Below are 112608 nucleotides of genomic sequence, written 5' to 3' on the forward strand. Positions count from 1 at the left end.
CGTGCTTCTCGCCATTCTGATGCATGTCACCCATCAGAACAGCGTACGCTTCCTGGGCAAGGTGTTCATCGACGCCGACCATGTGCAGCAGCAATGGATCGGTGTTGCGATCTGGGCGGTGGCTGCGGTCGCCATCGTTGCCGTCTACGGCACCGAGAGCTTCGCCCGCAGGTCGGCAACGCAGCTTGCTGGCGCCGTTTAATCACGGCGCCTCTGACGCAGAACATCTTGCCGACGGCGTGTCGCTGGCACTTGGGCAATCCTGAGGCGGCCAACAGGCCGCTCTGCGGATCGCCCAAACAGGCTCAGTGCGGAAATTCGAGCCCCATTTCACGGTAGCGCTCGGGATCGTCGCCCCAGTTCTCGCGCACCTTGACGAACAGGAAGAGGTGCACCTTCTGCTCGAGTATGCCTGCGATTTCCATGCGCGCGGCCTGGCCGATGGCGCGGATCGTCTCGCCCTTATGGCCGAGCACGATCTTCTTCTGGCTGTCACGCTCGACATAGATTGTCTGGTCGATGCGCACCGAGCCGTCCTTCTTCTCTTCCCATTTCTCGGTCTCGATGTGGGAGGAATAAGGCAGTTCCTGATGCAGCCTGAGATAGAGCTTTTCGCGGGTGATCTCGGCCGCGAGCTGGCGCATCGGCAGGTCGGAGATCTGGTCCTCCGGATAGTACCAGGGGCCGGCCGGCAAGGTCTCGGCGAGATAGTCGAGCAGGTCCTTGCAGCCGGACCCGGTCAGCGCCGAAACCATGAAGGTGCGCTTGAACGGCACCCTTTCGTTGGCTGCCGCCGACAATGCCAGCAACGTCTCGTGCTTGACCCGATCGACCTTGTTGAGGATCAACACCATCGGCTGCCGGACATCCTTCAGCCGCTCGAGGATGGCGTCGGCATCGCCCCGGATGCCGCGCTCGGCATCGATCAAGAGCAGCACGATATCGGCGTCCTTGGCACCGCCCCACGCTGTGGTCACCATCGCGGTGTCCAGCCGGCGCTTCGGCTTGAATATGCCCGGCGTGTCGACGAAGACGATCTGCGCGTTGTTGTGGGTGGCAATGCCGCGCACGATAGCGCGCGTGGTCTGCACCTTGTGCGTCACGATCGACACCTTGGCGCCGACCAATTGGTTGACCAGCGTCGATTTCCCCGCATTGGGCGCGCCGATCAGCGCGACGAAGCCGGAGCGGGTAGCGGGAGCTTCTGTTGCCGGAGCTTCGGTGGCGGTCATGCGGCACTCCCTTGATCGAGCCAGACGCCTTCCCGCTGCAGAAGTGCCGCGGCTGCAGCCTGCTCCGCCTCGCGCTTGGAGCGCCCGCTGCCGGTCGCCGGCGGATAGGCGCCAACCTTGACACTAACGGTGAACAGCGGATCGTGGTCCGGTCCCTCGCGGCTGTCGATTATGTAAACCGGCACTGCGCCTGCCGCCTGATGCGCCCATTCCTGGAGTTCGGTTTTCGCATCGCGACGGGCGGCGTCAATGGCTTGCGAGCGCGGCTGCCAATATCTGTGGATGAAGGCACGGGCCGCTTCCAACCCTCCGTCGAGATAGAGCACGGCGATCAGCGATTCCAATGCATCGGCGCGCAGATTGACGCGCTTGCGCCCGTCGAGGCCGCGTACGTCCGAACCGGCGCGAATAAGTTCCGGCAGGCCGATCTCCTCGGCAATTTCCGCCAGGGCTTCAGCGTTGACCAGAGCGTTCAATCTCAGCGACAGCTCACCCTCGGCGGCGTCGGGAAATGCCGCCAGCAGCATATCGGCAACGACAAGGCCGAGAACGCGGTCGCCCAGGAATTCGAAACGTTCGTAGTCGACGCCGGCGTGACTGCCGCGAGCACTGGCATGGGTCAGCGCCCGCTGCAGGCGCTGATGGTCGCCAAAACTGTGGCCGGTGCGCTCCCTGAGCGCCTCGGCGAGCGCATCGGCGGTCAGCCGTTTCGTCGCCGCCATGGCCCTAATTGACGAAATGGAACAGGCGCGAGGCGCGCATCAGTGACGGCCATTTCCAGATTTCGAGCGGGCTGGCGCTGCCGCCGATCGAGAAGAAAATGAGGTTGGCGCGGCCGACCAAATTCTCGTCCGGCACGAACCCGACGGTGAAGCGGCTGTCCGACGAGTTGTCGCGATTGTCGCCCATCATGAAATAGTGACCGGGCGGCACCTTGAACTCTTTGGTATTGTCGCCGATCGAAGCCTGCGTCAGGTCGAGCGTGTCGTAGCTGATGCCGTTCGGCAGCGTCTCGCGATAGACATCGACCGGCCTGTTCTCCTCGGTGACGTCGCGGTTGTCGATCTGCCCGACCTTGACGCGCGGCACGCCCACGTCGTTGATGAAGAGCTGGCCATCCTTGACCTGGATCTTGTCGCCCGGCAGGCCGACGACGCGCTTGATATAATCGACAGAAGGATCCGGCGGAAACTTGAACACCACCACGTCGCCGCGCTTCGGCTCTGAGCCCCAGATGCGGCCCGAAAAGATGTTCGGCCCGAACGGCAGTGAATAGCGGGAGAAGCCGTAGGACCACTTGGTGACGAAGAGATAGTCGCCTTCGAGCAAAGTCGGCCGCATCGACCCGGACGGGATCGAGAACGGCTGGAACAGGAGCGTGCGGATGACCAGCGCAAGCAGCAGGGCCTGGACTATGACGCTGACGGTTTCGCCAAGTCCGCCGGATTTCTTCTGGGTTTTTTCAGCCACGCTCATGTCGTCCTCGATTGTGCGTTGGATGGTATAGAGTCTCGGCGCGCGCTGGGCAACGTCATGCCGGTGGTCAGATGCAATCAATGTGGCGCTTCTTCGACCGGCAACGCTTCAATGATCACAAAGGCTTGAGCGAGCGGAAAATCATCGGTGATGGTGAGGTGGATCACCGCGCGGTGCCCTTCAGGCAGAATTTCGTCCAGCCGCGCTGCCGCCCCATTGGTCAGCGCCATGGTCGGCTTGCCGCTGGCCAGGTTGACGACCCCCATGTCGCGCCAGAACACACCCTGCGCCAGACCGGTACCCAATGCCTTGGCGCAGGCTTCCTTGGCAGCGAAACGCTTGGCGTAGGAGGCCGCACGCGCCGCGCGGTTTTCGGAGCGCGCCTGTTCGATCTCGGTGTAGATGCGCTGGATGAAGCGTTGGCCATGGCGTTCCAGCGACTTCTCGATGCGTCTGATGTCGATGAGGTCGCTGCCGATACCGATAATCATTCGGCAGGAACTTCCGGCCCGGTTTTTCCAGCCTTTGCCGCTCTTTCGGCCAGCCGCTTGCGGCGCTGCTCGTGGAAGGTGACCATGCCCCAGCGGGTGATACCGTAAAACAGCAGGCCGAAAACCAGGCCGAGCGGTATTGCGCCGATCGTCATCGGCTTCAGCACCGGTCCCCACAATTGCGCAAAGGAAAGATTATGCAGCATGTCGCCGAGATGCGCGGGCGGGCCATGCGCCGGTAGGTGTTCATGCAGGATCAGCTTGCCGACCTCCCAGGAGGCGGCCCATAGCAGCGGAAAGGTCAGGGGGTTGCCGAAGACCGTGCCGAGTGCTGCCGCGACCAGATTGCCGGCGATCAGCCAGCACAGGATGGCAGCAATGATGAAGTGAAAGCCAAGCGGGAAAAACGACGCGAATACGCCCGCCGCAACACCGGCGGCCACGGCATGCGGCGTGGCCCTAAGCCGCAGGATGCGTTTGGAGAAATACCGCAGCGAGCGCGAGAACGAGCGGCGCGGCCACAAATAAGTACGCACCCGCTCGAAAAAACCATCAGGCTTGCGCCGTCGAAAAAGCACTCTGTTCCTGTTCCTAGTTCCATCGATGGCTTCACGCCGGCCTTTCCAGCCAGGCGCGACAGCCTATGCTGCGCTCTGCGGTCGCCGAAAAGCAACTACGACTTTGATATAGCGATGCGCTGGCCGAAGAACAACGAGGCCGAGGGCATCCGCTCGGTGGCCGGTCGCGCCAGCCTTGGGTATCGCCGTTCTGAACAGGGCATGATCGCGGCGAATTTAAGGAGCGTCACTTAGGATCGATATTCGCTGACCTCGACGAGGTTGCCGTCCGGATCGCGGAAATAGACCGACATCATCGCGCCCCGGGCGCCGACACGCTCGACCGGGCCGACCTCTATCACCACACCATTGGCGGCGAGGTTGGCACATATCTCGGCGAGCGGCCGGGCAGCAATCAAGCAGAAATCTCCGGAGCCCGGCGTCGGCGCCTTGGCCTTCGGCTCGAAGGTACGCCCGACCTCATGCACATTGATCTTCTGCGTTCCAAACAGCAGCGCCGTTGGTCGGTCCGGCTCGTCGAGGCGCTTGAAGCCAAGCACCCGCTGATAGAAGGCGCAGGTATCGTCCACCGAACGAACTGTCAGCACGAAATGATCGATGCCGGCAATCATGGCAGCGCCTCAGTCATATATTGCGGCTGCCCGGCTTGATCGCCGGTATGGCGGCGAGCTCGGGCGGCAGCATGTCGGCTGGATAGGCCGGAACTTCATATTCGGCGAGCGCGATCAGCGGCACGCCGACATCGGTCTTGCCGGCCGAGCGGTCGATGATGCATGCGGCGGCAACGACTTCGGCGCCAAGGCCGCGCAGGCAGTCGATGGTCTCGCGGATCGACAGGCCGGTGGTGACGATGTCCTCGACAATGACGACGCGCGATCCCTTGGCGATCTCGAAGCGGCGCAGCCTGAATTCGCCCCCTTCCCGCTCGACCCAGATCGCCGGCGCACCAAGATGGCGCGAGGTCTCATAGGCCGGGATCAGCCCGCCGATCGCCGGGCCGACGACGTAGTCGATCCTGCCGGGCACGCCAGTGCGGATCTTTTCGGCGAGCGCCTTGCACAAGCGCTCGGTCTTGTCGGCATGCATGAAAACGCGCGCCTTCTGCAGGAAGACCGGGCTGCGCAGGCCCGACGTCAGGATGAAATGCCCTTCGAGAACGGCGCCGGCCTCGCGGAAAATGCCCAGCACTTCATCGGTGTTCATCGTTCACTCCATGTCCATGGTGAATGGTGAATGGTAGTAGGGTAGTGAGAGCACCCTCTTTCACTATTCACTATTCACTATTCACTATTCACTATTCACCCATTCACGCGCCTTGCATCGCTGACGCTCGAATTGTCCTTTAGCTGCGACAGCAGCCGGTTCAAGTGCTTGAGGTCCCACACTTCAAGATCGATCAGCATTTCGGTGAAATCGGGCGCGGTGCGCACCATCGACAGAGTGTGGATATTGGCGTCGTTGGATGCGACGACCTGTGCAATGTCGGCCAGCGAACCCGGCGCGTTGATGGCGGTGACCGAGACGCGCGCCGGGAACCGCTCCTTGGTGCGCTCGTCAATATCCCAGCGCACGTCGATCCAGCGCTCGGGCTGGTCGTCAAAGGCCTGCAGCGCCGGCGACTGGATCGGATAGATGGTGATACCGGTTCCCGGCTGCACGATGCCGACGATGCGATCGCCTGGCACTGCCCCCTCCGGCGCGAAGCGCACCGGCAGATCGCCGCGCACGCCGCGGATCGGCACCGCGTCGTCGCGCGGCTGGTTCTTGTCCTTGCGTGCGGCGCGGCCCGGAATCTGGAACAGCATGCCGGCGGCGTTGCGGATCTTCGACCAGCCCTCCTCGCGCTGCTTGGGCGCGACCAGCGTGACACGCTCGTCCTTGTAGTCGGGAAACACCGCCTTCATGACATCGGTGGAGGCAAGTTCGCCTCGGCCGACCGCGGCCAGTACATCCTCGATGTCCTTGCGCGCCAGCCGGTGCAGCACCGGCTTCAGGCTTTCCTTGGTGAAGGTCTTGCCAGAGCGTTCGAAGGCGCGCTCCAGAATGCGGATACCGAGACCCGAATATTGCTTGCGAATGGCGTTCTTGGTGGCGCGGCGGATGGCCGAGCGTGCCTTGCCGGTAACGACCACCGATTCCCACGCCGCCGGCGGGACCTGCGCCTTCGAGCGGATGATCTCGACCTCGTCGCCGTTCTTCAGCTCCGTCATCAGCGGCATGATGCGGCCATTGACCTTGGCGCCGACGCAAGTGTCGCCGACGTCGGTGTGGACGGCATAGGCAAAGTCGATCGGCGTGGCGCCGCGCGGCAGCGCGATCAGCATGCCCTTCGGCGTGAAGCAGAATACCTGGTCCTGAAACAGTTCCAGCTTGGTGTTTTCGAGGAAGTCCTCGGGATTGTCGCCTTCGGCAAGCTGCTCGATGGTGCGCCGCAGCCAGGCATAGGCATTGGTTTCCTTCGAGATCGCATGGGCGGCACCATTCATCTTGCCACCGGTATCCTTATAGATCGAATGAGCCGCGACGCCGTATTCGGCGATCTTGTTCATTTGATAGGTGCGGATCTGCAGTTCGACGCGCTGGCGCGACGGGCCGACGATGGTGGTGTGGATCGAGCGGTAGTCGTTCTGCTTCGGCGTCGAGATGTAATCTTTGAAGCGGCCGGGCACCATCGACCAGGTGGTGTGGATGGCGCCGAGCGCGCGGTAACAGTCCTCGACGGTATCGACAACGACGCGAAAGCCGAAGATGTCGGACAGTTGCTCGAACGACAGCGCCTTGGCCTCCATCTTGCGGAATACCGACCACGGCTTCTTCTGCCGGCTCTTGACCTCGGCCTTGATCGAATATTTGTCGAACAACGTGGAGAGCGCCTTCTCGATCTCCGACAGCACGCCCTTGTTGCGCTCGAAGATTTCGGCCAGCCGTGCGGTGACGGCGCGGTAGGCTTCCGGATTGATGAAGCGGAAGGCAATCTCCTCCAGCTCCTCGCGCATGCCTTGCATGCCCATGCGGCCGGCCAGCGGCGCGTAGATGTCCATCGTCTCTTCGGCGATGCGCAGGCGCTTGGCTTCCGGCACATGGTCGAGCGTGCGCATATTGTGCAGGCGGTCGGCGAGCTTGACCAGAAGCACGCGCACGTCTTCCGAGATCGCCAGCAACAGCTTGCGCAGGTTCTCCGCCTGCTCGGCCTTCTTCGAGACGAGGTCGAGCTTCTTCAGCTTGGTCAGGCCCTCGACCAGCTTGCCCATTTCCGGGCCGAACAATTCGTCGATCTCGGCCCTGGTCGCCGTGGTGTCCTCGATCGTGTCGTGCAGCAAGGCAACGGCGATCGTCGCCTCGTCCATGTGCATTTCGGTGAGGATGGCGGCGACTTCGAGCGGATGCGAGAAATACGGGTCGCCGGAGGCGCGTTTCTGGTGGCCATGCTTCTGCATGGCGTAAACATAGGCCTTGTTGAGCAGCGCCTCGTTGACGTCAGGCTTGTAGCGCTGCACGCGCTCGACAAGCTCATACTGACGCATCATGGGCGGGATCTCGCAATGCTGAAATGAATCATGCGCCGCACTGGCGTACGGCGCATGTCATAGATAGCCACGAAACTGCCGACGCGAAAGTGTCGGCAGTTGTCGCTAAGATCAATAATCGTCGCTTTTTTCCGGCGGCACCAGGCCTTCGATGCCGGCCAACAGGTCTTCTTCGGTCATGCGATCGAAGGTGACGTTGTCCTCGGCGTCGTCGGCATCGGTGGCTGCAACGGCGCTGCCGGTCTGGTCGGCAATCGCCTCGCCATCGGCTTCCGGCTCATCGACCTCGACATGCTTCTGCAGCGAATGGATGAGATCTTCCTTGAGGTCGTCCGGCGACAGCGTCTCTTCGGCGATTTCGCGGAGCGCAACGACCGGGTTCTTGTCGTTGTCGCGCGGTACGGTGATCTGCGCGCCCTGGCTGATCTGACGGGCGCGGTGGCCGGCCAAGAGCACCAGCTCGAAGCGGTTGTCGACCTTGTCGATGCAATCTTCAACGGTTACGCGGGCCATGAGTTGCCCCTTTCATGCCTGGATTTGATGGAAAACAGGCGCGGTCCATAACCCGAACGCCGCCAAAATACAAGCTTTTATGGCGGTGCGCAGCTCTGACGCGGGCCGCCTGCGACGACACAGCGCCGATCACAATTGCTTGCGGTGCGGCATGGTGCCTTGGATTGCCGTAAAACTGGCGTTATCTCGAACGATGAAGGCCAACAGGTCTATTATCAGACCGGCCGATAGTCGCCACGCATTTAGACGACCGCTTATTTCGAAAAAGGACATTTTCCATGTTCGATCCTCGTGAAAAAATCGCTCTCTTTATCGACGGTGCCAATCTCTACGCCACCTCGCGCGCGCTGGGCTTTGACATCGATTACCGCAAACTTCTGGCGAGCTTCCAGAAACGCGGCTATCTGCTGCGCGCTTATTACTACACCGCGCTGGTCGAGGATCAGGAATACTCCTCGATACGGCCGCTGATCGACTGGCTCGACTATAACGGCTTCAAGGTGGTGACCAAACCGGCCAAGGAATTCACCGACTCGACCGGCCGGCGCAAGATTAAGGGCAATATGGATATCGAGCTGACCGTCGATGCGCTCGAGCTTGCCGATGTCGTCGACCATTATGTCATCTTTTCGGGCGACGGCGATTTCCGCACGCTGGTCGAGGCGCTGCAGCGGCGCGGGCGCAAGGTGTCGATCGTCTCGACCATGGCTTCGCAGCCGCCGATGATCTCCGACGATCTGCGCCGCCAGGCCGACCATTTCATCGACTTGATGACGCTTAAGAATGAAGTCGGCCGCGATCCGTCGGAGCGGCCGGTGCGCCGGCCCGAACCGGCCGAAGTCGACGAGGAAGACTATTGACGGTCGTTGCCTTGACCGCGCCCCTGGTCGTCTCCCCCGAACCCGATCGCGATTGCCCGCTCTGCCCGCGGTTGCACGACTTCATCGCCGAGTGGCGACGGCGCGAGCCGTCCTGGTTCAACGCGCCGGTGCCGACCTTTTTGCCGCCGGAAGGCGAGGATGCAGTGCGTCTGCTGATCGTCGGGCTGGCGCCTGGACTGCGCGGGGCGAACCGGACGGGGCGCCCCTTCACCGGCGATTTTGCCGGCGACCTGCTCTACAACACGCTGATCGCGCACGGCTTTGCGCGCGGCGAATTCAAAGCGCGACCGGATGACGGGCTGGAGCTTGTCGGTACGGCGATTACCAATGCGGTGCGCTGCGTGCCGCCGGACAACAAGCCGGTTGGCGCCGAGATAGCGACCTGCCGGACGTTCCTGGTGCCGACGATCGCGCGATTTCCAAATCTGCGCGCTGTGCTGGCGCTTGGCTCGATCGCGCACCAGTCGACCGTGCGGGCGCTCGGCCAACGCGTTGCAGCCTATCCGTTCCGGCATGGTGGGCAGCAGCAGGCCAATGGCATCACGCTGTTTTCCAGCTATCATTGCTCGCGCTACAACACCAATACCGGCGTGTTGACGGAAGCGATGTTCGTCAACGTCTTCAGTCAGATAGAAGCTTTTCTGAAGACATAGAGTCGGGCGACGCCCGCCAGGGCACGAGCCCTAGATTCGGGCGATCGCGAACAACCAGGCCGGGAGATCCAGCAACCACAGAAACAGTGCAAGCTGCAGCGCGACGCGCAGGCGTTGGATGATCCGCCAATTGCTGGCCATGTCGGATTTGATGCGCAGCGCAAGCGCTCGGTGCATCCCGTCCAGGGTTGCGGGAGGGTGCTGATCGACGAAGTCCTGGAGCAGCTTCTCTGGATCGAAACGGAACGTATAGTTATAATACGGCCACACCATAATCGCGACCAGCAGCCCGATAAGAAAAAGCAATGTCAGCGCCAGCCAGTCCCAAGGCCCCACGCCATCCAGGAGCGCCCTGCCTCCGAGGAGAGAACTCGCGAACGCGGTTGCGAAGATCAGATTGCCGGCGCGCGTATTGAGACTTTCAACCACGCCCTGCTGGTGCTGGAGGCCACGCACCGCCTCCGCATAGACAAATGCCAGGCGGGGGTCGCCGCCGTCCGTCGCAGCAGGCGGGGCGTTGCTGTCATTGGTTGATGAAGGGCGCTCCGGCATCAAATGTACTTAGCACGGCGCCGCCTGCGATATGAATAGCCACATGGGGAACGCTTCGTCGCTCTGTCTTCGGGCCATCGAGGGTGTTTTGGTGGACAGGAATAGCGTCAATCCGACGCCGTCGCTTCAGGCGCTGCGGCAAACAATGCGGCCAGCGTCGCAGGTCCGCCCTGGAGAACATTCAGGTCGACGTCGCCGCTGATGCCGTCGACGCGGCCCCGGTTGTGATACTGCCAGTAGATCCAGTTGTCATGGCCCGGCCGCAGCGCCAGCGAACGCAGCCAGCGCGGGCGGCTGGCTAGCTGCCCGGCATAGGCTTGCGCCGCCTCGTCGGTCACATAGAGGATCGCCGTCTTGCCGAACGCCGCCTCGACCGGGCCGAGGAAGGCGGAGAGTTCGGCGCTCAGCTGTTCGGGAGTTGGCCGCTGCGGGCAATTGCCGCCGAACTCGATGTCTACCACCGGCGGCAGCAAAGGCTGATCGTGCGGCACCACCGAGATGAAGTTGCGTGCCTGATCGGCACCCGGTCTGCAGAAGGTGAAGAAATGATAGGCACCGACGGCAAGACCGGCGGCGCGGGCCGCGCGCAAATTGGCGGCGAAGGCATCGTCGACATGATCGCCGCCTTCCGTCGCCTTGATCACGGCGAAGGCGACATCGTCGGCGGCAACACGCCGCCAGTCGATCTGCCGCTGATGATGGGAGACGTCGATGCCCCTGACCGGATATTTGCCGCGATCCGGAGAAAACGTCTGGAAGTAGGTATAGCCGCCGGCCAGAACGAGGCCCGCCACGAGCAGACCGGCCGCGCCCCATAAGACGATCCGGTTTTTCAAACGAGACCTATCCCTTTTGGTCCGCCCTGCCCGCCGCTATGGCTCCGGGCGTTCGTCGCTCGAAAAGCCAAATCGCTGGCTTTTTTTCCGCTTCGCGGACCGCCCCTCACCCTCGCTCTTTCAGCAGCCGGCCCTTCTCGCGCGACCAGTCGCGCTGCTTTTCGGTCTCGCGCTTGTCGTGCAGCTTCTTGCCGCGGCCAACGGCGAGCAGCAGCTTGGCACGGCCTTGGTCGTTGAAGTAGATCTTCAGCGGCACCAGCGTCATGCCTTCGCGGTCGACGCTTTGCGCCAGCTTGGCCATCTCGCGCTTGTTGAGCAGCAGTTTGCGGCGGCGGCGCGGCTCATGGTTGAAGCGGTTGGCCTGCAGATACTCCGGCAAATAGGAGTTGATCAGCCAGATCTCGCCGCCCTCGACCGAGGCGTAGCTGTCCTGGATATTGGCCTGGCCCTGGCGCAGCGATTTCACTTCCGTACCGGTCAGCACCAGGCCGGCCTCGATCGTGTCGAGCACCTCATAGGAAAACCGCGCCTTGCGGTTTTCCGCAACGGTCTTGTTGTTGGGATCGGCTTTTCTGACTTGATTCATGATGCGGAGAGGTGGCGCCTCGTCCCTAGTTTATCAAGCCGGCGTGCTTCATCGCCGCGTCGATCTTCTCGGCGGTCGACGGCTCGACCGTCATTAGCGGCGAGCGCAGCACGTTCTCGACCTTGCCCAGCTTCGACAGCGCATATTTCGCGCCGGAAACGCCGGGCTCCATGAAAATCGCCTTGTGCAGCGGCAACAGACGGTCCTGCAGGTCGAGCGCCTTGGCGCAGTCACCGGAAAGCGTTGCCTCCTGGAATTCAGCGCAAAGCCTGGGCGCGACATTTGCCGTCACCGAGATGCAACCGACGCCGCCATGCGCGTTGAAGCCGAGCGCCGAGGCGTCTTCGCCGGAGAGCTGGATGAAATCCTTGCCACAGGTGGCGCGCTGCTCCGAAACCCGCTCGACCTTGCCGGTGGCATCCTTGACGCCGACGATGTTCTTGAAGTCATGCACCAACTGGCCCATCGTCTCGGGGCTCATGTCGACCACCGAGCGCGGCGGAATGTTGTAGATGATGATCGGCAGGCTGGTTGCCTTGGCGACGGCGGCGAAATGCGCATAGAGGCCGCGCTGCGTCGGTCTGTTGTAATAGGGCGTGACGACAAGGGCCGCGTCGGCGCCCGCCTTCTCGGCATACTGGACCAGGCCGACTGCCTCATCGGTGTTGTTGGAGCCGGCGCCGGCGACGACCGGAACCCGGCCTTTGGCGACCTCGATGCAAACCTTGACGACTTGGCGGTGCTCGTCATGCGACAGCGTCGGCGACTCGCCGGTGGTGCCGACCGGGACCACGCCCGTCGTGCCTTCGGCGATCTGCCAGGCGATGAACGCGCGAAAGGCTTTCTCGTCGAAACGGCCGCTCTTTTCGAACGGTGTGACGAGCGCGGTCAGCGAGCCTCTTAGCATGTCGTCCAACTCCTTGGGACTAGCGCATGACCCCGAAAATCGCAGTCGATTTCGGAAAGGATCATGCGCCAAATTTAAATTGCTACAGCGTCCTTTGCGCGTCTGAGAAGACGCGCGGCGCTGTAGGTGTTTGTCGTGCGCGCCTTCTAGCCGAAAGCGAAGCGGCGCACCATAGTCTCGACATTGTTGCGCGGCAAGCATTGCGCCAGCAATTGCAATTCGAACGACCTCGATAAGGTTTTCTTTACGGGCCCTTCATCACAGACGAATAGACTGCAGTTCATCTGTGCCAGTGGTAGCATCGAAGAATAGGAAATGACCAAATCCATGCCGACCAGGCGGCCTCATCTTTTCGCGCTTCTCGGCGCGATCGTTGTGCTGATCCCCGGCGCGGCGGTCGGCGGCAGCGTCGATGGGCAGGTCACGTCGGCGATCCCGATGACGGAGCCGCAGAACGATGCACTGCAGCAGTCCCCTTCGCCATCCGCCAGCGTCGCGGCGCTGAAGAGCGGTCTCGATGCGCTGGCGGCAAACGACATTCAGCGCGCGCGCCAGGTGCGCGAAGCGCTGCCGGCCAAATCGCTCGATCGGCACATCCTTGCCTGGGCGATTGCGCTCTATGGCGGCGACCAGGTGCCGAGCGGCGACATCGCCGATGCGGCAAAGATGCTGCCGAACTGGCCGGGCACGATCGCCTTGCGCAGGAACAGCGAGCGCGCGCTCTATCGCGAGAATCCCACGCCGCAGGTCGTGGTGCGGGCGTTCGACGGCAGCCAGCCGCTGACCTTCGAGGGCGTGGTGATCCTTGCGCGCTCCTATGTAGCGCTAGGCAATACCAAGGCGGCGCGCTCGGTGCTGTCGCCATTCTGGCGCACCGAAAAGCTCGAAGCCAGAGACGAGGCGGCGGTCATCCGCGAGTTCGGCGCGCTGATCCCGGCCGCCGACCATCGCTTCCGCATGGAGCGCATGTTCTATGCCGATAGGGTCGCTTCGGCGCTGCGCGTCGCCGGTCTCGCCGGCGCCCAGCAATTGGCCGATGCCTGGGCGGCAGTCACCAAAGGCGACAAGAACGCGGCCATGCTGCTGAAGGCGGTGCCGGCAGCGCAGCGGGCGGCCGGCTATCTCTTTGCCGAAGCCGAATATCTGCGCAAGCAACAGAAATTTTCCGACGCCGCCGCGCTGGTGCTGAAGGCGCCGGGCGACCGCGACGCGCTGGTCGATCCGGACGCCTGGTGGGTCGAACGCCGGGTGCTGTCGCGCGAGCTGGTCGACCAGGGCGACATGAAGACCGCCTACAGAATAGTCGCCGCGCATGCCGCCGAAAGTCCCGCCAATGCTGCCGAGGCGGAATTCCATGCAGGCTGGTACGCGCTGCGCGGCCTCAACGACCCGAGCACCGCCGCCAAGCATTTTGCGCAAATCGCGGAGCTCGCCCAAGGGCCGATGTCGCTGTCGCGCGCCTATTACTGGCTCGGCCGTGCCGCCGAGGTCGGCGGTCCCGGCAGTGCCAAGGATTATTTCAGCCGTGCCGCCAGCTACGGCACGACCTTTTACGGCCAGCTCGCCGGCGAGCGTGTCGGCCGGCAGACCCTCAACATCGTCTACCCCCAACCAAGTGCCGCCGATCGCCAGAATTTTGCCACCCGCGAGGCGGTCAGCGCCATCGAGCGGCTGCAGCAGGCAGGCTATGACCGCTATGCCGAAACCCTCTACCGCGACCTTGCCGGGCAGTTGAGCAGCCCCGGCGAACTGGCGCTGCTTGCGATGCTGGCGGAAAGACAAGGCAACCATTTCATGGCGCTGAAGGTCGGCAAGATCGCCGGCGCACGTGGCATCGACGTCGGCGCGCTGTCGCATCCGCTCGGCGTCATTCCCGACACCGCCAACATCTCCGGCTCGGGCAAGGCGCTGGCCTATGCGATTGCCCGTCAGGAAAGCGAGTTCAATATCGGCGCCGTCTCCAGCGCCGGCGCGCGCGGACTGCTGCAGCTGATGCCAGGCACCGCCAAGCAATTGGCGAAGAAGGCCGGCATGACTTTCTCGCAGGCGCGGCTGACCACCGATGCCGGCTACAATGCGACGCTGGGCGCTGCCTTTCTCGGCGAGCAGCTCGGCCGCTTCGACGGCTCCTACGTGCTGACCTTCGCCGGTTACAATGCCGGCCCCACCCGCGCCGCCCAGTGGGTGGCGAAATACGGCGATCCGCGCGGCAAGGACGTCGACGCCATCGTCGACTGGATCGAGCGGATTCCCTATACGGAAACAAGAAGTTACGTCCAGCGCGTGATGGAGAACTACGAGGTCTACAAGATGCGCATTTCCGGCAAATACGACATTGTCGGGGATCTGGTGAACGGCCGGGGTTAGCCTTTCCTTCTCTCCTTGTGGGAGAAGGTGGCCGAGCGAAGCTCGGTCGGATGAGGGGTGCTCCAGCTTGGTTCCGACAGCGCTCCGTCCAACACCCCCCAACCGTCTCGGCGCTAACGCGCCGATCCACCTTCTCCCACAAGGAGGGAAGGAAGAGCCCCCGATTTGACCGCCCCTGCCCTCGCCTGTAGCAGTCGCAAACGATCTGACAGCAGCACGGAATCGAGTGTACATGCCAAACGACGAAGGCTTCTCCGATTTCTTCTACGCCGCGCCGGACGGGCTGTCCCTGCACGCCCGCATCTACGGCGAAGCGAATTCCGGCCGCTGGCCAGTCGTTTGCCTGCCCGGCCTGACCCGCAATTGCCGTGACTTTCACGAATTGGCGCTTTATCTGTCGGCGCAGGCGAAGCGCAACGTCGTCGCCTTCGACTATCGCGGGCGCGGGCAGTCCGCCTACGATGCCGATATCGGCCATTACAATATCGGCATCGAGGCGGGCGATATCCTTGCCGGGTTGGCGGCGCTGAACATCGAGAAGGCAGCCTTCATTGGGACGTCGCGCGGCGGACTGATCATCCATGTGCTCGGGGCGATGCGGCCGGCCGTGCTGAAGGCCATCGTCTTCAACGACATCGGCCCGGTGATCGAGTCGCAAGGTCTCGCCCATATCCGCTCCTATCTCGACCTCGCGCCAAGGCCGAAGACGTACCAGGAGGTGGTCTGCGGCCTGCGCAGCACCCATGGCGGGGATTTTTCGGCGCTGACCGATGCGGATTGGGAGCGGATGGCATCAGCCCTCTACCGCGAGACCGAGGAGGGATTTCTGCCCGATTTCGATCCGAAACTGGTCGAGACGCTGGCGGGGCTCGATCCCAGCCGGCCGCTGCCCGATCTTTGGCCACAGTTCGACGCACTGGCGGCCATCCCGATGCTCGTCATACGCGGCGCCAATTCGAAGCTGCTGTCCGCTGAAACGCTCGAGCAGATGCGGACGCGCCATACCGATATCGAGACGATCACCGCCGACGGCCAGGGGCATGCACCGTTTTTGGAGTCCGGGATCCTGCCGGGCAGGATCGCTGGTTTTTTCGATCGAGCGGAGCGGCGGGGTGGCAGGAAGTAAAGCTCGACCGAGCGAAGTAATTCACGCGCAGGTTTTGCGTCGGTCAAAGCATTCCGACGGCCGTTGACAGTTCCGGAATTAGCGGTGAAATAATTTTATCGATGTCGGCGCTGCCCCTCATCCGCCTGCCGGCACCTTCTCCCCGTATAGCGACGGGGAGAAGGGTGGTGTCTGCAACGCTGGGGATTAGCGAAATCTTTCGCAAGGGCGCCTTTCTCCCCGTCGCTATACGGGGAGAAATGCCCGGCAGGGCAATGAGGGGCAGCGCAACCCTGAGCGGCTGGCTGATATCTCACGTCAGATCCGTCAGGATTTGGCGCTTCTCTTCGCTGGCTTTGGGGCCTTGCTTGCGGCCGGCTCGCCTTTTGGCCCTCGCCTTGCCGGAGGTGGAGCAGACAAAGCGCTTGCACCGCCGATGTCCGAGCCACCGGACCGAGGCGTTTCCAGCACGGTGACGCAGCCGTCGAGGTCGTTGGTGGCCAGATGGGCGTAGCGCATGGTCATCGACAGCGTCTGGTGACCGAGCCACATCTGCACGCGCCTGATGTCGATGCCGCCCTGGACGAGACGCGAGGCGCAAGTATGGCGCAATATATGCGGCACGACCTGATCGTCGGCGCCAAGCCCGACTTCGGCCTTAGCATCGTTCCAGATGGCGCGAAACTGCGCCTGGCTGAGCTTGGTGAACGGGCCTTTGGGCCGGCGGCCCTCGGTGGCCGGCAGCTTGATCACCTCTTTTACCCGCTCGGTCATCGGAATGGTGCGGCTGCGGCCGGATTTGGTGATCCAGAAACTGACGCGGTGCTCCTGGATATCGTTCCAGATCAAACCCAGCGCTTCGCCGAGGCGGCAACCGGTGTCGACGAGAAAGACGGAAAGCCGATAAGCGTCCTCGCTGCGGCTCTTGATGGCAGCGAACAGCCGGGCCTCCTCGTCCCTTTCGAGGAAACGAATCCGTCCCGCCCGCTCCTTCTGGCGGCGGAACTCGGGCAGGCTGTGGATATCTCCCATCTTGTGAGCCTTGCGCAGCAGTTTGCTGAGGGCAGCCATCTTCCGATTGATGGTTGCGTTGCTGTTGCCGCGCTGGCGCAAGGTGCCGATAAGATTGTCGAGGGTGCTTTGGTCAAAGGCGCTGAAACGCTCCCCAAGGAGGATCTCGTCTATTTCGCCGATGAAGGAGCTGACATTGTATTTATGCCGCCCGTCATCCCAAAGTATGTCCCGGTATGCTGAAAAAAGTTCTCCGATCCTGTGCGACTTTACTTCTCGTATCTTGTTGTAACTGTATTTTATTTTTGCAGTTTGAGAAGAAAACATCGAAAAATGATCAGAGGTTCCTCCCTCTTGAATCGCATCGTTCGTCATTATTCGCCACACCCCCGAGTGGATAGGCCTAGACCTACCTGCTTGGCGGTGCCCTTTCAAGAGTTTTAAGCGTTGCGGCCGATTTCATCCACCAGTGGCGGATCCCAACGACATCGTTCCACAACCCTGTTCAGCTACCGAACCCCCTTTTCCTTCTGTTTGCGACCAGTCGCGAAAACAAAAACAGCCCGGGCGTTAAGGCGCCCGGGCTGGATTTCACTTGCCTTAAGTCCAGCCCTTAGAACGAGCGCTGGAAGCGGAGGAAGCCGCCAACGGCGTTTTTCTTGTCGCCCGGGATGCCGGTCCAGTTGTATTCATAACCGGGCAGCGAGTCGCTATCGATGTGGTGGCTGTTATGAGCCCAGTCCACTTCGGCCGTGATCGTCATGCCGGGAACGATATCGTAGGCGATATTGGCCGCGACGCCAGCTTCCTTGGCTTCGTCATACGACGCCTGCAGGTTGAACGAGGTCTTCTCGTTGATGGTGTAGGTGCCACCACCCCAGACTGCCCAGTTACCGCCCCACTGCTTGTAGAAGTTGCGCGGGAGATTGTCGTCAGAGCCGTAGCCGGCCATCAGGAACAGCGACAGGTTCTGCATCGGCGTCACGTCGAGGCGAACCTTGCCGGCCCATTCTTCCAGGCTGCTGTCATAGGCAACAACACCGCTGATGGAACCCCAGCCCTGCGTGTACTTCACGCCGCCAACGATATACGGAACATAGCTGTCGACCGAGTCGTGACCGAGAGTGGTGGCAGTATTGGCGCTGTTAAGGATAAAGCCTTCACCGGTTTCCAACGAAGCCACGGCCGAGAAGCCGTTGCCGGCATCGAAGTAGTACTGGACGACATTGGTGTCGAAGCCGCCGTAGGGAACGATCGTATCCTGGATGACGTTGCCGGCGTAGCCGGTGAACGTGTTGAAGGCTGTTTCGTCCTTACCGACGCGAAGACCACCGAGCTGGATCCAGGCGAAATTCAGCGAAACGCCTCTGCTACCAAACCTGGAAAAGTGCTCGTCGAACCCAGGCACGTCTTGATAACCGGTTCCCCAGTTGAAGCGGGTCTCGGTGTAGGTCTTCAAGGTGCCCATCTCGGTTTCCTGGCCGGTGTAGGTCCTCAGTGTGAAGCGAGCCTGCTTGTAATAGCCGTCGTTGACGTTGTCTTCACCATCCAAGGCATCCGACAGGTCCTGGTACCTGGCGCCGTCGAACGAGCCAGCCTGGCCCACGGAGATGTCATAGCGGACATAGCCGCCGATGCGCAGGCAGATTTCGGTGCCGGGGATGTAGTAGTAGCCAGCGCCGTAGACGTCGCAGATCTTGACGTATTCAGCGGGTTCCGGCTCGGCGACGACGACGGCGTCGGCGGCGCGCGCACCGGAAACTGCGATCAGTGCCGCAGCGGAGCCGAGAAGAAGGCTCTTGATGTTCATTTTCTGACCTCCAGTCAGAATCGGGACGGAGGTCGGCGAAAAGCAACTCGTTGGGTTCGTTTTTATTTATATTTCAAATAGATAGGTCCTAAGGCCGTCAGCGAGGCTCTGTCGGCCAAAAACGTTTACTCGCAAAGGCCTTGCCCGAACCGGTCTTGAAATATCGCTCGAGTTGCCGTGCGTTGGCCTCGGTTTCAACCCCGATGTAGGCCTTCAAGATTGCAGCCAGATAAGCCTTAGTCGAAGTCACATAGCCTGATCGGTGCGAATCAAAACGGCGTCGAAGATCGTTGATCGATCCGACATAGACATCGCCGTTACGGAGTTGCAGAAAATAGACGTACCACATGGTCCCCCTACGCTACTTCGTAGCTTCGGGCGACACCCTACGCCCAAAATGCGGTTTCGGGTGGTCTGCCACCCGAAGCCCGCAGGGCGTAGGGTGGCGGAGAGGATGGGATTCGAACCCACGAGAAGCTTTTGACCTCTACTCCCTTAGCAGGGGAGCGCCTTCGACCACTCGGCCACCTCTCCGTTGCGCCGGTGGATAAAGAAAAGCGCCGGCACAATCAACAAGCTGGCGCTATTATCCTTGAAAAATCGACCCTTCGCCAAAGCGCCGCCCGGCGATGTGGCGATTCTGCGGCAATTCCCTGGTTCGCGACTCGGGCCATGGTCACATTTCAGGCCGACCATCGCCGGAATCCGCCGTTTGCTACGGCTTGCGAAGGGCTGTTGGTTAACGGGAGCTTTCGGAGTGAGGCCAAATCGTGTCATTTGTGCAACAACGCTGGGGTATAGCGCCAACACAAACCTTTTGCCGGTACGATCGTGGTTGAACGCCGCCGTCTCATGGGTAATGTCGGGTTTGAAGGAGCGGCGCGGTGCGCATCTTTTTCGGTAGTGGGGATGGGGCAGGGAACGCTGTCCTTCAGCAAAGAATACCCAGACCCGTTTTTTAACTTTTGACTGGAGGTCAGAAAATGAACATCAAGAGCCTTCTTCTCGGCTCCGCTGCGGCACTGATCGCAGTTTCCGGTGCGCGCGCCGCCGACGCCGTCGTCGTCGCCGAGCCGGAACCCGCTGAATACGTCAAGATTTGCGACGTCTACGGCGCTGGCTATTTCTACATCCCCGGCACCGAAACCTGCCTGCGCATCGGCGGCTACGTCCGCTATGACATCGGCATCGGCGACGTCGGCTCATTCGACGGTGCAAAGACCACCGATCAGCAGGACGGCGACTCGCAGGATACCTACTACAAGCACGCCCGCTTCACGCTGAAGACCTGGACCGGCCAGGAAACCGAGCTCGGCACCTTGAAGACCTACACCGAGACGCGCTTCAACTGGGGTAACCACAACGATTACCTTGATGACAACTTCAATGGCGGTACGAGCGTTTCGCTGAACTTTGCCTGGGTCCAGCTCGGTGGTCTGCGCGTCGGCAAGGACGAATCGGCCTTCGATACCTTCATCGGCTACGCCGGCAACGTCATCCAGGATACGCTGGTCCCCTACGGCGGCTTCGACACCAATGTCGTCCAGTATTACTTCGATGCCGGCAACGGCTTCTCGGCCGTGGCTTCATTGGAAACCGGTTCGGGCAGTGCCGCCGCGGATCCTGGCATTTTCCAAGACAGCAACAGCGGCAATGATTCCATCGACAGCTATGTCCCGTATGTCGTCGGCGGTATCAAATACACACAGGGCTGGGGCTCGATCACCGGTGTCGCCGCCTATGACAGCACCTGGGAAGAGTGGGCCGGCAAGGTTCGCGTCGACGTTACGCCGATACAGAACCTGACGCTGTTCATCATGGCCGGCTACGGCTCTGACGACAACATCGACCGCAACTTCTACAAGCAATGGGGCGGCAACTGGGCAGTCTGGGGTGGTGGCACTTACACCATAAACGAGAAGACCTCGTTCAACCTCCAGGCGTCGGCTGACGATGACAAAAACTACGGCGTCGCCGCGAACATTGCCTACGATATCGTTCCCGGCTTCACGATCACTGCCGAAGTCGATTGGGCCCGCGACGGTCAGTTTGACAAAGCCTACGATCGCAACTGGACCAATGCCGACGACAAGGACAGCGTCGGCGGCATGCTCCGCTTCCAGCGCTCATTCTAACAGTCCGAGCTAGATTGAGATTGAACCCGGCGGGCAACCGCCGGGTTTTTCGTATCGGCGCGACGCAGCTGTCAACTCTCGATGCATAATGCAGGCTGCTGCTGAGCAGCCGATCGCAGGGCTGGTCGAATGCAATGCTCGCTCCGCACGCTTGTTCGTGCAAAGAAAAACTTGGGCCGATCTGAAGAGCTGGCCTACCGGATCAATGTATCTCGACAGCAAGTCACGATCGACCTCGGCCGATCGGGCGCATCCTACTTGTTCAAATTTCAGCCAGATCGCCCAAGGCGTCAATCAGCGGCTGAATTGCGCTCTCATACTTTTTCCAGCGTTTGACGGATGAACTATAGATCGGCTGCCGGACCTGCCAGCGGCTGGGGGTATTGACCGATCCGCTCCTCTCGAAAAAGCGCAGGCAGGAATCGTCCCAAGGCAAGCCGAGATGATCGATGAGACGGCGCGATTGCGTCTCCTGATCCGCAACCAGCGTCTCATAGCGGCTTTCGAAAATACGTCCGGGAAAGACCTTGTCCCAGTGCCGCATCAAGCGATCATATTCGCGGTAGTACAACCCGAGTGTCTCAAGGTCGGCGTTGTAGCCGTGGTCCTTGGTGAAATGCAAGACGAAGCAGGAGACGCAATTGTCGATGGCATCGCGCCGGCAATGAATGATGCGTGCGTTGGGAAAGAGAATTCCAATCACGCCGATAAACTCGAAGTTGTGCGGCATCTTGTCGACGATGCGGGGCTCGGCAGGCGCGTGCTGGCGCAGATAAGACAGGTATTCTTCGGCCAGTGCCCTCGAATGATCCCTCGTCATCGACATAATCGAACTGCGCAGGTCCTCATCCGACAGTATTCTAAAGCCCATCGAGTTCGCGATTCGCCGCAGCTTCGTAAGCTCCCCGGCGCCATGGACATCCGGATGGCTCGCGCAGATCTGCTCCGTCAGCGTCGTCCCCGACCGGGGCATGCCCAGCACAAACACAGGCACTTCAGACGGACTGCCGTGGCCAGCCTTGGCTTCCAATAGTGACGGGCTGAAAATCTCGATCATGGAATCGACGCTTCGGCGGTAGTACTCCAGGTCGAAATCGTGACCAGCGGCCTTTTTCGCCCTCTTGAAGTGATCTATCGCCTCTTCATAGCGCTGAAGATCGTTCAGCACTTTGCCTGCCGCGTGGTGAAGCTGCGATGCAGCAACGGGTTCGAGCCTGGGATTGGAGAGTTCGCGCAGGATAGAGTCGAGCTCGGCAGGTTTTTCGGTGAACTTTTGCGTGTCGACCAGGTAATTGTAGGCTGCCCCAACATCGACGCGACGTTCTATTGCCTGATCGAGATAGGCTCTGGCTTCGTCCATGCGGCCGAGGCTGGTGAGCGCACCAGCCAGACCAATCCGGACCATGGGATGGTCGCCGTTGATCTTTAGCGCCTTCTCGTAAAGGGGCAAAGCCATCTCGGCCTTGTCGAAGTTGACGTAGGCACGCGCCAGTCCGCAAAGCGCTTCCACCAGATCGGGTTTCAATTCGCAGGCGCGCTGCAGGTGCCTGATCGCAAGCAAGCTGTCGCCAAGCTTCAGACCGGCCTCTCCCAGGCTAAGGTGGAAATATGGATTCTGAGGCGTCTGGCTTACTGCCCGCGCAAAATATTTGAGAGCCAACTCGTCGTCGATACCGAGCCCCAACGTGCCGAGGATGTAGAGCGAAAGCGGGTGGTTGGGCGTGCGGGCGAGAACGCGATGGCATAATTCCTCCGCCTCCGGGAGCCGCTTGGCTTGCTGAAGTTCGAGCGCCTGTCGCAGCAGCATGTCGTCAGCTTGCGCGCGCGAGGGCGATTTCACTTTCGACGGCTGCACTTTCGGCGCCGAACGGGACTTTATGTGTTTGGACCAAGCGGGCGGCAGTCGGTTGCTCATCATGTCTCGCTAGCAAAATGGTCCGGGAGAATCCAGCCTGGCCTGAAGGGCTGGCCTATCCTGTCGGGCGCCCTCCTTGTTCAAAGTTCGGCTAGGTCGCCCAAGGCGTCAATCAGCGGCTGGATCTTGCTCTCATAATTTTTCCATTGCTTGATGGACGAGTTGTAGATGGGTTGCCGAACCTGCCAGCGACTGGCCGTGTTGACCGAACCGTCATTCTCGAAGAAGCGCAGGCAGGCATCGTCCCAGGGCAATCCAAGATGATCGATCAGACGGCGCGATTGTGCCTCCTGATCCGCAACCAGCGTCTCGTAGCGACTTTCGAAGATGCGTCCCGGAAAAACCTTGTCCCAATGTCGCATCAGGCGATCATATTCACGATAATACAGCCCGAGCGTCTGCAGGTCGGTGATGTAGCTGTGTCCCTTGGAGAAATTCAGGAAAAAGCATGAGAGGCAATTGTCGATGGCGTCGCGGCGACAGTGAATAATCCGCGCGTTGGGGAAAAGAAGGCCTATGAGACCGACCAGTTCGAAATTCTGGGGCATTTTGTCGACTATGCGAAGTGCGGTCGGCGCACGCTCACGAAGGTAGGACAGGTGCCCCTCGGTCAGCATCTTGGCTAGGTCGGGGGTGATCGGCACGATCGATTGGCCCAAGCCCTGTGCCGAAAGCCTCGTAAGGCCGACAGCATTTGCAGTTCGTCTTAGCTTGCTGAGTTCTCCTGCGCCGTGAACATCCGGGTGGCTCGCGCAAATCTGCTCGGTCAGGGTGGTCCCCGAGCGGGGCATGCCCAGTACAAACACGGGCACTTCCGATGGGCTTCCATAACCCGCCTTGGCAGCCAACATATCCGGGTTGAAGAACTCGATCGTGGAGTCGACCCAGCGGCGATAGGTTTCCAGATCGAACTTATAGCCGGCGACCTGTTTGGCTTTCTTGAAATGATCTATCGCGTCGTCGTAGCGCTTAAGGTCGTTCAGCACCTTGCCGGCAGCGTGATGAAGTGTCATCGCACTGTCCGGGTCAAGCTTTGGGTTGCCAAGCTCGCGCAAGATGGACTTAAGTTCCGCCGGCTCTTCAGTGAATTTGCGCGTGCGCACAAGCTCATTATAGGCGGCTGGCATGGCTATGCGACGTTCGATCGCCTCTTTCAGATAGATTTCGGCTTCGTCCATGCGGCCGAGACCGATGAGGGCGCTGGCCAATCCCGCCCGAACGCGAGGATGATCGCGGTTGATCTTGAGCGCTCTCTCGTAAAGCGGCAGAGCCATGTCAGCCTTGTCGAATTCGACGTAAGCGCGTCCCAACGCGCAAAGCGCTTCCAGCAAATCCGGCTTCAGCTTCAATGCTTGCTGAATATGCGTGATTGCGGGCGAATATTCGCTGACCTTCAGATAGGTTTCACCCAGACTAAGGTGGTAATAGGGGTTTCGAGGCTCCTCGCCGACGGCTCGCGCCAAATATCGCAATGCAATTTCATCGTCGAGCCCGATGAATAGCGTGCCCATGATATACAATGCCAAGGGATGGTTGGGCGTGCGCTCCAGCACGCGACGGCACAGTTCCTTAGCCTCGGCCAACCGCTTGGCCTGCTGAAAGTCATATGCCTGTTTCAGCAGCATGTCGTCAGCCTGCGCCCGCGACAATGGTTTGGCTTTCGGCGGTTCCACTTTCGGCGCCGAGCGGGACTTTATATGTTTGGACCAGGCGGGCGGCAGTCGGTTGCTCATCATGTCTCGCTAGCAAAATGATCCGGGAGAATCCAGCCTGACGTGCCCGCCTGCCGCGGAACTTGCGCAGGCCAAGCTGGCAGGCTAGCAAGAAGGCCCCCTTTCGAACGAGCCCTATCATGCGCCTGCGCCCTCCCCTTACGCCGCTCATCGACGCGCTTCCCTCCACGGTACCGTTTGTCGGCCCGGAGGCGCAGGAGCGTGATCGCGGCCGCGCCTTTCGCGCCCGCATCGGCGCCAATGAGAGCAGCTTTGGCCCTTCGCCGCGCGTCGTTGCCCGTATGGCCGAGATTGCCGGCGACATGTGGATGTACTGCGACCCTGACAATCACGATTTGAAGGTAGCCGTGGCCCGGCATCTCGGTGTCGGCGCCGAAAACGTCGTCGTCGGCGAAGGCATAGACGGGCTGCTCAGCCTGGTTGCGCGCATGTATGTGGCGCCGGGCGATGCGGTGGTGACCTCGCTCGGCGCCTATCCGACCTTCAACTTTCATGTTGCCGGCGTCGGCGGCCGGCTGGTCGCAGTGCCCTACGAGAACGATCGGGAAAACCTCGACGGCCTGCTGGCGGCAGTGGCCAGGGAAAAGGCGCCACTGGTCTACCTGTCCAATCCGGACAATCCGATGGGCAGCTGGTGGGAAGCCGCCGAGCTCAGCCGCTTCATCGAAGCCTTGCCGGAGACCACAATGCTGGTGCTCGACGAAGCCTATGGCGAATTAGGGCCAGCCTCAGCGCTGCCGCCGATCGATGTGGCGCCGCCGAACGTCATCCGCATGCGCACCTTCTCCAAGGCCTATGGGCTGGCCGGCATACGCTGCGGCTATGCGGTGGCCGAGGCCCAGGTGATTCGGGACTTCGAGAAGATCCGCAACCACTATGGCGTCACCCGCATGGCGCAGATCGCCGGTGTCGAGGCGCTTGCCGATCAGGCCTGGCTGGATAGCGTGGTGGCGCGGGTCGCCGCCGGCCGCCGGCGTATCGCCGCAATAGCCGAAGCGAGCGGGCTGAAGCCGCTGGCTTCGGCGACCAATTTCGTCACCATCGACTGCGGCCGCGACGGCGCTTTCGCACTGAAAGTGCTGCAGGCGTTGTTGTCACGCGACGTCTTCATCCGCAAGCCGATCGTGCCGGTTCTCGACCGCTGCATCCGGGTCAGTGTCGGCCTCGACCACGAGCTCGACATCTTTGCCGAGGAACTGCCTGGCGCACTGGCGGCAGCGCGGGGGAACTGAAGAGCGCAACGCCGGGATTCCAGTGCTGCCCGCTATTTCTCCCCGAGCAGGCGCATGACGCGCTTCAAGGCGTCCGATAATTCGGCAGCCGCGTCATCGGCGAGGCCGGCCGTCAGCCGGGCGAGGTCGCGATCCGCCGCAGCCTGAAGCCTGGCGAGCTCAGCACTTCCGCGAGCGGTCAGCGACAGGATACGTCTGCGCCGATCGGCTGGGTCAGAGCGTGTCTCGGTCAGGCCAGCGGCGGCGAACCTCCTCAGGACGCGTGTGACATAGGCCGGATCGAGCCGGAGTTCGGCAGCGATTTCGGAGGCCGCCGGCCGGAGATCGAGGTGGAACGCCCGTGCAAGAAACCCTGCCTCACCGCCGCTATTGGCGACAGCGCGGGATCGGCCGCCCAATTCGAACAGCAGCCGCGCCTCGCCCAGCGTATAGGCGCTGTGCGTCAAGGTCAGGTCGAGCAGCCCGATCAGGCGCGTGTAGAAGCGATTGAAGCCACGTATCTCCGCGACAAGGGCATTCCGATCGGCCGGCATGTCGACCTCCTTCGGACGGACCGCTCCGTCAGGGCCATGATCGCCTATTATTTGACTTAGTCAATCATCGGTGGAGGCGCCACCCATCTCGCAGTGCGAAATCTGGCGGATAGCGACCGGAGAGAAACCTTCGATGCACGTTGCGCGGTTGAATTTGCGCGGCGATGCGCCAGACTCGACTCAAAGGATGGAGAGCGCGATGACCGATCGTACGGTGCAGGTACGCATATACGGCAAGGTGCAAGGCGTCAGCTACCGGGTTTGGGTGCGGCGCGAGGCGTCGGCGCTTGGCCTTGCCGGGTGGGTGCGCAACGAAGTTGACGGCTCGGTGACAGCCTTGATTGCAGGAACCGGGGCGGCGGTCTCGACGATGATCGAACGGTTTTGGCAAGGGCCGCCAGGGGCAGCGGTTTCAAAGGTCGATGTCGAAGAGATCGAGGCTCGCGACACGTCGGCCGATTTCAGGATTGTTGCCTAGCAAGGCATGGTCCTGCTCATTCGCTTCCATCGCACAAAATTCTCCAGGGTGCAGATAGAGCAAATCTGAAGCCATTGCCCTGCCCGGACATGCCTCGGTTCTTGAATTAATTGAACGTTTGTTTTATTGTCCGCGAAAAGGCGGCTTGTCATGGCGCGTACGACCGGTTCCGACGGAGAGAAGACCGAAGCTGCGGTCCGCGAGGCGGCGGTCAGCCTGATTGCGCGTCTCGGCTACGAGGCGATGTCGATGCGCCAACTGGCGGCCGAGGTCGGCGTCCAGGCAGCGGCGCTGTACCGCTACTTCCCGACCAAGCAGGACCTTCTGTTCATGCTGATGCGTGAGCATATGGAAGGCTTGATCGAGGCGTGGCGCGCAACACGCCCTGTCGGCGCCGATCCGGCAGCGCGGCTTGCCGCTTATGTGGAAAACCACATCGCTTTCCATATCGAACGCCGCCACTCCACCCATGTCTCGAACATGGAGCTGCGCAGCCTGTCGCATGAAAAACTCACGCAGATCCTGCGCATGCGCACGGCCTACGAGAAGGAGCTGCGCGCCATCCTGCGCGACGGCGTCGAAGGGGGGTTATTCAGCATCGAAGACACCGGGCTCACCGCCATGGCGCTGATCCAGATGATGACCGGCGTCATCGTCTGGTTCCGGCCGGGCGAACGGCTGTCGATCGCCGAAGTCACCGCTACATATCTAGCAATGACAATGCGCCTTGTTGGAGCAAAGAGCGATGGCGCGAGGACGAGCCACGGCGCCGTGCGTCCATTCGAGCGCGCAACGGACGCTGCAGCACTTTGATTTCGCGCATGATCCCGATTTTCGCGGTCGTGCGCCGGGAGGAACGGCATGTACACGCATACGCTCAACTTCGGGCTTGACGAAGACATCGAGGCGCTGCGCGACCTGGTGCGGCGCTTCGCCCAGGAAAAGATCGCACCGATCGCCGCCGAGATCGACCGCTCGAACGAATTCCCGGCACATCTGTGGGCGGAGCTCGGCGGGCTCGGCCTGCTCGGCATCACCGCCGATCCCGATTTCGGCGGCAGCGGCATGGGCTACCTCGCCCATGTCGTGGCGATGGAGGAGATTTCGCGCGCCTCGGCCTCGGTCGGCCTCTCCTACGGCGCCCATTCCAACCTCTGCGTCAACCAGATCAACCGCTGGGCGACGCAGGCGCAGAAGGAAAAATATCTGCCTTCGCTCTGCAGCGGCGAGAAGGTCGGCGCACTGGCGATGTCGGAATCGGGAGCCGGCTCCGATGTGGTGTCGCTGCGCCTGCGCGCCGAAAAGCGCAATGATCGCTATGTACTCAATGGCACCAAAATGTGGATCACCAACGGGCCGGATGCCGAGACGCTGGTCGTCTACGCCAGGACCGATCCGGAACTCCATTCGCGCGGCATCACCGCTTTCATCGTCGAAAAGGCCTTTGCCGGTTTTTCCGTGGCGCAAAAGCTCGACAAGCTCGGCATGCGCGGCTCGAACACCGGCGAGCTGGTGTTCGAGAATGTCGAAGTGCCGTTCGACAATGTGCTGCACGAGGAAGGGCGCGGCGTCGAGGTGCTGATGTCGGGCCTCGACTACGAACGCGCCGTGCTGGCCGGCGGCCCGATCGGGCTGATGGCTGCGTGCCTCGACGTGGCGATCCCTTACGTGCACGAACGCAGGCAGTTCGGCCAGCCGATCGGCGAGTTCCAGCTGGTGCAAGGCAAGCTAGCCGACATGTATGCGACGATGAACGCGGCGCGCGCCTACGTCTATGCCGTGGCCGCCGCTTGCGATCGCGGTGAGACGGCCCGCAAGGATGCTGCCGGCTGTATTCTCTTCGCCGCCGAAAAGGCAACGCTGATGGCGCTCGACGCCATCCAGCTTTTGGGCGGCAACGGCTACATCAACGACTACCCGACCGGCCGGCTTTTGCGCGACGCCAAGCTCTACGAGATCGGCGCCGGCACCAGCGAAATCCGTCGCTGGCTGATTGGGCGGGAAATCATGGTGGAGGGCGCCTGATGGCGTCTTTTTGAGATTTTGCCAGAAGCCGCACGATGTGGCACACTTCGGAATATGTGCCACAACACAGGCGAGACGGACCATGGCTGGCAAAACGGGAAAGTCCGGATTTGACGAAGATCCGCAAGCACGGTTCGATGCCGGCGCTCGCCAACCACAGCTTCGTGCTCCGGCGAAACGCGAGCGTGTCAAGCTTGGCGAGGGCGGGCGCTTCGTCATTCCTGCCGCGATGCGCGAGGAGATGGGCGTGAAGCCTGGCGAGGAGATGATCCTGCATGTCGAAAACGGCGAACTGCGGGTAAGATCGTGGCTGCAGAATCTGCAACGCGTCCAGGCCGAATTGTCAGCGTTGAAACAGCCCGGTGAAAGCGTCGTCGACGAATTTCTGAAGGAGCGACGGGAAGAGCAGCGTCGAAGCGACAAGCGTCTCGACCGGCTTCACGCCGAAGGGACAACGGGAAAGCGGGCGAAATGAAGCCCTACGTCATGGACAGTTCGGCGGCGCTCGCAATCCTGCTCAACGAGAAAGGCACCGACAATGCTTTGGGGTTCGCGCCGGACGCACAATGCAGTTCAGTCAATGCGGCCGAAATCATCGCCAAGCTGATCGACAAGGGACGCAGCATGGAACAGGCCGCGGACGACCTCGCCAGTCTCGGCATGCCGATCGCCGTTTTCGACGACGCGATGGGCATCGCCGCCGGGCAGCTTCGCCAATTGACGCGGCATCGCCGCTTGTCGCTGGGCGATCGGGCTTGCCTGGCGCTGGCAATTCGCGAGAATGCCATTGCCGTCACCGCTGATCGCGATTGGGGCGACCTCGATGTCGGCTGCAAGATCGAGCTGATCCGGTAGCGCCATGGCCCCCCTCACCTCTCAGATGTCGTCCGCCTCCGATGCCTTCCGCGCCAATGCCGAGCGCATGCGGGCGCTGGTCGCCGATATTGCTGAAAAAGCCGCCGCCATCGAGCGCGGTGGCTCGGAAGAGGCGCGTGAGCGGCACGTCTCCCGCGGCAAGCTCCTGCCGCGGCAACGCCTAGCCCAATTGCTCGATACAGGCTCGCCCTTCCTCGAAATCGGCCAGTTCGCGGCATGGTCGATGTATGGCGAGGACATCCCTTCGGCCGGCCTCATCGCCGGCATCGGCCGCGTCGAAGGCACCGAAGTGATGGTCGTCGTCAATGACGCCACGGTGAAGGGCGGCACCTATTATCCACTGACGGTGAAGAAGCATCTGCGTGCACAGGAGATCGCATTGCAGAACAATCTGCCTTGCGTCTATCTGGTCGACAGCGGCGGCGCCAATCTGCCCAACCAGGACGAGGTGTTTCCCGACCGCGATCATTTCGGCCGCATCTTCTACAACCAGGCCAACATGTCGACCGCCGGCATTCCGCAGATCGCCTGCGTCATGGGTTCGTGCACGGCCGGCGGCGCCTATGTGCCTGCGATGTCGGACGAGACAATCATGGTGCGCAACCAGGCGACCATCTTTCTCGGCGGGCCGCCGCTGGTGAAGGCGGCCACCGGCGAGGACGTCACCGCCGAGGACCTCGGTGGCGCCGACGTGCACACAAGGCTTTCCGGCGTTGCCGACCACTATGCGCTCGACGACGAGCATGCGCTGGCCATATGCCGGCGTATCGTCAAAAACCTGAATCGGAACAAGACTGTAAGCCTTGCCTTACAGAAATCGATTCCGCCGCTTCACGATCCACATGAACTCTACGGCATCGTGCCGACGGATCTGCGCCAGCCCTACGACGTGCGCGAGGTAATCGCCCGCACCGTCGACGGTTCCGAGTTCGATGAGTTCAAGCAGAATTATGGCACCACGCTGGTCACCGGTTTCGCCCATCTCAGCGGCATGCCGGTCGGCATCGTCGCCAACAATGGCGTGCTGTTTTCGGAAAGCGCGCTGAAGGGCGCGCACTTCATCGAGCTGTGCTGCCAGCGCAGGGTTCCGCTGATTTTCCTGCAGAACATCACCGGTTTCATGGTCGGGCGAAAATACGAGGCCGGCGGCATCGCCAAGGACGGCGCCAAGCTGGTCATGGCGGTCGCCACCGCCAAGGTGCCGAAAGTAACGATGATCATCGGCGGCTCGTTCGGCGCCGGCAATTACGGCATGTGCGGACGCGCCTATTCGCCACGCTTCCTGTGGATGTGGCCGAATGCCCGCATTTCGGTGATGGGCGGCGAGCAGGCGGCAACGGTGCTGGCCGTGGTCAAGCGCGAAGGCATCGAGCGCAAGGGCGGGGAATGGAGCGCTGAGGAGGAAGCGAAATTCAAGAAGCCGATCCTGATGAAGTACGAGCACGAGGGACACCCGCTCTATTCGTCGGCAAGGCTCTGGGACGACGGCATCATCGACCCGGCCAAGACCCGCGAGGTGCTGGCGCTCAGCCTTTCGGCCGCGCTCAACGCCGAGATCGAGGAGACAAAATTCGGCGTGTTCAGGATGTGAGATGAGCGAAATCGGCCAGAGGATTCGCATTCAAACCGGCGACATCACGAAGCTGGGGGTCGATGCCATCGTCAACGCCGCCAATACCTCTCTTCTCGGAGGCGGCGGCGGCGACGGCGCTATCCACCGCGCGGCCGGCCCCGAGCTTGTGGCAGAATGCCGGACCTTGCATGGCTGCAAGGTCGGAGACGCAAAAATCACCAAGGGCTACAGGCTGCCCGCGCGCTACGTCATTCATACGGTCGGGCCGGTCTGGCAAGGTGGCAGCAAAGGAGAAGCCGAACTGCTCGCCTCCTGCTATCGCCGGTCGCTCGAAATCGCCGCCGCAAAGGACTGCCGGACGGTGGCGTTTCCTGCGATCTCGACCGGGGCCTACCGCTATCCGAAGGATCAGGCGACGCAAATTGCTGTCGGGACCGTGAGCGCCTTCATCGGCCAGAACATCGTTCCGGAAACCGTCATTTTCTGCTGCTTCGACGAGCCGACGGCCGAATTGTATCAGCGGGTCGTCGCTGCACTCGGCAGCGTGTGACCCTGCGCGGGAGACAACCCACCACATCTCCAGACTATTTTTTGCTTCTCGATCTGGCCAGACGAAAGAATCACGGCTATTGATCATCGCAAATACCAATGGGGATTGGGCGAAGATGAGGCGGCGGGTTTTTCAGAGAACAACTGTGCATTTACTTGCAGGGTTGCTTATATTAGTGACCCCTGGCATCGGCGCAGCGGAGTCGCTGGCGGGAAGCAAGGGCGAGACCCGTTTCTATCCCTATTTGCCGCAGAGCCCGAAGGATCCGTGTACCAGGGCCTACAAGGCCTATGTAGCGGCCGGCGGCCATTCAGCCTATGCAACCACTCCGTATTCCCGGGTGCGTTTTCTGTACATCATCTGCGGCTCGCGCTTGAATGCACCGTCACAGCAAGCTGCCGAAGAATTGGCGTTGAAATCCTGTCAGGCCGCCCGCAACAGTTACAGAGTTACAACAGGCGGCGGCTGCGAAATCGCTGCCTCCAAGTAGGCGAATATATTTCAGTGTTTGGGGTTCAAATGGGTTTGGCAATGAAATCTTTATCAATCAAGCGAGCAACCATGTCGGTACTTGCACTGCTTGTGGCCTCTGCACCGAATGTCGGCGCCGCCGAATCGCTGGCGGGAAGCAAGGGCGACAGCCGCTTTCCGGTCTATTTTGCACCGGGTACAATCGGAGGCTGCGGCAAGAATTACAAGGACTATGTGGCGGCTGGCGGTCACTCGGCCTATGCGATGACGCCATTCAACTGGGCAACCGAATTCACTATTTGCGGTGCTTATCTGAATGCAACATCCCAGAAGGCTGCGGAGGCGCTGGCGTTGAAATCCTGCCAGTCCGCGCGCAGCAAGTACAAGGTCACGACTGCAGGGGCCTGCGCCATAGCTGCCTCCAAATAGACCGACACTCGTCGGCCTTCGACGTATTCAATGGGTGGGAAAAATGAAATCTATAGGCGTCAAACAAGCAGTCTTCTCGCTAATAACCGGGTTGCTTCTAATCTCGAGCCCCAATGTCGGCGCGGCGGAATCGCTGGCTGGAAGCAAGGGCGACGTCCGCTTCTACCCGTATTTTCCGGCGACCGCGGATCGGCCATGCACCAAGGCATATAAGGCCTATGTGGCGGCCAGCGGCCATTCAGCTTATGCGACCACTCCGTATTCCCGGGTGCGTTCGTTGTACATCCTGTGCGGCTCGCGCTTGAATGCGCCCTCGCAAAAGGCTGCCGAGGATATGGCGATGAAATCCTGCCAGGTCACCCGCGACCGTTACAGGGTCACGACCGGGGGAGCTTGCGAAATCGCGGCCTCAAAGTAGGCAGGCCTCGCTTGCCTACCCTTTGACCGCCAGACTACAAAGCAGGGCATTGCCGCAGTTCGCGTGACGAGAATTCGCGCCGTTGGCGGCAGCTCTGCCTGTGGAGGCCCGATGTTCGCCAAGATCCTGATCGCCAACCGTGGCGAGATCGCCTGCCGGGTGATCCGCACGGCACGCAGGATGGGTGTGCGCAGCGTCGCCGTCTATTCCGACGCCGACGATCGCGCCTTGCATGTCGAAATGGCCGACGAAGCGGTGCATATCGGCGCCTCTCCCGCCAACGAAAGCTATCTGCGCGGCGACAAGATCATTGCGGCGGCCTTGGCCACAGGTGCCGAGGCCATCCATCCGGGCTACGGCTTTCTTTCGGAAAACCCCGAATTCGTCGACCAGGTCGCGGCGGCTGGGCTGATCTTCATTGGCCCGTCGGCGGCCTCGATCCGCGCCATGGGACTGAAGGACGCGGCCAAGCGGCTGATGGAAAAGGCCGGCGTGCCTGTCGTTCCGGGCTACCATGGCGAAGCGCAGGAGATCGTGTTGCTCGCCTCCAAGGCGCGCGAGATAGGCTACCCCGTACTGATCAAGGCGCGCGCCGGCGGCGGCGGCAAAGGCATGCGGCGCGTCGAGCATCCCGATGATTTTTCGGAAGCACTGTCGGGCGCGCGGCGCGAGGCGAAAGCCGCGTTCGGTGACGACCGCGTCTTGGTGGAAAAATATGTCGACAAGCCGCGCCACATCGAAGTGCAGGTGTTTGGTGACAATTTCGGCAACGCCGTGCATCTTCACGAACGCGACTGCTCGGCACAGCGCCGCCACCAGAAGGTGATCGAGGAGGCGCCTGCCCCGGGCATGACGCCGGCACTGCGCAAGGCGATGACCGAGGCGGCGGTGAAAGCCGCCAAGGCAATCCACTATTCCGGCGCCGGCACGATCGAGTTCATCGTCGATGCCTCGCAAGGGCTGAAGGCCGACCGTTTCTGGTTCATGGAAATGAACACCCGCCTGCAGGTCGAGCACCCCGTCACCGAAATGGTCACCGGCATCGACCTGGTCGAGTGGCAGTTGCGGGTAGCCTCCGGCGAAAAACTGCCGAAGACGCAGAGCGAGATCGCGCTCTCCGGCCACGCCTTCGAGGCGCGCATCTATGCCGAGGACGCGGCAAGAGGGTTTTTGCCGGCGACCGGCACCTTGCACCATTTGAAATTTCCGCAGCCGGCACCGGAGGGTGCGACCATGCGCATCGAAACCGGTGTGCGCGCCGGCGATGCGATTTCGCCGTTTTACGACCCGATGATCGCCAAGCTGATCATCCACGGCAAGGACAGACGGGCAGCGCTCACAGCGCTTGGCGCGGCGCTGTCGCAGACAGAAATCGCCGGCTCGACGGTCAACACTGCCTTCCTTGCCGCCCTAGTCGCTGATGCAGATTTTGCGGCGGGCGATGTCGATACCGGCCTGATCGCTAGGCATCTGCAGGCGTTGACGGCGGTTCCGCCGCCGAGCGGTGAGACGATTGCCGCCGCGGCACTTGCCGCGTCCGGTGCGGGCGACTTGCCGTCCTCGGACGATCCCTGGTCGTCACTGGCCGGCTATGCGCATTTCCACACTGTAGCGCGGCGCATGCTGCTGAAGTTTGGCGAGCAGGAGATCGTCACGCGCGTGTCGGTGCGGCCGGACGGACGGTTCGAGGTGGCGCTGGATGCGCCCTATGACAGCGTCAATTCGCATGATCTTCGCGCCGCGCCTCGCCTCGCCCGCTGGCCGGGCCACGTCACGGTCTTCGATGGTGCAATAGGCTACGGTTTTGCCGTGCCGGATCCGCTGGCGCGAGCCGACGAAGCCGCCGCCGCTTCCGGCAGCCTGCGCGCGCCAATGCCCGGCCTAGTCAAATTGGTGCGTGCAGCCAGAGGCGAGTCCGTGATCAAGGGCCAGCCGCTGCTGATCCTGGAGGCGATGAAGATGGAGCACACCATTGCCGCGCCCCATGACGGGGTTATCGCCGAGATTGCTGCCGAAGGCGCGCAGGTAACCGACGGCACCGTGCTGGTTCGCTTTGCCGAGGAACCTCAGTTGACTGCTGTTTCCCTATCCACGAAGTGATCTCGAACGCGTGACAAAGGCGTCGCCAAAAACAACATGGCCGGGTTTGACCCCGGCCATGTTCAATTACAGCAGCGCGTCTTGGCGCCGCGGCCATCACGGCTGGATCGGCGCGTATTTGCCGTCGTGCCACTGGTTGATGTCGTAGCTGGCGTTTTTGAGGTCGCCCTTCTCGTCGAAGGTGACCGAGCCGACAACCGTGCTGATCGGCTGGCCGTTCTTTAACGCTTCAGCGACTTTTGCCGGATCGTCGCTGCCGGCGCGTTTGATGCCTTCGGCGAAGGCCTGGATCACCGCATAGGAAAACAGCGTGAAGCCCTCCGGCACGAAGCCGCCGGCCTTGATCTTGGCGATGGCTTCCTTGGCTTCGGGCTTCGCCTGCGGATCCGACGGGAAGACGAACATGGTGCCTTCGCCGGCCGGACCGGCAACCTGCCAGAATTCCGGCGAAGCGATCGAGTCCGGCATGATCAACTGGAACTTGAGGTTCTGCTCCGCCGACTGGCGCAGGATCAGGCCGGCTTCGGGGTGATAGCCGCCGAAATAGACGACGTCGGCTTTCAGCTCCTTGAGCTTGGTAACAAGAGCGGAATAGTCCTTCTCGCCGGCGTTGATGCCCTCGTAGAGGATCTCTTTGAGACCGTTCTGGTTCATCGTTGCCTTGACGGCATCGGCCACGCCCTGCCCATAGGCGCTCTTGTCGTGCATGATGACGACGTTCTTGCCGGCATATTTCTTGGCGATCCATGGACCGATGAAAGCGCCCTGCGCATCGTCGCGCGTATAGAGGCGCATGATCGTCGGCCAGCCGGCCTTCGCCGCTGCGTCGGTTAGTACCGGGTTCGAGGAAGCCGGACTCATCATCAGCGCACCGGCTTCGGCGTAGACGGCGGAGGCCGGGATGCTGGAGCCCGAGCAGGCGTGGCCATCGATGAACTTGACACCATTGGCGATGATGCGGTTGGCGACCGAAACCGCCTGCTTCGGATCGCACTGGTCGTCCTCGATGTCGAGCTTGATCTGGCGGCCGTCGACGCCGCCCGCCGCGTTGATCGCGTCGGCGGCGGCTTGCGCGCCCTGCTTGAACTGATCGCCGATGGTGGCAAGCTGACCGGTCATCGGTCCGACCACCGAAAAGGTGATGTCGTCGGCGAAGGCTACCGGCGCGGTCATCATTAGGCCAAATATGGCGGCGCTCAAAATACTGAATTTCTTCATGGTGACACAACTCCTCCACTCTCGCGCGACCATCCCGGCCGCGCCTCTTCCAGAGTGGCGGGAGAATTTCATCCTTCACCGGGGCTGTCTAGACGCATCGTCGGCACTCGATTGGGCCTGCAACACGCAGTCCCAAAGACAAAGCCGCGCCAGCCTTGTTCCGGCCGGTCGCGGCTTTTGCCATGAGCTTCCCAACGAATCGGTGCCAGGACCCGCTCGCCTTCCCTGTCTATTGCACAGCTTGCCGCCGTGTTCTTGATCTTGTTGGCTCAGCCGTCTTGCGCGGCCTTGATTGTTCGGGCCCGGCCCTCTGCGCGGCCTTGACCCGAAGCATCCCTGTTGTGAGGTCAGTACCCTTGTGAAGTCGATGCCGGCGAATTCAGTGCATCGTCATCCATTCGCGAGCTTCGCGCAGCGCCTTGGCGATCTCGACCTTCGACATGGCGGCAGACAATTCGGAGCGCAGTTCCGCGGCGCGGGCCGAACCCTTGATCGCGGCGATGTTGAACCATTTGTGGGCGGCGACGACATCGGTCTCGCAATCGCGGCCGGTCGCATACATCATGCCCAACTCGAAAAGAATATCGGCCTGGGCAGTTGCCCCCATGGCGCCGAAGCCGGCTTCAAGCATTTCAAAACGTGCCATTTCAAATCCCCTGTTCTGGCTCCCGAGAGCTGTCTCCGTCTGTCCCTCGGTGTCCTTGATTACCGTCGGGGGCGGCCGCTCTTTCGATGCTTTCGAGAATGCCCTGGAGGCTTGAATCCGTCGTTAAATGGCGTGCTTAATTTGAGGAAAACAAAGCTAAAACAAGAGGTAAACGCGAAAATTCGTTAAGGATACAAAGCCAGCAATCGCGCCGGTTTGCACAAGATTTGAAGAAAACTTGCGAGGCGCGGATCAAGACTCCGCTAACCACAGAAGACAAAGACGTGTGCGGCCCGTTTCATTTTTCGCCGGCGCGGCCGTTCGGGAGCGGGCAAAAACCCGCAACCCTTCCGTCGCGGCACCGCTTTTGTTTTTCCGGGAGCTGGACTAGCTTACGTTTGCGTAAGGGGCAGACACCCGGGACGGAGCCCGATTGGACTTACCTGAGGGAGGAAAGACATGTTTCGACAAGTGAGCCTGGCCCTCGCGGCCGCAATAATAATGACCGGCGCGGCATGGGCCGATCCGATCGAAGGCAATTGGAAAACGCAAGCCGGATCGACTGCCGCCATTTCGGGTGGCGGCGGGGCATTTTCGATTACGCTCAAATCCGGCAAATTTGCCGGCAAGAACATCGGTTCACTGAAGGTTGCCGGCGACAACAAATATGCCGGCACCATAACCGACCCGGAAACCGACAAGACCTATTCGGGCAAAGCATCGCTTTCCGGCAGTTCGCTCAAGATGAGCGGCTGCGTGCTCGGCGGGCTGATCTGCAAGAGCCAGACCTGGCATAAGCTCTGATCGTGCCATTCCTGCCAGGGGTGAGCGGGGCCAGTCGGCCCCGTTTTCATGTTATCGGTCTCGTAGCCGCGGCGTCGCCATAGGTCGCTGCTTTCAAGGCGGCCCGCCCAGAGATCATCAACCATTTTGAACCCCAGATGAACGGAGCCATCAGAGCCGGTTCAGCCGGGGCAAGGCATTGTCATGCGTATTGAAGGAGACACCGCGCAATGCTTGCCCGCCGCTTCACCATCGTCTGCCTGCTGATGAGCCTGTTCGGCATGTTGTTCGCCGTCCTTGTCGCCGAAGCCGGCCGGCCGTCCCGCTCCTGGGACGTCGCAAGTTCCTGCCGACTCGGTTGCTTGAACCATCTTCACCACTGAAACGACAAAGAGCTGAACCTTTAGAGAAAAGCAAAACGCCGATGAACCGCCTCGCCGCCAACACCCTCAAGACGCTTCGGCTGCTGCCGCGCGCGGCGCTCATCCTGACTGTTCTTTCGGTCCCGGTACTGGCCGTGCCGACGATGCGCACCAATGCTGGCTCGACGATCGAGGCGCCTGCGTTGAGGAAGTCAGGCCTCGGCTTTGTGCTGCTGGTTAGCCTGCAGCGCGGTTAGCAGACCGAAAAACGCCGACAGCGCGTATTGAGGCCGCCTTACCCCCTCCCAACCGCGCGTCCAACTCTCTATATTGAGTCATGGAAAAGCGAATCTATCCCCAAGCCATTGAATCGGTCGTCACGCCGGAGCCGTTTGGCCAACAGAGCTTCAACGATGCCAAGAAGGCGGTCGCGGCCCTGCAGGTGCTTTACGACCGCAACACCAAGTTCCTGCGCGATTCATTTGCCGCGCTCGCCGCGGGCGGCGACAACAACAAACGCTACCGGGCCTTCTATCCGGAGATCGGCGTCACCACGAGTTCGTTCACCCAAATCGACTCGAGGCAGGCCTATGGCCACATGCCGACGCCGGGGCATTTCTCAACCACCATCACCCAGCCTGCTCTTTTCGAAAGCTACCTCACCGAACAGCTTCGGCTAATCATGCGCAACCACGGCGTTCCCGTCACGGTTTCGGAATCGACCACTCCCATCCCGCTGCATTTCGCCTTCCTCGAAGGCACCCATGTCGACGGCGCTGCTGCCGAACGCATCAAACGGCCGATCCGTGACCTGTTCGACGTGCCAGATCTCGACGGCACCGACGACCAGATCGCCAACGGCACGTTCGAAGTGGCATTGGGCGAGGCACGGCCGCTGGCGCCGTTCACCGCGCAACGCATCGATTATTCGCTGCACCGGATGTCGCACTATACGGCGACCAGCCCCCAGCATTTCCAGAACTTCGTGCTGTTCACCAACTACCAATTCTATATCGACGAATTCGTCGCCCGTGCACGCGAATTGATGGCCAATGGCGGTGACGGATATGTCGAGTTCGTCGAGCCGGGCAACATCGTGACCAAAGTGGGGGACGGCGCGCCCGGTGAGAGTGCTGCGCCCCCTCGCCTGCCGCAGATGCCGGCCTATCATCTGAAGAAGCCGAACCATGGCGGCATCACCATGGTCAATATCGGCGTTGGCCCTTCCAACGCCAAGACGATCACCGACCATATCGCGGTGCTCCGGCCGCATGCCTGGGTGATGCTCGGCCATTGCGCCGGCCTGCGCAACACGCAGGCGCTCGGGGATTATGTGCTGGCGCATGCCTACGTACGGGAAGACCATGTCCTCGACGACGATCTTCCGGTCTGGGTGCCGATCCCGCCGCTAGCCGAAATCCAGGTGGCGCTGCAGGAAGCGGTCGCCGAGGTCACCGGGCTTTCCGGATATGATCTCAAGCGCATCATGCGCACCGGCACCGTCGCCACTATCGACAACCGCAATTGGGAGCTGCGCGACCAGCGCGGGCCGGTGCAGCGGCTGTCGCAGTCGCGGGCGATCGCTCTCGACATGGAATCGGCGACGATCGCCGCCAACGGCTTCCGCTTCCGGGTGCCCTATGGCACGCTGCTTTGCGTATCCGACAAGCCGCTGCATGGCGAATTGAAGTTGCCGGGCATGGCGACCGAGTTCTACAAGCGGCAAGTAGCGCAGCATCTGACCATCGGCATCAGGGCGATGGAGAAGCTGGCTGAAATGCCGATGGAGCGGCTGCATTCGCGCAAGCTCAGGAGCTTTTCGGAAACTGCCTTCCAGTAAATGCCGAATTGCATGTGTCGGTCCAGGTCAGGACATTTCGTCATCTTGATTGAGCCGCACTTCTGCCGATAGACAAAGCGATGGCACGTGTTCGGGACATGACGGTTGCGCTGGCATTCGTCGCAATGCTTGCACTCTCGGCCGCGCTGGTGGCCGGGTTCTTCGGATCGCTGCATCCGGCCCTCGATTCCTTTGCTCATTTCCGCGTCCATTTTTCGGTGCTGATGGCGCTTTGCGCGCTGCCGCTGCTCGCCACCTCGTTTCGCCTGCAGGCCGCGGCCGCATTGCTGTTTGCGATAGCCTCCTTTGCCACTACGTCGAATGCCTTGCCGCTTTCGCGGCTATGGCAGGTGCAGGCCGGCTACGAAGCCAAACCCGGTGACGAGCCAGTCTACCGCCTGCTGCAGATGAACCTCAGGTTCAACAATCCAACGCCTGAGAAGGTGCTGTCGCTGATCGGCCGGACCCAGCCTGATGTGATCACCCTCGACGAGGTGTCCGAGATGTGGAAGGCAAAGCTTGGGCTGCTATCCGGCGCCTATCCCCACCGGATCCTCTGCCCATATCCCAATGGCGTGTTCGGCGTTGCGCTGCTGTCCAGACGACCGTTTGCCATAGGCACGGAGCCGCACTGCGACAGCCGCGGCGCGATGGCGATCGCCACGGTCGATTTCGGCGGAACCGACGTCGATGTCGCCGCCATCCACCTCACCTGGCCATGGCCGCACAACCAATCACGGCAGATTGGAGGGTTGTCTGACGAAATCGCCTCGCTTGGCGAGACGTCGATCCTGGCAGGCGACTGCAACGCAGCGCCATGGAGCGCCGCCGTCCGGCGCGTCGCATCGCTTGGCAAGCTGACTGTAATGCCGTCGGTCGGGCCGACCTGGCTCTACAGAAGGCTGCCGGATTTCCTGCGCTTCGCCGGACTGCCGATCGACCAGGTTTTCAGCAAGGGCGCCATCGTTATCCGTTCGGCGTCGACCCTTGAGGACACCGGCTCAGACCATCTGCCGGTGCTGGTGGAGTTTTCGCTACGGTCGGATGAACAAAAGCCGCTCGACGAGCACCAGACGGCGACCGCGCTTGCGGCGCTGCCTGGCGGGACGCGAAGCTGAAAATCCGCAGTCCAATCTCGACCTGGCTTATTACTGGCCCACAAAAGCGCGGATGAGGTGCTCGACAGGGCCGCCGTCGCGATGCTCGTGCGCATCGAAGGCGATCTGCTTTGCCTCGTATTCGGCATAGATGGCATTGATCCGGCGCTTTGCCTCGCGACGTGCCTCGAAACAGTGCGGGTCATCACCGACTGTCAGCCCTCGAACCGACTTTTCGGTGGCCCGCATCATCTGTCTGGCGATGCGGCCATGGGTCTCTTCATGGGCGCGGACGCCAGCGAAGAACCGCTTCCAGCGCTTCTGCAGCGCAGGCGACGTGGCTGAGACTAGTTTGGGATAGGTATAGAAGAGATTGAGCGTCCCGTTGGCCTGGCGCAGGCGGCAGACGCCGTTTTCCCGATGGGCGTCGAAGGTCCAATCATCGACGCTGTAGCCGGTCTGCGCGATGGCGTGGGTCATGAAGCCGTGCTTCGGCCCACTGCGATCCATGGCCTCGATCAGGGCCGCGCCGGTGGTTCCGGCAATGCTGTAAGTTCGTGTCTTGACCAGCACCTTAGTGCCGGCCAAGGCTGCAGGGGCGCACAATGCCCCGATCGCCACAACGCTCGTCAGAACTGCCAGGCGCATTTTTCCTTCCTCCCTGTCGCCGCAGAAAGGAAACACAGGCAGGCGGTTTATTCAACAATCCTACGGTTGCGCTGCTCCTCATCTTGTTTAGTCCGGAGCAAACCTTGTGACTTACATGTTCTGGTAGACCGGGCCCTCGCCGCCCTGTGGCGGCACCCAATTTATGTTCTGGTTCGGGTCCTTGATGTCGCAAGTCTTGCAGTGCACGCAGTTCTGCGCGTTGATGACGAAGCGCACATCCTTGGCCGCAGGATCGGCGGCGGCATTGCCATCCTTGTCGACCCATTCGTAGACGCTGGCCGGGCAGTAACGCGTCGAGGGCCCCGCATAGACGTCATGCTCGGAGCGCTTCTGCAGGTCCATGTCGGCGACGAGCAGATGCACCGGCTCGTTCTCCTCGTGGTTGGTGTTGGACAGGAACACCGACGACAGCCGGTCGAAGGTCAGCACCCCGTCCGGCTTCGGGTAGGCGATCTTCTGGTGCGCGGCGGCCGGTTCCAGCGTCGCGTAGTCGGCCCTGCCGTGCTTCATCGTGCCGAAGGGCGAGAAGCCGAACAGCGTGTTCAGCCACATGTCGAGGCCGCCAAGGCCGACGCCGACAATGGTGCCGAAGCGCGACCATAGCGGCTTGACGTTGCGCACTTTCTTCAGGTCCTTGCCGATATCGGTGGCGCGCCAGGTGGCCTCGTAGGAGGCCAGCTCGTCATTGGTGCGGCCGGCGGCTATCGCATCACAGACATGCTCGGCCGCCAGCATTCCGGAGAGCACGGCATTGTGCGAGCCCTTGATGCGCGGCACGTTGACGAAGCCGGCCGCGCAGCCGATCAGCGCACCGCCGGGAAAGGACAGTTTCGGCACCGACTGCCAGCCGCCTTCGGTGATGGCGCGGGCACCGTAGCCCAGCCGCTTGGCACCCTCGAAGGTGCCGCGGATCGCCGGATGGGTCTTGAAGCGCTGGAACTCGTCAAAGGGCGACAGATAGGGGTTCTTGTAGTTCAGGTGAACGACGAAGCCGACTGCCACCTGGTTGTCCTCGAGATGGTAGAGGAAGGAGCCGCCGCCGGTCTTCATATCGAGCGGCCAGCCGAAGGAATGCTGGACAAGGCCGGGCCGGTGGTTTTCCGGTTTGATCTGCCAGAGTTCCTTGAGGCCGATGCCGTATTTTCCGGGCTCACGACCGTCGGAAAGGTGGTGTTTGGCGATCAGTTGCTTGGCCAGCGAGCCGCGCGCGCCCTCGCCGATCAAGACATATTTGCCCATCAGCGCCATGCCCGGCGCAAAGCCCGGACCGTGCGTGCCGTCCTTCTCGACGCCCATGTCGCCGGTGACGACGCCGGTGACCGCACCGGCCTCGTTGTAGAGCAGGCCGACCGCGGCAAAGCCCGGATAGATCTCGACGCCCAGCGCCTCGGCCTTGGTCGCCAGCCAGCGGCAGACATTGCCGAGCGAGACGATATAGTTGCCGTGATTGTTCATCAGCGGCGGCATCAGGATATTGGGCAGACGGAACGAACCGGCGGGGCCGAGAACCAGGAAATGGTCGTCGGTGACCGGTGTCCTGAAGGGATGACCCTCCTCTTCGCGCCAGCCGGGCAGCAGCCGGTCGATGCCGATCGGATCGACGACGGCGCCGGACAGGATGTGCGCACCGACTTCGCCGCCCTTTTCCAGCACGACGACGGAAAGCTCGGGATTGACCTGCTTGAGACGGATCGCGGCGGCGAGGCCGGCCGGGCCGGCGCCGACGATGACCACGTCGAATTCCATGCTTTCGCGTTCGATATCGCTCATCGATCCCTCACTGGCTCGCTATTCCCGGCATCTTGCTGGCTCACGCGCTGCATAGCGCATCAAATAGCGACGGGAAACCGGCGCGGACGTGACAATACCGATTTCGTCAAAAAGTCGCGTCCTGCCGCACAGATTCGCGGTGACGAGCATCAATCTTCAATCCTATTCCGTTTGCACAGATATGTCGCACTGATGTTTTTAATTGTTCGACGGCTTGCTTATCGGCCATACTTCCCGCCATGCGCATATTCGGGCCGGCTGGCTTTTCATCGACGCGCTTTTTTTTCACGCCCGGCCGGTTTTGCCGTGCGGTGCTCTTGGCGCTTCTGCCACTGACGGCCCTCGATGCCCGTGCCGAGCAGCAACTGGTCTGGGCGACCGGCGCCTATTCCTTTTCCGACGAGCGCGGCGGTTTCCGCATCACCGGGGCTTCCGGCATCGGCACGAAGGAGGATCCGCTGGTCATCACCGAAGAGCTGAATTCAGCGACGCCGGTAACGCTGGCCATTCGCACGACAAGGCCGATCCAGCCGTTCGGCAAGGCGGGAGACTTCGCCAATGGTCTGATGTATATGCGCATCGACGTGCTCAACAATAGCGGCCAAGCCTGGGTCGAGTTCCAGTTCGAACTCCAGGAGATCCTCGACCAGCCGAGCGTGTTCGGCGATGGCCTGTCGTTCGACCAGCGCAACAAAACGCCCGAAAATATCTGGTCGAGCAGCTACGCCGATTTCGACCGCAATTTCGAACCGTATGACCGCCTGCTGTTCAAGAACGGCAAGATCGACCCGCTGAAGACCGCCAGCTTCTATTTCCTGATCACCGACTACACGCCGCGCTGGACGTTCTATCTGGTGCAGGATCCGCGCATACCGTCGAGCTGAACTTGCAAATTCAAGCTCCGCGGCCGAATGTGAAACCATGACTGCCGCCCCCCACACTAGCCGAGCCGATCTCGCCGAGCTGCTGGCCTTCTACGCCAGCGCCGGCGTCGACGAGGCACTTGAAGAACAGCCGGTAAACAGGTTTGCAGAAGCCAGGCCGCCGGAGCGGGTGCCTGCGGCGGCCGCTCTGCCGGCCGGTGAAAATGCATCGCCTCATCGCTCGACGAGCGTGTCGCGCGCCGAAATGGGCGAGAGACCGAATACGGCACCGGCAGTGCGAACGTCCGCGGCCATGTCAACGGTGCCCGACGAGGCGCAGGCGGCATTGGCGCGGCAACTGGCGAGATCGGCGGCAAGCCTCGACGAGCTTCGCCAGCACATGGCGGCATTCGACGGCTGCAATCTTAAATTCACCGCCAAGAACCTGGTGTTCGCCGACGGCAATCCGACTGCCGCGGTGATGCTGGTCGGCGAAGCACCGGGCCGCGACGAGGACATAGAGGGCTTGCCGTTCGTCGGCCGCTCGGGCCGGCTGCTCGACCGCATGCTGGCCGCGATCGGTCTTGACCGGACATCTGCCTACATCGCCAACGTGATTCCCTGGCGGCCGCCGGGCAACCGCACGCCGACGCCGCACGAGACCGAGATCTGCCGGCCGTTCATCGAGCGGCAGATCGAACTGGTCAATCCGAAGGTGCTGGTCAATCTCGGCGGCCCGTCGGCAAAGACCCTGCTCAACACCTCCGAAGGCATATTGCGGCTGCGCGGCAACTGGCGGGTCCACACGACCCCGTCTGGCGTCGCCATTCCCGCCATGCCGACCCTGCATCCGGCCTATTTGTTGAGAACGCCGGCGCACAAGAAGCTGGCGTGGCGGGATTTCCTCGAAGTGAAGGCGAAGTTGCGGGCACTTGGGTAACGGTGCAGAACGCGTCTTCCGTCCTCCCCTTGCGAGGAAGGAAGGGCGGCATCATGACCTAGCAGGTAATTGAAATGCGCCCACTTCCGGCCTAGTCATCTCGTCATGACAGCAGCCCAGATTTCCGCCGGCAGTCTCATTCGCGAATGGCGTACACGCCGGCGCATGAGCCAGCTCGACCTTGCTATGGAGGCCGAGATCTCGCAGCGGCATCTGAGTTTCGTGGAAAGCGGCCGCGCCGCGCCCTCGCGTGATATGGTGTTGCATCTGGCAGAGCAGCTCTCGATCCCGCTCAGGCAGCGCAACCAGCTGCTGCTGGCCGCCGGCTTTGCCCCGAGCTTCAGCGAACGACCACTTGACGATGCCTCGATGGCACCGGCGATGGCGGCGGTCGAGACCGTGCTCAAGGCGCACGAGCCGTTCCCGGCGCTTGCCGTGGACCGGCATTGGAACCTGGTGTCGGCGAACGCCGCCATCGGCCCGTTCCTCGCCAATGTCGCCGACGCGTCCCTGCTGAAGCCGCCGGTCAACGTGTTGCGCCTCAGCCTGCATCCCGGCGGCATCGCGCCGCGCATCGTCAACCCTGCGGAATGGCGGACGCATCTTCTGGAGCGGCTGAAGCGGCAGAACGACGCTGCCGCCGATCCGGTTCTGGTCGAGCTCGAGCGCGAGCTTCGGGCATATCCGTCCGGCCCTAAAAGCAGCCGGCCGGCGCCGGTCGAACCGAACGCGATTGTCCATCCGCTCAAGCTTGCCCATGGCGACGCGGTGCTGTCGTTCATCAGCACCATCACCGTGTTCGGCACGCCGCTCGACGTGACGCTGTCGGAGCTGGCGATCGAATCTTTTTTCCCCGCCGACGAGCAGACGCGGGCGGTGCTGATGCGGCTGGCGAAAGAGCGGACCGACGCAGCGGGCTGATCACCCTTCCGGCGCGACGGCCTTGCGGGTGCGGGTGCGTTCGAGACCCAGCTGGCGCTCGCGCCAGATGATGAAAATCCCCGCCGCAACCACGATCATGCCGCCGACCAGCATGTTGATCGTGGCGACGTCGCCAAAGACCAGATAGCCGACGACGACGCCGAGGATCATCGAAGTGTATTCGAAAGGTGCTACGACGGAAGCCTCGGCATGGCGATAGGCCGAGGTCATCAGGATCTGGCCAAGCCCGCCGCAAAAACCCGCGGCAATCAGAAGCCCCGCCTGTGCTGGCGTCAGCGCCTGCCAGCCGAATGGCAGCGAAAGCAGCGCCATGACGCTCGCGGTTACCGAAAACCACAGCACGATGGTCGCCGTCCGCTCGCTCTGGACGAGGTTGCGAACCAGGAGCATGGCGATGGCCGAGATCGCCGCGGCTATGAGGGCGGCGATGACGCCAAGCACCTCCTGATCGCCAAGGGCAGCGCCCGAACTGAGCAGCGTCAGTTCCGGCCACGAGATGATCAGCACCCCGACCAGGCCGACGGCAACCGCACTCCAGCGATAGATGCGGATGGCTTCGCCGAGGAAGATCGAACTGAACACCACGACCAGCAGCGGCTGCGCGTAGTTCAGTGTGATCGCCTCCGGCAGCGGCAGCCGCGTCAGCGCGAAGAAGCCGAGCCCCATGGCACAGACACCGACGACGCCGCGCGCAATGTGGTTGAGCGGGCGCTTTGTCGAAAAGGCGGTTCCGAGTTTTCCCTGGAAGGCGAGGAAGGCGATGATCGGAAAAATGGCAAAGAAGGAGCGGAAGAAGACGATCTGGCCCGCCGGCACGGTGCCTGCCGCCTTGATGCAGGACGACATGCCGACGAAGACCGCCACCGATACGATCTTGAGCAAGATCCCGGTCAGCGTGCTGTGCTCGCCGGCAAGGTCGCCAGCTGCAAGCACTGGCAAATCCGGTCTGGCTGTCACGCCCCTTTTGCTTCCTCGATCGCCGCCCAGATGCACGCCGGCGTTGCCGGCATGTCGATATGCCTGATGCCGTAGGTGCGGTAGAGCGCGTCGGTCACCGCATTGAGCGCGGCAGGCGTCGATCCGATCGTACCCGCCTCCCGCGCGCCCTTGATGAAGGCCATATCCTCGCGACGCAACACAGAGGCGCTCGTTCCGAATTTCGGCGTGACGACGGTCATGGAAGCCTCGCGATGATGCTTGGGAAATGATCGCCTGAAATAGACGTCGCTGCAGTTTTGTCGAGGGAGCGTTTCGTGTAAAGAGCGCAGACTTCAAATTATTTGGACCAGCGGATCCGCCCGCCGCTCCCGGATCGACAGGAAAAATCAAGGAATGCGCACAGATACCGGCCAGGTCTTCAAGCTCGAAGACTATCGCCCCAGTGATTATCTCATTCCGGAAACCAGCCTGACTTTCCGCCTTTCGCCTGAAGCAACGCATGTGACCGCCGTGCTGACGGTCGAACGCCGCGACGGGATTGCGGCGTCGGTGCCACTGGTGCTGGATGGCGACGGGCTGACGCTCCGCAGCATCGCCATCGACGGCCAGGAACCGAGCCCTGCGGATTTTCTCGCCACGCCCGATCAACTGACAATCATCAGCCCCCCTGCGACAAGGTGCTTCCAGCTGAGAATTGAAACCGTGTTGGCGCCGGCGCAGAACGAAGCGCTAATGGGCCTCTATCGCTCGAGCGACGTCTATTGCACACAATGTGAGGCCGAAGGCTTTCGCCGCATCACTTATTTCCTCGACCGTCCCGACATCCTGTCGGTCTATACGGTCCGCATCGAAGCTCAGCGCCGTGAGGCGCCGCTGCTTTTGTCCAACGGCAACCCAGCCGGTGGCGGCGAGCTTGCCGGCGGCTGGCACTATGCGGTCTGGCACGACCCCTTCCCCAAGCCGTCCTATTTGTTTGCGCTGGTGGCGGGCGACCTCGGCAAGATCTCGGACAGTTTTGTCACCCTGTCTGGCCGCAAGGTCGAGCTCGGAATCTATGTCGAACCGGGCAAGGAGAGGCTCGCCGGCTACGCCATGGACGCTTTGAAACGGTCAATGAAATGGGACGAGGGGGCATTCGGCCGCGAATACGACCTCGATGTCTTCAACATCGTCGCCGTGTCCGACTTCAATATGGGCGCAATGGAGAACAAGGGCCTCAACATCTTCAACGACAAGTACGTTCTTGCCGACCAGGAAACTGCGACCGACGCCGATTTCGCCAATATCGAAGCCATCATCGCGCATGAGTATTTCCACAATTGGACAGGTAACAGAATCACTTGCCGCGACTGGTTCCAGCTTTGCCTGAAGGAAGGGCTGACGGTTTTCCGCGACCACGAATTCTCGGCCGATCAGCGCTCGCGCGCCGTCAAGCGCATCGCCGAGGTGCGTACGCTGCGCGCCCATCAGTTTCCCGAGGACCAAGGGCCGCTGGCGCATCCGGTCCGGCCTCGCCGCTACCGCGAGATCAACAATTTCTACACGGCGACGGTCTACGAAAAAGGCTCGGAAGTCGTGCGCATGATCCATACCATCCTCGGCGCCGAGACGTTCCGCGCCGGCATGGACCTCTACTTCGAACGTCACGACGGCCAGGCGGCGACGATCGAAGACTTCATCAAAGTGTTCGAAGACGTCTCAGGTCGCGACCTGTCGCAGTTTTCGCTGTGGTATCATCAGGCCGGTACGCCGAACCTGACCGTCAGTTCGGCGTATAATCCGGCGGCGCGGGAATTCACGCTCGAAATCGAGCAGTCGGTGCCGCCAACACCGGCGGAAAGCCGCAAGCGGCTGATGCACATTCCGCTTGCCTTCGGCCTGGTTGGCGCCGGTGGCGAGGCGATAGCCCATAGCGGCGTCGAAGGGGCGAATGTCGAGGACGGTGTCATCCATATCCGCAAACGCCGCCATGTCGTCAGGTTTTCCGGGATTGTCGAGCGTCCGGCCATGTCGCTCAACCGCGGCTTTTCGGCGCCGGTGACGCTTTCGGTCGAGCAGCGGCCCGACGATCAGTTTTTTCTGGCTGGCCACGACAGCGACGCCTTCTCGCGCTGGCAGTCGTTCAACACGCTTTTAACCGATGCGCTGATTGCCGGTTTCCGCCAGATTCTGGACCACAGGCTAACCGAGATCAGCGCCCGGCTGACCGAGCTTGCCGGCAAGACAGCCGGCGACGAAGCACTCGAACCCGCCTATCGGGCACTGGCCCTGGCGCTGCCCGGCGAGGCCGATATCGCCCGCGACATCGGCAAGAACATCGACCCCGACGCCATTTTCGCGGCGCGCGAGGCGCTGGCAGTTGCGATCGCCGAGGCCAACCGCGAGATATTCTCCAAACTTTACGATCGGCTCGCCGACAATGGCCCGTTCAGCCCGGACGCGGCCAGTGCCGGGCGGCGGGCTCTGCGCAATGTCCTGCTGGACTATCTCTCCTTGCTGCCGGGAGGTGCGGGACTCGCTGCCGGGCACTTCCAATCGGCGACCAACATGACGGATCGTGCCGCGGCGTTGACCGTTCTTGCGCACCGTCACCATGGCTCACCTGAGGCGACCAAGGCACTGGCCGATTTCGAGGCGAAATATGCAACCGATCCGCTGGTCATGGACAAATGGTTCCAGACCCAGGCCAGCGTGCCCGGCCCGCAAACCGTGGACGCGGTGCGCGCCTTGACCAGCCACCCGGCGTTCTCGATGGCCAACCCGAACCGGGTACGGGCACTCATCGGTACGTTTTCCAGCGCCAACCAGACCGGCTTCCATCGCGCCGACGGCCAAGGCTACCGGCTTTTCGTCGAAACGGTGCTGCAGGTCGAAAAACGCAACCCGCAGGTGGCCGCCAGGCTGGCGACGGCGCTCAGGTCGTGGCGCTCGCTCGAACCGGTGCGGCAGGCCAAGGCAAGGGAGGCGTTGCTTTCGATCGCCAATACCGAGAAGCTGTCGGCCGATTTGCGAGACATCGTCGAGCGCACCCTGGCGTAAGCGACCTCCCGTTCTCCCCTTGTGGGAAAAAGGGAAGACCACCCGAAAACCCCATTATTTTAGTCGATTTTTAATCTTTTTTCGCCGCGCCTCTGGACAAGGCGAATCACCTTTGATTCTTTAGTGACGATTCGGAAGTGCGGCGTTGCCGGATCGTCAAGCGGTACAGAAAATCGGGGAGTGCCATTTATGGCGAAGGCGGACGCGTGGGGCGCGCCCGGTGGGACGGCGTTTGAGCGTCGCGAGGCGCGAAGCGACGGACTCGCGGGCAATACGCGGCTCATCGCCGAACCTGCCTACCGACGGCTGCTGGCAGCCGAGCCGCTGTTGCGGCGATCGATCCCGGCCCTCATCATCATGTTTCTGTTGATCATCGCAGTACTGCGCTTTCTGTCGCTGATGAACGAGCGCGACGAGATCGAGCGCGACGCCAAGGCGATCCTTGCGCTGGCCGCCGGCCAACTGGCCAGTTCGATCGCCGACGCGACCATGGTTTCCGCGCCCGGCGCGATCCAGGACCTGCTGGAGAGCACCGGTCGTCAGGGCGCGATGGGCCGAAGCCACGTACTGGCGATCACCGATAGCGCCTTCAAGATCATTGCCGTATCGCCGCAGTCGATGCACTGGGAGGGGCGATCGCTCGATGGCGTCGTGCAGGGCGGGCAGCCGCTGTTCATGTTCGGCGACCGCGCCGGGGTAATGGAGGTCAACATCGGCGGACAGGACTGGTACGCGGCAGTGAGCCTGGCGAATGGCCGAAGGGGTGCCGCGGCAGCGTTCGTGCCGCAGGAGGCAGTTTTTGACGCCTGGCGCAAGACGGTCTCACTCAACGTCACGCTGTTCGTGCTGACGGCCGGCGTGCTGATCATCATCCTCTACGCCTATTTCGGCCAGGCGGCGCGCGCCCAGGCCGCCGATCGCATCTATCTCGAAGCCCACCAGCGCATCGACATGGCGCTGGTGCGCGGCCGCTGCGGCCTGTGGGATTGGGACATGGTGCGCGGCAAGATGTACTGGTCGCGCTCGATGTACGACATGCTGGGCTACGAGCCTTGCGACACGATGCTGTCGTTCGGCGAAGTCGATGAAATCATTCATCCCGAGGACGGCGATTTGTTCGAACTCGCCAACAGGATCGTCGCACGCGAGATCGACCATATCGACCAGGTGTTCCGGATGCGCCATGCCGACGGGCAATGGGTTTGGATGCGCGCAAGAGCACACGTTATCGACCCGGAAGCGCCGGAGATCCAGCTGATCGGCATCGCCGTCGACGTCACCGAGCAGCGGCACCTGGCGCTGCGCTCCGAAGCGGCGGACCTGCGCCTAAGGACAGCCATCGAAAACATCAACGAATCCTTCGTCTTGTGGGATTCGTCCGAACGCCTGATCATGTGCAATTCCAAATACCAGCAGGACAACGGCCTGTTGGATCGCGACGTGATGCCGGGCGCGCCGCGCGCCGTTCTGGAGGAACGCATGCTGGCCTTCGCCTCGGAGCGGCGGCTTGCCAACACCAACGGACCGCAGGGAGGCGTGACCTTCGAGCGCCAGCTTGCCGACGGCCGCTGGCTGCAGGTGAACGAGTTGCGGACAAGGGACGGCGGTACCGTCTCCGTCGGCTCCGACATCACCCAGATCAAGCTGCACCAGGAGAAGCTGGTCGACAGCGAGCGCCGGCTGATGGCGACAATCCATGACCTCAGCCTTGCCCGCCGCGCGGAAGAAGAACGGGCTCGTGAGCTCGTCGAACTCAATCGCAAATACATGAAGGAAACCGAGCGCGCCGAAGCGGCAAACCGGGCCAAATCCGAATTCCTGGCCAACATGTCGCACGAGTTGCGCACCCCGCTCAACGCGATCATCGGCTTCTCGGAACTGATGGAACGGCGGCTGTTCGGGCCGCTGGGTTCGCCGCGCTACGAAGAGTATGCCACCGACATCAACGGCAGCGGCAAATATCTTCTCGGTGTGATCAATGACATCCTCGACATGTCGAAGATCGAGGCCGGACAGTTCGCCCTGGATCAGGAAGAAATCGATCTCTGCCCGCTCATCAGGGAGACGGTTCGCGTCGTTTCTCTGCAGGCGGCGGAAAAGTCGATCACCGTCGAAACCCGCATCGCCGATTCGCTGACGCTGTTCGCCGACCGCAGGGCGATCAAGCAGATCCTCATCAACCTTCTGTCCAATGCGGTGAAGTTCACCGGGCAAGGCGGCCACATCTCGGTCAGAGCCCGCAGCATTTCCAGCGCGCTGATCCTGACGATCGAGGACAATGGCTGCGGCATCCCGAAGGCGGCGCTGAGCAAGCTCGGGCGGCCATTCGAACAGGTGCAAAACCAGTTCTCCAAGAGCCATGCCGGCTCCGGCCTCGGCCTCGCCATCTCGCGCTCGCTGGCCGAGCTTCAGGGTGGCGCGTTGAAGATCCGCTCGACCGAAAGCGTCGGCACGATCGTCTCGGTACGCATCCCGATCAAGAAAGCCGCGCAGGCGGTCAGGGCCGCTGCCTGAATGACAAAATAAGTCTCCGGCGGCTCGCACCGCCGGAGCGTTATCAATTCTCACTGCATGCCGTCAGTGCCATCATTGCCCTCGCCGTCCCATTGGCGGTGACCGCCGGGACCCTTCGGCAGTTCGTTCTTCTCGATTTTCCCGTCATTGTCACGGTCGAGCATGGCGAAGACCTTCTTCTGGCGGCTTGTGATGTCGTCGGCGGTCAGCGTGCCGTCGCCCTTGGTGTCGTAACGGGCGATGATGCGCCTGGCCATCTGCTCGAAGCGTGCTTTCTCCAGCGCGTCGGCGAGCTGTGCCACGGTCAGCTTGCCGCCATTGTCGGCGACCATCTTCTTCAGCCGCGCGTTCATGGCGTCGGAGAACTGGTCGAAGGTGATGGTGCCGTCATTGTCCTTCATGACCTTGCCGAGGCGCATCATCATGCCGTCGCGCGGCCCAGCCCCGGAGTGCTCGTCTGCATAGGCAGCGGTGCCGACGGCGCCGGCCAGGGCTGCGAAAACGAGTGCAAGTCTGGTTGTCTTTCTCATGGTCTTCTCCTGTTGCATCGTCACCCCCGATGCTAGAGCGGCGGACCTTCAATCCCCCGCTCTATCTCTTTGATTGAACATCGGAACCTCCCAAAGCAGGTCGCAATTTTGGGCCCGATGCTCTCGCCCGTACGGCTGGTTGCCGTCACGGTTTTTTCGCACGAAGCAGAAGGTCGAAATCCTTTCTGACCTTCTGCGACGTCTCCCCGAGATGCGCTTCAAGCACCCCGAAATCCGGCAGGTCGGTGACGGCCAGAAGCAGATCCGAAAGCCCTGGCGGAACGTCGTCGCGTTCGAACGCGCCGGTGAGGCAAAGCCGTATCATCTGGGTCAGCGCCAGATAGAGCGAATAGGCATCCACCAGTTCCTGCCTGACCTGGGCGCTGGCGAAATCCGGCGCCAGGCGCGACAGGACCTCAGCCGTGCCGGTGGCCCTGCGGCCTGCCTCGATCTTTCCGGTGATCAGCGCAATCTGGGCAATGAATTCAAGATCGATGAGACCGCCCGGGATCAGCTTGATGTCCCAGAGATCGCGCGGCGGCTTCTCCTTGTCGACCATGGCGCGCATCTCGGATGCCTCGGCCATCACCTTGGCTGGATCGCGCGGCAGAGCGAGCACTGCGGCAACCTCTCCCTCGACCTCGCGGCAGAGCTCGGCATCGCCGCCGATCGTGCGGGCGCGCGCCAGCGCCATGTGCTCCCATGTCCAGGCGTCCTGGCGCTGATACTTCTTGAAGGCGTCGACATGGGTGGCCACCGGCCCCTTGTTGCCGGACGGCCGCAGGCGAAGGTCGAGCTCGTAGAGCACGCCCTCGGCGGTCGGCGCGGAAACGGCGGCGATCAGCCGCTGTGTCAGCCGGCTGTAGTAATGCGACGGGGCAAGCGGCTTGTCGCCGTCGGACTCCTCCGCATCGGCGTCGTGATCGTAGAGCAGGATGAGGTCGACGTCGGAGCCCGCCGTCAGTTCGCGGCTGCCGAGCTTGCCCATGCCGAGCAGCGCGACCCGGCCGCCGGCAATATAGCCATGACGCAAAGCGAATTCCGCCATCACCGCCTGCAATGCCGCCTCGATGGTCAGGTCGGCGAGATCGGAAAAAGCGCGGCCGGCGCGCGGCGGGTCGATCGACCCGGCAAGCAGCCTGACGCCGATCAGGAATTTTTGCTCCGAAGCAAAGATGCGCAGCCGGTCGAGCACGTCTTCATAGGCTCTGTCGCCTTCGAGGAAGGCGGCAAGGCGCGCCGACAGATAGGCGCGGTTTGGCAGTTCGCTCAGCAGCGCCGGATCGAGCAGCCCATCGAAGACATGCGGCCGGCGCGTGATGATGGCGGCCAGCCGCGGTGCCGCGCCCATGATAGTCGCCATCAGCTTCAGCAAAGCCGGATTCGACTGCAGCAGCGAAAACAGCTGGATGCCGGCAGGCAGGCCGGCAAGGAATTCGTCGAAGCGGATCACTGCCTCGTCCGCCCGCCGCGTCTGGCCGAAGGCTTGCAGCAGCGCCGGCGTCAGTTCGGTCAGCCGCTCGCGCGCTTCCGCCGACCTGGTGACGCGGTAGCGGCCGAAGTGCCAGCCGCGGATAACCCGGCAGATGTCGCTCGGCCGCTGGAAGCCGAGCCGCTGCAAGGTCTGCAAGGTATCGGGATCGTCGACGTCGCCGGTAAAGACCAGATTGCCGATGCCGGCCGAAAGCTCCGGCGCGGTTTCGAACAGCGCTGCATAGTGGCGCTCGACCTGGTGCAGCGCCGCGCGGAACGTTTCGGCAAAGCCTGCCGCATCGGCAAAGCCCAGCATGCGGGCGACGCGCTCCAGCCCCTCTTCGTCCTCCGGCAGGATATGCGTCTGCTCGTCGGCAACCATCTGGATGGCATGCTCGACGCGGCGCAGGAACCAGTACTGCCTGGTGAGCGCATCGCGCGCATCGGCGGTGATCCAGCCGCGCGCGGAAAGTTCGCCGAGCATCGGTACGGTCTCGCGGCCGCGCAATTCGGGAAAGCGGCCGCCGGCGATGAGCTGCTGGGTCTGGACGAAGAACTCGATCTCGCGAATGCCGCCGCGGCCGAGCTTGACGTTGTGGCCTTTGACCGCGACCTCGCCATGGCCCTTGTGGGCGTGGATCTGGCGCTTGATCGAGTGGACGTCGGCGATCGCCGCATAGTCCATGTATTTGCGCCAGATATAGGGCTGCAGCTCCTTCAGGAACGCGGCGCCGGCGGCAACATCGCCGGCCACCGGGCGCGCCTTGATCATGGCGGCGCGCTCCCAGTTCTGGCCGCGCGCCTCATAGTAGCGCAGTGCCGCCTCGACCGGGATCGCCAGCGGCGTCGAGCCGGGGTCGGGACGAAGCCTGAGATCGGTGCGGAAGACATAACCATGCTCGGTGCGGTCCTGGAGAATGCGGACCAGCCGGCGGGTCAGGCGCGAAAACAGCTCGGTTGCATCGAGCGGATCGACGACAGCTGGCGCATCGGGGTCGAAGAAGACGACGAGGTCGATGTCGGAGGAAAAGTTCAGCTCATGCGCGCCGAGCTTGCCCATGCCGAGCAGAATCCAGCCCGAGCGTCGCGCCGGATTTTTGGCATCCGGCAATCGGAGCTTGCCTTGCTCATGCGCGTCGCGGAGCAGGAAATCGACAGCCGCACGCGTGCAGGCGTCGGCAAGGTCGCTCAGTCGCCGCACCGTCAGCGAGGTCTCGGCTTCGCCGGCGAGATCGGCCAAGGCGATCAGGAAATGCGCCTCCGCCTTGCATTGGCGCAGCTCCATCATCAGGCTGCTTTCGGAGACGGCCTGTACGCGTGCTGCCTTGTCGACCGCGGCGCCGATCGATGATAGCCGCGCCTCGATGGTCTCGTCGAAAAGCGCATCGAGTCTCCGCGGCCGGCGGCGCGCGGTATCGCGCAGGAACGGCGACAGGTCGAACACGGCGGCGAGGAAATCCTGGACGACCCCCTTGCCTGCCAAGAATTTCGCCAGTCGCGGCAGTTCTTTTTGCCGCGCGGCGTCGGCGATCTCCGACAATCCCTGCCTGGCGCGGCTTGCATCCAGCGGAACGAGCTTTATCGCCGGCTTCAACAGCCAGTCCGTTTCGAGGCGTCGCACTGCCATCCTCGCCACTATCAGCGATCCTCCCGCCCGGGAAAACTCATGACGACGGACAATCCGGGATTGCCGGGCAGAAGCTCAAGCCGTCCATTGTGGAACGTCACGATCGCCTTGGCGAGGCTCAAGCCAAGGCCGGAACCCGGCTGCGAGCGGCTCTTTTCCAGCCGCACGAAACGCTCGGTCACCCTGGCGCGGTCGACATCGTCGGGAATGCCCTGGCCGTTGTCGGAGACGGCGAGTCTGATCTCGCTACCGACACGCTCCAGCGTCACGCGAACCGTAGGCCTGGAGGTCGAGTCGGTCGAATATTTGATCGCGTTGTCGACGATGTTGGACAGCGCCTGGCCAATCAGCTCGCGATTGCCGTTGACGGCGAAGGAACCTTGCACCGAAGTTTCGAGCGTCACGCCCGCCTCCTCCGCTACCGGCTCGTAGAGTTCGACGACGTCGTGCACGGCAGCGGCCAGATCAACCCTGGTGGTGCTTTCCGAGGAATAGCCGGCTTCCAGTCGCGAGATCAACAGGATGGCGTTGAAGGTCTTTATCAGCTGATCGGATTCGGCGATCGTTCCTTCCAGCGCCTGCCGGTAGTCGCTGGTGTTGTGCTTGCCGGAAAGCGTCGCCTCGGCGCGATTGCGCAGCCTGGTCAGCGGCGTCTTCAGGTCGTGGGCGATGTTGTCGGAGACCTGCTTCAGGCCCTCGTTCAGCGTGGCGATCCTGGCCAGCATGGAATTGAGGTTTTCCGACAGCCGGTCGAACTCGTCGCCGGCGCCGGTGACCGGCAGCCGGCCGGAAAGATCGCCGCCCATGATACGGCGGCTCGCCTCGGACACGCTGTCGATGCGCTTCAGCGCCGCGCGCCCGACGAAGAACCAGATCAGCAGCCCGCCGACGCCCATCATGCCGAGCGCCAGCATCAAGGCGCGGCGAATGACGGCGCGGAAGCGCTCCGGCTCGCCGAGGTCGCGGCCGACCAGCATGATCATCTGGTTGGGCAGGCGCAGCACCAGGGCAATGGCGTTGTGGCCCTTCTCGCCTTCGGCCTGAACTTCGCTCTGGGCGGGCTCGTTCGGGTCGGAGACCGGGTTGCGCTGCCGCTCGAGCTCGCCCTCACCGAAGCGGCGGTAGGAGAACGGTTCGATGGTCCAGCCCTCGGCCTCGATCACGCCCGGCTCCAGGCTCTGCACGTTGCCGGTCAGGATCTGGCCGTTGGCATCGGCGATCAGATAGAGATTGGCGCCGGGCTGGCGGGAGCGCTGCTCGACGACACGGACCAGCAGCGGCAAGCCGCCGCGCTGATAGGCGCGGGCGAGGCCGAGCACCTCGTCGTTGATCGTGTCCTGGGTCTGGCCGGTCAGCATGCGCGCCGACAGCGAGGTCATGTAGAACACGAGCAGCACCGCGCAGATGGCGAACAGCAGGAGGTAGAGCGCCGAAAGCCGCGCTGCCGTCGTCTTCATGATGGCCGGCACGGAAAGAGTCATGCGGTTCTAGCCGCTTTTCAGCATGTAGCCGGCGCCGCGAACCGTGTGCAGGATCGGCTTGTCGAAGCCCTTCTCGATCTTGCCCCGCAGCCGCGAGATATGAACGTCGATGACGTTGGTCTGCGGATCGAAATGATAGTCCCAGACGTTTTCAAGCAGCATGGTGCGCGTCACCACCTGGCCGGCATGGCGCATCAGATATTCGAGCAGGCGGAACTCGCGCGGCTGCAGCGTTATCTCGCGCCCGGCGCGGCGCACCGAGTGCGACAGCCGGTCGAGTTCGAGATCACCGACCCGGTAGACGGTTTCGGCTTCCCTGGCGCTGGCGCGGCGGTTCAGCACCTCGACGCGGGCGAGCAGTTCGGAAAAGGCGTAGGGCTTGGTCAGATAGTCGTCGCCGCCGGCGCGCAGACCGGTGACCCGGTCGTCGACTTCGCCGAGCGCCGACAGGATCAGCACGGGCGTCGTATTGCCTCTGGACCTGAGCCCGGCAATGACGGACAGGCCGTCGCGGCGCGGCATCATGCGATCAACGACCATGACGTCATAGTCGCCGGAATCAGCGAGCGCGAAGCCGGTTTCGCCGTCGCCGGCGACATGGGCGGTATGGCCGGCCTCGGCGAACGCCTTCTGCAGGTAGTCGGCTGCCTCGCGATCGTCTTCTATGACGAGAATCTTCATAGAACCGTTATACGCGATTTCGCTGGAAGATTGAGTGGCCGGCATATGCATCGTGGCCTTCTCCATGGCGTATCGCGAACAAAGTGATTCAGGGATACGCGGTAAGTCTTTGTTTTAGCATGTCGTAGCCTAAAACCGCTTCACGCCTTGAGCGGCATGTTCGAGCGGCAGCGGGCGATGGGAAGCCCGCTGCCGCTGGGGCGGAACACGATGACTGACTAACGTATTCAGGCCCCGTGCTTTCCCGTGCGGCGGCTCGGGGGTGTTGAAAACCGCCGCACCGGAAAAGTAACCGGCCGTCAGCCCTTGGCGACAGGCAGTGCGACGAAGCGGTTGCTGTCGTCGCGGGTGATCTGCATCAGCACCGCCTTGCGGCCGGACTTCACCGCGTCGGCCATCGCCTTGTCGACGTCGCCGGTGCCGTTCACTTCGGTCGAATTGACGGAGGTGATGACGTCGCCGGGCTGGATGCCGCGATCGGCGGCATCGCTGTCGGGGTCGACATCGGTCACCACAAGGCCCTTGCCATTGTCAGACTTGGTGACGGTCAGGCCGAGATCGGCGAGCGTGTCGGTCTTCGGCGCGGGGGCAGGCTGCTGGTCGGCCGAGGCCTGCTTGTCGCTCGACGGCAGCTTGCCGAGATCGACCTTAACCGCCTCGCTCTTGCCGTTGCGCCACACCGTGACATCGACAGATTTGCCGGGCGGGTAAGCGCCAATCAGGCGGGCGAGTTCCTTCGGCGAAGCAACGTCCTTGCCGTCCACCTGGGTGATCACGTCACCGGCGGTGATGCCGGCCTTCTTCCCGGGACCGTTGTCCTGCGCGCTGGCAACGAGCGCGCCCTTGCCGGACCCAAGGCCAAGCGACTCGGCGATTTCGGGCGTGACCGGCTGGATTTCGACGCCGAGCCAGCCGCGCTGGACTGTACCGTTCTTCATCAGATCCTGCACGACCTGCTTGGCGGTCGAAGCGGGAATATCGAAGGCAATGCCGACGCTGCCGCCCGACGGCGAGAAGATCGCGGTGTTGATGCCGACAACCTGGCCGTTGAGGTTGAAGGTCGGGCCGCCCGAATTGCCGCGGTTCACCGAGGCGTCGATCTGGATGAAGTCGTCATAGGGACCGGCGCCGATATCGCGGCCGCGGGCCGAAACGATGCCTGCGGTAACCGTGCCGCCGAGGCCGAACGGATTGCCGACAGCCACCACCCAGTCGCCGACGCGAACCTTGGAATCATCGGCGAAGTCGACATAGGTGAACTTGTTGCCGTCATCGACCTTGAGCACGGCAAGATCGGTGCGCGGATCGGTGCCGATCAGCTTGGCGTCGAGTTCCTTGCCGTCATTGGTCACCACGGTGAAGGCGGTGCCCTCCTCGACGACATGGTTGTTGGTGACGAGATAGCCGTCATCGGAGATGAAGAAACCGGACCCTTGCGCCACCGGCCGCGGCTGGTCGTCGTTGCGGTCACGGTGTCCAAAACGGCGCATTCCGTTCGGGCCCTGATCGCCGCCTTGATCGCCAAAGCCGCGGAATTCGCGGAAGAAACGCCGCAGCTGCGGATTGTCGGGAAGATTGCCTAGGCCGTCCTCGTCGTCCATCTGGCCGGAACCGTCATCGGCCGTCGGCTGGATCTTGGCCTTGACGCGCACGCTGACGACCGCCGGCGAAACGCGCTCGACCACATCGGCGAAGCTCGGGACCTGCGGTGCCTCGACACGCACGGCGTCGGCCAGAACCGGGGCTGTCCCGGTGGCAACAGCACCAAAGCCGATCGCGCCGGCAATGGCCAGGGATGCGGCTGCGGCCAGAAGGCGTTTGCGGGTGCGAAGATATGAATTGGGGGCAACATTCATGGTTATCGTATCCTCTTTTCAAGGGACGCCCCTTGATTGGCATCCTCGACAAAGGAAATAGAGAGCCGCACATTACGGCGCCATTTCCGGTACATGAAACTTTCGTAATGTATCGATCAATCGCGGCGGAGCATCTTGTCCAGCGCCGCCTGTTCCTCGGCAGTTAATGCAGCGGTCACCGTCGAACGGCGCGAGCGGGCGGCCAGCAGGATGAATGTCCCGCCAACGAGCAGCAGAAGAACTGGCGTCCCCCAGAGCAAAACATTGCGCAGATTGAAGCGTGGCTTCAGCAGCACGAATTCGCCGTAGCGCGAAACGACATAGTCCATCACCTGCCGGTCGGTATCGCCGGCGACCAGGCGCTGGCGCACAAGGATGCGCAGGTCGCGGGCGAGGTCGGCATCGGACTCGTCGATCGACTGGTTCTGGCAGACCATGCAGCGCAGGCCTTCCGACAAAGCGCGCGCCCTCGCCTCGAGTGCCGGGTCGGCGAGCACCTCGTCGGGCTTGACCGCCTGCGCGGCGCCGGCGAACAACAGCGCCAGCAGCAGGACCAGCGAGGCCAGCGTGACCCTTTTCATTGCGGGCTCGCCGATGGCACGCCGGCCGCAGCCTTGCGGCGCGACGGTGCGCCGACGCGCAGGCGGCGGTCGAGCAGCGACATCGCCGCGCCCGCCATCATCACCAGTCCGCCGCCCCAGATCAGCGTCACCAGCGGCTTCCACCACAGACGAACGACCACAGAGCCATCGCTGCCCTCGTCGCCAAGCGAAAGATAGAGCTGGCTGAAGCCGATCGTCCTGATGCCGGATTCGGTTGTGGTCATCTGACGCACCGGATATGAGCGCTTGGCCGAGGTGATCTCGCCTGCGACGCTACCGTCGGCGCCAAGCAGGGCGAAGCGGCCGCGATCCTCACTGTAGTTCGGCCCCTGGGCCGGGTAGAGCCCCTCGAAGCGCAGCTTGTGGCCGGACAGTTCGACGGTCTCGCCGGCATGCATCGACAGGATTTTTTCGGTCCCGAAGCAAAGCGTGCCGACAATGCCGAGCGTTGTCAGCCCGAGGCCGAGATGCGCAAGCGCTGTGCCGAAGACCGAGCGCGGCAGGCCGGCGAAGCGCCTGAGCATGGTGGCGGGCGCGACGGTGCCGAAGCCGGATTTGACGGCGAGATCGGTGAGCGCGCCGCAGATCAGCCAGAAGGCAAGGCCGACACCGAGTGCCGCCAAGACCGAAGCGCCATCGATGAACAGGGCCGTCACCAGCACGGCGAGCAGCGCCGCCGCGAAAGCCGCCATCAGGCGCTGGGCGACCGCGAAAATGTCGCCGCGCTTCCAGGCGAGCAGCGGCCCGAATGGCACGACGACCAGCAGCGGCACCATCAGCGGGCCGAATGTCAGGTTGAAGAACGGCGCGCCGACCGAAATCTTGTCGGCAGACAGGGCTTCGACGACGAGCGGGTAGAGCGTGCCGACCAGCACAGTGGCGGTGGCGGTGGTCAGGAACAGATTGTTCAGGACCAGCGCGCCTTCGCGCGAGATCGGGTGAAACAGGCCGCCGGCCGTCAGCCGGGAGGCGCGCAAGGCAAACAGCGCCAGCGAGCCGCCGATGAACAGCGTCAGGATGCAGAGGATGAACACGCCACGCGTCGGATCGGTGGCGAATGCGTGCACCGAGGTCAGCACGCCGGAGCGCACCAGGAAGGTGCCGAGCAGCGACAGCGAGAAGGTCAGGATCGCCAGAAGCAGCGTCCAGATCTTCAGCGCCGAGCGCTTTTCCATGACGATCGCCGAATGCAGCAGCGCCGTGCCCGCCAGCCACGGCATGAAGGATGCGTTCTCGACCGGATCCCAGAACCAGAAGCCGCCCCAGCCGAGCTCGTAATAGGCCCAGTAGGAGCCCATGGCGATGCCGCCGGTGAGGAACATCCAGGCAACCAGTGTCCACGGCCTTACCCAGCGCGCCCACGAAGCGTCAATGCGGCCCTCGATGAGGGCAGCGACCGAGAAGGAAAAGCAGATCGAGAAACCGACATAGCCGAGATAAAGCAGCGGCGGATGGATGGCGAGGCCGAGGTCCTGCAGGATCGGGTTGAGATCGCGGCCCTCGATAGGCGCCGGATTGAGCCTGACGAATGGGTTCGACGTCGTCAGGATGAACAGGAAGAAAGTGGCGCCGATCGCTCCCTGCACGGCAAGCACATTGGCCCGGAGCGTCGCCGGAAGATTGCCGCCGAAGACGGCGACGAGCGCGCCGAAGAAGGTCAGGATCAGCACCCAGAGCAGCATCGAACCTTCGTGATTGCCCCAGGTTCCGGTGATCTTGTAGATCAGCGGCTGCAGCGAATGCGAGTTCTCCCAGACGCTCTCAACCGAGAAGTCGGAGCCGGCGTAGGCGGTTGCCAGCGCCACGAAAGACAGCGCCGTCAAGGCAAAGCCGGTCAGCGCGGCCGGTGCGCCGACGGCCATCATCTTGTGGTTGCCGGTGCGCGCACCGAACAGCGGCACCATCGTCTGCACCAGGGCCAGCGCAAACGCCAGGATCAGGGCGAAATGTCCGGTTTCAACCATTGTCACCGCACCCGCTAGTCACTCTTGCTCTCCTGCCATACGCCCTTGGCCTTGAGGCCGTCTGCCACTTCCTTGGGCATATAGGTCTCGTCATGCTTGGCCAGCACGCTGTCGGCGACAAAGATTCCGTCAGGGCCAAACGAGCCTTCGGTGATCACGCCCTGTCCTTCCCGGAAGAGGTCGGGAAGAATGCCGGTATAGGTGACCTTGACGTCCTTCTGGTTGTCGGTCACCGAAAAGGCGACGGTGGCGCCTTGGCTACGCTCGACCGTGCCTTTTTCGACGAGACCGCCGAGCCTGATGCGCTGGCCCGGCTGAAGGCTGGCGGTGGCCAGATCGGCCGGCATGTAGAAATAGGAGGCCTTCTGGCCAAGCGCATAGAAGGTCAGCCCCGTGGCAACACCGAGAAACCCCAGCCCCGCTGCGATCACCGACAGTCGTTTCTGCTTGCGCGTCATCGTCTACTCCGTCGCCGTCACGCCAAGCGAGGCGGCAAAGGCGGTGAATTTCCTGGCCTGATCGCTGTCCGCGCCAAAGACGGCGATACCGCGATTGAGCGCGTCACGCGCCTGATCTGTCTTGCCCAGCACGGCATAGGAACGAACGAGCTGCATCCACCCTTCCTCGTCGCGCGGATTTTGCCGAAGCTTTTCGTCGAGGCCGGCAACCATGGTGCTGATCATGGCTTGCCGGTCCTGCGGCGACATCGAGGAAGCAGCATCGATATCCTCGGCGGTCGGCCCTTTCGCGGGCGCCTCCGAAGCGACGCTGCGGGCGGCGGATTCGGCCAGCGCCTGCTCGGCGGCGCCGCGCCACGGCGAGCCCTGCGGCAAGGCGGCAAGCATCTTTTGCCAGGCCGCCGTGGCTTCAGCTATGCGGCCTTCCTGTGCCATGCCCATGGCGAGATAGAACGAGGCCTTCGGATTGGCCGGATCGAACTTCAACGCCGCCTCGAAAGCCGCCTGCGCTTCGGCGGAGACAATGCCGCCGGCCGCATTGGCGATCGCCTCGCCAAGACCCGCCTGGCGGGCGGCGCTGTCGCCGTCGAGGCGGATGGCGTTGCGATAGGCGGTCACCGCATCGGCGTATCGCTGCATGCGCAGATAGACCGGCGCCAGCACGTCCCAGCCGCGGCCATCGGATGGGTTGGCCGCCAGGTGCGCCTCGGCGCGGGCTATCAGCTCGTCGACCGAGCTGTCGGCGGGGTTCTTGGCCAGGCGTTCGCTGAGCGGCTGCGACGGCAGGTCGGGTGAGCCGAGCTGGCCATAGAGGCCCCAGCTGACCAGCGGAACCAGCAGCACGGCCGCCGTCGCCACCAGCCTTGTCGACCGCGACGGCTGCGTCGCCATGTCGTCGGCGTGGCCGGCATTGCTCAGGCGAAGGATGCGGCGGGCGATTTCGGCGCGTGCCTCTTCGGCCTCCATTGGCTGGATCAGGCCACGCGCCATATCGCGGTCAAGCTCGGCCAGCTGGTCGCGATAGACTTCAAGGTCGTGATCGCCGGCAGCGGACGCGTTCTTCGATCCGCCGGCCAACGGCAGCAGCACCGCCAGGCTTGCGCCCAGCGTCAGGATTGCGGCTATGACCCAGAACAGCATGGCTCTTCCAATAGAACGAGACCCTTGCCCTGCCAACACAAGCGTGCTGCGACGCTTTGGCGGGGCCGCTCCGATCGATAATGCATGTCGCGCAAAAGTGTGCAGCGGTTTTGCGATAACGACCATGCATCAAAACAAGAACCTAAAGCGCGTCGCATGAGGCCGGTCGAACGCGACGCGCTTTAGTGCCGGACCGGAATCGGCGGATCGACGGCCGGCCAGCTACGTCAGCGGCGTCCAGCTGCCGTCGGCATTGCGGCACGCGGTTCCGCGCGCGGTGGCGCCGGCGGTGCCGGTAAACACCGTATGGGTGTATTGCCGGCAGTCCTGCGAGCCGACGCGATAGGGCTGGGCGGCGACCACTTCGCCGCGATGGGCCGAACTGTCGCTCTTCCAAGCCACTTTCTGGCCGCTCGCCGTGTATTCAAGCGCCTTGTATTCCGCCTCGAGCGCGCTGCGCTTCTCGGTCTCGCTCAGGCCGGCGCCGATAGAGCCGCCGACGAGGCCGCCGCCCATGGCGGAGATGATCGTCGTCGCCACCTTGGCGCCGCTGGGGGGCGTCGCGGCCGGCGTCACCGTAACGGCCGGGCCCTTGCCGAGCGTTGTGCAGCCGGAGACGGCGAGCAGGGCGGAAACGAGCGCGACGCGAATCTTCATGCCAATACCGGCTTTCTTGAGCTGGACCGCCGCGCTGTCAGCAGCTGGCGCGGCCATAATGTCGATGTTTGTCGGAAATTTGGCCGCAGCCGGCCACCTGGAAAAGCAATCTGGAAAAGCATTACTGAAGGCTCCGCAATCGAACCATCGCCTTCAATCCACCCATGACGGATCGTTCCAGCGCCAGAGAGCCTCCATACTCGTTGACAAGGTCGGCGACAATGGCAAGTCCGAGCCCGCTGCCCGGTTTTGTCTCGTCGAGACGCCGGCCGCGCTGCAACACCTCGCGCGCCTTGTCGTCGGGAATGCCGGGGCCGTCATCCTCGATGCTGATCTCGAACAGGTTGGCTGCGCCTTCCGTGCCAGCGCCACCCTTGCTGGAGATTGGCTTGACCGAAACGGCGACCGCGCTCCTTGCCCATTTCATCGCATTGTCGAACAGATTGCCGAGCAGCTCCTCCAGGTCCTCGCGTTCGCCGGCAAAGACGATGTCGGTGGCCGGCAGTGAGAGCGACAGCGCCGTCTGCGGGTTGAGCTTCTGCAGCACCCGAACCATGCGCTGGACCAGCGGCGCCACCGGCGTACGGTAGACGACGCTGTCCCGCTGCGCGGCGACGCGGGCACGTTGCAGATAATGGTCCACTTGCTTTTGCATGGAAGCGGCCTGCTCGGCGATCAGCTGACCCTTGGCGCCACCCAGCGCCCGTCCCTCGTTGAGCAGCACGGCAAGCGGCGTCTTCAGCGAGTGAGCCAGGTTGCCGACCTGCGTGCGCGACCGCTCGACGATACGCCTGTTGTTCTCGATCAGCGCATTGGTCTCGTTGGCGAGCGGCTCGATCTCGGCCGGGAAACGGCCGTCTAGGCGCTGCGCGGTTCCTTCGCGCACCATGGCAAGCGCATTCCTGACCCGGCGCAGCGGCTGCAGGCCGAGCAGGATGGCAATCGCATTGATGGCGATCATGCCGACGCCGAACAGCGACAGATAGGTCAAAAGGCGCCGCTGGAAGGTGGCGATTTCCTGCTCGAGCTCGGTCTGGTTGCCCATGACGCGGAAGCGCGCGGCGCGGTTTTTCGCATCGAGCACGAACTCGCTCTCGAACACCTCCAACTGCTCGCCTTCGATGCCGTCCGCTGAATAGCTGCGCTGGAAGCTGGCATTGAAGGGCACCTCGGCAACGCTTGGCGACGGGATCGCCTTGGTCATCGACGACGAATGGAGATCGCCGTGCACGCCTTCCGAGGCAGGCTCGACCGACCAGTACCAGCCGGAATTCGGTTCCGAGAACCTCAAATCACCAAGGTCGGGGGCGCCGGTCAATTGGCCGCTTTCAGAAACGCCGACCGAGCCGATCAGGTTGAACAGATGCGCCGAAAGCAGGCTGTCGAAACCGCGCTCGCTGGCCTGGCGATAGAGCGTGGTGATCAAGGTGAAGATGACGACCAGAGTGAGGATCGCCCAGACCGTGGAAAAGGCGATGACGCGAAACGCCACCGAACGCGGCCATGACCGCAGCGACGGCGTGTTCGAGACGGCGGGTTTTGTAGGCAGCGGTTCCGCGTTACGCCTCCGGCTTACGCATGCGGTAGCCCATGCCGCGAACAGTTTCGATCATGTCGATGCCCATCTTCTTGCGAAGCCGTCCGACAAAGACCTCGATCGTGTTGGAATCGCGGTCGAAATCCTGGTCGTAGAGATGCTCGACCAGCTCGGTCCGGGACACCACCTCGCCCATGTGGTGCATCAAATAGGCAAGCAAGCGGAATTCGTGCGAGGTCAGCTTCAGCGGCACGCCGTCGACGTCGGCCTTGGAGGCCTTGGTGTCGAGGCGGAGCGGCCCGCAGGTCAGTTCGGACGAAGCGTGCCCGGCAGCACGCCGGATCAAGGCCCGCACCCTGGCCAGGATTTCCTCGATGTGGAAGGGTTTGGTGACGTAGTCGTCGGCGCCGGCGTCGATGCCGGCAACCTTGTCGCTCCAGCGGTCGCGTGCCGTCAGGATCAGCACCGGCATCTTGCGGCCGCCGCGCCGCCAGCGCTCGACCACGCTGATGCCGTCCATCTGCGGCAGGCCGATATCGAGCACCGCGGCATCATAGGGCTCGGTGTCGCCGAGAAAAAGCCCTTCCTCGCCGTCGAAAGCGCGGTCGACGACATAGCCGGCATCGACCAGCGCATCGCCGATCTGCCGGTTGAGATCCTTGTCATCTTCGACGACGAGTACGCGCATGCGGAAGGCCTGTTGAAGCTGTTCAGATATAGGCCGATTCCGGCAGACTGGGAAACGGCACGGTTCAGTTCAGCGGAACGACGATCTCCGAGCGACGGGGACGCTGCCCGTCCTTGCCCGGAACGAGCACGACGATGACGCAGACCGGCTGGCCGCCGCGTGTCGACTGCGAGGCCTTGGCCAGGGTGCCGCCATTCTGCTCGGCCACCTGCTGGCCGATCGCGTAGCAGTCGGACGCGGCGAGGACGACCGGCTGAGTCCACTCGGGCACGACAGCGGGGATCGCCATCGCTTGCGACGCAAGCAGACCGGCGGCTGACAGCGCCAGTGCCGCGGTCCGGAAGTGGGAGCGAAGGGTTTTCATGGTCAGCGTTCTAACGCGCCGGTGCTGAACGTGATATGAACGGTGAACGCTCGAATGCATGCCCGCCACACCCCTGAAGCGCGAGATTACCGGATTGCCATTTCGCCGCCCGGCTCCGCGAAATCGCCAATGTTTAACCTAGCCCTCCAATCCTTCGCCGACAACCGGCGTCATCTGGCGGGCAGGACCATTTGGGAGGACGAAGCATCCGGCCCAAGGCAACCGATGGCAGTTCAGGCGAACCGAACCTGAAACAAAAAAACCGCCTCTGCGGCGGGTCGTTGGCGCCATCAGCACCATAGGGGAATTAGTAGCATAGCTGCCGGCACAAAGCAAGAACAAAATTGCTCGATTTGCAAAAAGTGCCCGGTGGTCAGCCCTCGTCCTTGATCACGGCGCGGAAGCGCAGCAGCCCGTGATGGGCCGAAAGGTCCTCGTCGTAGCGGGCTTCGGCGAATTCGAGCTTGAGGTAGGCGCGGCGATGTTCGCCGAGCGAGAGAGCCGTATCGCGCAGGCGGGTGCTAACAAGGTCCATGATGTCATTGGTTTCCTTGCTGGCCTCTGATTTCGACCAGACATGCAACGTCAGCAACTGTTCTGCGTCGTTCTCCATCCCCGTTGCCCAATCGTAGACGCTGGTGCGGCCGAAGGTCATGTGGGGGAACGCAACATTTTCCGGCGCATGGTCGAACAATCTTGCATCGCCCAGTGCCGCCGACAGGTGGGGATCGCCGTTCACTGCCTCGAATATGGCCCTCTGCAATTCGACGGCCGGCGCGGTCATCGTCTTTCCCTTCGCCCGTCGCGTCGACCTCCCGGCTGCGTAGCTGCGTTGCATGAAGGCATCCCGGCAAAGCGCGAATCAGCGCGTCTCATGCGGATTATGAACCTTCATGATCTCGGCAATAAGCCCTGCTCCTGCAACCCGCGACGGCACGGCCGACGAAGCCGATGCGTTTGCTTCCTGGCTGCAGCTGGAATGGGAAATGTCAGGCTCATGATTTGGGCTGTATCGATGCGGATACTGCCTGCTTGACTGTCCGCGACGCCCGCTTCTTCTTCGGGGCGACCGGATTCAGAGCCGCCGCCGCGCGGTCCGCCTCTTCCTTGGCCAGTCGCAATTCCCTCAGCCTTGCCGTCTTGATGGTCCTGGCCTTCGCCTCCGAGAGATATTCGGCAGTTGCTTTGTTCCGCTCCGCCGTCTTCTTTTGATTTTCCATGAAGCGAGCCTCAGATTTTCCCATGATGTTCTGATTGCCTTGGGCCATCGGTAAAATCTCCTTGCAGCTAAAGTCGAAAACGTGAATTTCACTGTAAGATAGGTGTTTCACAGCGGAAATTCAATTCTCAGGCATTTGGCATGACCCAACTGTGGTGAGAGACCTGGCAGAAATAATACCTGTTAATATTATCGCGGATCGCAAGATTCTCTGGCGCTCCCGCAAATCGAGTATCCAGCGAGTCTTCCGAGAGAACCAACGCCGGACGATACGGTGCGACCCGCAAAGAGCGGGACAAGCGTCCCGTGTGACGACTGCCAATCCTCGGCACCTCGCGCAAGCGGCTGCACCATGCCCCTACTGCGTCTCGCCGCTGATCACCTCGGCATGGTCCTTGATGATGGTAGAAACGAAGCGGATGACGGCGCGCATCGGCGCCTCCGCCCCGATTTCACGGCGATAGACGAGCGACACCGGATGACTGCCGAGAATGTCGGGGGCAAGGCGCACCATCCGCAGTTCAGCTTCGGCCAACATGCAGGGCATTACCGCCAGACCGGCGCCACTCAGAGCCGCCGCCAGCATTTCCGTCATTTCGGCAACGCGAAGGACAATTGTCGCGCCGGCGCCGTGCGCCTCAACCCATTTGGCGCCGGGGACGCCGGCAAGGCTTGCGTGAAATCCAATGATCTCGTGTCCGGCCAGCTGGCGAGGATCGATGGGCATCGGGTGACGGTCGAGATAGCGCTGGGACGCATAGATCGACCAGCCCGCAACACAAAGCTTCTGCGCGATCAAATCGTCTGCGGCGACGGTGCCGATCCTGACCGCTAGGTCGGCCTCGCCGCGCTGCAGGTCCACGGGCCTGCTGCCGCTCGTCAGTTCAAGATTGATATCGGGGTGGGTCTTATGGAACCCGGCCATACGCTCGGCAAAAAGGGGGCTGAAGCCCGACGGCAGTGCCAGCCGAACGCTATTCTTGCCCGAACGCACAAGCGCCGTCAGTGCTTGCATGGTACGTTCAAGGTCATCACCGAGCGGCAGCAATGTCTGGCCAAGCGGCGTGATCTCGATGCCTTGCCGCGTTCGCACGACAAGCGAAACCCCGAGTGCCGCCTCAAGAGCAGCAAGGCGCCGGCTGATCGTCGTGTGACGCACGCCGAGCACGCGCGCTGCTCCCGACAACGTTCCCGCGCGGGCGGCAGCGAGAAAGTAGCGCAAATCGTTCCAGTCCGGTTCGCCGGTCTTGGTCACGAACCTAGTCTAGATCAATTCCTCGCCGCGCACCTGTGCAGTTTTGCACAAGCATGCGCGGAAATTGCAAATCGCCTGAATTTGACGTCCGCGCGAGAATAGGCCTGATCCAATTCAGGGAAGCGATCGATGGATATCGAAGGTTTGCGAACGATGGTGGCGCGGCACGCGACGTCGGCCAATGCATTGGTGGCGCTCGGTTTGGCGATGGAGGCGCGTATTTCCGGCACGCCACTCGAGGGCAGTGTGGCCCGGCGCACAGGGGTCGTGCTTGCCGAACTCGGCGCCTCCGACGTCGTGGCAAGTGCTGGCGTCATCGAACTTACGCCGGTGCTGGCCAGCATCCGGGTCGACCTGCTTTCAGGTGGCAAGCTGCTGTCGCGCTCCTCCGAAAGCGTCGAGGCCCTGGAAGCCCGTTTACGCCAGGCCTTCGGCGACGTTTCATCTGGCTTCCCGGCGTTGCTGAAGCGGCTGATCGCGCCACAACTGGCCGGTTTGCCGGAGAGGCTCGCCGCACCGGGCGCAGCCTTCCTGGATATCGGCGTCGGCGTCGGCGCCCTGTCGGTGTCGATGCTGCGGCCATGGCCCGGCCTGAAGGCGGTCGGTGTCGATCCCTTGCCTGAAGCCATCGCGCAGGCCGCTGCCAACGTCAGGGCAGCCGGGCTCGAACATCGCATCGAACTGCACACCGGGCTGGGCCAGGATATCGCGGACACGGACGCGTTCGACCTTGTTTTCGTACCAAGCGCCTTCATCCCCGAGCCGGATGTCAGGGCCATCGTCAAGCGCAGCCACGCCGCGTTGCGGCCCGGCGGCTGGCTGCTGCTGGCAATGGTCAATCCTGGACCGGATGCACTGGGAGACGCCCTCGCCCGCCTCCGCACCACAATGTGGGGCGGCACGGTCTTTGAAAAAGGCGCAGCCCAGGACCTGGTCGATCAGAGCGGCTATGCCGACAGCCGGTTGCTGCCCGGCCCGACCGGGGCGCCTGTCGCCTTCGTCGCCGGGCGTAAGCGGGGCTAACGGTTTCCAGGAGCGGACGATGAAACTGCTGATCTTCGGCGCTTCCGGTGCGACGGGTCGACTGCTTGTCTCGGCGGCGTTGGCGAAGGGCCATGCGGTGACCGCCTTCGTCCGCACGCCGGGCAAGCTTGCCATCAGCCACGAAAATCTGAAGGTGATCGTCGGAAACGTCGCCGATCGGCAGGCAGTCGAACGCGCCGTTGTTAGGTATGATGCGGTTTTCAGCTGTCTTGGGGTGGGCGTGCCGCTGAAACGCGATCCGGCCGTCGTTGCCGGCATCGGCTTCATCGTCGCGGCGATGCAGCAGGCCGGCCCCGAACGGCTCATCTATCTTTCATTCCTTGGCGTTCGCGACGGCCGGCGGCAACTAGGCCTCCTGTTGGGCAACATCATCGTGCCATTGGTGCTGCGCAATGAGGTGACGGACCATGAGGTGAAGGAAAGCCTGGTCGTTCAATCCAGTCTCGACTGGACCATCGTGCGGCCGCCCAAGCTGAGCAATGGAGCGGCAACGGGTGAATTCCGCCATGGCAATGGCATCCGGGCGGCATCGCTGCTGCCGGCCTTCATGCTCGCCCAGATCAACGACACCACCTACTCGCGCAGGACAGTCAGCATCCTGCGCTGACGCCGCACGGGAGCCGTCTTCCCCTCGACAAACCTCCCGCTTATCTTCATCGCCCTTATCTTCATCGCCCTTGTAGGCAGCGCCAAAATGGACGAATAGTCATAGCGGCGCGCCGCCGTGAAATTGCCGGTATGCGGTTTCTCAGTTGGCGGCATCGCCGCAGCCGGATCCTGGAATGGCCAGTCCTTTGGAACCACGCAAGAGAAGAGGTCCGGTCGCCGCTAGGCTGCTGGCGGTGGATGCGTGGATCGATTCCTCGGTCTACGAAATCGGCTTCAGGGCGCGCCAGTTCTGGGAGGCGGCGACCATCTTCTCGCGGCGTTTCCGCGTCGGCGGCTGGCGCCGCGGCCTGATCGAACTGTTGAGTGAAGGCTTTACGCTCGCTGCCGGCGGCATCGTCGTGCTTTTGGCGCTGGCCTTGCCGGCCTTCCAGATAACCGCCGGCGACTGGCGCACGCAAGGCGACTTCGCCGTCACCTTCCTCGACCGCTACGGCAACGAGATCGGTCAGCGCGGCATCATCCAGCGCGATTCAGTGCCGGTCGACGAGATGCCCGACCATGTCATCAAGGCGGTGCTGGCGACCGAAGACCGCCGTTTCTTCGACCATTACGGCATCGATGTGCTCGGCCTGTCGCGCGCCATATTCGAGAATGTGCGGGCAAATTCCGTCGTCCAGGGTGGCTCGAGCATCACCCAGCAGCTGGCCAAGAACCTGTTCCTGACCAATGAGCGGACGTTCGAGCGCAAGATCAAGGAAGCGTTCCTGTCGCTGTGGCTCGAAGCCAATCTGTCGAAGAAGGAAATCCTGCAGCTTTACCTCGACCGCGCCTATATGGGCGGCGGCACCTTCGGCATCGAGGCGGCAGCCGATTTCTATTTCGGCAAGAGCGTCAAGGACCTGAACCTTGCCGAGGCGGCGATGCTGGCCGGCCTGTTCAAGGCGCCGACCAAATATGCGCCGCACATAAACCTGCCCGCCGCCCGGGCGCGGGCCAACGTGGTGCTGTCCAATCTGGTCGATTCCGGCTTCATGACCGAAGGCCAAGTGCTGCAGGCAAGGCTGCACCCGGCCGAAATCGTCGACCGCGGCGAGCAGAAGAGCCCCGACTATTACCTCGACTGGGCCTTCGACGAGGTCAAGAAAATCGCCGCCAAAGGCGGCCCGCACTCGCTTGTCGCCCACACCACCTTCGATGCCAACATCCAGAAGGCGGCCGAAGAATCGATGGAGTTCCACCTCCGCCAGTTCGGCAAGGAATACAACGTCACCGAGGGCGCCATCGTCGTCATCGAGACCAATGGCGCCGTCAGGGCGATCGTCGGCGGCCGCGACTACGGCGCGAGCCAGTTCAACCGCGCCACCAAAGCGCTTCGCCAGACCGGCTCCTCGTTCAAGCCCTATGTCTATGCGACGGCGATGGAGCATGGCTTCACGCCGGATTCGGTGGTTTCCGGCGGACCCATCTCCTGGGGCAGCTGGTCGCCCCACAATTACAATGGCGGGTCGGCCGGCAACGTCACGCTGATCACGGCGATGGCCAAATCGATCAACACGGTGCCGGTGCGGCTGGCCAAGGATTATCTCGGCATCAAGCCGATCAAGGCGATGGCCGAAGCGATGGGCGTCGAGTCGCCGCTGGAATCACACAAGACCATGGTGCTCGGCACGTCGGGCATGACCGTGATGGACCAGGCGACGGGTTACAGCGTATTTGCCCAGAACGGCCTTGCCGGAACCCGGCACGGCGTCAGCCAACTCTTCACCCGTACCGGCGAGGTGGTCTACGACTTCGCCAAGGATGCGCCGCCGCCGCATCGGGTGCTGTCGGAGCAGGCGCTCAAATACATGAACACCATGCTGGCGGCGGTGCCGGTGATCGGCACTGCCCGGCGCGCAGCCCTTCCAAACATCGTCGTCGCCGGCAAGACCGGCACGACCCAGTCCTACCGCGATGCCTGGTTTGTCGGCTTTACCGGCAACTACACGGCTGCCGTCTGGCTCGGTAATGACGACTTCACCGCGACCAACAAGATGACCGGCGGCACGCTGCCGGCCATGGTGTGGCAGCGCCTGATGCTCTATGCGCACCAGAATATCGACCTCAGACCGATCCCCGGCCTCGATCACCCCTTCGTCGATGCCGAAATCGCTGCCAAGGCCGAGGAAGCGGAGAAGAAGAGCGCCGAACAGGCAGCAGCCGATGCCGCCGCCGAGCGTCCGCCGGTGCTGTCCAGCCGGACCACCCAGACCCTGAAGGAACTCACGAAGCTGTTCCAGGCGGCACCCGTGCTCGACGCGCCCGCTGCGCCGGAGACCCTGTCGGCGCTCTGAGCGGTCAATTCCACAGGGCCGCTTGCCACAAGGCCCTGCGCCGCGATATCCCCGAGGGGCAATCTTTCAGTCCCGGCCTTCGGTTCCCTGCCTCCTCATGCTCAAGAACGCCTTCCTGACACTGCTTTCGCTTGCCATAGCCGTCGTCGGCGGTGGCGGCAGCGTCTGGTATGCACTGAAGCTGCAGGATGGCGTCGGCGCCATCAGGATCGGCCAATGGACCGCCTTCCCCGATATCGGCACGCCGACGGCAGATCCCTATTCGAAGGCCCGCGTGGCTCGCGAAGGCGTGCTGGCGCTCGGACAGGCGGAAGGACTGTCCTTCATCGCCGAGCGCGATTCCGGCGGCGAACAGCTCAAGCGGCAATGTGCCTACAAGATTGCGGGCGGCTTTCCCACCGCCCGGTTCTGGACGCTTTATGCCGCCGACCAGTCGCTTGGCGTGGTCGAGACCGGCAAGCCGAGGCCGGCTGCGCTGCAGTCCTATCAAGTGCTGCGCCAGGCCGACAATTCGGTGGTCATTTCCGTCGGCAGCCGCCCTGCGCCCGGCAACTGGCTGCTGACCAGCGGCGCCGGCAAGATGTACTTGGTGCTTACGTTCTACGACACGCCGATCGCCAGCAGCACCGGTCTCTCGGACGTCACGCTGCCGCAGATCCAGAAGGTCGGCTGCAATGCGTAGCCTGCTGCATGCCGTGCTGCTCGGCCTGCTCGGCGCCGGCATCGTGCACATCATCGTGCTGCTGCTCGTCCCCGAGTTTTCCGAACGCGACGCCTGGTCGCGATTGGCCATGGCTTCGGATCTCTACAAGATGACCAGGCTCGACGCGGAAGCCGGCGGCGCGCCGGTGGTGAAATCGGTCGATCCGCTGTTTTATGCGGCGGCATGCCGCTTCGATCTTGCCGAGGGGATGATGCGGGTCAAGGCACCGGGAAAGGTGCCGTTCTGGTCGATATCGGTCTACGACCGCGGCGGCCACAACATCTACTCGTTCAACGACCACAGCGCGACCGCAGGCGTGCTCGACACCGTTGTGCTGACGCCGGCCCAGATGATCGAGGTCCGCAAGGATCTTCCCGAGGAACTGCAAGGGGCCATCTTCGTCGAGGCGCCGATAGAGGAAGGCGTATTCGTCATCCGTTCGTTCGTGCCCGACGACAGCTGGAAGCCGATCGTCTCGCGGTTTCTCGAACAGAGTTCCTGCGAACTGCAGGATTTTTAAGCCGGTTCCGATGCTCAGTGATGCGGTACCGGCAATGTTCCCGAAGGTCCCGGCTTGTCGGGGCCGGCCGGCCGCGTTTCGCCCGTCAGCGGCCGCTGCTCGTAGCGCACCCCGGGAAAGATGATCACTGCCGCCGGCGCGGCTTGTTGTGCTCGATTGGTTGCCGCCGTTCGCGGCACGAAAGACAGTACCATGCCCATGGTTCGCGTATTCCTCTCGGTTGCCCCGGAGCACAACGCAACGCCTCCATAGTCGATTAAGAAGGTAGTAGGTTAACGGAGCGCTAACGGATCGCCGCTAAATTGATCTTTGTTCTTGGGAAACGCGAAACCGGTACAGCCCGGCAGAGCGCTGTCCAGATTGTGTCGAGTGTCGGGCGTATCCTTCGTGTCAGCTTCGGATTTCAGGCAAATCGCAGCAGGAGCTGAATCGGGAAAGGCCGAAAGGCTGTTTCGCGCCGCGGTATCGGCGTTCTGCTCGCTCACCCGCCCTTCGCGCCGGGAAATCGCGCAGCTCGAAGACCTGACGCTGCCGCTTTTCGAGAATGTCTCGGTCGAATCGCGCCGCTACGTCGCGGCAGCCCTTTCCGAATGCGAATATGCACCCGCCGCGCTGGTGCGGCGGCTTTGCCAGGAGCGGGTCGACATCGCCGCGCCGCTGCTCATCCGCTCGCGCGCCCTCAGCGACGTCGACCTGATCGCGCTGATCGGACGTCACGGCCTGCCGCATGCCCGTGCCATTGCCCGCCGCAAGGATCTCAATCAAACGATCGCGGATCTCATCAAAGTGCTCGAAAGGCCGACGCTGGTGCGGTCGCAGCAGCAGCCGGAAACAATCGCCAAAGCCGCGTCCGAAAACGCCGAAGTGGTTGCGGGCGAGGTCAACAGGCAAGAGGCTTCCGATGCCGCTGAAACTGTACGGCGGCGGTTGCGATCCATGATGCGCGCCGAGAGCGGCACCTCCATCAGTCCGTTCGTCGAGCCACAAACCTATGTCAAGCTGCGCGAGACCGCGCTGACCGGCAATGCGGCATTCTTCCAGACAGCGCTCGCCGATGCGCTCGAAGTCGATTTTTCAACGGCGCGGACGCTCACCGCGAGCCACAATTACACACCGCTGCTGGCCGCCTTGCGCGCGCTCGACCTTAGTGAAGACAAGGCGTTCCTGATCACGGCGGCCATCTATCCGACCGAGTTTCCGCACCCGCAGGCGATCCGCATCTTCCTCGACCGCTACCGCCTGCTGCACCGCGACGCGGCGTTGGACAGGCTCCGCGGCTGGAAGGCCGACACCGTATCGAAAATTGTTCGCAAGCCTGGGCGCGTCGCCGCAAATGCCGACCTGCGCAAGCCGAACAGCGCCGACATAGCCGCCACCCCAAAGGCGCGTCGCGTCTGAAGGGCTTGCCGTTAAGACGCCTTGACCGAGATAAGCTCCTCGACGGGAATGGCGCCCGCCTCGATCTCAATCACCCAGATATCCGAATCGAATCTCTTCTCGCGCTCCAGCCGCGCGTCGAAGATGGCGGCATCGTCGCCTTCGCCAAGCAGGCTGAAAAAACGGTCGTCCGGCCTGGCTGAATCGTAACTCGTCTGCGGCGCCGGCCCGAACAGCGCTATCTCCCCCAGCCTGCCCCGCGCCAGCACGAAAACCGCGCCGGCTTCCGTCGCGCCGCGCTTGACCACGGCGGCAAAGCCGCCGGCGCTGAAAACCCGGCGCAACAGGGCCGACACCCACAGATCGGTGGTTACCCGCATGGAGAATTCCTGGACATGCGGCGGTCCTTACAGCATTGGCCGGAAAACCGTAACCGGTCTTTGCCGAGCGACCGGCGAGCGGCCGTCACGACCCTTAGTTGGTCAGGCCGATCTCGCGCATCTTGACGTAGACGATCTCGTCTGGCTCGCCGGTCTCCGGCAAGCCGAACAGCGCCTGGAATTCCTTGATCGCGGCCTTGGTGCGCGCGCCTACGACGCCATCCAATTGCATGTCGTCATTGCCGAACGCTTTCAGTCCGGCCTGGATCTTGACGATGCGGGGATCAGGCGTTTGCGCCACCGCATTTGCCGGTGCGGACGCTGGAATGGCGGCTGGAACAGCAGCCGTTTCGACCGGCCGCGGCACCGGATGCGGTACCACGGCCGCGGTCTTTGGCGTGGCGCCCAGTTGATCCAGCAGGACGCTGTCGATCTCGCCGGAGGCATTCAATCCGACCTTCTGCTGATAGGCCTGGATGGCCTTGCGCGTATTCGGTCCGGGAATCCCGTCGACGGTGCCGGAATAGAAATCGAGATCCTTCAATATGCCCTGGACCTGTTCGACGACCGGGTCGCTCTTGATCGGCGCAGCGGCCGGACGCACGATATTGATGGTGGTTTCGGGCTCGTCGCTGTCCGCCCGGGGAAAGCGCTCGATACTCCTGGTGGCGAAAAACGCGCCGGCATGCGGAAAGGGCTGGTACCAAAGCGCGTTCGCCGAGACGTAGAACAGCGTCACCAGGAACGCGGTGGAGCCGCCGACCACAACAGGATTGCGCGAGATCAGGTTGCCCAGCGCCATCGCTCCGTGCTCGAAGGCATTGCCGCGGCGTTTGACCGCCTTAGGCTGTTTTGCGGAGCGACCCATTGCTCTCCCCTTTGCCACCGTCCGCCTTGGCTTTGACCGCGGACATCGGCACCACGCCGGTCTTCTCCGCCGAGCGGCCCGTCGGGCCGCTCACGGGAAGGCTGATCGTCACCGTGGTGCCCTCGCCCGGCATGCTTTCGATCGACATGGTGCCCTCGTGCAGCGCCACCAGCCCCTTCACCAGTGAGAGCCCGAGGCCTGTGCCTTCGAAACGGCGGGTATAGTCGTTCTGGATCTGCATGAACGGCTTGCCGAGATTGACGAAGTCTTCCTCGGCGATGCCGATGCCGGTGTCCCGGACCCAGAAATGCAGCCGCGAGCCGATGCGCTTGGCGCCGATGACGACATTGCCGCTTTCGGGCGTGAACTTGATCGCGTTAGAGACGAGATTGATCAGGATCTGCTGCACGGCGCGACGGTCGGCATTTATTTCGCCTGCGTCCGGCGCGATCTGGGCCTGCAGATCGATAGCCTTTGCCTCGGCTTGCAGGCGCATCATGGACTGGCACATCTCGACCGCTTCGCGGAAGCGGAACGGTTCCGGTTCGGTCGCGTAGGCGCCCGATTCGATCCGCGATACGTCGAGTATCGAGGTGACGACGGCAAGCAGGTGCTGGCCCGAATCCCTGACCAGCCCGACATATTCCTTCTGGCGCGGATCCTTGAAGCTGCCGAACATCTCGTGCAGCAACATGTCGGAAAAGCCGATGATGGCATTGAGCGGGGTGCGCAACTCATGGCTGACGACGGCAAGGAAACGTCCTTTCGCCACCTCGGCGGAGGCAGCCGCCTCATTGGCAGCGGCAAGCTCCTGGCGCAGTCCGGCCAGTTCGTCGTTCTCGCACAGAAGAAGCGTGAAGACGGTCTCCTGCCCCGGCGCGCGCATCATCTCGAGCGAGAACGGCCGGTAATTGTCGGCCGTCACGCCGCTGCTCTGCGGCAGCCGTACGCGAAGGTCGAGCCGGCGCGACAGGGCTCCATCACGCATATCGGCCAGCGCACTGAGATACGGGACGCGGTCGGACAGATGGATGCGATCGAAAAGTCCGGTGCCGAAAAGCAGCTCCGGCGGCAGCCTCAGCATAGCGCGTGCCTTAGCCGAGACGTCCAGAACCTCGCCATGCGCCGCGATTCGCAGCACGACGGCGTCGATGAGGTCTTCGAGCCGGTCGCTGCCGGCCGGATCGAACTGTGCGCTGGCGGCGCCGCGAAGCGGAGCGATACGCGGAATGAGCGTGAGTGCCCAGGCCAGTGGTACCAGCCAGTGCCATGCGGCGATTTCGGTCTGGTCGAGCGGCAAGACGGAACCGGCTAAAGGCTGCAGCAAGACTGCGACAAAGGCCGATATGGCGCCCCAGATCACGGCACGGCGCGACTGGCCGATCCACCACGCTTCAAACGGCACCGCCACCGCGAGCAAGGCAACCGGCGAGGCCACACCGCCGGCGGCAGCGATAAGGGCACCGAGGGCAACGCTGCCGACGACCAAGGCGAGTTGGCCGGCCAGGGTCATCTTGCCCGATGCAGCCACCAGCAGGGCGGCGAACCAGCAAAGGCCGAACGCCGCAAAGATGGCAGCCACAGTCACGGCCGCGCCCATGCCCGACGTGACCAGCGTCACCGCTGCACCCGCGCTGAAGAAAGGAGCCGCCAGCATGGCGCCAATGAACCGGCTGTGGCGGCAACGATCGCTCTGGCCGAGCACGGACGGATGAACCATCCGTTCGCAACCGGCGGCTATCGCGCCCGGCAACTCGGCGTATCTGGCCTTGATCGCACTCAACTCAACGCACCCGGTCGTGAACGGCCCTGCTTTGCAGGCGGCTTTTGTCGATCCAAAACTCGCATCCAGCGTTTAAGGAATGGATAAGGCTGGGCCGATCGTCCCCCGGCAGGCTGCAAATATCGGGATACCGGCGGGGAAAAACCGGGGCAATTGCCGCCATAGTAAACGGAGCGTTATCCACACCGCCCGCGCCTGCACCTACGACCGATGGCATCAAACTGTCGCCGATTAAGAAAATGATAATGAAAAACAATAGGTTGGATGGTTATCAGTTGCTGAATAAAATCTGAGCCGTTCGAGGCAAATGAACTTCAAAACGCTTCGTTTCGAATCTACCTAAAATTTAAGGAAAACTGTTGCTTTCGGGACAAGCCGTCCTTTGCGCGTCTGTGTCAGTATCGCGGTACAAGGGTCGTGCGGTTCGGATGCATGACGTCATAAAGGACAGACAGATGGGCTTTCTGATAAGAGCTGCTTTCTGGTTTTCGCTGGTGCTTCTGGCGCTGCCGCTGGGTGTCGGCGCCGATGATGCGGGCCGCGAAAGCGTCGGGCCGCTCCAGGCGCTGTTTGCGGCGCGCGAAGCCGTCGGCGATATCGCCGGCATCTGCGAGCGCAAGCCGGACGTGTGCGAGACCGGCAAATCGGCAATGCACACCATCACCGCCCGGGCCAGGGAGACCGCCAAGATCGCGGCCGCCATGCTGGACGACAAGGCCGCTGAACCCGATACGGTGACGACCACCGGCAGCGTGTCCGAGGAAATCGTGTTGCCGGCGAAAGTCGATTTGCCGGCGAAAGTGCACTTGCCGGCGAAGAACTGAGACTGTTTCGGCCGAATTCATCGCTAAACCGCAAGGCTCTCGCTCTCGGCACCTGCGGCGTTTCTCCTCTTTTTCCGTGACGTGGCAGCGCCGGATGACTATATCCGGGGGAATGACGACGACGATCCAGACCATCCGCGACGACTTTTCCCTGCTCGACGAGTGGGAAGACCGCTATCGCTATGTGATTGAACTGGGTGAAGCGCTGTCGCCGTTTCCCGACGAGCAACGCATACAAGCCAACAAGGTGCCCGGCTGCGTCAGCCAGGTCTGGCTGACCACCGAGCAAGGCGGGGGTGTCGACCCCGTTATCACCTTCAAGGGCGATTCCGACGCGCATATCGTGCGCGGCCTGGTCGCCATCATGCTGGCGCTGTTTTCGGGACGGCCGGCCAGCGAAATCCAGAGGACCGACGCAGAGGCCACATTGAAGGCACTCGGACTTGACGAGCACCTGTCGCCGCAGCGCGCCAATGGTCTTCGCTCGATGGTCAAGCGCATCAAGCGTGACGCCGAGGCAGCGCTGAAGCAGACCGCCTGACCGGACGGCAATTGCCGGCGGCATGAAGAACTGGCGGCCTGAGCTTGGTCTCCCCACAATGCGAAAACGGCGCCTGTAGGCGCCGTTTGAGTATCAAACCGGAAGAGCCGCTTGTCAGCGTCCCTTGCGCTTGCGGCCGAGACCCATCTTCTTGGCGAGCTGCGAACGGGCGGCCGCGTAATTGGGCGCAACCATCGGATAGCTCGGGTCCAGGTTCCACTTTTCACGATACTGGTCGGGCGTCAGATCATAGTGGGTCATCAAGTGACGCTTGAGCGACTTGAACTTCTTGCCGTCTTCGAGACAGATGATGTAGTCGTCATGCACCGACCGCTTCGGATTTACCGCCGGCTTCTGCTTGTCGGCAGGCGGCTGCTCGGCGGCCCCGCCGACGCGCCCGAGAGCGGCATGGACATCGGCGATAAGGTTCGGCAGTTCGCCGACCGGTACGGGATTGTTGCTGACATAGGCAGCCACCACGTCGGCGGTGAGCTCGATCAGCGCGTCACTGTTTCTGGAAGGTGTTTCGGTAATATCCATGGCGTTCAGGCCCCAACGAGAATTGTTTCTGTTTGCGCCCGTTTCGATAGTTGGGCATCGCGCGAACTTGTGCAGGAAAAAGCCTCCGCGATTCGCGTCGCGGCATCTTAATGGGCCGGGCCGCCAAGTAAGTCAATTCGCTTCTTTCGGTCTATTCAGCGATACAAGTCAAATCTTCCATATTCAGCTTCACTCTTTCGTGCAAAGCGTAACTTTGCCGTTTTTTCTGGTCAGACCAGCATCGACTGACGCCGCGGCAAGCAGCCATTACACAAACGGCAGCAGGTAAATAGAGTTCGATGCTTGACCCTGCCGGCGGCATTACAGCCTGGATGATCGGCGGATTCAGTAAAATCATAGGTTGCGAAGCGTTACTGTTGCTCGCGAGCCGTCGCCGGAGCGGTGCGCTGTGTCATTGAAATGGGGTAATGTATTTCCGTAGACCCAGCCATATCGGCCACTTGCCAAGCCGCGAAGGCAGTTGCATGAGATTGACCGGCACTGGCAGGGTCATCGCAGCGACGGCGAGAACCGCGGCAGTCCGAGAAGAAATATTCGTTATCCGCTCCTCCAGCCCGTCCTCTCGAGCCACCACGACAAAAGATCATAGCCCTTGAACCCGCGCTGCTCGGCGTGTTCATTCTCCATTCAAGTAGCTTCCACAGCGAGACGCAATGACCAGAACCCCAGTGTTTCCGACCGCCACGCCGCCGCAGCCGGAGAAGCGGCCGATCTTCGACACGCATCACGGCATAACGCGGACGGACGATTATGCCTGGCTGAGGGCCGCCAATTGGCAAGAGATGTTCAGGGATCCGTCCCTGCTCGACGGCCAAATCCGCGCCCACCTCGAAGCCGAGAATGCTTACCAGGCGGCGCTGATGGCCGATACGGTCCAACTGCAGAAGCAGCTTTTCGCGGAAATGAAGGGACGCATCAAGGAAGACGATTCTTCCGTGCCGATGAAGGACGGACCTTACGCCTACGGCTCCTCCTTCAAGCTTGGCGGCCAGCAGCCGCGTTATTTCCGCACGGCGCGTGACGGCGGCGACAAGCAGATATTGCTCGACGGCGATGCCGAGGCCGAGGGCAAGCCCTATTTCCGCCTGGGCGGCGTCGATCATTCGGACGACCACAGCAAGCTGCTCTGGGCCTTCGACGACAAGGGTTCCGAATTCTACACGCTGCGCGTCCGCGATCTGGCCGGCGGCAACGATCTGGCGGACAGGGTCCCGGACACCGGCGGCGGCGGTGTGTGGGATGCCGGCAATGACGGTTTTTTCTACACCCGCCTCGACCCCAACCACCGTCCTTCCAAAGTGCTGTTCCATGCGCTTGGCGACGGTCCTGAAAACGACCGGCTGATCTACGAGGAGACCGATCCCGGCTTTTTCATGGATGTCGGCGGCACGCGCTCCAACGAGTGGATCATGATCGGCATCAACGACCATGAGACCTCGGAATACCGTATCATGAGCGCCGACGATCCGTTCGCAGAGCCGAAGCTGGTTGCGGCGCGCCAGACGGGCCTGCAGTACGAACTCGAGGAAGGCGGCGACATCTTCTTCATCCTCACCAATGCCGACGGCGCCAAGGACTTCAAGATCATGACGGCGCCGACCCATGATCCGGTGCGCGCCAACTGGCAGGAACTGGTGCCGCACGAAGCGGGCCGGCTGATCCTTTCGGTGATCGGCTTCAAGGACCACATGGTCCGGCTCGAGCGCAAGGAAGGCCTGCCGCGCATCGTCGTGCGCGACCGCAAGAGCGGCGAGGAGCACCTGATCTCCTTCGACGAGGAAGCCTTCTCGCTCGGCCTGTCCGGCTCCTACGAATACGACACCGAGATCATGCGCTTTTCCTATTCGTCGATGACGACCCCGGCGCAGGTCTTCGATTACAACATGCGCACCCGCGAGCGGGTGCTGCTCAAGACCCAGGAAGTGCCGTCCGGCCACGACCCGGAGCACTACGTCACGCGCCGGCTGATGGCGCCTGCCGCCGACGGCGAACTGGTGCCGATCTCGCTCCTCCATCACCGCGACACACCGCTCGACGGGTCCGCCCCTTGCCTGCTTTACGGCTACGGATCTTACGGCATAGCCGTACCCGCCGCGTTCAACACCAATCTGTTTTCGCTGGTCGACCGCGGCTTTGTCTACGCGATAGCCCATGTTCGCGGCGGCAAGGACAAGGGCTATGGCTGGTACGACGACGGCAAGCGGGCGAACAAGATGAACACGTTCACCGATTTTGTCGCTGCCGCCCACCACCTCGTCGCCGAACGCTATACACAGCATGACCGCATCGTTGCGCAAGGCGGTTCGGCCGGCGGCATGCTGATGGGCGCGGTCGCCAACATGGCGCCGCAATGCTTCGGCGGCATCGTCGCCGAGGTTCCCTTCGTCGACGTGCTCACCACCATGCTCGACGCCAGCTTGCCGCTGACGCCGCCGGAATGGCCGGAATGGGGCAATCCGATCGCGTCGGCGGAGGATTACCGGACCATCGCCGCCTACTCGCCCTACGACAATGTCGCCGCACTCGACTATCCGCCGATCCTGGCACTGGCCGGCCTGACCGACCCGCGCGTCACCTATTGGGAGCCGGCCAAATGGGCGGCGCGGCTGCGCGACCGCAAGACGGGTGAAAATCCGGTGCTGTTCAAGATCAACCTGGATTCAGGCCATGCCGGCGCCTCCGGCCGGTTTTCAAGACTGGAGGAAATCGCCTTCACCTACGCCTTCGGGCTCAAGGTGACGGGCAAGGCCGAGCTTGCGGCGTGAACATCGGCGGATGAGCGGTCATTGCCTTCCGTTCCGCGACGTGGCTTCATTGGCGGTGAGAGTTGCGGAGCCCACCAATGATCGATCTCGCCACGTTGATAGCTTATGTCGCGGTTGTGCTTGGCTTTGTCTTCATCCCGGGTCCCGCCACTCTTCTGACGGTGGCGCGGGCAACCAGTTCCGGAACCAGGGTGGGCATTGCGACCGGCGCCGGGATCGCGGCCGGCGACGTGGTTCACACCTTCATGGCGATCGTCGGCATTTCGGCGATCATTGCCACGTCGGCGGCGCTTTTCAGCATCGTGAAGTACATCGGCGCAGCCTACCTCATTTATCTCGGCATTCGCGCGATCATCGAGAAAACGCCGGCCTATCCGGCCGCCGGCGCACTTGCGATCCCCGCTGCCAAAGCATTTCGGCAGGCTGTTTTGACCGAGGTTCTCAATCCCAAGACCGCGCTTTTCTTCCTCGCATTTCTTCCGCAGTTCGTGCGGCCTGAAAACGGATCGGTGATGCTTCAACTGGCGATATTGGGCATCATCTTTGTTCTGTTGGGCCTCGTCAGCACGGTGGTTTTCGCCGTGGGTGCGGGCGGCCTCGGTGCATTCCTGCGCCGAAACCCGACGGTGCTGAGATGGCAAGGCAAGGCTGTCGGCGGTATCTATTGCGCCTTAGGCATCCGGCTGGCGCTGCAACAGCGCTAGGGTCTCGACAGGCGACGAGCCGTACGAGGCTTCGGATAATGGGCAGGCACAGCTGATTTTCCGCTCGCAATTGCAAAGGCCGCGCGCTACCCAGTGCGCGGCCTTTTCACAGCCGCGCCAACACACAATCACCCAGGGATCTGCCATGTTGCTCGTCGATGTCTATCTCGACAAATCGCCCATCCAGGGCATCGGCGTCTTTGCCAAGAACCACATTGCCCGCGGCACGCTGGTCTGGAAGCTCGACCCGAAATACGACCGGCGCATCGAGGTAGCGGCCTACGAGCGGGAAACCGGGCCGGTCAGAACCTATCTCGACCGCTACGCCTATCCGGACCGGCGCGACCCGAATTACATCGTCTTCGAAGCCGACGATGCGCGCTACATGAACCATGCCGACGACCCGAATTGCGACGTCTCGCAGCCGGAGGAGACCTATGCCTTGCGCGACATTGGGCCCGGCGAGGAAATGACCTGCGACTACAATCACTTCTTCGAAACCGGCTTCGACTTTCTCGGCGACCGCTGACGCAACGGCCGTCAGCTCGACGGCTTCTTGCGCGCCGGATAGCCGTTGGGGTGCGGCGGCACGGCTTTCAGGTAGGCGGCGATCGCCGCGCGGTCCTCCGGGGTCAGCACGGCCATGTTCCGCTGCACGTCGACCATTGCGCCGCCGACCGTATCGAAATCCGGCGTGAAGCCGGTTTCGAGATAGTTGGCGATGTCGGCCTCGGACCAGTCCGCGATGCCGCCCTCGCCCGACGTGATGTTCGGCACGATGCCGCTGCCTTCGGCGGCGGCCGCACCTGCCAGCCATTGGCTCTTCCTGGTGCCGCCGGCAAGATCCCGCGGCGTGTGGCATTCGCCGCAATGGCCGGGGCCTTCGACCAGATAGCGGCCTGTCAACACCGGATCCGGTGTGCCGTCGGGAAAGGAAACGACCGGCTGGTCACTCAAATAGAGCAGCTTCCACAAGCCAAGACCGCGTCGGACGTTGAAGGGAAATGCCAGCGAATTGGCGGGCGCCTTGCCGGCGACCGCGGGTAACGTCTTCAGGAATGCATAGAGATCGGCAATGTCGGCCGGCTTCATGCGCGCGTAGGAAGCATAGGGAAATGCCGGATAGAGATGCTCGCCCGACGGCGACACGCCCTTCAGCATGGCGTTGGCAAGATCCTCGACCGACCAGGCGCCGATGCCGTCCCTGGTATCCTGCGATATGTTCGGCGGCACGAAGGTGCCGAATGGCGTCTTGAGTTCAAGGCCGCCCGCCAGCTGAAGACGGGCGTCGCCTTGCGAGCCAGGCTTGGCATGACAGGATGTGCAGCCGCCGGCGTAAAAGATGCGCTTGCCCCTGGCGGCGTTGCCAGGACCAAGCTCAGCCAGCGTTGCGGCATCGAGCCTGACCGGAGCCGACAGGAACCAGCCGGCAATCGCGGCCGCGCCGCCCAGAACGAGGGCGGCGCCGACAAGTTTCTTCAGCAAGCGCATTGCCCGCTATCAGCCTTTTTTCACCCTGTAGTTTTGATGACAGTTGCCGCAGCCGCCGCCGATGGTGTTGAACTGCGCCTTCAACGCGTCGGCATCCGCAGGTGCTGCGGCGACCGCCGCCTTGACGTCGGCGAGGTACTTGCCTTCAGCCGTCTTGAACCCGGCCATGTCCTGCCAGATTTTTGGGGACGCAGTGGTGTCGCCGGTGTCGCTGCCCGACGGGAAAAGCGTGTCGACGCCGGCGTGGAATTTCTCGGCATTGACCTGCAGTGCCTGCAACGCCGTCAGCACCGAAGCGGCGTCGTAGGGCGTCTCGCCCTTGACCACTTTCGACAAGCCGGCGGCGATCTTGCCACGTTCCTTCATCAGGGCCTGCCGGTCGGCTACCGGGTCGGCAAATGCCGCCGAACCGGCGAAGGCGAGCATCGAGATGGCGAGGATAAGCTTTCTCATTCACTTGGCTCCATGTTGAAGGCAATTCAGGATGCGGCCCCACCCCGATGACAAACGGCAAGGATGGCTTAAAAATTCCGACGCTTCGCCTCACGCTTGCGTGAAATTTTTGCAGCTGTCGTTCTGATGCTGAAAAAGAAAAGCCCCGGTTCTGCCGGGGCTTTCTGGAACGGATCAGGCCTTTTCGTAGAGTTCGAGCACATAGTCCCAGTTGATGAGACTGTCGACGAAGGCTTCGAGATATTTCGGCCGGGCGTTGCGATAATCGATGTAATAGGAATGTTCCCAGACATCGACGCCGAGGATCGGCGTCGCGCCATGGACGAGCGGGTTCTCGCCATTCGGCGTCTTCGAGATCGCCAGCTTGCCGTCCTTGACCGAGACCCAGGCCCAACCCGAACCGAACTGGGTGGTGCCGGCGGCGATGAAGTCGGCCTTGAACTTGTCGTAGCCACCAAGGTCGCTGTCGACCGCCTTTTGCAATGCGCCGGGCAGCTTGTTGCCGCCGCCGCCCTTCTTCATCCATTTCCAGAAATGGATGTGATTGTAGTGCTGGGCGGCATTGTTGAAGAGGCCCGCATTCTTGCCGAAGGACTGTTTGACGGCCTCTTCGACCGACAAATCGCCCATGCCCGCCTCGGCGGCCAGCTTGTTGCCGTTGTCGACATAGGCCTTGTGGTGCTTGTCGTGGTGATATTCCAGCGTTTCCTTGGACATATAAGGCTGCAAAGCCTCGTAATCATAGGGCAAGGCGGGCAATTCAAAAGCCATCGGTCGTACTCCCTCGTGGAAAAATCCGGTGTCGATACCGGACTAACATAGGACTGGATTGGTCTGGAACAACTCCGGAAACGAAGCGCCGGCCGCTTTTTAGCGGGTCAGCCGGGCGAAGTCGAATGCGCCCATTCCCAATAGAGTTCGCGCGCCTTCTTGGCCACCGGTCCGGGCTGCAGATTGCGATCCTCGATACGGGTGACCGGCACGACTTTCGAGTGGTTTCCGGTCGAGAAGATTTCGTCCGCCTCCAGGAAATCGCGGATCGACAGCGTCTTTTCCGTCGTCGTGAAACCGTATTCGCCTAGCAGGGCCATGGTGCGCGCGCGGGTAATGCCGGACAGGAAGGTGCCGTTCGGCGCCGGCGTCAGGACATGGCCGTCCTTGACCAGGAAAATATTCGAGGTGCCGGTCTCGGCGACATTGCCCAGCATGTCGAGCACGAGCGCATTGTCGAAGCCGCGCATCTTGGCCTCTAGGATGGCCCGGCCGTTGTTGGGATAGAGGCAGCCGGCCTTGGCGTCGGTCGGCATGGTTTCGATGGTCGGGCGCCGGAACGGCGACACTGTCACCGAAAACCCCGCCGGCGAGATCATCGGCGATTCGTAGAGGCAAAGGCAGAAACGAGTCGAGGCCGGGTCGGCCGGCACGCCCATATAGCCGCCATGCTCGGCCCAATACATCGGCCTGATATAGACCGCCGTGTTGCCTTCGAATTTCTTCAGCCCGTCCCAGGTCAGGCCGACGATCCTGTCGGTGCTCATCGTCGGTTTCAGACCGAGCGCGATCGCCGAGGCATTTACCCGCGCTGCATGGCGATCGAGATCGGGAGCGACGCCCTCGAACCAGCGGGCGCCGTCGAACACGCTGGTGCCGAGCCACATGGCGTGACTGCGCGGCCCTAGAATGGCAACATTGCCCTCGTACCAGTCGCCGTCGACGAAGGTCCATGTCGCGGATTGCGCCGCAGTCGCCAGTGTCATTGCCAGGTTCCGTTCGATGCTTGTTGCGGCGCATTGGAAGATGCTTTGACAGCCGCCGTCAACCGGCTTGGCTGAGATTTGTTGAGGCCAGCGGGCTGGCGGATTGCAATCAGCGCTTGCGCCTTGCCTTACGCGGCCTCAAAACTGTCGAATGCAGTTCGCGGCTTACGTCTTCGACGCCTATGGCACGCTGTTCGACGTGCATGCGGCCGTGCGCCGTCACGCCGACCAGATCGGGCCGGACGGCCAGTTGTTGTCCGATATCTGGCGCGCCAAGCAGCTGGAATATTCCTGGGTCAGGACGCTGATGGGGGCCTATGCCGATTTCTGGCAGCTCACCGAGCAGGCCCTCGACTTCGCCCTGCGCAAGGTTCCATCCGCCGATGCCGGGCTGAGGGCGAAGCTGCTCGAGGCCTATTGGCGGCTGGACTGCTATCCGGAGGTACCGGCCGTGCTCAAGGCGCTCAAGGCATCGGGGGCAAGGCTGGCGATCCTGTCCAACGGTTCGCCTGAGATGCTGCAAGCGGCCGTCAAGTCCGCCGCGCTCGACCAGGTCCTGGACGACGTCTTTTCCGTCGACAGCGTCAGGCGCTTCAAGACCGATCCGTCGGTCTACGACATGGTCACCACGGGCTGGCGCCTCTATCCGGGCGCTGTCTCTTTCCAGTCATCCAACCGCTGGGACGTCGCCGGCGCCACCAAATTCGGCTTCAGGACAGTGTGGATCAACCGCGCCAATCAGCCTGAGGAATACCGGGATTTTCCACCGGCCCTGATCCTGCCGTCCCTTGAAGGTCTGGTCGCCGGGGGGTGACACCGGAAATGTTGCGTCGGCGCAACAGTGACGATCCGGTCACAGCTTTGCCTTTGTTTGTCCACCCTGCGGCCAGAATTGGAACCGCCTATCGCGCCGGGCATTGCTCGGGCAACCGCGCGCAACAGGACGCATTTATGCTTTGTTGCGATTTGAGACTTAAAAAAGGCAATCATGTTCACACCCCCATCGTCCTCTTTTCGCCTGAGCCGTCGCGGTTTTCTCAACGCAGCAGCCCTTGGCGCCGCCTCGGTCGCGGTCTCCAGTTGCACCACGCTGTCGCAACAACCGGTCGAGCCACCGCCGCCGACCTATGTCGAGCCGGCGCTCGGCGACTATGTGACGATGTATGGGCCGATGTCGGATGGCGGCTTCGAGCTGCCGGCCATACCGGCCGACAAGATCGACCCGCAGTTCCTGCGCCAGATCGTTGACGATCCGACCGGGCAGCAGCCGGGCACCATCGTCGTCGACACCACCAATCACTTCCTCTACCTGGTGCGCCCGGGCGGCCAGGCGATCCGCTACGGTGTCGGCCTCGGCCGCGCCGGCTTCGAATGGTCGGGCGATGCGGTGGTCCAATGGAAGCAGAAATGGCCGAAATGGACGCCGCCGGACGACATGATCGCCCGGCAGCCGGAGTTGAAGCCGTACAGCGCCGACAATGGCGGCATGCCCGGTGGGCTCAAGAACCCGCTTGGCGCGCGGGCGCTTTATCTCTTCCAGGGCAACCAGGACACGCTCTACCGCTTGCACGGTTCGCCGGAATGGCGGTCGATCGGCAAGTCGGTGTCGTCGGGCTGTGTGCGCCTGATGAACCAGGACATCATCGATCTCTATGATCGTGTGCCGAACAAGACCCCGGTCGTGGTGACGGCCGACATCGGTCAGCCGATGGTGGCGACAGCAAACCGCAAAGCCATCCCGATCGACGCTGGCGTGCCGGAAGGATCGATCCTGCTCGGCCCGATAAAATCGATCACAAACTCGATCTTTTGAGCTGGTCGAAAGCGCGGAGGCGGGATTGCTCACGGCTCCTGCTGGCTTTGCCGAGCGTCGGCTTGCCCGTGCCCGCTTTTAGGTCCGATGCTTATGCCGAGCCCCCCGATAGCCGACATTAACGCAACCAGCGTTCCCTACCCATTGCTGCCCGTCCTGGGCCGTTTCTCCTTCCCGAAACCCGACGTTGAGCGCAACCAGCGCTCCTGACCCTTGCCAGACATTCCAAGGCCAGTGATCGCGATCGTCGGCTATGGATTATTGTTTGCGGTCATTCAGCCCGACGGTTCGAGGCTGTTTGCGATGAGCGGAAGCGGACCTTCCCCGATGTGACCATACTGCGACGCCTCGGCTCGGAAGCGGAGCGTCCACTAGGGCGCCGGATCGCTTCGGATTGATTTGGCTAAGAGAGGTGGAAGCTGTTCGCGTCTATCCGCGACGTTGACCATAACAATTACCGACCATGATCATCTTGACATGCACAATAAGCAGTAGCCTGCGACCACGTTGACCCTTAGTCTGCAACCGTAGGCAACGGTTCAATACGGGTCATGGCAACGCAACTTACTCGGTCGGCGGTTCGCATTTACGGGGCGTTGTCTGCACTCGGAAATGACAGCGGAAACGTGCTGGAAGGGTTGCTGCCGTTCTTCGATCCGATCTTGCGCCGTCACAATGGCAGCAAACTCGACCCAGATGTCATCGCCGCAGCAATTCGCGATATGTACAAGTGGAACTTCAACTCCGATCTGGTCGAGACATTTGTCCCTTACTTAGAGCGTCACGGCTGGATTGTTGCTGACATCGCAGGTGCCAAGGATACCACGTATACGATTCAGATGGCTGACAACGGCGAGCCGGATGCATCCACTCAGACCGTTGAGGCTGAGCTACGCCGCATCGCCACTCAGTTTAAGGAGTTCTCCGAAGCGCTTTCGCCACTCACTACAATCCCCCGAGACGTCGAAGAGTTCGAGGACATCCTTGTCGAATGGCTCCTTTACGTCGAAGCGTTCAGCGAGAAGAGCATCGAGTTCAAAGCGGGCGTCAAACCGGATGCGTCAGGAAAGCTGCGGCAGGTAGTAGAAATCCCCAATACGACCTCCCTCCGAGACGAAGAGAAATTCCTGTGCGCGCGCTTCGTCAAACATGCAATCGAGGAGAACCAAGGCAGTGCTGAGGTACTTGCCCGGATTGCAGCTATCGGGCTTCTGACCGAGGTCGTTCAGGACTTTGTGAAGCCGGTGACCTCGGTCGATAAGACCGACCTCGTTGTCTATCTGGATGCGCCAGTTGCGATGGAACTTCTCGGTGTCTCCGGGAAGTTGGCGCGCGAGAACACTGCCCCTGTCGTGGCCGAACTCATCAGGATCGGGGCCTCGGTTCGAATTTTCGGGCAGAGCCTCGACGAGATAAAGAATAACCTGCAAGCCGTCTTGAAGAATCCGCGCCCTACAGGCCCGACTGCGCATGCCCTATTGAGGCGTGAGGTCTTGCGGGAGTATGTGAACGAGGTGTCGCGCAACCCTGCTCCCCTGTTGGACGCAGTGGGTGTGAAGGCTACGTATCGAACCCGGGAGCAGGCCATCCGAGCACCAGTTCTTTAACAAGGACAACTGGCAGGACCTTTACGGCAGGCTCAGTTACGCCGAGAATCCGTTGGCGCGTGAACACGACACCGACATCACTGCCTTCATTGTCAGACAGCGGCGGGGCAGAACTAGCCGAGACATATTCAAGTCGCACGCGGTCGGCCTGACTCGGAACGGTCTTCTTGCCCAAATTGTCCGCCGAGCGTGTGTCCAAATGAGCGGACTGCCTGACGAAACGGTGCCGCCCGTCGTTCATCGCCGCGTACTTGCGACCGCCATCTGGCTCCGCACAGGCATGGGGGCCGGTGATCTCAACATTCCAAAACGAATGCTGCTGGCAAGCTGCGAACATGTGCTCGCGATCCGTCCGGGAGTGGTAGCGGCCGTGAAGCGGCTCACTGATGCGCTGGGGGATGACGACAAGAGCCGCCAGCTCGATTTGCTGATTTCGCAGGATCGCAGCGCGCAGGCCCTCATGGATAAAACGCTAGGTGTGTCCAACGTCGTGACCGAGGAAAACCTCCCGCTTTTGTGGCAGGAGATGCTGCATCCGCACCTCGAAGAGGAACGTCAGAAAGGGCTGGAAGCGGTCAACAAGGCAAAAGCCGAAGGGAAAAAACGGTTAAACAAGGTCAATGAACGAATTGAGACGATACAGAAGGAGAGGGAGCAAGAAGCAACAATCTTGGGCGCAAAGCTGGAGGCCAAGCACCGTGAGGACCGTTATGCGATTGAGGCCCTTTGCACTGATGTCGAGGGGACCCTTCGCCGCAACAGAGCCGTCAGAATCGGCATTGGTGTGGTCTTGGGCTCGATCTTCTCTGTTCCGCTGCTGTTGGACACAACGCCAATAATTCGAGCGGCTTCTTTCGTTATTGGCTGGTTGCTGGCCTACCTTACTGCCACGGGTGGAAGGTTGCTCGGGATCAGCACCGATGAAACGCAGGCACTCAAAGCGCTGCATTCCGCCGCAGAGCGCAGGAAGCTAGTGAGTAAGCTCGACCAATTCGACGTTAGCTGGAACAAGACTGCTTTCGTCGTTGCGGACCAGCCGGAGCTACCCTCTCGTGATCGCGTCGATCTGTTCAGCTTGAGCAACGCCGGTAAGTAGAACCGCGTCGCAAGCGACGACGTTTTAGAAGGTGGCAGCGCAGACGCCTCCCCCGACGGTGATGACCCCTAAAGGCCGCCAGGCAAATGGTAGGGTGCACGCCTCATGATCGCAATGAGGCCACGTGACTGTTATGTCCGTCCGCGCTATCGAACGGCAAGTAATGGGATCGAGACATTCCGTTAGTAGCTGACCAATGACCGTTCGTGGCGCGATCGAGGCGATGCTGACTTCGCCTACTCAGCAGCTGCCAGCGCGGGTCAAACGGCTTGGTTGGGTCGGTCTTTCGCGTTCCCTCAGAGTCGCAAGAGCGTGGGGTGAGCGGTACTACATCGACCCGGCCAGACGCCATTCCAACCGCTGATCCGTCTCGACGGCTTTCGGCCGCGTTGGACGTTTCGCTAGGTCGCTTCGCCCGGCTTATGGAAGTTCGATCTCGCCGTCCACCACGTGGTTGAGGCCGGTGCCTTCCGCCGTCAGCGTCATGCGGACCTTCAGCTTCTTGCCGCCGATTTGCCCTTCGCGCACCGTCTCCTCGATCTTGCGCTGTGAGGTGACGCCGACTTCCTTCAGGAACTTGCGGATCGACATGTTGACGGCGTCTTCGCTCATGGCGGAACTCCTCTGTGTCCGGAAGGGATTGTAAGGGAAGGCAAGGGATCAAGGAAGCAGGACGGTGACGTACGGTTTTATTGAAATAGACCTCGAGCCGGGAGGAGACGTCGGGTCCTTAAACTTGATCGACCCCTGGCAGGAGGAGTGGAACCGATCGACGTCTTGCGCAGAAGGAGCACTATGACGGCCATCTCGGCCTTGATCTGACCGATCAGGAAAAGAGTGATCTGATCGAGTACCTCAAATCGATCTGATCAGCACTCGGCGCTTCTTTGGGTTCGATTGGGAGGAAAGACCATTAAAGAAGATCGTGGTGAGATAAATTGCGGGTCGGCACAACGTAAGCCAGGCCAAGCGCTGTCTCGCCGGAAATTTCTTAAGGCGTCGACGACCGGCGCGGCGATTTGCCGGTGCAGGTGGGCTTGCTTCCTGCATGACAGGTCAGCCTGCGGCGCGCGGCGCCGAAACAACCCCAAAGCCTGTGGCGCTTTATTAGGATGTTCCAAACAAAGGTCGCCGCTGCGCCGGGTGCACCCATTTCCTGAAGCCGAATGCATCCTAGATTGTCGCGGGTGAAATCAGCCCCGATGGTTGGTGCCGCTTTTACAAAGCACGGCCTGCCTGATCGGCAGAGCCCAGCGGAGACTTTCGTTGTCTGCTGCGCTGCGGGTGATGGTCTGCAGGCATCGCGTCGAGGATGTCGGGTCACATCAGGCATTCGACAAGTCCGGAGTCAGAGCCGAAGTGATCGACGATCTTTCCAACATTTGCCTTCGCGATTGACCCCTCCCCGTCAAGCACCCAAATATCAGCGTTCCTCCGGCGGCTTGAGGTGCCGAAACTGCATCAGCAGCAGCAGATCGTAAGCGATCTTCAGTGCACCGCAGATGAGGAGGGGCCAAGCCCGGAACGAGGCAGCGAACAGAGCGCCCGCCAGGGCGGGACTGGCTGCGGCAGCCAGGCTGCGCGGGACCGATGTGAAGCTCGCGGCGGCTGCCCGCTCCGCCTCCGTGACGACCGCCATGACGTAAGATGAGCGCGTCGGGACGTCCATCTGCGAAAGCGCGGCACGGATCAGCAGCAGGGCGAGCGCCAGAGGGAGCGTCGGCGCAAGGGCCGCCAGGATCAGGGCGATGCTGGACGGAATGTGTGTGAACACCATCGTGTTGATGAGTCCGATGTGCCGCGACAGCCAGGCGGCAACGGGGAATGAGAACGCCGAAAGGACGCCGGACCAGAAGAAGAAAAAGCCCGCTTCCGAAAGCGACAGGTCGAATTTTTCGAAAAGCCACAGGGCAAGCAGCGACTGGACGAGGAAGCCGCCGGCAAAGGCATCAAGGCTAAAAAGGGCCGCAAGCTTGAAAACGATATTCCGCGAGGGGCCAAGCGCGGACGTGCTGCCGGAGTCCGACGTTGGACGGCGCTGCGGGATCTGCGCGTAAAGGAGACCGCCGAGCAGGCCCAGCAACGCATAGAGCACGAACATCGCCTTGATGCCGGTGAGTTGATCGAGGCCGGCTGGAGCCAGAAGATCAGGTGTCACCGAAGCGAGCGCGCCAACCGCGGCTGCGAGCGCACCCACAAGGCTGTAGCGCGCGAACATCTTGGTCCGCGCGGCGTCGGTGACTTCGCGTGTGAGCACGGCATGCTCTAAGGGCACGAATACGCTGACGCTGCCGGCCGACGGGTTGATGGTGCCTGCGAAGGCGATCACCAAAAGCAGCGCGTAGTCGTGGACCACAGCAAAGGCCACACCCGTGGCGACCATCAGACTGGCGGCGGCAAACAGGAGTTGGCGGTGATCGTGTCGGGCACCAAGGAGTCCGACGGCGATGGTTAAGAGCGCTGAACCGAGCAGCGATCCGGTTGCTATGATGCCGACCTGCAGAGGCGCGAAGCCTAATGCGAGGAGATAGACCGGCAACAGAACGGCCACAAAGCCGTCGCCCATGTCGCGCAAGGCTCGGGCCGCAAAAAGAAAAGTCGCCGGGCGGATCTGCTGCACTGATCTAGCCTGCCCTCATCACCTGCGTTGGCGTCACCGGCTTTGGCAGCGTCGCTCGACAGGGCCGGAAGATCATGACGGAGTCGCGTTAGACATTCCAGCGAGGCGAATATCGGTTTCAATCCTCAGGCTGCCGCCCAACAATGCTGATTCATATCGTGTCAAGGCTTGCAACGACCGAAGACGCAACTGGCGCATATTGCGCTTGGCTGTCAAGGTCGGGAATAGGGTCAGAACCTGCCCGTGACCTTGCATACAGGACGTGCGGACACCAAGCTCCACCCACTTCACCGTGCCGAGCGTCATATACACCAACGCGTCGCCCCGGTTGTCCTCAGGTAGTCCTCAAGTTGGCCCGCGTGAATTCGCGGCGCGGGACGGCGGCAGCGGAGATGGCGGCGCGCTCTGTCTCGAAGATGTCCTGCGTCTGTCGCAACCTGAAAAGAAGGCTGCCATCGCGGAAGAAGTTCCGTCAGATCGTGGTCGCGGACGCGGACGTTGCGTGGCAGTCATGACCAATTGAACCGGACAATCCAACCTACCCACGTCTTACCAAGTTAGGACCGGTGATCCCAGCAGCGCCCTCCGCGACAAATTCGAACCTGGCTATCAAGCGTCACCGCCCTGGGCGGCAGGGAAGATTCGTCGCCTGATGCGCGAACACGATCTACAGCCGAGGATCAGGCGGCCCTTTGTCGCCACGACCGGATAGCGATCACGACCGCCCTTCCGCAGTCCCTGTACGACTCACTTGCGAAACGCAGCCGGTGCACGGTCTTCACCTCCAGCCTGATGATGCCCTTCAGAGGCTTCGGTGATTTTCTCGTATTCCGATTGCGACATCTCTGGAAGACGTCGGGTAAAGGCCACCATCGCCCATAGCTCTTCCTGGTTGTGCGTTGAACCAAACGCAGGCATCCCGGTCATTTTAATGCCGTTTTGCATGATCCAATAGAGCTCAGCATCATCCAACAAGGCGTAATCGAGTCGACCGTCGGCATGTACGGCGATTTGCAAGGTATCGCTGGAAAGGTGATGCAAGAGATTGAGTGCTTAGAGCTCCTGGCCATTGAAGCATCTCCGCCCGATGCCGAATAGGCAATCGGTATGCAGCTCAACAGGAAAACGTCGTCCACACGGGTGCGCACCTCAAGGTGTTGGACGAAACGCCCAGATTGCCGGCAGCTGCTCTCCGCCCGCTCGAACCGCGAGAAGAAGCAGGTCAAGCGCGGGAACAAAGAGCGAAGTGCGCGCACCGGACACAGTCGGAATCTGCGCGATGCGTCGATATGGCGGGTCCCGGGTATCCAGCACGTCAATGAATCCGTCTCCGCAGCTGATGTAGGCTCGCTGCCGTTTCGAGTCGACGAAAACATCGTCGGCATCACCGCAAATCTTCGCAGTCGCGACGAGCGAACCGTCTCCCATGGAGAAGATGCCGAGCCACGCAGGGTGGCGAAAAGCTATAAGGACGTGCTGGTGAGGGTCGTCCAACGCCATCGGAAAATTACCGGCCAAACCGGCGGTCGGCCAGCTTGCGATTTGAGCCAGTGATGTGCGGTCGACGACCGCGATTGAATGAACGTCCGGCAGGTTCACAAAGACGTGGCTCGTCCTCGCGTCGAGCTGAAAACTTTCGGGATGCGCCTTTAGCGGCACATCGCCGGTTTTCCGGTTAGTCGTGGGATTGATGACAGCCAGCGCACCGCTGCCATACCCCACAAAGACCCGATTGGTCGCGCTATCCACGCGAACATTGTCGGCATCTTCCCCTAGGTCGACTTTGCCGATAGCGGCATAATCGGCTCCTCGAAACAATCGAACCGAGCCGTCGCCGGCATTCGCGACATACAGGGTGTCGGTCCCTTGCAGGTAGCCGACACCTTGTGGTTCCCGTAATCCCTTGATTGTGCGAAGCACGGTTCGATGGGTGAGATCGACCACCGCCATGCTGTTGTTGCCGAGTTCTGCAACGAACAAGCGCCGCCTCTTTAAATCGATCGCCATGTGATCGATGCGGCCGCGCACATCTCCGAGTGGGATTCTGGCCTCGAGCCGTAATGGCGGCTCCGTGCCTTGGCCCGCAGCGTCAAACGTCGCAACCGGCAGGTTTGCCGCAGCCATCAAAGCAGTTGCGACAATTCGCGACAATAAGTGAAGTGCAATTGAAAGGAACCTGCCATCCACGCGCGCCATCCCTCAATAGGATCTTGCGCAGTGCTTGACGGAAGCCGTCTGAAGGGGAGACTGCTCATCCCCTCAGTTCAGATTAGGCCAATGACCTCTTGATTACAAGCGACGGGCAATTGGATAGTGTCGCGGATTGAACTTCGGTTTTGGGTGGTCGACTCCGACCGTTCGACCTCTGATGTCCAGCATCAGATTTTTACCCTGACGTAACCAAGCGATAGCGGCACTGATTACTGATAGCGCCGAGCCAAGGACGCAGCTATGCCCGCTGATGGTCGTATCAGGCTGTAGCGCGAACGGCAGGTTTGGAGAAACGCAATGAAGGTCGGCAAATGGCGCATAGCCGCCGTCCTCTGTCCACCAGATCTGGCTGCTGGCGCTTGATGCCAAGACAGAATTTGCCAACACAGATGCCCGCCTTCGGGTCCGATGCCCCCTCACCGCCCCCTGGACAGGCTCCCCAAAATCCCGCGGACGATCGCTCGTCCGACCGACGAGCCGACCGAGCGCACGATGGATTTGATCGCCGCCTCCGCCACCGTCTGGCGGTTGGAGGGGCGCGGCGCGCGGCGGCCGCCGGTCGGCTGGGGATCGTCATTGCCGAAGCCGGGAATGGTCCAGCGCGAACGGCCTGCGTCCTGTTGCTGCGCCTGTGCCTCCTGGGCGTCCTTGGCCTTCTTCTGCAGCATCTCGAAGGCCGATTCGCGATCGACGGTCTGGTCGTACTGTCCGGCAACCGGGCTCTCTGTGATCAGCTTGCGGCGCTCGTCGGGCGTGATCGGGCCAAGGCGCGAGGACGGCGGGCGGATCAGCGTTCGCTGCACCATGGACGGCACGCCCTTGGCTTCCAGCGTCGAGACAAGCGCCTCGCCGGTGCCGAGCTGCGTGATCACGGTTGCGCAGTCGAAATCGGGATTGGGTCTGAACGTCTCGGCCGCCGTCTTGACGGCCTTCTGTTCGCGCGGCGTATAGGCACGAAGTGCGTGCTGCACGCGGTTGCCGAGCTGGGCCAGCACCGTTTCAGGGATATCCAGCGGATTTTGCGTGACGAAATAAACGCCGACGCCTTTCGAGCGGATCAGCCGGACCACCTGCTCGACGCGGTCGATCAGCACCTTCGGCGCGTCGTCGAACAGAAGGTGTGCCTCGTCGAAGAAAAAGACAAGCTTCGGCTTGTCCGGGTCGCCGACTTCCGGCAGTTCCTCGAACAGTTCCGACATCAGCCACAGAAGGAACGTCGCATAGAGCCGCGGATTCATCATCAGCTTGTCGGCGGCGAGCACGCTGATGGCGCCGCGTCCATCGCGCGTGGTGCGCATGATGTCGGATATCCGCAATGCCGGCTCGCCGAAGAAATTCGCGGCTCCCTGCTGCTCCAGAACCAGCAGCGTGCGCTGGATCGCGCCGACCGAAGGCTTGGTCACATTGCCGTAGCGGGCGCCGATCTCTTCGGCGCGGTCGGCGATGTTGGCCAGCAGTGACTGCAGGTCCTTCAAGTCGAGCAGCAGAAGGCCTTCCTCGTCGGCGATGCGGAAGGCGATGTTCATGATGCCTTCCTGCGCCTCGGAGAGGTTCATCAGCCGCGACAGAAGCAGCGGCCCCATCTCCGAGATGGTGGCGCGGATCGGGTGGCCCTGCTCGCCGAACAGATCCCAGAAGATGACCGGGAATTCCTGGAATTCGTAGGGATCGAGCTTGACCTGCTCGGCCCGCTTGACCAGGAAATCCTGCGCTGTGCCCATCATGGCCATACCCGACAGGTCGCCCTTGATGTCGGCGCAGAATACCGGCACGCCGGCATTGGAGAAACCCTCGGCCAATATCTGCAGGGTCACCGTCTTGCCGGTGCCGGTCGCGCCGGTGACCAGGCCGTGACGATTGCCATACTGCAGCAAAAGCTGTTCGGGCCGCTGATAGCTGTCGTCCGGCTTGCGGCTGGCCCCTATGAAGATACTGGTATCGTCGGCCATGTGTCCGGTCTCCGCAAACCTATAGGGTTGAATGCCCTGATCCCTTGAAGAAAAGGGAGCCCCGCCGCAGGTATAGTGAGGCCATTGCGCAGCGACAATGGGCACCGTCGAAAATGGCTTTTGGAGCTTGCGGAACCTGCCCATGTTTGGCAATCGGTTGACGGTCACCGTCACGGAAGGCGTGTTGCACGGCATGTGTGCTGCATTGTGATATCGGGCCGGGGACCGTAGACTGACATAGTCGGCCGCTGCGGCCGCTAGAACGAGGAGAACCGATGGGCGCCGGTGCCTTGACCCAGGATGCCGAACTTCCGAACGTCGACCGGCAACGATGGCTGGCGCTGGCGGAGAAGGCGCTGGCCGGCGGGTCCTTCGAGGAAAAGCTCGTCTCGCACACGGACGACGCCATCCGCATCGAGCCGCTCTACGAGCGTTCGGTAACCGCCGAGCCTGTCGTGCGCGCCAACCCGGGATCACCGTGGATCGTCAGCCAGCGCATCGACGATCCGGACATAGGCCGCGCCAGTGCGCAGGCGCTGGAAGACGTCGCGCAGGGTGCCACCGGACTGTCGCTTGTCTTCGAGGGTGCGCCGAACGCCTTCGGCTATGGCTTGCCGAGGACGGCGGAGGCGCTGGAGGGCGTGCTCGACGGCGTGCCGCTCAACCGCATCCAGATCCGCATCGACGCCCATCCCTGGAGCCGTGCCGTGGCCGACTGGCTGGTGGCGTTTTTGACCAAGCGCCGCTCCGACCCGGCAAAGCTCAACCTCTCCTTCGGCATAGATCCGGCGGCGATCTTTGCCGGGACCGGCAGGCTGCGCATGTCGATCGAGGCTTTACAGGCTTCGATGCCGCAATCGCTGGCGCATTTCTTTTCGATGGGTGTGCCCGGCGTGCTGCTGGAGGCCGACGGGCGGGTATTCCACAATGCCGGCGCCACCGAGGCGCAGGAGCTTGGCACCATGCTCGCCTCGGCCGTCTCCTATTTGAGGCTGTTCGAGAAGGCGCGCCAGCCGCTCGTCTACGCGGCGCCGCATATCGGTTTTGCGCTCAGCGTCGACCAGGACCAGTTCGTTTCGACGGCCAAGGTCAGGGCGTTGCGCAGGCTGTGGGCGCGTGTCCAGGAGGCCTGCTCGATACCGCCCTCCACCGCCAGCATCCATGCCGAAACCTCCTTCCGGATGATGACGGCGGCCGACCCGGAAACCAACATCCTGCGCACCACCATCGCCGCTTTCGCGGCTGCCGCCGGCGGCGCGGATTCGATCGCCATCCTGCCGCACACGATCGCGCACGGCCTACCCGCGGGTTTTGCTCGCCGCGTTGCCCGCAACGCGCAACTGATCATGGCCAATGAAAGCCACATCGACCACGTCGCCGATCCGGTTTGCGGTTCGGGCGCCGTCGAGGCGCTGACTTCGGAGCTCTGCGCGGCGGCCTGGCAAGAGTTCCAGCAGATCGAGGCGGAAGGCGGCGTGCTGTCCAGCCTCGAGCAAGGCCATATCCAGAAACGCGTCCAGGCAGCTTCCGCCCGCCGCAACACTGCCTACCAGGCGGGCGAACGGGCGATCGTCGGCACGACGCTGCACCCGTCGAAGACTGAGCGTCCGGTCGAGACGCTGGCGGCGGAGCGGCGGCCTGCCTTCACCGAAGGCGTTGCGGTGTGCGAGCCGCTATTTCCGATCCGCATCGATCAGTCGATCGGAGCCGTACCATGATCCCGGATTTCAGCCAGATCGGCTGGTCGCCGCCACGGCGGGTGCCGGTCGAGGTCAAAGGCCAGCGGATGACGCCGGAAGGCATTGCCGTCAAGCATCTCTACAACCAGGGCGATCTCAAGGGCTTGCCGCACCTCGATACCTATCCGGGCCTGCCGCCTTTCGTGCGCGGCCCCTATCCGACGATGTATGTCCAGCAACCCTGGACGATCCGGCAATATGCCGGCTTCTCGACGGCCGAAGAGTCCAACGCCTTCTACCGTCGCAACCTTGCCGCCGGCCAGAAGGGCCTGTCGGTCGCCTTCGATCTCGCCACGCATCGCGGCTACGACAGCGACCATCCGCGCGTAGCCGGCGATGTCGGCATGGCCGGCGTCGCCATCGATTCCATTCTCGACATGCGCCAGTTGTTCGACGGCATCCCGCTTAACGAGATGACGGTATCGATGACGATGAACGGCGCGGTGCTGCCGATCATGGCGCTCTATATCGTGGCGGCGGAGGAACAGGGCGTCGCGCAGAAGGATCTCACTGGGACCATTCAGAACGACATCCTGAAAGAGTTCATGGTGCGCAACACCTACATCTATCCGCCAAAACCTTCGATGCGGATCGTGTCGGACATTTTTTCCTACACGTCGAAGCACATGCCGAAGTTCAATTCGATCTCGATCTCCGGCTACCACATGCAGGAGGCAGGTGCGACGGCGGACCTCGAGCTCGCTTACACGATTGCCGACGGTATCGAATATGCGCGCGCCGGCGTCGCGGCCGGTCTCGACATCGACCGTTTCGCGCCGCGCCTTTCCTTCTTCTGGGCGATCGGCATGAATTTCTTCATGGAAGTCGCGAAGCTGAGAGCAGCGCGCCTTTTGTGGGCCAGCCTGATGCTGAAGAACTTTTCGCCGAAAGACGAGCGCTCGCTGTCGCTGCGCACCCATTGCCAGACTTCGGGCTGGTCGCTGACGGCGCAGGACCCCTACAACAACATCATCCGCTCCATGATCGAGGCGATGGCGGCGACTCAAGGGCATACGCAGTCGCTGCACACCAATTCCTTCGACGAGGCAATGGCGCTGCCGACCGACCATTCGGCCCGCATCGCCCGCAACACACAGCTCATCCTGCAGCAGGAATCCGGCACGACGCGCATCATCGACCCGTGGGGCGGCTCCGCCTATGTCGAACGGTTGACGCATGATCTGGCGGCGCGTGCGCTTGCGCATATCGAGGAGGTCGAGAGCCTCGGCGGCATGGCCGCGGCGATCGAAAAGGGCCTACCGAAGCTGCGCATCGAAGAGGCTGCCGCGCGCACCCAGGCGCGCATCGATTCCGGCGAACAGATCGTGGTCGGTGTCAATGCTCACCGTCCCGGCACGGACATCGAAGTCGACGTGCTGAGGATCGACAATGCCGAAGTCAGGGCGCGGCAATTGTCGAAGCTGCAGCGGCTGAAAGGCACGCGTGACGTCGCCGCCGTCGAGAGCGCGCTCGATGCGCTTACCCGTGCTGCCGGGAGTAACGCAAACCTGCTGGAATTCGCCATCCGGGCCGCACGCGCCAACGCCACGGTCGGCGAGATTTCGCTGGCGCTGGAAAAGGTTTTCGGCCGCCATGTCGCCTCGGTGCAGACGATCTCCGGCGTCTATCGCAACGCGCTCGGCGACAATCCGGTGGTCGACCGGCTGCAGGACAAGATCGTAGCGTTCGAGGAAAAGTCCGGCGGCAAGCCGCGCATTCTGGTCGCCAAGATGGGGCAAGACGGCCATGATCGCGGCCAGAAAGTGATCGCCACCGCCTTTGCCGACCTAGGCTTCGACGTCACCGTCGGGCCGATGTTCCAGACGCCGGACGAGATCGCCAGGCTGGCCGTCGAGCATGACGTGCACATCGTCGGCGCCTCGTCGCTTGCGGCAGGCCATTTGACGCTCATTCCCGAACTCAAACAGGCGCTGAAGAAGCTCGGCCGCGACGACATGCTGATCGTCGCCGGCGGCGTCATCCCGCCGCAGGATTACGACTCAGTCCGGCAGGCAGGCGCCACTGAAATCTTCCCGCCCGGCACGGTTATCCCGGAAGCGGCGGAGCGGCTGATGGATCGGCTGCTGCAGGCCGGCTGACGCTTTGTTATAATGTCTGTTGTAACAAGAAACACGCTGAGTTATAATCAGCGTTGCAACAGGATGCCTCACCATGAACACGACCATTCGCAAGATCGGCAATTCCGAAGGCGTGATCCTGCCGAGGGAGCTTCTCGACCGCCTGAACCTGAAGGCCGGCGACCAGCTTCAAATCGTCGAAACAGGTGACGGCCTTGCGCTGAAGCCGGTGGACGACAGCTTCGAGCGGCAAATGAAAGCCGCCCGCGAGGTGATGGACAAATACAAGGTCGCGCTTCAGAAGCTCGCCGAATGAGCTGGGAGTTTCTGACGCGGCGTGCAGTCGAAGCGATGCACGCGGAGCAGTTGCGCCGACACGGCGGAGCACAAGGCTTGAGGGATGAAAATGCCCTCGAATCGGCGCTCGCTCGCGCCGAAACCAAGGCCAACTACGGAGACCCGTCGGTTGAGGAACTCGCAGCCGCCTATGTCTTCGGCATTGCCAGAAATCATGCCTTTGTCGACGGCAACAAACGCACGGCCATTGTCGCGGCCGGCGCATTTCTGATTGTGAATGGTTATGCCCTGACGGCCAATAACGGCATGCTTTACGAATTCGTCATGGGCGTCGCCGCCGGCGAAATCGACGAGGCCGGCGCCGCGGCGTTCTTCCGCGATCATGTCGTCAAGCTCGAAGACTAACTGTCGGAGAGCTTGACGATCTCCCATTCCTTGCCGTTGACCACGGCAATTTCGCCGATCTTCTTGCCGAACAGCGCCATCGCCATCGGCGACATATGGGAAATTGTCCCTTTGCCCGGATTGGCTTCGTCCTCGCCGACGATCTTCCAGTGCACCTTCTTGCCGTCGTCGCTTTCCAGGGTGACACCCATGCCGAAACGAACCAGGTCGCTGCCCGGTTCCGGCACCGAAAGCTCGGCGCTTTCCCGCCGTGCCGTCCAATAGCGGAGATCGCGCGAGACCAGCGCGATGCGCTCGCGGTCGGCCCTCTTCTCGGCTCTGCCCAGTTCGTCGCGCAGAGCGGCCACCTCGGCATCGATCAGCGCCATGCCGCGTTCCGTGACCAGATTGCGGTGATGGCTGATCGGCCGCTCGCCGATGCCGGCAATGGCGTTTTCGCTGTCTTCCTCGCGGGTGAAGGCCCTGCTCATCTGACGAACTTAGGCTTGGAACGGCGACTCCACAAGCCATTGCTGATGAAGGGGCTAATGGTGAAGATCTGGGTTCAGTACCCGAGATTAGACAGCTGCTTGGGGTGTAAAGCTGACCATGCGAATGCCTCAACTTGGCGCACTATCGCGCTTCGAGGGCCGCAAGGCTAAGGTCCGGTTGCGCAACTAGGTAGCGGAGCCCCTTGGTTCCGACGTCGCCTTGCTCAACGATATTGAAGCCATGCCGGCCGAGATCCGCTGCAACTTTGTCCAAATCGACGTAACCATGCCGGTGGAGCCGAAAGGTGCTCTTCTGGCGCGGCGGTTTCGCAAAATCGACGATAAGCACACGACCGCCCGGCCTCAGGACGCGGAAGGCCTCTCTGCCGAATTCCTCGCGGCCCTTCTTTGGAAGATGGTGGAACATCAGCGTGCTGAGGACGACATCAAATTCCCCATCCTTGAAAGGCAGTTCCTGAGCGGTGGCGGTCGAGAACCCGACTTGTAACCCTGCCCGCCGGGCCTTTGCCGTTGCGCGCGCAACCATTTCGGCGGACGCGTCGACGCCGTCCACACGCCCCTCCGGCCCCACCTTCTGTCTGACGAGGAGCGCGGTGGTGCCGGTGCCGCACCCGACATCCAGGACCACTTCTCCCGGTTTCAGCTTCGCAAAACTTAGTATCCTTTCGCGAAAAGCACGTTCGCGGCCGAAGGTCAGAAGCCACGCGAGCGTGTCGTACAGGGCGGCGGAATGGAGCGTGATGCCGACATGCGGCGCCTTCTCCTCGCCGGCGGCCGGGATGCGGACCTTGGCGGACAGCCGCCCGTGAGCGCTTTGCCATATCAATAGGCTTGCGATCACGACGAGTACACCAGCATGAAGCAGAAGGACGGGAATTCCCAAGGAAAAGACCGCATTTGCCTGTCCCAACGAGAAAAATGCCGCGAGCACCACGGCCACTTTGACGAGCGCGACTAGCGCATGCCCTCCAACTATTGTTCCGAAAAGACGTTGGTGCATTGCTTTATCTCCGGCCAGCCGGGCATCGCGCTGGGCCTTCGGCAAGAGCATATGATACTGGACAGTGTGTCCAGCATCAGTTTTACTGGCCACATCGCACCGACGCGCCCAATACTGGACGATTTGGTGTCCTATGGCCGGAAAAGGATGTTGCCGATGCCAGCCGGACCGATCGACCGTCGGGTCGCCAGGACCCGCAGCCGACTGCAGCAGGCGCTTTTCAGACTGACCGCCGAGAAGGGATATACGGCGATCACGGTCGAGGACATCTGCAGGGAAGCCGATGTCGGCCGCTCGACTTTCTACACACACTATCCCGACAAGGACCGCTTGAGGAAAGCAACGATCGACGACCATCTGAAGACCTTGCAGGCGCACGGTGCCGAACGCTATTCGCAGCGAAACGCCAAGGGCTTTTCCTTCAGCGGTCCGGTGTTCGAGCATGCTCTTGCCACGCGGGAGATGCACCGTGCGCTGATGGGCGGGAAAAAGCGCGAAATGCCAGAAGAGATCCGCGGCTGGATAAGCAGGCAGGTTCGCCATGAATTGGCGAATATCCAAGGTGATCAAGGCGGGGCCAGACTTGAGATCGCCACACGCTTCATCGTTGGCGCGTTCTTTGAAGTGATGCACTGGTGGCTTGAGAGGGATACGAAGCTGTCCCCCGCGGAGATCGACCAGACATTCCTGCAACTTGCCTTCAACGGGGTAAATGCGGTGTTCGCCGAGCCAACGAGGATCGAATAGAGGCTCAAAAGGGGCTTCGTTTGATCGCCCACAGAAGGGCCGAAAGCGATATTCCGTCCTGGCTGGCAAGCTTCAGATTTTCACCACACTTCGACCGGGCTAGTCTGGCACGAATCCTGCGGCGTGGCCGTTGGACGCAAGGGATCTGTGCCGATGTTGAACAGAAGAACGCTGCTTGCGCAGACCGCCGGCTTTGCGGTCATGGGGATTTCGCTCGGCAAAGCAGCGGCGAAAAACCTGGCCGGCGTCGAGAAAGCCGCGATGCGCGGGGCGATCAACGCTACCGAGCGCGGCGTCCGGCCCGGCGCGCTTGACGACCAGAGCAAGGCTTTCGCCAAGCTGCTGCGCGACGCGCACGACCGCGACATGCCGGTGTTCCTGCCGCCGGGGATCTATATCGTTTCCAACCTGTCGCTGCCCGGCCGGGTGCGCCTGTCCGGCGTGCCGGGCGCATCGCGGATCGTCTATGGCGGCAATGGCCATCTCATTATGGCCGAACGGGCCGAGCATATCGAACTCAGCGGGCTGGTGTTCGACGGCAGCAACCGCTGGATGGGCGACTACACGCAAGGCCTGCTCGATCTGCGCCGCATCGCCCATCTGGTCGTCGACAACTGCCAGATGACCGGCAGCGGCAAGAACAGTCTGGCGCTCGAACACGCCTCGGGCCGCATCGAGCGCTCGGAGATATCCGGTGCGGCCGATGCCGGCATCTATTCGGTCGAGGCCGATGGCCTGGAAATATCAGGCAATAGCGTCTCCGACTGCGCCAATGGCGGCATCCTCGTGCACCGCTGGCAGGCGGCTGAAGACGGCACCATCGTCAGCGGTAACCGGGTCGAACGCATCCGGGCGCGCGGCGGCGGAACCGGCCAGAACGGCAACGGCATCAATGCCTTCCGCGCCGGCAACGTCATCATCTCCGGCAATATTGTTTCGGATTGCGCGTTCTCGGCGATCCGCGCCAACAGTGCCAGCAATTTGCAGGTCACCGGCAATACCTGCTCGCGCTCGGGCGAAACGGCCGTGTATTCCGAATTCTCATTCGAAGGCGCCGTCATCGGCAATAACATCGTCGATGGCGCCGCGAACGGCATTTCGATCGTCAATTTCAATGAGGGCGGCCGCATGGGCGTCTGCTCCGGCAACGTAGTCCGCAACCTGTCGACCAGCGGCCCCTACCCTGCCGATGCGCCCGGCTTCGGCGTCGGCATCAGCGTCGAGGCAGACACCACAGTTTCCGGCAATGTCGTCGAGAATGCACCGCTCTACGGCATGCAGATCGGCTGGGGACCGTTCATGCGCAATGTGGTCGCCACGGGAAACGTCATCCGCAAGGCGGGGACCGGCATCGTCGTCAGCGTGGTCGAAGGTGCCGGAACGGCAATCATCTCCGACAATGTCATCGACCGAGTCCAGAACGGCGCGATCGTCGGCCAGCGCTGGGCCGAGCCGGTGACCGGCGACCTCGCCGCGTCAGGCAATGCCGGCTATGCGCATCTGACCGTCGAGCGCAACCACGTCAGTTGAGGGTGGCCGTCGGCCGGAGCGCGCCGACTTTGGCACCGATCCGGCTTTCGATGGGCGGATTTGCCTGTTCGATCAATTTCGCAGCGAGCGCCTGGTCGGCGTGCAGCAGCTTAGCCAGCACGGCCGCGACCATCACTTCAGCGGCGCGGCCGGCGCCATCGTCGCATTTCAGCGCGATGCCAAGCCCAAGCTCCGGAAGGGCTGCGCAAAAAACACCTTCGGCGCCTCCCTTGACGAAAATCCGGCCCGGCGCGGCCTCCATCATCGCGACGTCGGACCTGCCCGTGCCGGCGACGAAAAACGGCTCGGCCATGCAGGCAGAAAGCAGCCGCTTCGCCGCCCGGGCGCGCACCGGCTCGAAGCCGGCACCTGTCGCCATGCGGGCAAAGCCAAGGGCAAAGCTGCGCAACGGCACGGCATAGGTCGGAATCGAGCAGCCGTCGGTGCCGCGGTGATCGGCGTCATGGGCAGCACCGGTCACCGCCTGCATCGCTTCGCGCACCATCTCCTGCGAGGCATGGCCAGCCTCGACGTAACCACGATGGGCGATGCCGCTGTGAACGCAGGTGCATAGGAAGCCTGAGTGCTTGCCGGAACAATTGTTGTGCAAGGTGTTCGGCGCACGGCCGGCGCGCGCGAGCGCCAGCGTCGCCCCGTGGCTCGACGGCCAATGCGCGCCGCATTCGAGTGCCGTCTCGTCGAGGCCGGCTTTCGCCAGCATGGCGCGTGCCAGCTCGACATGCGGCGGCTCGCCGGAATGGGAGGCGCAGGCCAGCGCCAGCTCCCGGTCACCGAAGCCGTAGGCATCGGCAGCGCCGCTCTCGACCAGCGGCAACGCCTGGATCGCCTTGACCGCCGAGCGCGGGAACACCGGCTGTGCCGTGTCGCCGATCTCCCAGACGGGCTTACCGTCGGCGTCGAAGACGGCAACAGCGCCGCGATGGGCGCTCTCGACGATAGCGCCGCGCAAGACTTCGACCAGAACCGGATTTGTCATGTCACCTCCCGCAAATGCGGGCGGGTTTATCTGATCCGGTCGAGAATGGAAACGTAGTTGGCGACCGCGGCACCACCCATGTTGAAGATGCCGCCGAGCTTTGCTCCCGGCACCTGGATGCCGCCCGCCTCGCCGACGAGTTGCATCGCGCTCAGCACATGCATGGATACGCCGGTGGCACCGATCGGGTGGCCCTTGGCCTTCAGCCCGCCAGACGGATTGACCGGCAGCCTTCCATCTTTCGCCGTCTCGCCATCCAGGGCCAGCTTGGCGCCCTCGCCCGGCTTGGCCAAGCCCATCGCCTCATACTCGATCAGTTCGGCGATGGTGAAACAGTCATGCGTCTCGACGAAGGACAGGTCGCCGAGCGTCACGCCCGCCTGCTTCAGCGCCTGGTTCCAGGCCTGCTCGCAGCCTTCGAAGGCGAGAATGTCGCGCTTCGACATCGGCAGGAAATCCTGCACATGCTCATTGGCGCGGAAGGCGACTGCGCGGCGCATCTTCAGCGCCGTGGCCGTGTCGGCAAGGACAAGCGCGGCGGCACCGTCCGACACCAGCGAGCAGTCTGTGCGCTTCAGCGGACCGGCGACGAAGGGGTTTTTTTCGCTTTCCTGCCGGCAGAACTCGTAGCCGAAATCCTTGCGCATCTGCGCGTAGGGATTGTCGACGCCGTTCTTGTGGTTCTTGGCGGCGATCATCGCCAGCGCATCCGACTGGTCGCCGTAGCGCTGGAAATAGGCTTGGGCGATCTTGCCGAAGACGCCAGCGAAGCCTGCCGGCGTGTCACCGTCCTCCGGCAGATACGAGGCCTTGAGCAGGTTCTTGCCGATCTCGGCACCGGGCGTCGTCGTCATCTGCTCGGCGCCGACCACCAGCACGATACGGGCGGCATTGGCGTCGATGGCGCGGATGCCTTGCCTGACCGCCGCCGAGCCGGTGGCGCAGGCGTTCTCGACGCGGGTCGCCGGCTTGAAGCGCAGCCGGTCATCGGCCTGGAGGACCAGGCTCGCGGTGAAATCCTGGGCGGAAAACCCGGCGTTGAAGTGGCCGAGCACGATCTCGTCGACGTCATCTGGACCGATGCCGGCATGATCGAGCGCCTCGACTGCCACCTTGGTGATCAGGCTCTCCAGCGTCTCGCCTTCGAGCTTGCCGAAGCGCGAATGCGCCCAACCGACGATGCATGCTGTCATGGCGATCTCCATCCTGTGGACCCGGGCTAGGCGATACTGCGCGCGCATCAGCATTGTTCAAGCATGAACCGTTTCGCCGGCCTCGTGAAGGGGCCAGAAACGCACAATCGCTTGATCTTGATCATCTGGTCATAGTGCCTGGCTTTTGCCAGCAAATCAGGCCGGATTTTTGTTGATTGATGCGTCAATAAAAAATAATCTTGTCCCAACAGGCCGGAGCAGGAATGCCGAAACTCGGAATGGAGCCGTTGCGCCGCAGGGCGCTCATCGACGCAACGATCTCGGCGATCGGCGAGCGCGGTTCGCTTGATGTGACGATGTCGGAAATCGCCGGGCGCGCCGGCGTGTCCTCGGCGCTTGCCCACCATTATTTCGGCGCCAAAGACGAATTGCTGTTGGCGACGATGCGGCACATCCTGAGCGAGCTCACCGCCGATACGCGCCGTGCACTTCGCGCGGCCGGCACGGCGCGCCAGCGCGTCTCGGCGGTGGTCGCGGTCAATTTCTCCGACATCCAGTTCCAGCCCGAAACGATCGCCGCCTGGCTCGCCTTCTATGTCGAGGCGCAGAAATCGGCAGCACTCCGCCGGCTGCTCAAGGTCTATGCGCGCCGGCTGCATTCCAATCTGCTCAGCGGGCTGGCCGGCATCCTGCCGAGAAGCGAGGCCGACCGGGTCGCCGAAGCGACCGCGGCGCTGATCGACGGGCTCTATATCAGGCGCGCGCTGAAGGACGGTGTTCCCGATGCCGCGACCGCGATTGCACTGGTCGAGGACTATCTCGAAACGAAGCTCAGCGGACGGCAGAAGCAGTGACATCCAAGCGACCCAACATCCTGATCGTCATGGTCGATCAGCTCAACGGAACGCTGTTTCCGGATGGGCCGGCGGACTTCCTGCACGCGCCGCATCTGAAGGCGCTCGCCGCGCGTTCGGCGCGTTTTTGCAACAATTACACGGCCTCGCCGCTCTGCGCGCCGGGCCGCGCCGCATTCATGAGCGGCCAGTTGCCGTCACGCACCGGGGTCTATGACAACGCCGCCGAATTCGCGTCTTCGATCCCGACCTTTGCCCATCATCTGCGCGCCGCAGGTTATCACACCTGCCTCTCCGGCAAGATGCATTTCGTCGGGCCGGACCAGTTGCACGGTTTCGAGGAGCGGCTGACCACCGACATCTATCCGGCCGATTTCGGCTGGACGCCCAACTATCGCAAACCCGGCGAGCGCATCGACTGGTGGTATCACAATCTCGGCTCGGTGAGCGGCGCCGGTACTGCCGAGATCACCAACCAGCTGGAATATGACGACGAGGTCGCCTTCCATGCCGTGCAGAAGCTTTATGATTTTGCCCGCGTCTCCGACGATGCCGCACATCGGCCCTGGTGCTTGACGGTTTCTTTCACCCATCCGCACGATCCTTACGTCGCACGGCGGCAATACTGGGACCTCTACGAGGATTGCCCGGCGCTCGAGCCTGAGGTCGGCTTCATTCCTTACGACAGGCAGGACCCGCATTCGCAGCGGCTCTACCGCGCCAGCGACTATGACAGGTTCGACATCACCGCTGAGCAGATACGCCGCGCACGGCGCGGCTATTTCGCCAACATCTCCTATCTCGACGACAAGCTCGGCGAATTGATGTCGGTGCTCGAGCACACACACATGCTCGACGACACGATCATCCTGTTCTGCTCGGACCATGGCGACATGCTGGGCGAGCGCGGCCTGTGGTTCAAGATGTGCTTTTTCGAAGGTTCGGCGCGGGTGCCGCTGATGATCGCCGGCAAGGGCATCGCCGCCGGCCTGATCGACACGCCGGTCTCCAATCTCGACGTGACGCCGACGCTTTGCGACCTCGCCGGCATCGACATCAGCGCGATTGCGCCGTGGACTGACGGCCAGTCGCTGCTGCCGTTGCTGAACGGAAAGAAACGCTCCGCGCCGGTGCTGATGGAATATGCCGCCGAAGGCTCC

The 112608-nt window shown here is 62.3% G+C and carries 111 protein-coding genes and 1 tRNA gene (2 of these 112 running past the window's edge); 51 read left to right on the forward strand and 61 right to left on the reverse strand.

The annotated features are described in order from the left end of the window. Positions 1-202, forward strand: the 3' end of a protein-coding gene (locus tag NKI16_RS13825) for a CPBP family intramembrane glutamic endopeptidase (protein WP_352782835.1). 236 nt of this gene lie to the left of the window's left edge; the window shows 202 of its 438 coding nt (coding positions 237-438); its start codon lies beyond the left edge, outside the window; its stop codon occupies positions 200-202. Positions 203-305: 103 nt separating this feature from the next. On the opposite strand, the gene era is transcribed toward NKI16_RS13825, so the two are convergent. The 9 genes from era to rpoZ all read right to left on the reverse strand — a co-directional run bounded on the left by era (position 306) and on the right by rpoZ (position 7817). Then, positions 306-1232 (reverse strand): GTPase Era, encoded by a 927-nt coding sequence (gene era / locus NKI16_RS13830; protein WP_023677765.1) that lies wholly within the window; start codon positions 1230-1232, stop codon positions 306-308. Beyond that, positions 1229-1954, reverse strand: coding sequence for a ribonuclease III (gene rnc, locus NKI16_RS13835; RefSeq protein ID WP_352471048.1), 726 nt, complete (start codon positions 1952-1954; stop codon positions 1229-1231). Before rnc ends, era begins: the two co-directional genes overlap by 4 nt. 4 nt (positions 1955-1958) lie before the next feature. Then, positions 1959-2708 carry a signal peptidase I gene (gene lepB, locus NKI16_RS13840; RefSeq protein WP_352622546.1) on the reverse strand — a complete coding sequence of 250 codons (750 nt, stop codon included), beginning with the start codon at positions 2706-2708 and terminating at the stop codon, positions 1959-1961. Positions 2709-2785: 77 nt separating this feature from the next. Continuing rightward, the gene (gene acpS / locus NKI16_RS13845; RefSeq protein WP_023719885.1) at positions 2786-3199 is read right to left on the reverse strand and encodes a holo-ACP synthase; all 414 of its coding nucleotides are present in this window, start codon (positions 3197-3199) and stop codon (positions 2786-2788) included. After that, positions 3196-3777 (reverse strand): DUF2062 domain-containing protein, encoded by a 582-nt coding sequence (locus NKI16_RS13850; protein ID WP_023677769.1) that lies wholly within the window; start codon positions 3775-3777, stop codon positions 3196-3198. The genes acpS and NKI16_RS13850 overlap by 4 nt, the downstream gene beginning before the upstream one ends. A 230-nt stretch (positions 3778-4007) precedes the next feature. Next, on the reverse strand, positions 4008-4388 hold the full coding sequence (locus NKI16_RS13855; protein ID WP_023677770.1) for a VOC family protein: 381 nt from the start codon (positions 4386-4388) through the stop codon (positions 4008-4010). Between the two features lie 13 nt (positions 4389-4401). Continuing rightward, a complete protein-coding gene (gene pyrE, locus NKI16_RS13860; RefSeq protein ID WP_352449004.1) occupies positions 4402-4980 on the reverse strand; it encodes an orotate phosphoribosyltransferase in 579 nt (192 codons plus the stop codon). Between the two features lie 95 nt (positions 4981-5075). Further along, complete coding sequence (locus NKI16_RS13865) at positions 5076-7304, reverse strand: RelA/SpoT family protein (RefSeq protein WP_352622544.1); 2229 nt, start codon at positions 7302-7304, stop codon at positions 5076-5078. Between the two features lie 111 nt (positions 7305-7415). Further along, entirely contained in the window at positions 7416-7817 is a 402-nt protein-coding gene (rpoZ, locus tag NKI16_RS13870; RefSeq protein ID WP_023677773.1) for a DNA-directed RNA polymerase subunit omega, read from the reverse strand. A 278-nt stretch (positions 7818-8095) separates the two neighbouring features. Between rpoZ and NKI16_RS13875 the strand changes: the two genes are divergently transcribed. Beyond that, positions 8096-8677: a LabA-like NYN domain-containing protein gene (locus NKI16_RS13875; protein WP_023677774.1), complete on the forward strand. Its 582-nt coding sequence runs from the start codon at positions 8096-8098 to the stop codon at positions 8675-8677. Beyond that, positions 8674-9351 carry a uracil-DNA glycosylase gene (locus NKI16_RS13880; protein ID WP_245274739.1) on the forward strand — a complete coding sequence of 226 codons (678 nt, stop codon included), beginning with the start codon at positions 8674-8676 and terminating at the stop codon, positions 9349-9351. Before NKI16_RS13875 ends, NKI16_RS13880 begins: the two co-directional genes overlap by 4 nt. A 30-nt stretch (positions 9352-9381) precedes the next feature. Here NKI16_RS13880 and NKI16_RS13885 read toward each other — a convergent pair whose 3' ends face one another. The 4 genes from NKI16_RS13885 to dapA form a co-directional block, all read right to left on the reverse strand. Continuing rightward, the gene (locus tag NKI16_RS13885) at positions 9382-9903 is read right to left on the reverse strand and encodes a hypothetical protein (RefSeq protein ID WP_352622542.1); all 522 of its coding nucleotides are present in this window, start codon (positions 9901-9903) and stop codon (positions 9382-9384) included. A 107-nt stretch (positions 9904-10010) separates the two neighbouring features. After that, entirely contained in the window at positions 10011-10739 is a 729-nt protein-coding gene (locus tag NKI16_RS13890) for a GH25 family lysozyme (RefSeq protein WP_352569836.1), read from the reverse strand. Positions 10740-10845: 106 nt separating this feature from the next. Next, entirely contained in the window at positions 10846-11325 is a 480-nt protein-coding gene (gene smpB, locus NKI16_RS13895; RefSeq protein WP_023768487.1) for an SsrA-binding protein SmpB, read from the reverse strand. 25 nt (positions 11326-11350) lie between these two features. Further along, positions 11351-12232 carry a 4-hydroxy-tetrahydrodipicolinate synthase gene (gene dapA / locus NKI16_RS13900; RefSeq protein ID WP_352449009.1) on the reverse strand — a complete coding sequence of 294 codons (882 nt, stop codon included), beginning with the start codon at positions 12230-12232 and terminating at the stop codon, positions 11351-11353. Between the two features lie 327 nt (positions 12233-12559). On the opposite strand from dapA, the gene NKI16_RS13905 reads away from it, so the two are divergent. Further along, entirely contained in the window at positions 12560-14599 is a 2040-nt protein-coding gene (locus tag NKI16_RS13905) for a lytic transglycosylase domain-containing protein (RefSeq protein ID WP_352622591.1), read from the forward strand. A gap of 232 nt (positions 14600-14831) precedes the next feature. Further along, positions 14832-15725 (forward strand): alpha/beta fold hydrolase, encoded by an 894-nt coding sequence (locus NKI16_RS13910; RefSeq protein WP_352622537.1) that lies wholly within the window; start codon positions 14832-14834, stop codon positions 15723-15725. Between the two features lie 306 nt (positions 15726-16031). Here NKI16_RS13910 and NKI16_RS13915 read toward each other — a convergent pair whose 3' ends face one another. From NKI16_RS13915 to NKI16_RS13930, 4 genes are all read right to left on the reverse strand, one after another. Beyond that, the gene (locus NKI16_RS13915) at positions 16032-17090 is read right to left on the reverse strand and encodes a tyrosine-type recombinase/integrase (RefSeq protein ID WP_352795750.1); all 1059 of its coding nucleotides are present in this window, start codon (positions 17088-17090) and stop codon (positions 16032-16034) included. 238 nt (positions 17091-17328) lie between these two features. Continuing rightward, positions 17329-18525, reverse strand: a complete 1197-nt coding sequence (locus NKI16_RS13920; protein ID WP_352622535.1) for a porin — start codon at positions 18523-18525, stop codon at positions 17329-17331. Between the two features lie 97 nt (positions 18526-18622). Next, positions 18623-18874, reverse strand: a complete 252-nt coding sequence (locus NKI16_RS13925; RefSeq protein WP_352622533.1) for a GIY-YIG nuclease family protein — start codon at positions 18872-18874, stop codon at positions 18623-18625. A 94-nt stretch (positions 18875-18968) separates the two neighbouring features. Further along, positions 18969-19059 (reverse strand) — tRNA-Ser (locus NKI16_RS13930). Positions 19060-19508: 449 nt separating this feature from the next. Between NKI16_RS13930 and NKI16_RS13935 the strand changes: the two genes are divergently transcribed. Next, complete coding sequence (locus NKI16_RS13935; protein WP_352622531.1) at positions 19509-20660, forward strand: porin; 1152 nt, start codon at positions 19509-19511, stop codon at positions 20658-20660. 262 nt (positions 20661-20922) lie between these two features. Here NKI16_RS13935 and NKI16_RS13940 read toward each other — a convergent pair whose 3' ends face one another. Beyond that, positions 20923-22575 carry a tetratricopeptide repeat-containing sulfotransferase family protein gene (locus NKI16_RS13940; protein ID WP_352922979.1) on the reverse strand — a complete coding sequence of 551 codons (1653 nt, stop codon included), beginning with the start codon at positions 22573-22575 and terminating at the stop codon, positions 20923-20925. 80 nt (positions 22576-22655) lie between these two features. Beyond that, a complete protein-coding gene (locus NKI16_RS13945; protein ID WP_352622527.1) occupies positions 22656-24308 on the reverse strand; it encodes a tetratricopeptide repeat-containing sulfotransferase family protein in 1653 nt (550 codons plus the stop codon). A 119-nt stretch (positions 24309-24427) separates the two neighbouring features. Here NKI16_RS13945 and NKI16_RS13950 point away from each other — a divergent pair, with 119 nt between their 5' ends. Then, positions 24428-25540: a pyridoxal phosphate-dependent aminotransferase gene (locus NKI16_RS13950; RefSeq protein ID WP_352622525.1), complete on the forward strand. Its 1113-nt coding sequence runs from the start codon at positions 24428-24430 to the stop codon at positions 25538-25540. Between the two features lie 32 nt (positions 25541-25572). Here the strand turns inward: NKI16_RS13950 and NKI16_RS13955 are convergent, their stop codons facing one another. Beyond that, positions 25573-26073 (reverse strand): MarR family winged helix-turn-helix transcriptional regulator, encoded by a 501-nt coding sequence (locus tag NKI16_RS13955; protein ID WP_352922983.1) that lies wholly within the window; start codon positions 26071-26073, stop codon positions 25573-25575. A gap of 199 nt (positions 26074-26272) precedes the next feature. Here NKI16_RS13955 and NKI16_RS13960 point away from each other — a divergent pair, with 199 nt between their 5' ends. The 11 genes from NKI16_RS13960 (at position 26273) to NKI16_RS14010 (ending at position 34993) form a co-directional block, all read left to right on the forward strand. Next, entirely contained in the window at positions 26273-26551 is a 279-nt protein-coding gene (locus NKI16_RS13960; protein WP_023677791.1) for an acylphosphatase, read from the forward strand. 150 nt (positions 26552-26701) lie between these two features. Further along, a complete protein-coding gene (locus NKI16_RS13965; RefSeq protein ID WP_352591978.1) occupies positions 26702-27364 on the forward strand; it encodes a TetR/AcrR family transcriptional regulator in 663 nt (220 codons plus the stop codon). A gap of 48 nt (positions 27365-27412) precedes the next feature. Further along, complete coding sequence (locus tag NKI16_RS13970; RefSeq protein ID WP_352454356.1) at positions 27413-28576, forward strand: isovaleryl-CoA dehydrogenase; 1164 nt, start codon at positions 27413-27415, stop codon at positions 28574-28576. 82 nt (positions 28577-28658) lie between these two features. Then, positions 28659-29051 (forward strand): AbrB/MazE/SpoVT family DNA-binding domain-containing protein, encoded by a 393-nt coding sequence (locus NKI16_RS13975; protein ID WP_352622521.1) that lies wholly within the window; start codon positions 28659-28661, stop codon positions 29049-29051. Beyond that, positions 29048-29431 carry a type II toxin-antitoxin system VapC family toxin gene (locus NKI16_RS13980; protein WP_352471030.1) on the forward strand — a complete coding sequence of 128 codons (384 nt, stop codon included), beginning with the start codon at positions 29048-29050 and terminating at the stop codon, positions 29429-29431. The genes NKI16_RS13975 and NKI16_RS13980 overlap by 4 nt, the downstream gene beginning before the upstream one ends. 4 nt (positions 29432-29435) lie before the next feature. Continuing rightward, complete coding sequence (locus NKI16_RS13985; RefSeq protein ID WP_352622520.1) at positions 29436-31043, forward strand: carboxyl transferase domain-containing protein; 1608 nt, start codon at positions 29436-29438, stop codon at positions 31041-31043. 1 nt (position 31044) lies between these two features. Next, a complete protein-coding gene (locus NKI16_RS13990) occupies positions 31045-31575 on the forward strand; it encodes an O-acetyl-ADP-ribose deacetylase (protein WP_352922989.1) in 531 nt (176 codons plus the stop codon). A gap of 115 nt (positions 31576-31690) precedes the next feature. Beyond that, positions 31691-32065: a hypothetical protein gene (locus NKI16_RS13995; RefSeq protein ID WP_352578451.1), complete on the forward strand. Its 375-nt coding sequence runs from the start codon at positions 31691-31693 to the stop codon at positions 32063-32065. Positions 32066-32094: 29 nt separating this feature from the next. Further along, positions 32095-32475 (forward strand): hypothetical protein, encoded by a 381-nt coding sequence (locus NKI16_RS14000; protein ID WP_245274740.1) that lies wholly within the window; start codon positions 32095-32097, stop codon positions 32473-32475. A gap of 43 nt (positions 32476-32518) precedes the next feature. Then, entirely contained in the window at positions 32519-32893 is a 375-nt protein-coding gene (locus NKI16_RS14005; RefSeq protein ID WP_352591963.1) for a hypothetical protein, read from the forward strand. A gap of 111 nt (positions 32894-33004) precedes the next feature. Then, positions 33005-34993 (forward strand): acetyl/propionyl/methylcrotonyl-CoA carboxylase subunit alpha, encoded by a 1989-nt coding sequence (locus NKI16_RS14010; protein ID WP_352591960.1) that lies wholly within the window; start codon positions 33005-33007, stop codon positions 34991-34993. A 96-nt stretch (positions 34994-35089) separates the two neighbouring features. Here NKI16_RS14010 and NKI16_RS14015 read toward each other — a convergent pair whose 3' ends face one another. Further along, a complete protein-coding gene (locus NKI16_RS14015; protein WP_023677800.1) occupies positions 35090-36211 on the reverse strand; it encodes a branched-chain amino acid ABC transporter substrate-binding protein in 1122 nt (373 codons plus the stop codon). A gap of 379 nt (positions 36212-36590) precedes the next feature. Then, complete coding sequence (locus NKI16_RS14020) at positions 36591-36857, reverse strand: SEL1-like repeat protein (protein ID WP_010915070.1); 267 nt, start codon at positions 36855-36857, stop codon at positions 36591-36593. Positions 36858-37316: 459 nt separating this feature from the next. Here NKI16_RS14020 and NKI16_RS14025 point away from each other — a divergent pair, with 459 nt between their 5' ends. From NKI16_RS14025 to NKI16_RS14045, 5 genes are all read left to right on the forward strand, one after another. After that, on the forward strand, positions 37317-37661 hold the full coding sequence (locus NKI16_RS14025; RefSeq protein ID WP_352622516.1) for a DUF2147 domain-containing protein: 345 nt from the start codon (positions 37317-37319) through the stop codon (positions 37659-37661). Between the two features lie 209 nt (positions 37662-37870). After that, entirely contained in the window at positions 37871-38023 is a 153-nt protein-coding gene (locus tag NKI16_RS14030; RefSeq protein WP_023677802.1) for a hypothetical protein, read from the forward strand. Positions 38024-38064: 41 nt separating this feature from the next. Beyond that, positions 38065-38259: a hypothetical protein gene (locus NKI16_RS14035; RefSeq protein ID WP_352454349.1), complete on the forward strand. Its 195-nt coding sequence runs from the start codon at positions 38065-38067 to the stop codon at positions 38257-38259. An 80-nt stretch (positions 38260-38339) separates the two neighbouring features. Next, positions 38340-39842 carry an AMP nucleosidase gene (locus NKI16_RS14040; RefSeq protein WP_352591953.1) on the forward strand — a complete coding sequence of 501 codons (1503 nt, stop codon included), beginning with the start codon at positions 38340-38342 and terminating at the stop codon, positions 39840-39842. A gap of 80 nt (positions 39843-39922) precedes the next feature. Beyond that, positions 39923-40960, forward strand: a complete 1038-nt coding sequence (locus NKI16_RS14045; protein ID WP_352591950.1) for an endonuclease/exonuclease/phosphatase family protein — start codon at positions 39923-39925, stop codon at positions 40958-40960. 30 nt (positions 40961-40990) lie between these two features. Here the strand turns inward: NKI16_RS14045 and NKI16_RS14050 are convergent, their stop codons facing one another. The 3 genes from NKI16_RS14050 to NKI16_RS14060 all read right to left on the reverse strand — a co-directional run bounded on the left by NKI16_RS14050 (position 40991) and on the right by NKI16_RS14060 (position 43667). After that, positions 40991-41587, reverse strand: a complete 597-nt coding sequence (locus NKI16_RS14050; RefSeq protein WP_352454346.1) for a DUF922 domain-containing protein — start codon at positions 41585-41587, stop codon at positions 40991-40993. 111 nt (positions 41588-41698) lie between these two features. Next, positions 41699-43378 (reverse strand): electron transfer flavoprotein-ubiquinone oxidoreductase, encoded by a 1680-nt coding sequence (locus NKI16_RS14055; protein ID WP_023677807.1) that lies wholly within the window; start codon positions 43376-43378, stop codon positions 41699-41701. Positions 43379-43484: 106 nt separating this feature from the next. Continuing rightward, entirely contained in the window at positions 43485-43667 is a 183-nt protein-coding gene (locus tag NKI16_RS14060; protein ID WP_198023574.1) for a hypothetical protein, read from the reverse strand. Here NKI16_RS14060 and NKI16_RS14065 point away from each other — a divergent pair. The 3 genes from NKI16_RS14065 (at position 43618) to NKI16_RS14075 (ending at position 46102) form a co-directional block, all read left to right on the forward strand. Next, positions 43618-44262 carry a hypothetical protein gene (locus NKI16_RS14065; RefSeq protein WP_352569852.1) on the forward strand — a complete coding sequence of 215 codons (645 nt, stop codon included), beginning with the start codon at positions 43618-43620 and terminating at the stop codon, positions 44260-44262. The two genes, NKI16_RS14060 and NKI16_RS14065, sit on opposite strands and share 50 nt — an antisense overlap. Positions 44263-44299: 37 nt before the next feature. Beyond that, entirely contained in the window at positions 44300-45181 is an 882-nt protein-coding gene (locus NKI16_RS14070; protein WP_352569853.1) for a uracil-DNA glycosylase, read from the forward strand. A gap of 105 nt (positions 45182-45286) precedes the next feature. Continuing rightward, on the forward strand, positions 45287-46102 hold the full coding sequence (locus NKI16_RS14075) for a helix-turn-helix domain-containing protein (RefSeq protein ID WP_352569855.1): 816 nt from the start codon (positions 45287-45289) through the stop codon (positions 46100-46102). Here NKI16_RS14075 and NKI16_RS14080 read toward each other — a convergent pair whose 3' ends face one another. After that, the gene (locus tag NKI16_RS14080) at positions 46103-47080 is read right to left on the reverse strand and encodes a DMT family transporter (protein WP_502894781.1); all 978 of its coding nucleotides are present in this window, start codon (positions 47078-47080) and stop codon (positions 46103-46105) included. It lies immediately after the preceding gene. After that, the gene (locus NKI16_RS14085; RefSeq protein ID WP_352570006.1) at positions 47077-47301 is read right to left on the reverse strand and encodes a hypothetical protein; all 225 of its coding nucleotides are present in this window, start codon (positions 47299-47301) and stop codon (positions 47077-47079) included. Before NKI16_RS14085 ends, NKI16_RS14080 begins: the two co-directional genes overlap by 4 nt. A gap of 154 nt (positions 47302-47455) precedes the next feature. Between NKI16_RS14085 and pepN the strand changes: the two genes are divergently transcribed. Next, positions 47456-50101 carry an aminopeptidase N gene (pepN, locus tag NKI16_RS14090; RefSeq protein ID WP_352622513.1) on the forward strand — a complete coding sequence of 882 codons (2646 nt, stop codon included), beginning with the start codon at positions 47456-47458 and terminating at the stop codon, positions 50099-50101. 189 nt (positions 50102-50290) lie between these two features. After that, positions 50291-52615, forward strand: a complete 2325-nt coding sequence (locus tag NKI16_RS14095; protein WP_352622511.1) for a PAS domain-containing sensor histidine kinase — start codon at positions 50291-50293, stop codon at positions 52613-52615. Between the two features lie 50 nt (positions 52616-52665). On the opposite strand, the gene NKI16_RS14100 is transcribed toward NKI16_RS14095, so the two are convergent. The 16 genes from NKI16_RS14100 to NKI16_RS14175 all read right to left on the reverse strand — a co-directional run bounded on the left by NKI16_RS14100 (position 52666) and on the right by NKI16_RS14175 (position 70147). Further along, positions 52666-53145 (reverse strand): EF-hand domain-containing protein, encoded by a 480-nt coding sequence (locus NKI16_RS14100; protein WP_352622509.1) that lies wholly within the window; start codon positions 53143-53145, stop codon positions 52666-52668. A gap of 145 nt (positions 53146-53290) precedes the next feature. Then, positions 53291-56245: a bifunctional [glutamine synthetase] adenylyltransferase/[glutamine synthetase]-adenylyl-L-tyrosine phosphorylase gene (locus NKI16_RS14105; RefSeq protein ID WP_352641921.1), complete on the reverse strand. Its 2955-nt coding sequence runs from the start codon at positions 56243-56245 to the stop codon at positions 53291-53293. 11 nt (positions 56246-56256) lie between these two features. Beyond that, positions 56257-57726, reverse strand: a complete 1470-nt coding sequence (locus NKI16_RS14110; protein ID WP_352922996.1) for a sensor histidine kinase — start codon at positions 57724-57726, stop codon at positions 56257-56259. Positions 57727-57732: 6 nt separating this feature from the next. Next, complete coding sequence (locus NKI16_RS14115; protein ID WP_254819962.1) at positions 57733-58407, reverse strand: response regulator transcription factor; 675 nt, start codon at positions 58405-58407, stop codon at positions 57733-57735. A gap of 299 nt (positions 58408-58706) precedes the next feature. Next, positions 58707-60263, reverse strand: coding sequence for a Do family serine endopeptidase (locus tag NKI16_RS14120; RefSeq protein WP_352782810.1), 1557 nt, complete (start codon positions 60261-60263; stop codon positions 58707-58709). A 116-nt stretch (positions 60264-60379) separates the two neighbouring features. Further along, positions 60380-60844, reverse strand: coding sequence for a cytochrome c-type biogenesis protein (locus NKI16_RS14125; protein ID WP_084641257.1), 465 nt, complete (start codon positions 60842-60844; stop codon positions 60380-60382). Continuing rightward, complete coding sequence (locus tag NKI16_RS14130; RefSeq protein WP_352782812.1) at positions 60841-62829, reverse strand: heme lyase CcmF/NrfE family subunit; 1989 nt, start codon at positions 62827-62829, stop codon at positions 60841-60843. The genes NKI16_RS14125 and NKI16_RS14130 overlap by 4 nt, the downstream gene beginning before the upstream one ends. Positions 62830-62843: 14 nt before the next feature. Continuing rightward, the gene (gene ccmE / locus NKI16_RS14135; protein ID WP_023677821.1) at positions 62844-63287 is read right to left on the reverse strand and encodes a cytochrome c maturation protein CcmE; all 444 of its coding nucleotides are present in this window, start codon (positions 63285-63287) and stop codon (positions 62844-62846) included. Between the two features lie 3 nt (positions 63288-63290). Next, positions 63291-64427: a c-type cytochrome biogenesis protein CcmI gene (gene ccmI / locus NKI16_RS14140; protein ID WP_352922999.1), complete on the reverse strand. Its 1137-nt coding sequence runs from the start codon at positions 64425-64427 to the stop codon at positions 63291-63293. Between the two features lie 222 nt (positions 64428-64649). Further along, positions 64650-65084: an RT0821/Lpp0805 family surface protein gene (locus NKI16_RS14145; RefSeq protein WP_023677823.1), complete on the reverse strand. Its 435-nt coding sequence runs from the start codon at positions 65082-65084 to the stop codon at positions 64650-64652. Between the two features lie 121 nt (positions 65085-65205). Beyond that, positions 65206-66633 (reverse strand): ATP-binding protein, encoded by a 1428-nt coding sequence (locus NKI16_RS14150; RefSeq protein ID WP_051406157.1) that lies wholly within the window; start codon positions 66631-66633, stop codon positions 65206-65208. 10 nt (positions 66634-66643) lie between these two features. Further along, entirely contained in the window at positions 66644-67309 is a 666-nt protein-coding gene (locus NKI16_RS14155; RefSeq protein ID WP_352636416.1) for a response regulator transcription factor, read from the reverse strand. Positions 67310-67373: 64 nt separating this feature from the next. Then, a complete protein-coding gene (locus tag NKI16_RS14160; RefSeq protein ID WP_352449043.1) occupies positions 67374-67673 on the reverse strand; it encodes a hypothetical protein in 300 nt (99 codons plus the stop codon). A 373-nt stretch (positions 67674-68046) separates the two neighbouring features. Further along, a complete protein-coding gene (locus tag NKI16_RS14165; protein WP_023677827.1) occupies positions 68047-68457 on the reverse strand; it encodes a DUF3168 domain-containing protein in 411 nt (136 codons plus the stop codon). Positions 68458-68668: 211 nt separating this feature from the next. After that, positions 68669-68941, reverse strand: coding sequence for a hypothetical protein (locus NKI16_RS14170; protein ID WP_352636439.1), 273 nt, complete (start codon positions 68939-68941; stop codon positions 68669-68671). A 309-nt stretch (positions 68942-69250) separates the two neighbouring features. Next, complete coding sequence (locus NKI16_RS14175) at positions 69251-70147, reverse strand: LysR family transcriptional regulator (protein WP_352923003.1); 897 nt, start codon at positions 70145-70147, stop codon at positions 69251-69253. Between the two features lie 129 nt (positions 70148-70276). Between NKI16_RS14175 and NKI16_RS14180 the strand changes: the two genes are divergently transcribed. The 5 genes from NKI16_RS14180 (at position 70277) to NKI16_RS14200 (ending at position 75356) form a co-directional block, all read left to right on the forward strand. Then, positions 70277-71170, forward strand: a complete 894-nt coding sequence (locus NKI16_RS14180) for a class I SAM-dependent methyltransferase (protein WP_352923006.1) — start codon at positions 70277-70279, stop codon at positions 71168-71170. Positions 71171-71189: 19 nt separating this feature from the next. Further along, positions 71190-71798: an NAD(P)-dependent oxidoreductase gene (locus NKI16_RS14185; RefSeq protein WP_352923009.1), complete on the forward strand. Its 609-nt coding sequence runs from the start codon at positions 71190-71192 to the stop codon at positions 71796-71798. 175 nt (positions 71799-71973) lie between these two features. Continuing rightward, entirely contained in the window at positions 71974-74133 is a 2160-nt protein-coding gene (locus tag NKI16_RS14190; RefSeq protein WP_352923012.1) for a transglycosylase domain-containing protein, read from the forward strand. A 97-nt stretch (positions 74134-74230) separates the two neighbouring features. Next, positions 74231-74815 carry a DUF1214 domain-containing protein gene (locus NKI16_RS14195; RefSeq protein WP_352449049.1) on the forward strand — a complete coding sequence of 195 codons (585 nt, stop codon included), beginning with the start codon at positions 74231-74233 and terminating at the stop codon, positions 74813-74815. Then, on the forward strand, positions 74808-75356 hold the full coding sequence (locus NKI16_RS14200) for a DUF1254 domain-containing protein (RefSeq protein WP_352578419.1): 549 nt from the start codon (positions 74808-74810) through the stop codon (positions 75354-75356). The genes NKI16_RS14195 and NKI16_RS14200 overlap by 8 nt, the downstream gene beginning before the upstream one ends. A 14-nt stretch (positions 75357-75370) precedes the next feature. Here NKI16_RS14200 and NKI16_RS14205 read toward each other — a convergent pair whose 3' ends face one another. After that, the gene (locus NKI16_RS14205) at positions 75371-75556 is read right to left on the reverse strand and encodes a hypothetical protein (protein WP_023677835.1); all 186 of its coding nucleotides are present in this window, start codon (positions 75554-75556) and stop codon (positions 75371-75373) included. Between the two features lie 187 nt (positions 75557-75743). Here NKI16_RS14205 and NKI16_RS14210 point away from each other — a divergent pair, with 187 nt between their 5' ends. Further along, a complete protein-coding gene (locus NKI16_RS14210) occupies positions 75744-76754 on the forward strand; it encodes a DUF2336 domain-containing protein (protein ID WP_352622490.1) in 1011 nt (336 codons plus the stop codon). Positions 76755-76765: 11 nt separating this feature from the next. Here NKI16_RS14210 and NKI16_RS14215 read toward each other — a convergent pair whose 3' ends face one another. The 3 genes from NKI16_RS14215 to NKI16_RS14225 form a co-directional block, all read right to left on the reverse strand. Next, a complete protein-coding gene (locus NKI16_RS14215; protein WP_352578417.1) occupies positions 76766-77113 on the reverse strand; it encodes a DUF1491 family protein in 348 nt (115 codons plus the stop codon). A gap of 94 nt (positions 77114-77207) precedes the next feature. Beyond that, on the reverse strand, positions 77208-77981 hold the full coding sequence (locus tag NKI16_RS14220; protein WP_352923017.1) for a peptidoglycan-binding domain-containing protein: 774 nt from the start codon (positions 77979-77981) through the stop codon (positions 77208-77210). Then, complete coding sequence (locus NKI16_RS14225; protein ID WP_352622589.1) at positions 77956-79701, reverse strand: sensor histidine kinase; 1746 nt, start codon at positions 79699-79701, stop codon at positions 77956-77958. Before NKI16_RS14225 ends, NKI16_RS14220 begins: the two co-directional genes overlap by 26 nt. 518 nt (positions 79702-80219) lie before the next feature. Between NKI16_RS14225 and NKI16_RS14230 the strand changes: the two genes are divergently transcribed. Both NKI16_RS14230 and NKI16_RS14235 read left to right on the forward strand, forming a co-directional pair. Further along, positions 80220-80588, forward strand: a complete 369-nt coding sequence (locus tag NKI16_RS14230; protein WP_023677842.1) for a DUF5330 domain-containing protein — start codon at positions 80220-80222, stop codon at positions 80586-80588. 112 nt (positions 80589-80700) lie between these two features. Next, positions 80701-81129 (forward strand): SufE family protein, encoded by a 429-nt coding sequence (locus tag NKI16_RS14235; RefSeq protein ID WP_352591662.1) that lies wholly within the window; start codon positions 80701-80703, stop codon positions 81127-81129. Between the two features lie 114 nt (positions 81130-81243). Here NKI16_RS14235 and NKI16_RS14240 read toward each other — a convergent pair whose 3' ends face one another. Then, a complete protein-coding gene (locus tag NKI16_RS14240) occupies positions 81244-81669 on the reverse strand; it encodes a Ros/MucR family transcriptional regulator (protein ID WP_023677844.1) in 426 nt (141 codons plus the stop codon). Between the two features lie 674 nt (positions 81670-82343). Here NKI16_RS14240 and NKI16_RS14245 point away from each other — a divergent pair. From NKI16_RS14245 to NKI16_RS14255, 3 genes are all read left to right on the forward strand, one after another. After that, positions 82344-84455 carry a S9 family peptidase gene (locus NKI16_RS14245; protein WP_352622485.1) on the forward strand — a complete coding sequence of 704 codons (2112 nt, stop codon included), beginning with the start codon at positions 82344-82346 and terminating at the stop codon, positions 84453-84455. A gap of 77 nt (positions 84456-84532) precedes the next feature. Beyond that, positions 84533-85159, forward strand: a complete 627-nt coding sequence (locus NKI16_RS14250) for a LysE family translocator (RefSeq protein ID WP_352622483.1) — start codon at positions 84533-84535, stop codon at positions 85157-85159. A 145-nt stretch (positions 85160-85304) separates the two neighbouring features. Next, on the forward strand, positions 85305-85688 hold the full coding sequence (locus NKI16_RS14255) for an SET domain-containing protein (protein WP_023677847.1): 384 nt from the start codon (positions 85305-85307) through the stop codon (positions 85686-85688). 11 nt (positions 85689-85699) lie between these two features. Here NKI16_RS14255 and NKI16_RS14260 read toward each other — a convergent pair whose 3' ends face one another. From NKI16_RS14260 to NKI16_RS14275, 4 genes are all read right to left on the reverse strand, one after another. Then, complete coding sequence (locus tag NKI16_RS14260; RefSeq protein WP_352782829.1) at positions 85700-86650, reverse strand: cytochrome c; 951 nt, start codon at positions 86648-86650, stop codon at positions 85700-85702. Between the two features lie 9 nt (positions 86651-86659). Further along, positions 86660-87103: a c-type cytochrome gene (locus NKI16_RS14265; RefSeq protein ID WP_023677849.1), complete on the reverse strand. Its 444-nt coding sequence runs from the start codon at positions 87101-87103 to the stop codon at positions 86660-86662. Positions 87104-87277: 174 nt separating this feature from the next. After that, positions 87278-87874: a superoxide dismutase gene (locus NKI16_RS14270; RefSeq protein ID WP_023677850.1), complete on the reverse strand. Its 597-nt coding sequence runs from the start codon at positions 87872-87874 to the stop codon at positions 87278-87280. A gap of 107 nt (positions 87875-87981) precedes the next feature. After that, positions 87982-88860, reverse strand: a complete 879-nt coding sequence (locus NKI16_RS14275; RefSeq protein WP_023677851.1) for a branched-chain amino acid aminotransferase — start codon at positions 88858-88860, stop codon at positions 87982-87984. 151 nt (positions 88861-89011) lie between these two features. Between NKI16_RS14275 and NKI16_RS14280 the strand changes: the two genes are divergently transcribed. The 4 genes from NKI16_RS14280 to NKI16_RS14295 all read left to right on the forward strand — a co-directional run bounded on the left by NKI16_RS14280 (position 89012) and on the right by NKI16_RS14295 (position 93376). Continuing rightward, positions 89012-89674 (forward strand): haloacid dehalogenase type II, encoded by a 663-nt coding sequence (locus NKI16_RS14280; protein ID WP_023677852.1) that lies wholly within the window; start codon positions 89012-89014, stop codon positions 89672-89674. 174 nt (positions 89675-89848) lie between these two features. Further along, entirely contained in the window at positions 89849-90673 is an 825-nt protein-coding gene (locus NKI16_RS14285; RefSeq protein WP_023677853.1) for a L,D-transpeptidase, read from the forward strand. A 551-nt stretch (positions 90674-91224) separates the two neighbouring features. Further along, positions 91225-92280, forward strand: a complete 1056-nt coding sequence (locus tag NKI16_RS14290) for a hypothetical protein (RefSeq protein WP_031213483.1) — start codon at positions 91225-91227, stop codon at positions 92278-92280. A 199-nt stretch (positions 92281-92479) separates the two neighbouring features. After that, positions 92480-93376 carry a hypothetical protein gene (locus tag NKI16_RS14295; RefSeq protein ID WP_352569880.1) on the forward strand — a complete coding sequence of 299 codons (897 nt, stop codon included), beginning with the start codon at positions 92480-92482 and terminating at the stop codon, positions 93374-93376. A gap of 420 nt (positions 93377-93796) precedes the next feature. On the opposite strand, the gene NKI16_RS14300 is transcribed toward NKI16_RS14295, so the two are convergent. From NKI16_RS14300 to NKI16_RS14320, 5 genes are all read right to left on the reverse strand, one after another. Continuing rightward, positions 93797-93988, reverse strand: coding sequence for a DUF6494 family protein (locus tag NKI16_RS14300; protein ID WP_023679340.1), 192 nt, complete (start codon positions 93986-93988; stop codon positions 93797-93799). An 811-nt stretch (positions 93989-94799) separates the two neighbouring features. Next, on the reverse strand, positions 94800-95942 hold the full coding sequence (locus NKI16_RS14305) for an MFS transporter (RefSeq protein WP_245274795.1): 1143 nt from the start codon (positions 95940-95942) through the stop codon (positions 94800-94802). A gap of 801 nt (positions 95943-96743) precedes the next feature. Then, positions 96744-97013, reverse strand: a complete 270-nt coding sequence (locus NKI16_RS14310; protein WP_352532616.1) for a c-type cytochrome — start codon at positions 97011-97013, stop codon at positions 96744-96746. A gap of 132 nt (positions 97014-97145) precedes the next feature. Then, positions 97146-98183, reverse strand: a complete 1038-nt coding sequence (locus NKI16_RS14315; protein WP_245274791.1) for a YncE family protein — start codon at positions 98181-98183, stop codon at positions 97146-97148. Between the two features lie 440 nt (positions 98184-98623). Then, positions 98624-100156 (reverse strand): helicase HerA-like C-terminal domain-containing protein, encoded by a 1533-nt coding sequence (locus tag NKI16_RS14320; protein ID WP_352569882.1) that lies wholly within the window; start codon positions 100154-100156, stop codon positions 98624-98626. Positions 100157-100431: 275 nt separating this feature from the next. Here NKI16_RS14320 and NKI16_RS14325 point away from each other — a divergent pair, with 275 nt between their 5' ends. The 4 genes from NKI16_RS14325 (at position 100432) to NKI16_RS14340 (ending at position 104675) form a co-directional block, all read left to right on the forward strand. Continuing rightward, positions 100432-101874 carry a methylmalonyl-CoA mutase subunit beta gene (locus NKI16_RS14325; RefSeq protein ID WP_352569883.1) on the forward strand — a complete coding sequence of 481 codons (1443 nt, stop codon included), beginning with the start codon at positions 100432-100434 and terminating at the stop codon, positions 101872-101874. Next, positions 101871-103994, forward strand: a complete 2124-nt coding sequence (gene scpA / locus NKI16_RS14330) for a methylmalonyl-CoA mutase (protein ID WP_352923022.1) — start codon at positions 101871-101873, stop codon at positions 103992-103994. The genes NKI16_RS14325 and scpA overlap by 4 nt, the downstream gene beginning before the upstream one ends. A gap of 73 nt (positions 103995-104067) precedes the next feature. Beyond that, entirely contained in the window at positions 104068-104289 is a 222-nt protein-coding gene (locus NKI16_RS14335; protein ID WP_095496758.1) for an AbrB/MazE/SpoVT family DNA-binding domain-containing protein, read from the forward strand. Then, the gene (locus NKI16_RS14340) at positions 104286-104675 is read left to right on the forward strand and encodes a type II toxin-antitoxin system death-on-curing family toxin (protein ID WP_352624564.1); all 390 of its coding nucleotides are present in this window, start codon (positions 104286-104288) and stop codon (positions 104673-104675) included. Before NKI16_RS14335 ends, NKI16_RS14340 begins: the two co-directional genes overlap by 4 nt. Here the strand turns inward: NKI16_RS14340 and NKI16_RS14345 are convergent. Together NKI16_RS14345 and NKI16_RS14350 are read right to left on the reverse strand one after the other, a co-directional pair. Continuing rightward, entirely contained in the window at positions 104672-105145 is a 474-nt protein-coding gene (locus NKI16_RS14345; protein ID WP_352449075.1) for a GreA/GreB family elongation factor, read from the reverse strand. The two genes, NKI16_RS14340 and NKI16_RS14345, sit on opposite strands and share 4 nt — an antisense overlap. Positions 105146-105287: 142 nt before the next feature. Beyond that, the gene (locus NKI16_RS14350) at positions 105288-106106 is read right to left on the reverse strand and encodes a class I SAM-dependent methyltransferase (protein ID WP_352698719.1); all 819 of its coding nucleotides are present in this window, start codon (positions 106104-106106) and stop codon (positions 105288-105290) included. Between the two features lie 21 nt (positions 106107-106127). Between NKI16_RS14350 and NKI16_RS14355 the strand changes: the two genes are divergently transcribed. Both NKI16_RS14355 and NKI16_RS14360 read left to right on the forward strand, forming a co-directional pair. After that, positions 106128-106913, forward strand: coding sequence for a TetR/AcrR family transcriptional regulator (locus NKI16_RS14355; RefSeq protein WP_352698721.1), 786 nt, complete (start codon positions 106128-106130; stop codon positions 106911-106913). 153 nt (positions 106914-107066) lie between these two features. Next, the gene (locus NKI16_RS14360) at positions 107067-108443 is read left to right on the forward strand and encodes a TIGR03808 family TAT-translocated repetitive protein (RefSeq protein ID WP_352624570.1); all 1377 of its coding nucleotides are present in this window, start codon (positions 107067-107069) and stop codon (positions 108441-108443) included. Here the strand turns inward: NKI16_RS14360 and NKI16_RS14365 are convergent. Together NKI16_RS14365 and NKI16_RS14370 are read right to left on the reverse strand one after the other, a co-directional pair. Beyond that, complete coding sequence (locus tag NKI16_RS14365; protein WP_352624571.1) at positions 108436-109440, reverse strand: asparaginase; 1005 nt, start codon at positions 109438-109440, stop codon at positions 108436-108438. The two genes, NKI16_RS14360 and NKI16_RS14365, sit on opposite strands and share 8 nt — an antisense overlap. 26 nt (positions 109441-109466) lie before the next feature. Further along, on the reverse strand, positions 109467-110633 hold the full coding sequence (locus tag NKI16_RS14370) for an acetyl-CoA acetyltransferase (protein WP_352624573.1): 1167 nt from the start codon (positions 110631-110633) through the stop codon (positions 109467-109469). Between the two features lie 224 nt (positions 110634-110857). Here NKI16_RS14370 and betI point away from each other — a divergent pair, with 224 nt between their 5' ends. Continuing rightward, a complete protein-coding gene (gene betI / locus NKI16_RS14375; RefSeq protein WP_352449081.1) occupies positions 110858-111448 on the forward strand; it encodes a choline-binding transcriptional repressor BetI in 591 nt (196 codons plus the stop codon). Further along, positions 111445-112608, forward strand: partial view of a choline-sulfatase gene (gene betC / locus NKI16_RS14380; RefSeq protein ID WP_352624575.1) — the 5' portion only. Its footprint extends 366 nt past the window's final position; the window shows 1164 of its 1530 coding nt (coding positions 1-1164); the start codon lies at positions 111445-111447; its stop codon lies beyond the right edge, outside the window. Before betI ends, betC begins: the two co-directional genes overlap by 4 nt.

It is taken from the genome of Mesorhizobium sp. M0698, from assembly GCF_040320455.1.
In the GTDB taxonomy this organism is placed as follows: Bacteria; Pseudomonadota; Alphaproteobacteria; order Rhizobiales; family Rhizobiaceae; genus Mesorhizobium.

Bases quoted from the DNA above. Each gene is read 5' to 3' on its own strand.
- era (WP_023677765.1), bottom strand. From the start codon at position 1,232: ATGACCGCCACCGAAGCTCCGGCAACAGAAGCTCCCGCTACCCGCTCC.
- rnc (WP_352471048.1), bottom strand. From the start codon at position 1,954: ATGGCGGCGACGAAACGGCTGACCGCCGATGCGCTCGCCGAGGCGCTC.
- lepB (WP_352622546.1), bottom strand. From the start codon at position 2,708: ATGAGCGTGGCTGAAAAAACCCAGAAGAAATCCGGCGGACTTGGCGAA.
- acpS (WP_023719885.1), bottom strand. From the start codon at position 3,199: ATGATTATCGGTATCGGCAGCGACCTCATCGACATCAGACGCATCGAG.
- NKI16_RS13855 (WP_023677770.1), bottom strand. From the start codon at position 4,388: ATGATTGCCGGCATCGATCATTTCGTGCTGACAGTTCGTTCGGTGGAC.
- pyrE (WP_352449004.1), bottom strand. From the start codon at position 4,980: ATGAACACCGATGAAGTGCTGGGCATTTTCCGCGAGGCCGGCGCCGTT.
- NKI16_RS13865 (WP_352622544.1), bottom strand. From the start codon at position 7,304: ATGATGCGTCAGTATGAGCTTGTCGAGCGCGTGCAGCGCTACAAGCCT.
- rpoZ (WP_023677773.1), bottom strand. From the start codon at position 7,817: ATGGCCCGCGTAACCGTTGAAGATTGCATCGACAAGGTCGACAACCGC.
- NKI16_RS13875 (WP_023677774.1), top strand. From the start codon at position 8,096: ATGTTCGATCCTCGTGAAAAAATCGCTCTCTTTATCGACGGTGCCAAT.
- NKI16_RS13885 (WP_352622542.1), bottom strand. From the start codon at position 9,903: ATGCCGGAGCGCCCTTCATCAACCAATGACAGCAACGCCCCGCCTGCT.
- smpB (WP_023768487.1), bottom strand. From the start codon at position 11,325: ATGAATCAAGTCAGAAAAGCCGATCCCAACAACAAGACCGTTGCGGAA.
- dapA (WP_352449009.1), bottom strand. From the start codon at position 12,232: ATGCTAAGAGGCTCGCTGACCGCGCTCGTCACACCGTTCGAAAAGAGC.
- NKI16_RS13905 (WP_352622591.1), top strand. From the start codon at position 12,560: ATGCCGACCAGGCGGCCTCATCTTTTCGCGCTTCTCGGCGCGATCGTT.
- NKI16_RS13910 (WP_352622537.1), top strand. From the start codon at position 14,832: ATGCCAAACGACGAAGGCTTCTCCGATTTCTTCTACGCCGCGCCGGAC.
- NKI16_RS13915 (WP_352795750.1), bottom strand. From the start codon at position 17,090: ATGACGAACGATGCGATTCAAGAGGGAGGAACCTCTGATCATTTTTCG.
- NKI16_RS13920 (WP_352622535.1), bottom strand. From the start codon at position 18,525: ATGAACATCAAGAGCCTTCTTCTCGGCTCCGCTGCGGCACTGATCGCA.
- NKI16_RS13925 (WP_352622533.1), bottom strand. From the start codon at position 18,874: ATGTGGTACGTCTATTTTCTGCAACTCCGTAACGGCGATGTCTATGTC.
- NKI16_RS13935 (WP_352622531.1), top strand. From the start codon at position 19,509: ATGAACATCAAGAGCCTTCTTCTCGGCTCCGCTGCGGCACTGATCGCA.
- NKI16_RS13940 (WP_352922979.1), bottom strand. From the start codon at position 22,575: ATGAGCAACCGACTGCCGCCCGCTTGGTCCAAACACATAAAGTCCCGT.
- NKI16_RS13945 (WP_352622527.1), bottom strand. From the start codon at position 24,308: ATGAGCAACCGACTGCCGCCCGCCTGGTCCAAACATATAAAGTCCCGC.
- NKI16_RS13950 (WP_352622525.1), top strand. From the start codon at position 24,428: ATGCGCCTGCGCCCTCCCCTTACGCCGCTCATCGACGCGCTTCCCTCC.
- NKI16_RS13955 (WP_352922983.1), bottom strand. From the start codon at position 26,073: ATGCCGGCCGATCGGAATGCCCTTGTCGCGGAGATACGTGGCTTCAAT.
- NKI16_RS13960 (WP_023677791.1), top strand. From the start codon at position 26,273: ATGACCGATCGTACGGTGCAGGTACGCATATACGGCAAGGTGCAAGGC.
- NKI16_RS13965 (WP_352591978.1), top strand. From the start codon at position 26,702: ATGGCGCGTACGACCGGTTCCGACGGAGAGAAGACCGAAGCTGCGGTC.
- NKI16_RS13970 (WP_352454356.1), top strand. From the start codon at position 27,413: ATGTACACGCATACGCTCAACTTCGGGCTTGACGAAGACATCGAGGCG.
- NKI16_RS13975 (WP_352622521.1), top strand. From the start codon at position 28,659: ATGGCTGGCAAAACGGGAAAGTCCGGATTTGACGAAGATCCGCAAGCA.
- NKI16_RS13980 (WP_352471030.1), top strand. From the start codon at position 29,048: ATGAAGCCCTACGTCATGGACAGTTCGGCGGCGCTCGCAATCCTGCTC.
- NKI16_RS13985 (WP_352622520.1), top strand. From the start codon at position 29,436: ATGGCCCCCCTCACCTCTCAGATGTCGTCCGCCTCCGATGCCTTCCGC.
- NKI16_RS13990 (WP_352922989.1), top strand. From the start codon at position 31,045: ATGAGCGAAATCGGCCAGAGGATTCGCATTCAAACCGGCGACATCACG.
- NKI16_RS13995 (WP_352578451.1), top strand. From the start codon at position 31,691: ATGAGGCGGCGGGTTTTTCAGAGAACAACTGTGCATTTACTTGCAGGG.
- NKI16_RS14000 (WP_245274740.1), top strand. From the start codon at position 32,095: ATGGGTTTGGCAATGAAATCTTTATCAATCAAGCGAGCAACCATGTCG.
- NKI16_RS14005 (WP_352591963.1), top strand. From the start codon at position 32,519: ATGAAATCTATAGGCGTCAAACAAGCAGTCTTCTCGCTAATAACCGGG.
- NKI16_RS14010 (WP_352591960.1), top strand. From the start codon at position 33,005: ATGTTCGCCAAGATCCTGATCGCCAACCGTGGCGAGATCGCCTGCCGG.
- NKI16_RS14015 (WP_023677800.1), bottom strand. From the start codon at position 36,211: ATGAAGAAATTCAGTATTTTGAGCGCCGCCATATTTGGCCTAATGATG.
- NKI16_RS14020 (WP_010915070.1), bottom strand. From the start codon at position 36,857: ATGGCACGTTTTGAAATGCTTGAAGCCGGCTTCGGCGCCATGGGGGCA.
- NKI16_RS14025 (WP_352622516.1), top strand. From the start codon at position 37,317: ATGTTTCGACAAGTGAGCCTGGCCCTCGCGGCCGCAATAATAATGACC.
- NKI16_RS14030 (WP_023677802.1), top strand. From the start codon at position 37,871: ATGCTTGCCCGCCGCTTCACCATCGTCTGCCTGCTGATGAGCCTGTTC.
- NKI16_RS14035 (WP_352454349.1), top strand. From the start codon at position 38,065: ATGAACCGCCTCGCCGCCAACACCCTCAAGACGCTTCGGCTGCTGCCG.
- NKI16_RS14040 (WP_352591953.1), top strand. From the start codon at position 38,340: ATGGAAAAGCGAATCTATCCCCAAGCCATTGAATCGGTCGTCACGCCG.
- NKI16_RS14045 (WP_352591950.1), top strand. From the start codon at position 39,923: ATGGCACGTGTTCGGGACATGACGGTTGCGCTGGCATTCGTCGCAATG.
- NKI16_RS14050 (WP_352454346.1), bottom strand. From the start codon at position 41,587: ATGCGCCTGGCAGTTCTGACGAGCGTTGTGGCGATCGGGGCATTGTGC.
- NKI16_RS14055 (WP_023677807.1), bottom strand. From the start codon at position 43,378: ATGAGCGATATCGAACGCGAAAGCATGGAATTCGACGTGGTCATCGTC.
- NKI16_RS14065 (WP_352569852.1), top strand. From the start codon at position 43,618: ATGCGCATATTCGGGCCGGCTGGCTTTTCATCGACGCGCTTTTTTTTC.
- NKI16_RS14070 (WP_352569853.1), top strand. From the start codon at position 44,300: ATGACTGCCGCCCCCCACACTAGCCGAGCCGATCTCGCCGAGCTGCTG.
- NKI16_RS14075 (WP_352569855.1), top strand. From the start codon at position 45,287: ATGACAGCAGCCCAGATTTCCGCCGGCAGTCTCATTCGCGAATGGCGT.
- NKI16_RS14085 (WP_352570006.1), bottom strand. From the start codon at position 47,301: ATGACCGTCGTCACGCCGAAATTCGGAACGAGCGCCTCTGTGTTGCGT.
- pepN (WP_352622513.1), top strand. From the start codon at position 47,456: ATGCGCACAGATACCGGCCAGGTCTTCAAGCTCGAAGACTATCGCCCC.
- NKI16_RS14095 (WP_352622511.1), top strand. From the start codon at position 50,291: ATGGCGAAGGCGGACGCGTGGGGCGCGCCCGGTGGGACGGCGTTTGAG.
- NKI16_RS14100 (WP_352622509.1), bottom strand. From the start codon at position 53,145: ATGAGAAAGACAACCAGACTTGCACTCGTTTTCGCAGCCCTGGCCGGC.
- NKI16_RS14105 (WP_352641921.1), bottom strand. From the start codon at position 56,245: ATGGCAGTGCGACGCCTCGAAACGGACTGGCTGTTGAAGCCGGCGATA.
- NKI16_RS14110 (WP_352922996.1), bottom strand. From the start codon at position 57,726: ATGACTCTTTCCGTGCCGGCCATCATGAAGACGACGGCAGCGCGGCTT.
- NKI16_RS14115 (WP_254819962.1), bottom strand. From the start codon at position 58,407: ATGAAGATTCTCGTCATAGAAGACGATCGCGAGGCAGCCGACTACCTG.
- NKI16_RS14120 (WP_352782810.1), bottom strand. From the start codon at position 60,263: ATGAATGTTGCCCCCAATTCATATCTTCGCACCCGCAAACGCCTTCTG.
- NKI16_RS14125 (WP_084641257.1), bottom strand. From the start codon at position 60,844: ATGAAAAGGGTCACGCTGGCCTCGCTGGTCCTGCTGCTGGCGCTGTTG.
- NKI16_RS14130 (WP_352782812.1), bottom strand. From the start codon at position 62,829: ATGGTTGAAACCGGACATTTCGCCCTGATCCTGGCGTTTGCGCTGGCC.
- ccmE (WP_023677821.1), bottom strand. From the start codon at position 63,287: ATGACGCGCAAGCAGAAACGACTGTCGGTGATCGCAGCGGGGCTGGGG.
- ccmI (WP_352922999.1), bottom strand. From the start codon at position 64,427: ATGCTGTTCTGGGTCATAGCCGCAATCCTGACGCTGGGCGCAAGCCTG.
- NKI16_RS14145 (WP_023677823.1), bottom strand. From the start codon at position 65,084: ATGAAGATTCGCGTCGCGCTCGTTTCCGCCCTGCTCGCCGTCTCCGGC.
- NKI16_RS14155 (WP_352636416.1), bottom strand. From the start codon at position 67,309: ATGCGCGTACTCGTCGTCGAAGATGACAAGGATCTCAACCGGCAGATC.
- NKI16_RS14160 (WP_352449043.1), bottom strand. From the start codon at position 67,673: ATGAAAACCCTTCGCTCCCACTTCCGGACCGCGGCACTGGCGCTGTCA.
- NKI16_RS14165 (WP_023677827.1), bottom strand. From the start codon at position 68,457: ATGACCGCGCCGGCCGTCGAATTGCAGAGGGCCATATTCGAGGCAGTG.
- NKI16_RS14170 (WP_352636439.1), bottom strand. From the start codon at position 68,941: ATGGCCCAAGGCAATCAGAACATCATGGGAAAATCTGAGGCTCGCTTC.
- NKI16_RS14180 (WP_352923006.1), top strand. From the start codon at position 70,277: ATGGATATCGAAGGTTTGCGAACGATGGTGGCGCGGCACGCGACGTCG.
- NKI16_RS14185 (WP_352923009.1), top strand. From the start codon at position 71,190: ATGAAACTGCTGATCTTCGGCGCTTCCGGTGCGACGGGTCGACTGCTT.
- NKI16_RS14190 (WP_352923012.1), top strand. From the start codon at position 71,974: ATGGCCAGTCCTTTGGAACCACGCAAGAGAAGAGGTCCGGTCGCCGCT.
- NKI16_RS14195 (WP_352449049.1), top strand. From the start codon at position 74,231: ATGCTCAAGAACGCCTTCCTGACACTGCTTTCGCTTGCCATAGCCGTC.
- NKI16_RS14200 (WP_352578419.1), top strand. From the start codon at position 74,808: ATGCGTAGCCTGCTGCATGCCGTGCTGCTCGGCCTGCTCGGCGCCGGC.
- NKI16_RS14205 (WP_023677835.1), bottom strand. From the start codon at position 75,556: ATGGGCATGGTACTGTCTTTCGTGCCGCGAACGGCGGCAACCAATCGA.
- NKI16_RS14215 (WP_352578417.1), bottom strand. From the start codon at position 77,113: ATGCGGGTAACCACCGATCTGTGGGTGTCGGCCCTGTTGCGCCGGGTT.
- NKI16_RS14220 (WP_352923017.1), bottom strand. From the start codon at position 77,981: ATGGGTCGCTCCGCAAAACAGCCTAAGGCGGTCAAACGCCGCGGCAAT.
- NKI16_RS14225 (WP_352622589.1), bottom strand. From the start codon at position 79,701: ATGGTTCATCCGTCCGTGCTCGGCCAGAGCGATCGTTGCCGCCACAGC.
- NKI16_RS14230 (WP_023677842.1), top strand. From the start codon at position 80,220: ATGGGCTTTCTGATAAGAGCTGCTTTCTGGTTTTCGCTGGTGCTTCTG.
- NKI16_RS14235 (WP_352591662.1), top strand. From the start codon at position 80,701: ATGACGACGACGATCCAGACCATCCGCGACGACTTTTCCCTGCTCGAC.
- NKI16_RS14240 (WP_023677844.1), bottom strand. From the start codon at position 81,669: ATGGATATTACCGAAACACCTTCCAGAAACAGTGACGCGCTGATCGAG.
- NKI16_RS14245 (WP_352622485.1), top strand. From the start codon at position 82,344: ATGACCAGAACCCCAGTGTTTCCGACCGCCACGCCGCCGCAGCCGGAG.
- NKI16_RS14250 (WP_352622483.1), top strand. From the start codon at position 84,533: ATGATCGATCTCGCCACGTTGATAGCTTATGTCGCGGTTGTGCTTGGC.
- NKI16_RS14255 (WP_023677847.1), top strand. From the start codon at position 85,305: ATGTTGCTCGTCGATGTCTATCTCGACAAATCGCCCATCCAGGGCATC.
- NKI16_RS14260 (WP_352782829.1), bottom strand. From the start codon at position 86,650: ATGCGCTTGCTGAAGAAACTTGTCGGCGCCGCCCTCGTTCTGGGCGGC.
- NKI16_RS14265 (WP_023677849.1), bottom strand. From the start codon at position 87,103: ATGAGAAAGCTTATCCTCGCCATCTCGATGCTCGCCTTCGCCGGTTCG.
- NKI16_RS14270 (WP_023677850.1), bottom strand. From the start codon at position 87,874: ATGGCTTTTGAATTGCCCGCCTTGCCCTATGATTACGAGGCTTTGCAG.
- NKI16_RS14275 (WP_023677851.1), bottom strand. From the start codon at position 88,860: ATGACACTGGCGACTGCGGCGCAATCCGCGACATGGACCTTCGTCGAC.
- NKI16_RS14280 (WP_023677852.1), top strand. From the start codon at position 89,012: ATGCAGTTCGCGGCTTACGTCTTCGACGCCTATGGCACGCTGTTCGAC.
- NKI16_RS14285 (WP_023677853.1), top strand. From the start codon at position 89,849: ATGTTCACACCCCCATCGTCCTCTTTTCGCCTGAGCCGTCGCGGTTTT.
- NKI16_RS14290 (WP_031213483.1), top strand. From the start codon at position 91,225: ATGGCAACGCAACTTACTCGGTCGGCGGTTCGCATTTACGGGGCGTTG.
- NKI16_RS14295 (WP_352569880.1), top strand. From the start codon at position 92,480: ATGAGCGGACTGCCTGACGAAACGGTGCCGCCCGTCGTTCATCGCCGC.
- NKI16_RS14300 (WP_023679340.1), bottom strand. From the start codon at position 93,988: ATGAGCGAAGACGCCGTCAACATGTCGATCCGCAAGTTCCTGAAGGAA.
- NKI16_RS14305 (WP_245274795.1), bottom strand. From the start codon at position 95,942: ATGGGCGACGGCTTTGTGGCCGTTCTGTTGCCGGTCTATCTCCTCGCA.
- NKI16_RS14320 (WP_352569882.1), bottom strand. From the start codon at position 100,156: ATGGCCGACGATACCAGTATCTTCATAGGGGCCAGCCGCAAGCCGGAC.
- NKI16_RS14325 (WP_352569883.1), top strand. From the start codon at position 100,432: ATGGGCGCCGGTGCCTTGACCCAGGATGCCGAACTTCCGAACGTCGAC.
- scpA (WP_352923022.1), top strand. From the start codon at position 101,871: ATGATCCCGGATTTCAGCCAGATCGGCTGGTCGCCGCCACGGCGGGTG.
- NKI16_RS14335 (WP_095496758.1), top strand. From the start codon at position 104,068: ATGAACACGACCATTCGCAAGATCGGCAATTCCGAAGGCGTGATCCTG.
- NKI16_RS14340 (WP_352624564.1), top strand. From the start codon at position 104,286: ATGAGCTGGGAGTTTCTGACGCGGCGTGCAGTCGAAGCGATGCACGCG.
- NKI16_RS14345 (WP_352449075.1), bottom strand. From the start codon at position 105,145: ATGAGCAGGGCCTTCACCCGCGAGGAAGACAGCGAAAACGCCATTGCC.
- NKI16_RS14355 (WP_352698721.1), top strand. From the start codon at position 106,128: ATGCCCTCCAACTATTGTTCCGAAAAGACGTTGGTGCATTGCTTTATC.
- NKI16_RS14360 (WP_352624570.1), top strand. From the start codon at position 107,067: ATGTTGAACAGAAGAACGCTGCTTGCGCAGACCGCCGGCTTTGCGGTC.
- NKI16_RS14365 (WP_352624571.1), bottom strand. From the start codon at position 109,440: ATGACAAATCCGGTTCTGGTCGAAGTCTTGCGCGGCGCTATCGTCGAG.
- NKI16_RS14370 (WP_352624573.1), bottom strand. From the start codon at position 110,633: ATGACAGCATGCATCGTCGGTTGGGCGCATTCGCGCTTCGGCAAGCTC.
- betI (WP_352449081.1), top strand. From the start codon at position 110,858: ATGCCGAAACTCGGAATGGAGCCGTTGCGCCGCAGGGCGCTCATCGAC.